Annotated in this window: 107 protein-coding genes, 1 tRNA gene, 1 other RNA gene, 1 pseudogene and 1 other annotated feature (2 of these 111 cut by a window edge); of the genes and pseudogenes, 87 read left to right on the top strand and 23 right to left on the bottom strand. The window is 37.5% G+C overall.

What is annotated here, in order from left to right; all coding sequences use genetic code 11:
- From IGJ93_RS07650 to IGJ93_RS07635, 4 genes and pseudogenes are all read left to right on the top strand, one after another.
- A protein-coding gene (locus IGJ93_RS07650; protein ID WP_430596899.1) for a DEAD/DEAH box helicase family protein crosses the window boundary here: on the top strand, positions 1–1,208 show its 3' end. Its footprint begins 1,423 nt before the window's first position; the window shows 1,208 of its 2,631 coding nt (coding positions 1,424–2,631); the start codon falls outside the window, past its left edge; its stop codon occupies positions 1,206–1,208.
- Positions 1,209–1,263: 55 nt separating this feature from the next.
- Entirely contained in the window at positions 1,264–1,548 is a 285-nt protein-coding gene (locus tag IGJ93_RS07645) for a hypothetical protein (protein ID WP_430596898.1), read from the top strand.
- A 337-nt stretch (positions 1,549–1,885) separates the two neighbouring features.
- Positions 1,886–2,059 (top strand): annotated as a pseudogene (locus tag IGJ93_RS07640) (metal-sulfur cluster assembly factor); the annotation flags it as partial.
- Between the two features lie 150 nt (positions 2,060–2,209).
- Positions 2,210–2,644: a GNAT family N-acetyltransferase gene (locus tag IGJ93_RS07635; protein WP_157729254.1), complete on the top strand. Its 435-nt coding sequence runs from the start codon at positions 2,210–2,212 to the stop codon at positions 2,642–2,644.
- Between the two features lie 207 nt (positions 2,645–2,851).
- Here the strand turns inward: IGJ93_RS07635 and IGJ93_RS07630 are convergent, their stop codons facing one another.
- Complete coding sequence (locus IGJ93_RS07630) at positions 2,852–3,331, bottom strand: DUF3955 domain-containing protein (RefSeq protein ID WP_270346424.1); 480 nt, start codon at positions 3,329–3,331, stop codon at positions 2,852–2,854.
- Positions 3,332–3,689: 358 nt separating this feature from the next.
- Here IGJ93_RS07630 and IGJ93_RS07625 point away from each other — a divergent pair, with 358 nt between their 5' ends.
- A complete protein-coding gene (locus IGJ93_RS07625) occupies positions 3,690–4,799 on the top strand; it encodes an LPXTG cell wall anchor domain-containing protein (RefSeq protein WP_270346426.1) in 1,110 nt (369 codons plus the stop codon).
- Positions 4,800–5,310: 511 nt separating this feature from the next.
- On the opposite strand, the gene IGJ93_RS07620 is transcribed toward IGJ93_RS07625, so the two are convergent.
- Positions 5,311–5,610: a bacteriocin immunity protein gene (locus tag IGJ93_RS07620; RefSeq protein ID WP_075492224.1), complete on the bottom strand. Its 300-nt coding sequence runs from the start codon at positions 5,608–5,610 to the stop codon at positions 5,311–5,313.
- A 592-nt stretch (positions 5,611–6,202) separates the two neighbouring features.
- Here IGJ93_RS07620 and IGJ93_RS07615 point away from each other — a divergent pair.
- The 8 genes from IGJ93_RS07615 (at position 6,203) to IGJ93_RS07580 (ending at position 16,132) form a co-directional block, all read left to right on the top strand.
- Positions 6,203–6,823, top strand: coding sequence for a hypothetical protein (locus IGJ93_RS07615; RefSeq protein WP_071869440.1), 621 nt, complete (start codon positions 6,203–6,205; stop codon positions 6,821–6,823).
- 84 nt (positions 6,824–6,907) lie between these two features.
- Positions 6,908–7,423, top strand: a complete 516-nt coding sequence (locus IGJ93_RS07610) for a hypothetical protein (RefSeq protein WP_071869441.1) — start codon at positions 6,908–6,910, stop codon at positions 7,421–7,423.
- A 66-nt stretch (positions 7,424–7,489) separates the two neighbouring features.
- A complete protein-coding gene (locus IGJ93_RS07605) occupies positions 7,490–13,267 on the top strand; it encodes a hypothetical protein (protein WP_430596897.1) in 5,778 nt (1,925 codons plus the stop codon).
- A gap of 213 nt (positions 13,268–13,480) precedes the next feature.
- Complete coding sequence (locus IGJ93_RS07600; protein WP_067481312.1) at positions 13,481–14,242, top strand: formate/nitrite transporter family protein; 762 nt, start codon at positions 13,481–13,483, stop codon at positions 14,240–14,242.
- 279 nt (positions 14,243–14,521) lie between these two features.
- Entirely contained in the window at positions 14,522–15,082 is a 561-nt protein-coding gene (gene amaP / locus IGJ93_RS07595; RefSeq protein WP_071869442.1) for an alkaline shock response membrane anchor protein AmaP, read from the top strand.
- Between the two features lie 11 nt (positions 15,083–15,093).
- The gene (locus IGJ93_RS07590) at positions 15,094–15,282 is read left to right on the top strand and encodes a DUF2273 domain-containing protein (RefSeq protein ID WP_067481316.1); all 189 of its coding nucleotides are present in this window, start codon (positions 15,094–15,096) and stop codon (positions 15,280–15,282) included.
- Positions 15,283–15,294: 12 nt separating this feature from the next.
- On the top strand, positions 15,295–15,843 hold the full coding sequence (locus IGJ93_RS07585) for an Asp23/Gls24 family envelope stress response protein (RefSeq protein WP_082904057.1): 549 nt from the start codon (positions 15,295–15,297) through the stop codon (positions 15,841–15,843).
- 43 nt (positions 15,844–15,886) lie between these two features.
- Positions 15,887–16,132 (top strand): GlsB/YeaQ/YmgE family stress response membrane protein, encoded by a 246-nt coding sequence (locus IGJ93_RS07580; protein WP_067481318.1) that lies wholly within the window; start codon positions 15,887–15,889, stop codon positions 16,130–16,132.
- Between the two features lie 90 nt (positions 16,133–16,222).
- On the opposite strand, the gene IGJ93_RS07575 is transcribed toward IGJ93_RS07580, so the two are convergent.
- The gene (locus IGJ93_RS07575) at positions 16,223–16,834 is read right to left on the bottom strand and encodes a LysM peptidoglycan-binding domain-containing protein (protein ID WP_071869456.1); all 612 of its coding nucleotides are present in this window, start codon (positions 16,832–16,834) and stop codon (positions 16,223–16,225) included.
- Between the two features lie 350 nt (positions 16,835–17,184).
- Here IGJ93_RS07575 and IGJ93_RS07570 point away from each other — a divergent pair, with 350 nt between their 5' ends.
- The gene (locus tag IGJ93_RS07570; protein WP_067482415.1) at positions 17,185–17,619 is read left to right on the top strand and encodes a universal stress protein; all 435 of its coding nucleotides are present in this window, start codon (positions 17,185–17,187) and stop codon (positions 17,617–17,619) included.
- An 18-nt stretch (positions 17,620–17,637) separates the two neighbouring features.
- Entirely contained in the window at positions 17,638–17,955 is a 318-nt protein-coding gene (locus IGJ93_RS07565; protein WP_067482413.1) for a hypothetical protein, read from the top strand.
- A 159-nt stretch (positions 17,956–18,114) separates the two neighbouring features.
- Here the strand turns inward: IGJ93_RS07565 and IGJ93_RS07560 are convergent, their stop codons facing one another.
- Complete coding sequence (locus tag IGJ93_RS07560; RefSeq protein ID WP_071869000.1) at positions 18,115–18,372, bottom strand: glucose uptake protein; 258 nt, start codon at positions 18,370–18,372, stop codon at positions 18,115–18,117.
- A gap of 163 nt (positions 18,373–18,535) precedes the next feature.
- Here IGJ93_RS07560 and IGJ93_RS07555 point away from each other — a divergent pair, with 163 nt between their 5' ends.
- Together IGJ93_RS07555 and IGJ93_RS07550 are read left to right on the top strand one after the other, a co-directional pair.
- The gene (locus IGJ93_RS07555; RefSeq protein ID WP_067482409.1) at positions 18,536–18,799 is read left to right on the top strand and encodes a hypothetical protein; all 264 of its coding nucleotides are present in this window, start codon (positions 18,536–18,538) and stop codon (positions 18,797–18,799) included.
- Positions 18,800–18,816: 17 nt separating this feature from the next.
- Positions 18,817–19,005 carry a hypothetical protein gene (locus IGJ93_RS07550; RefSeq protein WP_067482407.1) on the top strand — a complete coding sequence of 63 codons (189 nt, stop codon included), beginning with the start codon at positions 18,817–18,819 and terminating at the stop codon, positions 19,003–19,005.
- 609 nt (positions 19,006–19,614) lie between these two features.
- On the opposite strand, the gene IGJ93_RS07545 is transcribed toward IGJ93_RS07550, so the two are convergent.
- A complete protein-coding gene (locus IGJ93_RS07545; RefSeq protein WP_071868999.1) occupies positions 19,615–19,800 on the bottom strand; it encodes a hypothetical protein in 186 nt (61 codons plus the stop codon).
- A 249-nt stretch (positions 19,801–20,049) separates the two neighbouring features.
- Here IGJ93_RS07545 and IGJ93_RS07540 point away from each other — a divergent pair, with 249 nt between their 5' ends.
- Complete coding sequence (locus IGJ93_RS07540; RefSeq protein WP_430596896.1) at positions 20,050–20,421, top strand: YxeA family protein; 372 nt, start codon at positions 20,050–20,052, stop codon at positions 20,419–20,421.
- Between the two features lie 83 nt (positions 20,422–20,504).
- On the opposite strand, the gene IGJ93_RS07535 is transcribed toward IGJ93_RS07540, so the two are convergent.
- The 3 genes from IGJ93_RS07535 to IGJ93_RS07525 form a co-directional block, all read right to left on the bottom strand.
- Positions 20,505–20,577 (bottom strand) — tRNA-Gln (locus tag IGJ93_RS07535).
- A 63-nt stretch (positions 20,578–20,640) separates the two neighbouring features.
- Positions 20,641–21,054 (bottom strand): hypothetical protein, encoded by a 414-nt coding sequence (locus IGJ93_RS07530; protein ID WP_067482402.1) that lies wholly within the window; start codon positions 21,052–21,054, stop codon positions 20,641–20,643.
- A 66-nt stretch (positions 21,055–21,120) separates the two neighbouring features.
- A complete protein-coding gene (locus tag IGJ93_RS07525; protein WP_067482400.1) occupies positions 21,121–21,882 on the bottom strand; it encodes a C39 family peptidase in 762 nt (253 codons plus the stop codon).
- Between the two features lie 388 nt (positions 21,883–22,270).
- On the opposite strand from IGJ93_RS07525, the gene IGJ93_RS07520 reads away from it, so the two are divergent.
- Both IGJ93_RS07520 and IGJ93_RS07515 read left to right on the top strand, forming a co-directional pair.
- On the top strand, positions 22,271–22,468 hold the full coding sequence (locus IGJ93_RS07520) for a hypothetical protein (protein WP_067482398.1): 198 nt from the start codon (positions 22,271–22,273) through the stop codon (positions 22,466–22,468).
- Positions 22,469–22,605: 137 nt separating this feature from the next.
- A complete protein-coding gene (locus IGJ93_RS07515; protein WP_067482396.1) occupies positions 22,606–23,088 on the top strand; it encodes a hypothetical protein in 483 nt (160 codons plus the stop codon).
- Positions 23,089–23,340: 252 nt separating this feature from the next.
- Here IGJ93_RS07515 and IGJ93_RS07510 read toward each other — a convergent pair whose 3' ends face one another.
- Positions 23,341–23,937 (bottom strand): nitroreductase family protein, encoded by a 597-nt coding sequence (locus IGJ93_RS07510; protein ID WP_067482395.1) that lies wholly within the window; start codon positions 23,935–23,937, stop codon positions 23,341–23,343.
- Between the two features lie 376 nt (positions 23,938–24,313).
- On the opposite strand from IGJ93_RS07510, the gene IGJ93_RS07505 reads away from it, so the two are divergent.
- The 6 genes from IGJ93_RS07505 (at position 24,314) to pheT (ending at position 37,721) form a co-directional block, all read left to right on the top strand.
- Positions 24,314–25,780, top strand: a complete 1,467-nt coding sequence (locus IGJ93_RS07505; protein WP_071868997.1) for a peptide MFS transporter — start codon at positions 24,314–24,316, stop codon at positions 25,778–25,780.
- Positions 25,781–26,286: 506 nt separating this feature from the next.
- The gene (locus IGJ93_RS07500; RefSeq protein WP_071868996.1) at positions 26,287–29,820 is read left to right on the top strand and encodes a PD-(D/E)XK nuclease family protein; all 3,534 of its coding nucleotides are present in this window, start codon (positions 26,287–26,289) and stop codon (positions 29,818–29,820) included.
- On the top strand, positions 29,817–33,530 hold the full coding sequence (gene addA / locus IGJ93_RS07495) for a helicase-exonuclease AddAB subunit AddA (RefSeq protein ID WP_095803690.1): 3,714 nt from the start codon (positions 29,817–29,819) through the stop codon (positions 33,528–33,530). The genes IGJ93_RS07500 and addA overlap by 4 nt, the downstream gene beginning before the upstream one ends.
- 64 nt (positions 33,531–33,594) lie before the next feature.
- Positions 33,595–33,936 (top strand): winged helix-turn-helix transcriptional regulator, encoded by a 342-nt coding sequence (locus IGJ93_RS07490; RefSeq protein WP_067482388.1) that lies wholly within the window; start codon positions 33,595–33,597, stop codon positions 33,934–33,936.
- Positions 33,937–33,984: 48 nt separating this feature from the next.
- Positions 33,985–34,203, top strand: a binding site (T-box leader).
- Positions 34,204–34,253: 50 nt separating this feature from the next.
- Positions 34,254–35,297, top strand: a complete 1,044-nt coding sequence (gene pheS, locus IGJ93_RS07485) for a phenylalanine--tRNA ligase subunit alpha (protein WP_067482386.1) — start codon at positions 34,254–34,256, stop codon at positions 35,295–35,297.
- Positions 35,298–35,303: 6 nt separating this feature from the next.
- Positions 35,304–37,721 carry a phenylalanine--tRNA ligase subunit beta gene (gene pheT, locus IGJ93_RS07480; protein WP_075491719.1) on the top strand — a complete coding sequence of 806 codons (2,418 nt, stop codon included), beginning with the start codon at positions 35,304–35,306 and terminating at the stop codon, positions 37,719–37,721.
- Between the two features lie 131 nt (positions 37,722–37,852).
- Here pheT and trpS read toward each other — a convergent pair whose 3' ends face one another.
- Positions 37,853–38,863 carry a tryptophan--tRNA ligase gene (trpS, locus tag IGJ93_RS07475; RefSeq protein ID WP_075491717.1) on the bottom strand — a complete coding sequence of 337 codons (1,011 nt, stop codon included), beginning with the start codon at positions 38,861–38,863 and terminating at the stop codon, positions 37,853–37,855.
- 254 nt (positions 38,864–39,117) lie between these two features.
- Between trpS and IGJ93_RS07470 the strand changes: the two genes are divergently transcribed.
- From IGJ93_RS07470 to IGJ93_RS07425, 10 genes are all read left to right on the top strand, one after another.
- On the top strand, positions 39,118–39,855 hold the full coding sequence (locus tag IGJ93_RS07470; protein ID WP_067482379.1) for an amino acid ABC transporter ATP-binding protein: 738 nt from the start codon (positions 39,118–39,120) through the stop codon (positions 39,853–39,855).
- A gap of 17 nt (positions 39,856–39,872) precedes the next feature.
- Positions 39,873–40,688, top strand: a complete 816-nt coding sequence (locus IGJ93_RS07465; protein ID WP_071868993.1) for a transporter substrate-binding domain-containing protein — start codon at positions 39,873–39,875, stop codon at positions 40,686–40,688.
- Positions 40,689–40,699: 11 nt separating this feature from the next.
- Positions 40,700–41,347 carry an amino acid ABC transporter permease gene (locus tag IGJ93_RS07460; RefSeq protein ID WP_067482375.1) on the top strand — a complete coding sequence of 216 codons (648 nt, stop codon included), beginning with the start codon at positions 40,700–40,702 and terminating at the stop codon, positions 41,345–41,347.
- 14 nt (positions 41,348–41,361) lie between these two features.
- Positions 41,362–42,018 (top strand): amino acid ABC transporter permease, encoded by a 657-nt coding sequence (locus IGJ93_RS07455; protein WP_067482374.1) that lies wholly within the window; start codon positions 41,362–41,364, stop codon positions 42,016–42,018.
- A gap of 166 nt (positions 42,019–42,184) precedes the next feature.
- Complete coding sequence (gene racE, locus IGJ93_RS07450) at positions 42,185–42,997, top strand: glutamate racemase (RefSeq protein WP_430596895.1); 813 nt, start codon at positions 42,185–42,187, stop codon at positions 42,995–42,997.
- A gap of 3 nt (positions 42,998–43,000) precedes the next feature.
- Positions 43,001–44,359, top strand: a complete 1,359-nt coding sequence (gene rph / locus IGJ93_RS07445) for a ribonuclease PH (RefSeq protein ID WP_067482370.1) — start codon at positions 43,001–43,003, stop codon at positions 44,357–44,359.
- Positions 44,360–44,872 carry a metallophosphoesterase gene (locus IGJ93_RS07440; protein WP_067482368.1) on the top strand — a complete coding sequence of 171 codons (513 nt, stop codon included), beginning with the start codon at positions 44,360–44,362 and terminating at the stop codon, positions 44,870–44,872.
- Positions 44,873–44,983: 111 nt separating this feature from the next.
- On the top strand, positions 44,984–45,484 hold the full coding sequence (cbpB, locus tag IGJ93_RS07435) for a cyclic-di-AMP-binding protein CbpB (protein WP_067482366.1): 501 nt from the start codon (positions 44,984–44,986) through the stop codon (positions 45,482–45,484).
- Between the two features lie 190 nt (positions 45,485–45,674).
- Positions 45,675–46,253: a lytic polysaccharide monooxygenase gene (locus tag IGJ93_RS07430; protein WP_067482364.1), complete on the top strand. Its 579-nt coding sequence runs from the start codon at positions 45,675–45,677 to the stop codon at positions 46,251–46,253.
- Between the two features lie 612 nt (positions 46,254–46,865).
- Positions 46,866–47,015, top strand: a complete 150-nt coding sequence (locus tag IGJ93_RS07425) for a hypothetical protein (protein WP_249024359.1) — start codon at positions 46,866–46,868, stop codon at positions 47,013–47,015.
- Between the two features lie 253 nt (positions 47,016–47,268).
- Here the strand turns inward: IGJ93_RS07425 and IGJ93_RS07420 are convergent, their stop codons facing one another.
- Complete coding sequence (locus IGJ93_RS07420; protein ID WP_067482362.1) at positions 47,269–48,186, bottom strand: mechanosensitive ion channel family protein; 918 nt, start codon at positions 48,184–48,186, stop codon at positions 47,269–47,271.
- A 113-nt stretch (positions 48,187–48,299) separates the two neighbouring features.
- On the opposite strand from IGJ93_RS07420, the gene IGJ93_RS07415 reads away from it, so the two are divergent.
- On the top strand, positions 48,300–49,352 hold the full coding sequence (locus IGJ93_RS07415; RefSeq protein ID WP_095803685.1) for a branched-chain amino acid aminotransferase: 1,053 nt from the start codon (positions 48,300–48,302) through the stop codon (positions 49,350–49,352).
- 145 nt (positions 49,353–49,497) lie between these two features.
- Here the strand turns inward: IGJ93_RS07415 and fabI are convergent, their stop codons facing one another.
- Positions 49,498–50,253, bottom strand: coding sequence for an enoyl-ACP reductase FabI (fabI, locus tag IGJ93_RS07410; RefSeq protein WP_067482358.1), 756 nt, complete (start codon positions 50,251–50,253; stop codon positions 49,498–49,500).
- 240 nt (positions 50,254–50,493) lie between these two features.
- Between fabI and fabZ the strand changes: the two genes are divergently transcribed.
- Positions 50,494–50,934 (top strand): 3-hydroxyacyl-ACP dehydratase FabZ, encoded by a 441-nt coding sequence (gene fabZ, locus IGJ93_RS07405; RefSeq protein WP_067482356.1) that lies wholly within the window; start codon positions 50,494–50,496, stop codon positions 50,932–50,934.
- 75 nt (positions 50,935–51,009) lie between these two features.
- Here the strand turns inward: fabZ and IGJ93_RS07400 are convergent, their stop codons facing one another.
- The gene (locus tag IGJ93_RS07400) at positions 51,010–51,753 is read right to left on the bottom strand and encodes a peptidylprolyl isomerase (protein WP_285700500.1); all 744 of its coding nucleotides are present in this window, start codon (positions 51,751–51,753) and stop codon (positions 51,010–51,012) included.
- 188 nt (positions 51,754–51,941) lie between these two features.
- On the opposite strand from IGJ93_RS07400, the gene IGJ93_RS07395 reads away from it, so the two are divergent.
- Entirely contained in the window at positions 51,942–53,036 is a 1,095-nt protein-coding gene (locus tag IGJ93_RS07395; RefSeq protein WP_067482352.1) for a DUF871 domain-containing protein, read from the top strand.
- Between the two features lie 355 nt (positions 53,037–53,391).
- Positions 53,392–54,324: an alpha/beta hydrolase gene (locus IGJ93_RS07390; protein WP_071868987.1), complete on the top strand. Its 933-nt coding sequence runs from the start codon at positions 53,392–53,394 to the stop codon at positions 54,322–54,324.
- 106 nt (positions 54,325–54,430) lie between these two features.
- On the opposite strand, the gene gap is transcribed toward IGJ93_RS07390, so the two are convergent.
- Positions 54,431–55,441: a type I glyceraldehyde-3-phosphate dehydrogenase gene (gene gap / locus IGJ93_RS07385; RefSeq protein ID WP_067482348.1), complete on the bottom strand. Its 1,011-nt coding sequence runs from the start codon at positions 55,439–55,441 to the stop codon at positions 54,431–54,433.
- 298 nt (positions 55,442–55,739) lie between these two features.
- Here gap and obgE point away from each other — a divergent pair, with 298 nt between their 5' ends.
- The 8 genes from obgE to IGJ93_RS07345 all read left to right on the top strand — a co-directional run bounded on the left by obgE (position 55,740) and on the right by IGJ93_RS07345 (position 66,497).
- The gene (gene obgE / locus IGJ93_RS07380) at positions 55,740–57,053 is read left to right on the top strand and encodes a GTPase ObgE (protein WP_067482346.1); all 1,314 of its coding nucleotides are present in this window, start codon (positions 55,740–55,742) and stop codon (positions 57,051–57,053) included.
- Positions 57,054–57,398: 345 nt separating this feature from the next.
- Complete coding sequence (locus IGJ93_RS07375; protein ID WP_071868986.1) at positions 57,399–57,989, top strand: DUF1269 domain-containing protein; 591 nt, start codon at positions 57,399–57,401, stop codon at positions 57,987–57,989.
- 155 nt (positions 57,990–58,144) lie between these two features.
- Complete coding sequence (rnz, locus tag IGJ93_RS07370) at positions 58,145–59,089, top strand: ribonuclease Z (RefSeq protein ID WP_311797820.1); 945 nt, start codon at positions 58,145–58,147, stop codon at positions 59,087–59,089.
- Positions 59,086–59,874 (top strand): SDR family NAD(P)-dependent oxidoreductase, encoded by a 789-nt coding sequence (locus IGJ93_RS07365; RefSeq protein WP_071868984.1) that lies wholly within the window; start codon positions 59,086–59,088, stop codon positions 59,872–59,874. Before rnz ends, IGJ93_RS07365 begins: the two co-directional genes overlap by 4 nt.
- An 8-nt stretch (positions 59,875–59,882) precedes the next feature.
- Positions 59,883–60,326, top strand: coding sequence for a LapA family protein (locus IGJ93_RS07360; protein ID WP_067482338.1), 444 nt, complete (start codon positions 59,883–59,885; stop codon positions 60,324–60,326).
- Positions 60,327–60,795: 469 nt separating this feature from the next.
- Positions 60,796–63,093 carry a single-stranded-DNA-specific exonuclease RecJ gene (gene recJ, locus IGJ93_RS07355; RefSeq protein ID WP_071868983.1) on the top strand — a complete coding sequence of 766 codons (2,298 nt, stop codon included), beginning with the start codon at positions 60,796–60,798 and terminating at the stop codon, positions 63,091–63,093.
- Positions 63,094–63,106: 13 nt separating this feature from the next.
- The gene (locus IGJ93_RS07350) at positions 63,107–63,619 is read left to right on the top strand and encodes an adenine phosphoribosyltransferase (protein WP_067482334.1); all 513 of its coding nucleotides are present in this window, start codon (positions 63,107–63,109) and stop codon (positions 63,617–63,619) included.
- Between the two features lie 655 nt (positions 63,620–64,274).
- On the top strand, positions 64,275–66,497 hold the full coding sequence (locus IGJ93_RS07345; RefSeq protein WP_186807801.1) for an immunoglobulin-like domain-containing protein: 2,223 nt from the start codon (positions 64,275–64,277) through the stop codon (positions 66,495–66,497).
- Positions 66,498–66,784: 287 nt separating this feature from the next.
- Here the strand turns inward: IGJ93_RS07345 and IGJ93_RS07340 are convergent, their stop codons facing one another.
- Positions 66,785–67,003 (bottom strand): hypothetical protein, encoded by a 219-nt coding sequence (locus IGJ93_RS07340; RefSeq protein ID WP_067482330.1) that lies wholly within the window; start codon positions 67,001–67,003, stop codon positions 66,785–66,787.
- 136 nt (positions 67,004–67,139) lie between these two features.
- Positions 67,140–67,763, bottom strand: a complete 624-nt coding sequence (gene lexA, locus IGJ93_RS07335) for a transcriptional repressor LexA (protein WP_067482328.1) — start codon at positions 67,761–67,763, stop codon at positions 67,140–67,142.
- 145 nt (positions 67,764–67,908) lie between these two features.
- On the opposite strand from lexA, the gene IGJ93_RS07330 reads away from it, so the two are divergent.
- From IGJ93_RS07330 to nth, 11 genes are all read left to right on the top strand, one after another.
- The gene (locus IGJ93_RS07330; RefSeq protein WP_067482326.1) at positions 67,909–68,148 is read left to right on the top strand and encodes a DUF896 family protein; all 240 of its coding nucleotides are present in this window, start codon (positions 67,909–67,911) and stop codon (positions 68,146–68,148) included.
- A gap of 109 nt (positions 68,149–68,257) precedes the next feature.
- Complete coding sequence (gene tkt, locus IGJ93_RS07325) at positions 68,258–70,252, top strand: transketolase (RefSeq protein ID WP_430596894.1); 1,995 nt, start codon at positions 68,258–68,260, stop codon at positions 70,250–70,252.
- 234 nt (positions 70,253–70,486) lie between these two features.
- The gene (locus IGJ93_RS07320) at positions 70,487–71,374 is read left to right on the top strand and encodes a glucosaminidase domain-containing protein (RefSeq protein WP_075491699.1); all 888 of its coding nucleotides are present in this window, start codon (positions 70,487–70,489) and stop codon (positions 71,372–71,374) included.
- Between the two features lie 165 nt (positions 71,375–71,539).
- Complete coding sequence (gene cysK / locus IGJ93_RS07315) at positions 71,540–72,466, top strand: cysteine synthase A (RefSeq protein WP_270346703.1); 927 nt, start codon at positions 71,540–71,542, stop codon at positions 72,464–72,466.
- Positions 72,467–72,656: 190 nt separating this feature from the next.
- On the top strand, positions 72,657–73,103 hold the full coding sequence (perR, locus tag IGJ93_RS07310) for a peroxide-responsive transcriptional repressor PerR (RefSeq protein ID WP_067482318.1): 447 nt from the start codon (positions 72,657–72,659) through the stop codon (positions 73,101–73,103).
- A 324-nt stretch (positions 73,104–73,427) separates the two neighbouring features.
- Complete coding sequence (locus IGJ93_RS07305) at positions 73,428–74,780, top strand: NADH oxidase (RefSeq protein WP_067482316.1); 1,353 nt, start codon at positions 73,428–73,430, stop codon at positions 74,778–74,780.
- Positions 74,781–74,927: 147 nt separating this feature from the next.
- The gene (locus IGJ93_RS07300; protein ID WP_430596893.1) at positions 74,928–75,209 is read left to right on the top strand and encodes a DUF5960 family protein; all 282 of its coding nucleotides are present in this window, start codon (positions 74,928–74,930) and stop codon (positions 75,207–75,209) included.
- Positions 75,210–75,468: 259 nt separating this feature from the next.
- Entirely contained in the window at positions 75,469–76,410 is a 942-nt protein-coding gene (locus tag IGJ93_RS07295; protein WP_067482312.1) for a magnesium transporter CorA family protein, read from the top strand.
- 55 nt (positions 76,411–76,465) lie between these two features.
- On the top strand, positions 76,466–77,359 hold the full coding sequence (locus tag IGJ93_RS07290) for an SDR family oxidoreductase (protein WP_284590453.1): 894 nt from the start codon (positions 76,466–76,468) through the stop codon (positions 77,357–77,359).
- Between the two features lie 191 nt (positions 77,360–77,550).
- On the top strand, positions 77,551–78,270 hold the full coding sequence (locus tag IGJ93_RS07285; protein WP_071868979.1) for a DnaD domain protein: 720 nt from the start codon (positions 77,551–77,553) through the stop codon (positions 78,268–78,270).
- A gap of 20 nt (positions 78,271–78,290) precedes the next feature.
- The gene (nth, locus tag IGJ93_RS07280) at positions 78,291–78,956 is read left to right on the top strand and encodes an endonuclease III (protein ID WP_067482306.1); all 666 of its coding nucleotides are present in this window, start codon (positions 78,291–78,293) and stop codon (positions 78,954–78,956) included.
- Positions 78,957–79,008: 52 nt separating this feature from the next.
- Here nth and IGJ93_RS07275 read toward each other — a convergent pair whose 3' ends face one another.
- Complete coding sequence (locus tag IGJ93_RS07275) at positions 79,009–81,342, bottom strand: PBP1A family penicillin-binding protein (protein ID WP_071868978.1); 2,334 nt, start codon at positions 81,340–81,342, stop codon at positions 79,009–79,011.
- Positions 81,342–81,974, bottom strand: a complete 633-nt coding sequence (gene recU / locus IGJ93_RS07270; RefSeq protein ID WP_270492648.1) for a Holliday junction resolvase RecU — start codon at positions 81,972–81,974, stop codon at positions 81,342–81,344. The genes IGJ93_RS07275 and recU overlap by 1 nt, the downstream gene beginning before the upstream one ends.
- 63 nt (positions 81,975–82,037) lie before the next feature.
- Here recU and IGJ93_RS07265 point away from each other — a divergent pair, with 63 nt between their 5' ends.
- The 6 genes from IGJ93_RS07265 (at position 82,038) to IGJ93_RS07240 (ending at position 86,982) form a co-directional block, all read left to right on the top strand.
- Entirely contained in the window at positions 82,038–82,577 is a 540-nt protein-coding gene (locus IGJ93_RS07265) for a DUF1273 domain-containing protein (protein WP_071868976.1), read from the top strand.
- 94 nt (positions 82,578–82,671) lie between these two features.
- Entirely contained in the window at positions 82,672–83,082 is a 411-nt protein-coding gene (gpsB, locus tag IGJ93_RS07260) for a cell division regulator GpsB (RefSeq protein WP_067482295.1), read from the top strand.
- 16 nt (positions 83,083–83,098) lie between these two features.
- Positions 83,099–83,466: RNase P RNA component class B (rnpB, locus tag IGJ93_RS07255), an RNA gene on the top strand.
- A gap of 69 nt (positions 83,467–83,535) precedes the next feature.
- On the top strand, positions 83,536–84,699 hold the full coding sequence (locus IGJ93_RS07250; RefSeq protein WP_067482293.1) for a THUMP domain-containing class I SAM-dependent RNA methyltransferase: 1,164 nt from the start codon (positions 83,536–83,538) through the stop codon (positions 84,697–84,699).
- 38 nt (positions 84,700–84,737) lie between these two features.
- Complete coding sequence (locus IGJ93_RS07245; protein WP_430596892.1) at positions 84,738–86,234, top strand: carboxypeptidase M32; 1,497 nt, start codon at positions 84,738–84,740, stop codon at positions 86,232–86,234.
- A 97-nt stretch (positions 86,235–86,331) separates the two neighbouring features.
- A complete protein-coding gene (locus IGJ93_RS07240) occupies positions 86,332–86,982 on the top strand; it encodes an HD domain-containing protein (RefSeq protein WP_393968547.1) in 651 nt (216 codons plus the stop codon).
- Positions 86,983–87,081: 99 nt separating this feature from the next.
- Here IGJ93_RS07240 and IGJ93_RS07235 read toward each other — a convergent pair whose 3' ends face one another.
- A complete protein-coding gene (locus IGJ93_RS07235; protein WP_071868972.1) occupies positions 87,082–87,408 on the bottom strand; it encodes a hypothetical protein in 327 nt (108 codons plus the stop codon).
- Positions 87,409–87,554: 146 nt separating this feature from the next.
- On the opposite strand from IGJ93_RS07235, the gene IGJ93_RS07230 reads away from it, so the two are divergent.
- Both IGJ93_RS07230 and IGJ93_RS07225 read left to right on the top strand, forming a co-directional pair.
- Entirely contained in the window at positions 87,555–88,694 is a 1,140-nt protein-coding gene (locus IGJ93_RS07230; protein ID WP_067482284.1) for a VanZ family protein, read from the top strand.
- 136 nt (positions 88,695–88,830) lie between these two features.
- A complete protein-coding gene (locus IGJ93_RS07225) occupies positions 88,831–90,180 on the top strand; it encodes a DEAD/DEAH box helicase (protein ID WP_270346689.1) in 1,350 nt (449 codons plus the stop codon).
- 503 nt (positions 90,181–90,683) lie between these two features.
- Here IGJ93_RS07225 and IGJ93_RS07220 read toward each other — a convergent pair.
- A complete protein-coding gene (locus IGJ93_RS07220; RefSeq protein ID WP_270659934.1) occupies positions 90,684–91,112 on the bottom strand; it encodes a GNAT family N-acetyltransferase in 429 nt (142 codons plus the stop codon).
- Positions 91,113–91,473: 361 nt separating this feature from the next.
- Here IGJ93_RS07220 and alaS point away from each other — a divergent pair, with 361 nt between their 5' ends.
- The 3 genes from alaS to IGJ93_RS07205 all read left to right on the top strand — a co-directional run bounded on the left by alaS (position 91,474) and on the right by IGJ93_RS07205 (position 96,067).
- Positions 91,474–94,116, top strand: a complete 2,643-nt coding sequence (gene alaS / locus IGJ93_RS07215) for an alanine--tRNA ligase (RefSeq protein ID WP_270659935.1) — start codon at positions 91,474–91,476, stop codon at positions 94,114–94,116.
- 166 nt (positions 94,117–94,282) lie between these two features.
- Complete coding sequence (locus IGJ93_RS07210; RefSeq protein WP_067482276.1) at positions 94,283–94,879, top strand: ECF transporter S component; 597 nt, start codon at positions 94,283–94,285, stop codon at positions 94,877–94,879.
- A gap of 45 nt (positions 94,880–94,924) precedes the next feature.
- Entirely contained in the window at positions 94,925–96,067 is a 1,143-nt protein-coding gene (locus IGJ93_RS07205; protein WP_270492645.1) for a cation diffusion facilitator family transporter, read from the top strand.
- 457 nt (positions 96,068–96,524) lie between these two features.
- On the opposite strand, the gene IGJ93_RS07200 is transcribed toward IGJ93_RS07205, so the two are convergent.
- Entirely contained in the window at positions 96,525–96,935 is a 411-nt protein-coding gene (locus IGJ93_RS07200; RefSeq protein WP_071868967.1) for a ribonuclease HI family protein, read from the bottom strand.
- A 75-nt stretch (positions 96,936–97,010) separates the two neighbouring features.
- Here IGJ93_RS07200 and IGJ93_RS07195 point away from each other — a divergent pair, with 75 nt between their 5' ends.
- Positions 97,011–97,463 (top strand): EbsA family protein, encoded by a 453-nt coding sequence (locus tag IGJ93_RS07195; protein WP_071868966.1) that lies wholly within the window; start codon positions 97,011–97,013, stop codon positions 97,461–97,463.
- Positions 97,464–97,601: 138 nt separating this feature from the next.
- On the opposite strand, the gene IGJ93_RS07190 is transcribed toward IGJ93_RS07195, so the two are convergent.
- A complete protein-coding gene (locus tag IGJ93_RS07190) occupies positions 97,602–97,805 on the bottom strand; it encodes a cold-shock protein (protein WP_067482445.1) in 204 nt (67 codons plus the stop codon).
- A 182-nt stretch (positions 97,806–97,987) separates the two neighbouring features.
- Here IGJ93_RS07190 and IGJ93_RS07185 point away from each other — a divergent pair, with 182 nt between their 5' ends.
- From IGJ93_RS07185 to pyrE, 15 genes are all read left to right on the top strand, one after another.
- Positions 97,988–99,658 carry a formate--tetrahydrofolate ligase gene (locus IGJ93_RS07185; RefSeq protein ID WP_071868965.1) on the top strand — a complete coding sequence of 557 codons (1,671 nt, stop codon included), beginning with the start codon at positions 97,988–97,990 and terminating at the stop codon, positions 99,656–99,658.
- 373 nt (positions 99,659–100,031) lie between these two features.
- Positions 100,032–100,415 carry a hypothetical protein gene (locus IGJ93_RS07180; protein WP_067482267.1) on the top strand — a complete coding sequence of 128 codons (384 nt, stop codon included), beginning with the start codon at positions 100,032–100,034 and terminating at the stop codon, positions 100,413–100,415.
- A complete protein-coding gene (locus IGJ93_RS07175) occupies positions 100,408–101,106 on the top strand; it encodes a CBS domain-containing protein (RefSeq protein ID WP_067482265.1) in 699 nt (232 codons plus the stop codon). The genes IGJ93_RS07180 and IGJ93_RS07175 overlap by 8 nt, the downstream gene beginning before the upstream one ends.
- Before the next feature lie 4 nt (positions 101,107–101,110).
- Positions 101,111–101,575 carry a signal peptidase II gene (lspA, locus tag IGJ93_RS07170; protein ID WP_071868963.1) on the top strand — a complete coding sequence of 155 codons (465 nt, stop codon included), beginning with the start codon at positions 101,111–101,113 and terminating at the stop codon, positions 101,573–101,575.
- The gene (locus IGJ93_RS07165) at positions 101,572–102,477 is read left to right on the top strand and encodes an RluA family pseudouridine synthase (RefSeq protein ID WP_067482261.1); all 906 of its coding nucleotides are present in this window, start codon (positions 101,572–101,574) and stop codon (positions 102,475–102,477) included. Before lspA ends, IGJ93_RS07165 begins: the two co-directional genes overlap by 4 nt.
- 273 nt (positions 102,478–102,750) lie before the next feature.
- On the top strand, positions 102,751–103,290 hold the full coding sequence (gene pyrR / locus IGJ93_RS07160; protein ID WP_067482259.1) for a bifunctional pyr operon transcriptional regulator/uracil phosphoribosyltransferase PyrR: 540 nt from the start codon (positions 102,751–102,753) through the stop codon (positions 103,288–103,290).
- Between the two features lie 10 nt (positions 103,291–103,300).
- The gene (locus IGJ93_RS07155) at positions 103,301–104,584 is read left to right on the top strand and encodes a solute carrier family 23 protein (RefSeq protein WP_430596891.1); all 1,284 of its coding nucleotides are present in this window, start codon (positions 103,301–103,303) and stop codon (positions 104,582–104,584) included.
- 11 nt (positions 104,585–104,595) lie between these two features.
- Positions 104,596–105,522 (top strand): aspartate carbamoyltransferase catalytic subunit, encoded by a 927-nt coding sequence (locus tag IGJ93_RS07150; RefSeq protein WP_067482255.1) that lies wholly within the window; start codon positions 104,596–104,598, stop codon positions 105,520–105,522.
- Between the two features lie 18 nt (positions 105,523–105,540).
- Positions 105,541–106,821: a dihydroorotase gene (locus tag IGJ93_RS07145; RefSeq protein ID WP_071868960.1), complete on the top strand. Its 1,281-nt coding sequence runs from the start codon at positions 105,541–105,543 to the stop codon at positions 106,819–106,821.
- 7 nt (positions 106,822–106,828) lie between these two features.
- Positions 106,829–107,905 carry a carbamoyl phosphate synthase small subunit gene (locus IGJ93_RS07140; RefSeq protein ID WP_067482251.1) on the top strand — a complete coding sequence of 359 codons (1,077 nt, stop codon included), beginning with the start codon at positions 106,829–106,831 and terminating at the stop codon, positions 107,903–107,905.
- 2 nt (positions 107,906–107,907) lie between these two features.
- Positions 107,908–111,093, top strand: coding sequence for a carbamoyl-phosphate synthase large subunit (gene carB / locus IGJ93_RS07135; RefSeq protein ID WP_086270900.1), 3,186 nt, complete (start codon positions 107,908–107,910; stop codon positions 111,091–111,093).
- A gap of 180 nt (positions 111,094–111,273) precedes the next feature.
- Complete coding sequence (locus IGJ93_RS07130; RefSeq protein WP_067482248.1) at positions 111,274–112,047, top strand: dihydroorotate dehydrogenase electron transfer subunit; 774 nt, start codon at positions 111,274–111,276, stop codon at positions 112,045–112,047.
- Positions 112,044–112,976 carry a dihydroorotate dehydrogenase gene (locus tag IGJ93_RS07125; RefSeq protein ID WP_067482246.1) on the top strand — a complete coding sequence of 311 codons (933 nt, stop codon included), beginning with the start codon at positions 112,044–112,046 and terminating at the stop codon, positions 112,974–112,976. Before IGJ93_RS07130 ends, IGJ93_RS07125 begins: the two co-directional genes overlap by 4 nt.
- Positions 112,973–113,680: an orotidine-5'-phosphate decarboxylase gene (gene pyrF / locus IGJ93_RS07120; protein ID WP_071868957.1), complete on the top strand. Its 708-nt coding sequence runs from the start codon at positions 112,973–112,975 to the stop codon at positions 113,678–113,680. Before IGJ93_RS07125 ends, pyrF begins: the two co-directional genes overlap by 4 nt.
- A 5-nt stretch (positions 113,681–113,685) precedes the next feature.
- On the top strand, positions 113,686–114,315 hold the full coding sequence (gene pyrE / locus IGJ93_RS07115) for an orotate phosphoribosyltransferase (RefSeq protein ID WP_071868956.1): 630 nt from the start codon (positions 113,686–113,688) through the stop codon (positions 114,313–114,315).
- A gap of 52 nt (positions 114,316–114,367) precedes the next feature.
- Here the strand turns inward: pyrE and IGJ93_RS07110 are convergent, their stop codons facing one another.
- Entirely contained in the window at positions 114,368–114,892 is a 525-nt protein-coding gene (locus IGJ93_RS07110) for a TetR family transcriptional regulator (RefSeq protein WP_086270901.1), read from the bottom strand.
- 138 nt (positions 114,893–115,030) lie between these two features.
- On the opposite strand from IGJ93_RS07110, the gene IGJ93_RS07105 reads away from it, so the two are divergent.
- Positions 115,031–115,343 carry the 5' portion of a ketopantoate reductase family protein gene (locus tag IGJ93_RS07105; RefSeq protein WP_270492636.1) on the top strand. The gene runs 638 nt beyond the window's last position, so 313 of the gene's 951 nt are visible here — the first part of the coding sequence; it begins with the start codon at positions 115,031–115,033; its stop codon lies off the right edge, out of view.

Raw genomic sequence — 115,343 nt, 5'->3', positions numbered from 1 at the left:
ATCAAAATACTGATTTAAGAATATTGGAAACATTACATTACCACACAATTAATGAAAAAGGCTATTTAGCTAATCTTAAAAAATCAATGGATGCTGTTAATTTGATTAGTTCTAGTGATGAAACAGTAGAGATATTTGAAACGAAATTAAAAAATTCTTTTAAAAATACGAAGGTTTATAAGCAAGGAAACTTATTTATAAATGAAAGTAGAGCAACGACTTCTGAAGACTATAGTTCACTTGATAAATTTACAATTCCCAAAGAATGGGAAACCGAATATATAGGTTCAACAGTTGAAACAGATTATCAAGGGAACATAAATGATGATACCGGTATTCAAAGAGAGTCAGAATTTTTACATGTAGATAAACGTTTCTTTAGAAAAGCTTTACAGAGAAACCCATTTTTCCGTTTTTCTAATTTGAAAAATTATTTACCTTTGCTTGAATCAAAAGAAGAATTAATCAATAGTTCGAAGTATTTTAATGGCGTTTCTATAAAAGTGTCTTTACCTAAGGGACAGCATATTGTTGACTTATCAGCTACAGAAAAATTAGAAATTATTGATAAGTTTTTGATGTATTGCGAAGAGAAAATTCGCAAAAATTATAAAAAAGAGATTGGTTTGAAAGTATTTAAACCAGTTCCTATTAGAGATGTTTTGAAGGATTATGAAATAGTCTCCCCTAAATTCCAAACTGGCCCAGTTACGCAACATATTCTTCCACATTCGATGAAAGGAAAAGATTGGTTTGTGTATACTCATGCTATTGTAAATGGGACAGAAAAGAAATTAGTTGATTTGATAGGAACTTTTGTTCAAACGTTGGAAAATAAATATGAAAAAGTATATCTTATTCGTAACGATGAAAAAGGAATTCGTTTGAAACTGACAGAATTTAATGGGCCCCGAGGGTTTATGCCTGATTTTATTCTGTATCTTGAAAATGAAACCTTTAATTATCAAGTTTATATTGAGCCGAAAGGACAACATTTAGAATCTAATGACGCTTGGAAACAAGAGATGCTATATGAAATAAACGGTTCAGATATCGAGGTGATTGGCGAAAATGAAGAAGTTCGTTTGATTGGATTGAAATTCTATAATGAAGATAACGAACGAGAATTTATCAATGAATTATCAGAGAAAGTAAATGATGGTAATTCTTTAGATAATAAGGTGGGCTTATTTACTGAAGATATATAACAAATTGTTTCAAATATTAAATGAATTGCATGAACAATGAACAGAGGAAAATTAGATGGATATCCAAAAAGCCTTAATCGAGCTAACGATAAATGGGGTAGTTACTTGCAAACAACTTGCCGATTTTTATGATACTTATCACAAAAATAAAGAATTTAAGGATGCAGTTGATTTTCTAAGTGGAAGTATCCATATTGATATGGGGCAATTAAAGGATGAATTGTATGCTTCTGAAGATTCACACGAGCTAGGTGCTGTAGAATACATGCAAAAGCATTATACTTCAGCAATTTCATTGATAGACTTAATTCCTAAAGACAAAAGAAAGTTCATTCATTGAAATAATTTTAAACCTATATATTTGTTATAAAAAATAAATAATTAGTGCTAATTTTTGGCTGTTTTTATGGAGGTATATCTAAGCATATTTTTAATGTTAAATTGTTTATTTTTTTGTAAAAATTTAATTGGACTACAGACAAGATGCGTAAAAAAATCCTCATTAAGTATGTAGTCCAAGCCATTTTAAGGGACAATTCAACCATTTTTTGAGGTATAATATGTTTACAAAAGTTAACAAAAAGAACAGAATATTGGCTTCTAAGATGCACTGGAATCGATGAGATACTATCGCTTTAACGCAGGGAAAAGCGATAGAAATGCTGATATAACAGCACTTGACGTTAACAACGATGGGCTGCCCTTTAGCAGATATCTTAACAGACTCCATTCACGATGCTTTGCGTGAAGTCGAAGAAGTGAAAAAAGTCGAAGTGAAACTTGTTTGGTATCCCGCTTGGACGACCGATAAAATGAGTCGTTATGCGCGGATTGCACTAGGAATCAGATAAAGAAAAAGTACGCGCTTTTTCGTAAATAAACTCGCAAATAGAACTCCTCTACTCGCCTCAATAAGAAAGCTAGTAGAGGAGTTATTTATACCCAAATTGGTAAAAAATGTTAGCATCAGAGACAAAGCTGAATTGGAAGGATTTAAAAAATTGATCAAAAAAATAGAAAAGATAACGGAAAAAGAGCTACAAGAAATTATCAGTATATGGTTAGAGAGTAACATCCAAACACATCACTATATTGAGAAAAGCTATTGGGAAAAAAATCTTCCTGTGGTCGAAAAAGAATTGCCTAAAGCAGAAATTTTTGTCGATCAGATAGATGACAAAATTGTTGGTTTTATAGGAATTATGGATGGCTACATTGCAGGTGTTTTTGTGGAAGAAGCCTATCGAAATCAACAAATAGGGAAAAAACTTTTAAAAAAAGCAATGGAATTGAATGATCGGTTATCTTTAAATGTTTATGAAAAAAATAAACACGCAATTGATTTTTATCTAAAGCTAGGTTTTAAAAAGGCTCACATGAACATCGATGAAGAAACCGCTGAAAAAGAATTAGTTATGGTGTGGGAAGCAAATTGAGTAGTAAGATTGGATGCTTTTCTTTCTAGTTAACTTTTTCATTAGTAAAACTTCGATAACTGTAACCTCAAAAACGAGAGTAGGGCAACACTAAAAATCTAGTCGTTTTTAATCCATTTTTCAAATAAAAAAGCCTAAAATCAACGTTTTCAAAAACGAATTTTAGGCTTTTTTTCTGGTTAGGCTAGTTTTGTCTCAGCCCTTATTTTAGTGTCGTTTTTTCAATATTGTTAATAAATAAGTTATTCCAGTTGCTAAAAATACCATGAGACCTGCAAACAAGAATAAAAAGCCAATTGGAATCAAAAAGAAATTTTCGTGTAAGATACCGGATGAGTCGATATACTCGACTGAGTGTCCCTTGATGAAAAAGCAAGCAAAACCAAAGAGTAGTAAGAAAGTTCCGATGAGAGTAGTAGATAAGTTGAACTTCGCTCTTTTTGTCTCACTGCCATCGTTGATAAGTTTTTCAGTCAGATTGTTCATGTTTGTTCCTCCTAAAATCAATTCATCAAGTGAAAGGTGAAAGATATCTGCAATCATAATCAACAGCTCTAAATCAGGAAGATTTCGATCGTTTTCCCAGTTCGAAACAGCTTGCCTTGTCACGTTTAGTTGTTGGGCAAACTGCTCTTGTGTTAATGCATTTTGTTTACGAATTTCTTTTATTTTTTGTCCGAATTCCATGAGTGATTTCCTTTCATTGATGTGCTTTTAGCATAAGAAAATTCTTTGATAGGTTCAAGAAAGCGTGGCTTGCTTACTGATAAATCAAAGGAAAGAGCTACTTGCGTCATTTATTTTTGTCAAATTCTTCATTCAGTGTTTATGTTACTGTATTATAGGACAACTGAGCGCTAAAGAAAAAGGATATTTTTAGTATAAGACTAGGTGAAGATAGGTAATGTATTTCTTTATAGATGAGAAGAATTTTAAATATATGTTGATAAATAACGCTTGTATTAGGAATAAATTAGAAAATCGGACTATACCTTGAAACATTTTATTCATATGGTACCCTTGAGAGCAGAAAAGGGGTTTATATATGAAAATCAGTAGTTTATTGTTTGCATCATCATTACTAATTGGTCCATTGGCAAGTCTCGGAACGGTTTTTAATCAACCGACACAAGCAGAGACGGCAAGTAGTTATGTTTCTAGCTGGGCGCAGTCAACATACGGAAATGTTAATAACATCAAATTTACAGGAGATTTTTCTGACTATAATTCTGGTGAAAAAAAATTAGCGGTGGGCGAAACAATTAACATCAGCGCATCAATCAGTTTTTCGGGTGACAAGGAAGCGATTGAACAAGCAATAGTAGCGTTTGAAAATGTAAATCCTAACTTGACGATTAACTATAACAATGATTTAGATATTACTGGGAATAGTGGTACGTTTAGTTTTTCCGTTACGTTAAACACATATTCTAGTAATCCTTGCTTATTTACTATCAAAATTCAAGACGGTGTACCAGGAGACAGCAATCATTTAACTCCATACTCTCAAACCGAAATGATTATTGCTGGAGAAAATTCGGATTCAAGCAGTACAACGGATTCAAGCAGTACAACGGATTCAAGCAGTACAACGGATTCAAGTAGCACAACAGATTCAAGTAGTACGACAGACTCAAGCAGTACAACAGATTCAAGCAGTACAACAGACTCGAGTAGTACGACAGATTCAAGCAGTACAACAGATTCAAGTAGCACGACAGATTCAAGCAGTACAACAGATTCAAGTAGCACGACAGACTCAAGTAGTACGACAGATTCAAGCAGTACAACAGACTCGAGTAGTACGACAGATTCAAGCAGTACGACAGACTCAAGTAGCACGACAGACTCAAGCAGTACAACAGACTCGAGTAGTACGACAGATTTAAGCAGTACAATGGATTCAAGTAGCACAACGGTTCCTATGGATAGTATTTCTGACACAAGTAACTCGGTAGTGGGAACAACTCACTCAGAAATAAATAAAAACTATGCATCTACTACATCAAATAGTAGTTTTAAAGAATCTAAAAATAAATTTCCTAAAACGAATGATGATTCTAAACCGGTGATTGCGTGGGCAGGAGTTGTTACGATTGTACTTGTATTAAGTACTTTCTGGTATCGTAAATATAAAAAAACGAATCAACAATGATTCATTTCAAATAGGTAGCAACAAGACGTAGATAAATGTTGTGACTCAAAAAGTTAAACTTTTATAGAGTGGAGAAATCCGCTCTTTTTTTATACTGTAAAATAAGGATGAATCAACTGCTTGAGCTGGAATTGAACGATCAAAAGTTTTCTGTCAGTACAGATAGGTCACCTTAGTGAAGTTTATGAATGCAAGAGGCTCAACTAATTTGAATGACTTTCGGAGGCCGATGATCATTCGTATGACTGATTCTTTCGTCTGTGTTGGGCTTTCTAGTTTTCACAGCTTCTTTCATTCTTTTAAAAGGCATTCTCAATCTGAAGCAAACAAACTTGTTTTCTAATTCTTTGATAGGATGGCTTGCTTCAGGTGTTTCTTTGACTAGATAAATAGTCATGAACAATTTCAAATTTCAATTCAAAACTGCATTTTCTCATACAAAAAAACCTCCAAAAGTTCGATCAGAAAACTGACTTTTGGAGGTCACTTCATTTTGTTGCAGTCTTTTTGATTAAAACCATAGAGGAAGGAGCATGGTACTCATGGCAATCCCTTGGTAGATTTCTGCGTCATGTTTTAATTGATAATACAAGTTTATGACTGCTTCTGGAAATGGTTGTTTAGTTTCAAGATAACTTAGCGTGATTGCATGGCAAAGCTTTGTAGCAACTAACTTTGTATTTTCAGTTTTTTCTAACTCTTGCGCTGCATTAAAAATCATCTCTTTGATTTTAGGCATTTGCGCCACTTTTTCATCTGAGTAAGCTACACTCAACTGGTTCATCATGATTACGAACTTGCTTTCAGACATAGAAACATCTCCTTGTGCTTAATTTAACACGTTTATTTAATGAAATCAAAAGACAAGCAACGACTTTAGTGGAAAGTGACTGATTATTTCTTGTTCAATGAATATATTTTTTTTGCTTTCAATAAAGCTTCATTGGGCTTTATTAGTTTTGTAAATGTATATTTTATGGAAGAAAAAAGTTATTATTTGTCCGCGCATTGTTGTTTTTTATTTAGAAAATAGAAAGCGCGGTGAGTTCCTTGTTTGAGATGACGTGTTGGTGATTAAGCAAGAGGTAGAGATTCTGCAAAGGACATCTCGTTCCGACACCTAGGTAAAATCTGATTGGAAATGGTTTGTGTTCGTTTGCTAATATAATTTATGTTCCAAGGCGTACTACGCAAAAAACGAAAATTTATTTGGAACAAAGTGTTATGTTTGAAAATGATGCTATTTTTCTGAAATGGACATTGCATAAACCGTTTTAGGTAACCCTCGTGTAAGTAAAAGATAGAAATTGCTATTTTTTACTTTATCTAAAATTGATTTTGTAGTGGCTGTTTTAGTAAGAAATAGCTTTGTTTTAAAAATATAAAATAGGGGAGATACAAAAATGGTAAAGAAATTACTAGTTAGTACATTAATTTTAGGTGGGGTTGTTTTGGCTCCAATTACGGCAAGTGCCTGGGAAGCAGGAGAAACAGATCCCAATGAAGCTGGTGGACAAACGATCAAAGGTCAAGATTCTGGAAATGTAGCTGTTAATGGTTGGATTGGTGCATGGGATTCATCAAATCCAGAATCTCCAGATCCAACTGATCCGGAAGATCCAACAGTCATTGACGTCACAATTCCAACAACTGTTTTATATGCGAATAGCGTAGATGATGCTGGAAAACCTACATCAACAATTATTTCACCAATCTATAAGTTAACAAATAACTCAACATCAAATGATGTAAAAGTTTCTGTTGAAAAATTTAGTTCAAAAAATGCAATTGATGTGAAACAAGATTTATCAGTTGTGGCGACAGGTGAAGCAGCAGTTGCTTTACAAACCAAAGCAGGTCAAATGCTTAATGCAAGAACAAAGTTGGTAACTGTTCCTAAAACATCAACGAAAAATTTTGAATTCACAGGAAACATTGATCAAAGTGCATTCCCAACGGGTGATACTGATGCAGCATTGAGACCTACATATGACATGTCTCTACACTTTACAGCAGTAAAATAAGCAAATAAAGAGCTTTAAAGTAAAGGAGGGAGATTGACTAATCTTTCTCCTTTTCTGGGTTTTGACATAGGGGGATATCAAAAGATGGTGGAACAAAGAGCAAAAGAAAATAAGAAGAAAACAAGACGATTATTGATTTTATTACTGTTGTTGCTTGTTGCATTAGGATCATTTTTTTCATTTTACTTTTTCAGAGAAACGCCGAAAGTTATCAGCGGGTTGCCAGACGTTGAACAAAATTTAGAAAAAATGACAGATGAAGAAATGCTAAAGTTCATGCAAACAGAAGTCGACAAAGACAATTTTAATATCAACCTGAAACATGAGATCGCAGTTTCAAAAGAAACGAATGTTGCTCAGATCGCGGTGAAAAACAAACCGACGAATGCTTACAGCATCCAAGTGGCATATTTGCTGAAAGAAGGAAATGAACAGGTTTACAAATCTGGACTGATACCTGCAAATCGCCAATTAATGGAAGCCAAGCTAGCAAAAGATTTGTCAAAGGGTAGTCATGAAGTAACGATTGTTTATACGATCTATGATGACGAAAAGGAAATCAATCAATCAACGATCGACGGTGTACTATATGTTAGCTAGTAAAGGGGGCACTGCTATGTATGAAGGACGGTGGAGAAGGGCTGAACAAAAAAGGATGAAACAAAAATGAAAAATAGACAAAAGATGATCATTTGGCTGATGTTAGTAGCACTGCTACTTTCAGAAATTACTCATTTAGTGAGTATTAGTAATCAGGTTGTATGGGCACAAGAAGAAAGTGAAACGCTTCAATCAACTGAAAAGCAAGAAAAGACGACATCAACTGAAACTAGTGTGAATCAAATACAATCTGGAAAAACAACCGAAACAAGTCAAACTCAAACACAAAATAGTTCCCAACAAGAAGAAAATGAAGTTTCATCAAAAACACAAACATCCACTGAGCAAACGGTGGCTGAAAGTTCAACAAAAGAGGAAGTTGCGTCACAGACATCGAAAACGAGTATCCAACCACAGGCGGGAAATGTTGATGATAACCCTGGTGCTAAGGTAGCTTATGATAAAGCAGCTACATATTGGATTGGAGAAATAAGCGCCAGAGTGAAAACAGCACCCAAACTTGGAAATTATGTCGGAGCTACATCAACCATTGAATTTAATCTTCCAGTTGAGAATGCACCTGTAACATCTGCAACTAGTGGTATATATAAATGGGACTATGCGACAAGTATATATTTTGACGGTGTGTCATTTGTCGGAGGTGACGGTATTACCTTCACTGGATCAGCCGCCACATCAACAACGAATGGTCAAACTTTCAATCATTTTTATCTTGTGATAAAGCGAACGAAACCTGGTTCAAATATTACTGTTCCTTCTATAAGCTTGAAATATCATGGAGAGCTAAGAGCGGATGAATATATAAACTGGACTGGTGGGGGGTATGTTTGGAACAAAGTTAATTATTTTGAGAAAGGTACCGTTAGTCGAGGCATTTCAGGATTGGTTTGTAACCTTGAGAGTGTAGATATGCCTAGTAAATATTCTTGGCTCTATGATGAGTGGAGAAAAGTATCTGTCCGGAAAATAGCAAGTAACCTGTCTGACGCATTGAAATCCAATTACAGTAAGCTGGGAAAAAACGTGAATGATACTGTAAATTTTACAGTTGAAAGTAAAGCGAGTGAACAATATACAGGGCAGATCAATTTTATAGGAGACTATTTCTCTGACCTATCTCAATTTAAAGTTAATTTATCCAGTAACTTTTCTAACTATGTTCAACTTGAAAAGACGGGTTCAACTGGCACAAAGATAAATTATCGAATGAAGCGAGTCAAAGCAGGTAATTTTTCAGGTGACTGTTCTGTAACAATCAATACACGTCATGATGCTGAAGGGCGTACAATATCGATTTATGATGGAAGTCTGTTTTATTGGGCACTCCCGATGGATAATATTCCATTAGATTCGGCTTCAGCAAGTTTCAACATCAATGATGACCGACAAATCTGGGCAGACGTGGTGGAACAAACGATCGAACTTGGAACCTGGTCAGGTGAAATCCCCGCTGTTTCAAAAATGATTACTAACGTACGTTTAGAAGACGGAACAGCAATCAATGCTTCCGACTACACAGCGGAAGTCAACTCAGTTCCTAGCTTCGATAATATGACGGTCACGGACAAAATTGGTGTGAAAATTACACGTAAATCAAGTGGCGTCACTACTTATGTACAGGTACCTGTTAAAATGACTTGGGGAAATACCATTCAACTTCGAGGGTATGATAATGGGACAAGTGGTGCATATACCCTTCATAAAATAGGAAATACGTATCGTATTCGTTCCAGCTATGGAGAAAACAAAAATTATAGAAGTAACGGTATCCATGAGTATCGTAAAGGAATGACCTATCAGTCAATCACGTTACTAAGAGGAACCGGAAGAATCGATCAATTAAGTAGCACATACTATAAAGGATTCAATGGTGAAATCACAACGAATGAAGTAGTCAGTAGCTTTGGAACGAACGCACAGCAGTATATTCAACTGGGAGATGTCGTCCAAATATGGCATAAAGAACAGTGGCGAAACTCCTATACTAGAAATGGAAGTAATGTGAAGTATTCTGATATGGATGAAGGAAGCGTCTATTTTGCAGTAACTGCGGATGGTTTTATCCCGTATCGTTTGAATCAGTTGAAACCAAAAGAAACCACAATCACAATGGGGACCACCGATGCTGAGTTAGATAAACAAGCAGGTGATCTGATTGACTTTCTTGGAATGAATGGGAATGGCTTGAAAGTTTCTAAGATCACTGAGTATCCTGACCGGTCCAAAGCGGGAACGGCAAAAGGAAAAGTATTGGTAGAAGAAACGATTGACGGGCACACATATACTTATGAATACGAGGTGCCTTTCAAAGTTACGGATGACCGACAAATCCGGGCAGATGTGGTTGAACAAACCGTTACTTTGGGAACACAAGCAGATGAACTAGCTAACGCTTCAAAAATGGTTACCAATGTTCGTTTGGATGACGGGACTGTTTTAAATTCATCTGATTATACGACGCAAGTGATGAGTGCACCAGATGTTGACAATATGAAAGTAGCCGAAAAAATCGAAGTTAAAGTAACACGAAAAAGTAACAAGGCAGAAACAACCGTTTATGTTCCAATCAAAGTAGCTTGGGGAAGTACGATTCAGTTACGTGGGAAAAATGACCAAACTGCAGGAGCGTATACCTTACACCAAATAGGTAGTTCTTACTACATCCGCTCTAATTATGGTCAAAGTGATTCTTACAGTGGGAACGGTGTGCATAGTAACTATATTGGCACACCTTATCACTCGATTAATTTGTTAAGAGGATCAGGAAGAATTGATCAATTGACAAATACCTACTACAAAGGGACAAATGGAAATGTTACTGCGAAAACGATGGTCGACACTTTCGGTACGAATGGTAAACAATTTGTTCAATTAGGTGATATCGTACAGATTTGGCATAAAGAACAATGGCGAAACTTCTATACGAAAGATGAAACGGAAATAAAGTATTCAAATAAAGATGAGGACAGCACGTATTTCGCAATCACGGCTGATGGTTTTGTTCCTTATCGCTTAAATCAATTAGAAGTCAAAGAGTCAACGATTGTAATGAGCACAACCAATCAAGAGCTGGATCAGAAAAAAGACGATTTGCTTGATTTTCTTGGAATGAATGGAAATGGACTGAAAGTAACGAAGATTACGCAATACCCAGACAGATCGAAGCCAGGAAAATCGACAGGGAAAGTTTTAGTCGAGGAAACCATTGGCGGAGTCAAGCTAAACTACGAATATGAAGTGACCTTTAATGTAACAGATGATCGACAAATCTGGGCAGATGTGGTTGAACAAACTGTCGAATTAGGAACACAAGCAGATGAACTAACTGACGCTTCAAAAATGGTTACTAATGTTCGTTTAAGTGATGGAACAGTTTTAGCTGCATCAGATTACACCACGCAAGTGATAAGTGTACCGGATGTTGACAATATGAAAGTAACCGGAAAAATCGAAGTTAAAGTAACACTAAAAAGTAACAATATAGAAACAACTGTTTATGTTCCAATCAAAGTAGCTTGGGGAAGTACGATTCAAATTCGCGGACGGACTGACCAAACGGCGGGAGCTTATACACTACGCAAAAAAGGAAACTCTTACTCTATTCAATCGAGCTTTGGGATGGATAAAAAATATCGAGTCGACGGCATTCACAGTATATTCCCTAGTTATTACTCCATGACGCTCCTACGAGGGGATGGTAAACTTACTGATTTGACAGGGACTTACTATAAAGAAAACACTGGGAATTTAACTACAGATAAAATCGTTAACGATTTTGGAACAAATGGGCAACAATCTGTTCAACTAGGTGATGTCGTCAAAATTTGGCATAAAGAACAATGGCGTAACTTCTATACGAAAGATGAAAAAGAGATTCAGTATTCAGGTAAAAATGAAGATATTGTTTATTTCTTGGTTACCGCCAATGGCTTTGTTCCTTATCGCTTAAATCAATTAGAAGCCAAAGAATCAACGATTTTAATGAGCACAACGAATGAAGAGCTGGATCAGAAGAAGAATGAACTGATTGATTTTCTTGGAATGACTGGAAATGGACTAAAAGTAACTAAAATGACTCAGTATCCAGATCGTTCAAAAGCGGGGAAGGCAGTAGGAAAAGTGTTGGTAGAAGAAACAATCGAAGGCATCACTCATACTTATGAATATGAAGTGACCTTTAACGTACTAAGCGACTTAAATGTTTCTGCCAAACAACTCGCTGATATTCCGTTAGGAACGACCTTATCAACAAGTGCCAAAGAGTATGTCACAGTTGATTCTACGCCAGAAGCCGAAGAAAAGCTGACTTTTGAATGGGTTGGTGAACCAATTAGCGGGACAACTGTTGGCCAGCATCAAGCAACGGTTCGCGTAACCAGCCAAAACTTCAATCAATCAGTTGATGTCGTGATTAATTACAAAGTATTGTATAGCAATAGTATCGTAATGGGGACTGATCCGTTAGTAACACTTAGCTTGTTGGACGATGAGGGAGTGCCCAAGCTAGTTGCAACACCAGGAACGGCAAAAAATGAATTGACATTGCGTCCGCTATTGAATGTTTATCGTGGCTCAATGACGAATGTGCTCGTTTCACTACAAACAAGTACGGTTTATCAAACGCCGGATCAGTTAGCAACCACTTGGAATGGTTTGATTAAATCAGCAACAATCGAGTATGGGGATGTGATAACCGCATCGGGTACTAAGAAAGATAGTCCAACTTGGCAATTAAGTGGTTCAGAAACATATACGAGTCGAAATGAAGTGTTAGTGAAAGAAGCTGAAGGACAGACGGAGGCTTTCTATGAATTGACACCAAATGGTTATTCTTTATTACACGTTAATTGGTTGAAACCACAAGTGCAAGAAATTGAACAAGGGACGACAGAAGCAGAGCTGGATCAACGAATCAATGAATTTCTTTCGACAGAAAACTATAATGAACTGTCAGTGAAAGAATTCGAAATGTATCCAGACACCTCTAAACTTGGTGGAAGTATGGCTGTAATCAGCGTTGTCGAAACGTTGAAGAGCGGAAAAACATTTGCATATAGCCACACGGTACCATTTATCGTCAAAGCACCGAAGTTAACGCTGGCTGCAGATCTAACTGTTGAAAACCTGTCAAGAAGTGAGGAAGAAACCAATGTTGGCGATGAATTACTTTATGTTTACACGCTAACGAATAATAGCTCCGTTGCGTCACTTAAGTCGGGAAATCTTTCAATTGAGTTACCAGAGGGATTGGAAGTCGTGACACGAAGTGAACAAAATGTGAGTATTGATGAGCTAGCACCTGGTAAAACGTTTACTTATCAAGTAAAAGTAAAAGTGACAGATGCTGCGTTGAATCAAAATCCAGTAGTTAAAGTAACAGGAAAAGCAACAAATGAAAGTTCAGTCGAGCAAGATATTCCAGAAGCTTCAATCGAGGTTCCTGGGGGAATTGTTAACGAAATTGATACTTCGGAAATCAACCTAACAATACCAACAAAAATGAATTTTGGTTCAGACGAAGAAAAAATCATTTCACCTGTTTACAAAATGGAAAACAATTCAACTGTACCTGTCGAAGTATCTGTTGAGCAATTTACACCAGATACAGAACTAAAAGACAAGAATTTATTACTGAAAATTGTTGCTGATGGACAACCTGTGACTCTTTACGAAAATAATCAAGAAATCAACCGAGCACATCTATTGCTAACTTTAGATGCTCAAGAAATCAAACAAGTTTCATTTGAAGGTTCTGTTAATAAACAAACGGATGTATCGAAATCATCTTCTAACATGCGGTTGAGATTTAAATCAACTAAATAAATCCTAATGAAAAGATTTTGGAGAATCAAATTACTTGTTAAAATGGATAATTAGGTAACTGGGACAGCTTTTAGTCCCAGTTTTTTTTTTGAAAAATGATGGAAGAGTTATAGAAATGAGGAATTAGTGAAAAAATGTACAAAACTATTGAAAACGGTTGATTTAACTGTAAAGTAGTAAAAAGGAGAAGAAAAGTTTAAAGGAGCGATTTTTGTGTATTCACCAAGTGAAATTTTAGCAATCAGCATTGAGAATGGTCAGAAAAAAATTGAAAAAACATGGATAGCCAAATGGATTTTAGGCTTCATTGGAGGCGCGATGATTTCTTTAGGTTATCTAGCATATATTCGAGTATCGGCTTCGATTCCAGCAGATTTAGCCAGTGTTCAGGCGTTAGTTGGCGCATCTGTTTTCCCAATTGGATTAATTGTGATCTTGTTGGCCGGGGGAGAATTGATTACTGGGAACATGATGGCTGTGAGCACAGCATGGATGGCAAAGAAAGTTTCTTTTAAAGAACTTTTACTAAACTGGTTAACGATTACATTAGCAAACTTATTGGGTGCTTTTTTTGTTGCTTATGCTTTCGGACATGTGTTGGGTTTAACGCATAGTGGCGTGTATTTAGATCAAGTGCTATCATTAGCAGAACATAAGGTCAATGTTTCGTGGGAACAAGCAGTCATTTCTGGTATTGGTTGTAACTGGTTTGTTGGACTTGCTTTATGGTTATGCTATGGTGCGAAAGATGCTGCTGGGAAAATTTTAGGTATTTGGTTTCCCGTGATGATCTTCGTTGCGATTGGTTTTCAGCATAGTGTGGCAAATGCATTTGTTATTCCTGCGGCCATTTTTGAAGGCTCATTGAGTTGGGGAGAATTCTTTAGAAATTTCTTGTTAGTGTACGTAGGAAACATTCTTGGTGGTGGCGTTTTTGTTTCAGGATTTTATTATTTAAGTTATAAAGGTCACTAAGAAAAACAATTGAAAAACGATTCAACTAACCGTTCATTTTAGAAATGAACGGTTTTTTTAGTTTGTCTATTTGTTTTTTAATAAGTAAGCATAACTTTTGCAAAAAAAAATCGAAAGTAATAGTCTGGAATTAAGATAAATTAGAAAAACATAAAAAGAGAACGCTTTGATTGTGAGTAAATTGCCATAAAAATGTTGTTATATTCGCTGAATGGCTAGATTTTATTTAGTAAATAATTGGCAAATTGCCATTGTTTAAAAAATTTTAGGAGGTGGAAAATGAATAAAGGGGTTAAAGTGATTGGAATCATCGGAAGTTTGGTTATCCTTTCAATCTCGTTGACGGTTGCATTGATTTATTCACTGTATCAGTTGCCAACTTTCTTAGAGAATGTTCGATACTTTATTGTTACTAGTTTTTACTTTCAACAATATATCTTTTGGATTGCCATTGTATTTAGTATTCTTGTTGCCATATTTATTCTATTCATCCTTTTTTATCCAAAAACCAAGACAACCTTTGTCTTGAAGCGAGAACATGGAACTTTAGCTGTCGATAAAAAAGCGATTGAAGGATTAGTTCGAACGAAATTACAGGCAGAAGAATTTATTCATTCCCCTAGAATTGTGGTTCGTGCAACAAAAAATCGAATCAAAATCAAAGTGAAGGGTGAATTGAAGCGAACTTCTTCGCTAATTGGGCAAACAGACCAGTTGATGAAGGAGATCGAAGCAGAAGTCAAACGATTGTTAGGGGTAAATGAACCTGTTCAAGTGATAGTCACTTATCAGCAATTTCAAAAAGCAGCAAAAGAAAACAAGCACTCTCGAGTAGAGTAGGAGGGCAAAAAATGAATCAATTCTTTTCAACATACAAGCTCCCTATTATCTTTGGGGGTCTTGGGCTCATTTTAGCGATTTTGTGGTTAACCGTAGGATTTTTTAAAACCTTGCTCATTTTGGTTTTAACCGCAATCGGTATCGCAATTGGTTTTTATCTTAAAGAAACACATCTTTTAGATGATTATTTTAAATTTTAGGAGGAATGGATAATGGCACACAACGAATTCAAACCTGCAACAGAACAAAAAAATACAAAGGGGATTGATCAAATGAATGGAGAACTAACTTTTGAAGACAAAGTGATTCAAAAAATTATTGGAATTGCTTTAGAAGATGTGGATGGCTTGCTAACTGTGGATGGCGGATTTTTCTCCAATATTGCTGAAAAATTAGTGAATACAGATAATGTAACAGCAGGAATCGACACAGAAGTTGGTAAAAAACAAGTAGCTGTTGATATGGATGTTGTTGTTGAATACGGTAAGGACATTGAAGGTATCTACGAACAAATGAAAGAGTTAATTGGTCGTGAAGTGAAAAATATGACTCACTTAGATGTGATTGAAGTTAATGTGAACGTCGTTGACATCAAAACACGCGAAGAATACGCAAAAGAAAGTGAAACAGTTCAAGATAAAGTAACGGACGCAGCAAAATCAACTGGTGAGTTTGCTTCAAAACAAACCTCTAAAGCGAAAAAAGCTGTCGACAAAGGAACGCAACGTGTGAAAGAAAACACTGAACCTCGTGTGGAATAATAAAATAATTTAAACTTGTAAAATTTGAAAAGGAGTGAGTGACATGGGCTTTATTTGGTCATTAATTGTTGGTGGTATCATCGGAGCTGTGGCAGGTGCAATTACGAAGAAAGGTTCTTCAATGGGAATTATTGCAAATATTGCTGCAGGTTTAGTTGGTTCTGCATTGGGACAATGGCTACTAGGAAGCTGGGGACCAAGTTTGGCAGGAATGGCAATCATTCCGTCAATTGTTGGTGCAGTGATCTTAGTGCTAATCGTTTCATTCTTTGTCCGTAAAATGGATTAAGTTTGGTTGAAATAGTTTATCTAAAGTGAATTGAAAAAAGGTCTGGAAGAATTCTTCCAGACCTTTTTTAATTACTAATTAAATTGAATTTTAGTACCAACCGTTTGCTAACCAGAATGATTGAGCAGCTTCCCAAGAACCATAACGTGAAGAAACATAAGCGTCTGCTACACGTTCTTGATTGGCAGCTGAGTAGTCACCGTTCAAGTATGATGAATCTAATTGGTAACGACCGATGTAGCGACCGTTAGTTGCTGTATAAGAACCGCTTGATTCTCTTTGTGCGATCCATTCTTTTGCAGAGTTAGAAGTAGTAGCTACTGCTTCTGTTGTTTCAACTGCTGGAGTTGCTTGAACTGTTTCTTGAACAGGTGCTTGAGCAACTTCTTGCGTTGTTTCTTGTTGAACAGGTTCAGCTTGAACTGCTTCTGTTTGAGGTGCAACATCTGTTGTTGAGCCTTGCTCTGAGGTTGGAATAGTTAATGTTTGACCTGCAAAAATCAGATTGATATCTGAAATTGAATTAGATTGAGCAATATGGTTAATCAAGGAGTTATCGCCAACATATTTTTGTGAAATAGTTGATAATGAATCGCCTGATTGAACAGTGTACGCTTCGTCTGCGTGTGTTGTTGTTCCCATAAATAATGCAGCGCCGGCAGCCAGAGTTGTTCCTAATAGTACAGTTTTAAGTGATTTCATATAATATATATTCTCCTTCGAATCATAAAAGTTTTTGTTAAGTGTTTTTCAACATGGACATACTTTATCATGTGAAAAGATTTCATAGGTAAAAGATTGATGACACTTTGTAACAGAATCAGGTTTTTTGTAACAAAAATATTATCAAAAAATGTGGGTAAAATGAAAAAAAGCACATAAAGTAATCACATCAATGATTTTTAAGGGTGAAAAATGAAAAAGTATGTTCTGTTTTTTGTGCGTAAAAGCAAAAAAAATTTCGTATTTAAAGGAATTTTTGAAGAAATAGTGCATATATTTTTGAATTTAAGTAGGTGATGATACAATAAAAGAAAAGGGAGGCGGTTTCAATGACTATCAGTTATCAAAACATCTTGGTTGCTGTTGATGGATCAAAACAATCAGAAAAAGCTTTTTCTGAAGCAATGGCAATTGCCAAACAAAATCATGCAAGTTTATATATTGTTTCGATTATTAATGAAGTTGAATTAACCCATAGTGCTTACGCATTTTCAAAAATTTATGCAGAGGAAAAAGAAGCAATTGAATTGGAAATGTTGAAAAAAATCAATGATGCAAAGGAATATGGTATTGATTCGATCCATGCCGTCGTTGAGACTGGTGATCCGCGTGAGTTGATTGGAGTCGATATTCCTAATAAGGAACAAATTGATTTGATTGTGATGGGGGCAACGGGTAAAGGAGCAATTCAGCAAGCATTAGTCGGTTCGACAACTTCTTATATAGTGACACATGCCCCATGTAATGTTTTAGTAGTAAAATAAGGAAAGTTGGTGTATAAAATGGTTCAACCACAAGATGTATCGGCTCCTAAAGAAAAAATCAAAGTGTTGTCAATTATTGAGGATGGCACGAAGACCAAGAAAGGCTACTCGACAGCATTTGTAAAATGGAAAGAGAAGAAGACGATTGCTGTTCGATGGGATGGGGATAATCGGCTAGATAAAGGGTTTCCTGTGACAACAAACGGCTATCATCCATCATGGTTTATTTTGCCTGAGCGACTAGCATCGCTTTACAGTCAAGATTTCGTGCATACACAACAAGCTCTGGATGATCTAGAAGAATTTTTACAAAAAAGGGAAGATTTAAATGAGTAAATCTTTTTTCTTCTATAGTATAGAAGAAAGTTGAAAACATGGGTTGTAGGAAATAATGCAACTCATGTTTTTTGTGTACAAAAACCAGCTAAGAAGAATTAGCTGGTTGAAGAGTTTCAAACGAACGCATAATAAATGTGAGTTTTGAAAGAGATAACGTTAGTTTTGTTTATTATATAAGATGAATAACCACACAATCAGCAAAATAACTGAAATCGTAAGCCCAAAGACATACTTGGCTAGCAAAGAGGTAGTCTCCCAATGACGAATAGTAAAAATTTGATAAGTGAAATAAGCACTAGGGAGAGAAGCAATTAAAACGGAAACTTTTTTTCTCGTCCAGTGAATATAATAGAATGTAATCAAAGCCATAATAAAAAAAGGTATATAAAAGAATAATTGACCCAAGATCAGCATGGGGCGCCTCCTATATTAAAATAAGTCCATGTTACAAAATAACATGTTAAGTTGATTGGTGCAAGCACATTTGTGATAAGTACGCAATTAATCTGCTGATTGATTTTGATTGTCTCACAAATTCCTGATATAATCAGACCTGAAAGAGAGGATGAAAATTTTCATGGACCATGTGATATTAGAGATTGACTTACATTTAGTGAACAATATTCGAGTGATTTATTATGTTGTCAGCAACAGTGTAGAAAAGCGGGTGTTGACGAATAAAATCAATGGTATTTTAAGCAAAAAAGAGGTTCACCGTTTTAATAATGGCGAAGAAGAATTTTATAGTATTCCGGTTGAAAAAATCATCTACACAACAGTAAAAGTTAGAAAAGATTTGGATACGAAAAAAATCTATGAACCAGTTTTTACTACGTATTAACAATGGAGGAAGAAAAAATGAATCCATATGATGAACAAATCCAAGCATTGATTGCTGGAAAAATCGAAAAAATCGAGGTCAAGCATGATGAGGTAATGACCTTCCGGGAAGCTTGGTTAAAGTTGGAAGACCGCAAATATGTGGTTGGAAAAGCATCCTTGAACGGAAACGTTACCTATCACTATGATCCAACACGTTTATATTAGTTTTTGACAAAAAGCTAGATTAAGAGCGTTGACTAGGGAAAAATAAGCCCAATGAATCAAAAGTGATAGCAAAATAAAAATTATTTAGCCGTCTTGTTTGAAGAAATAAACCTATTGCAGGAAAATTTGGAAAAATTACCGTTTCCCAAAATAAGCATCATTAGGATAGCTAAACCAGCTAGCTTGTAGATAACTGTTTAGAAAAGCAAGATCCAGAAGAGGGTAAGAAAACCTGATGTGGTTATTTAACTGTTATTAGTTTAACAACAAAAGAAAGTTACTCAGAAAAACACTAGCATAATAAATAGACTGGGCAAAAACTAAAAACCAGTCGTTCTTAACACATTTTCAATTTAAAAAACGCCTAAAATCAACGTTTTCAAAAACGAATTTTAGGCGTTTTTCTATTTAGGCTACTTTTGTCTCAACCCATGTTTACGGATAGTTAGTTGTAGCTGAGTGTTATGTGTTACAATTTTTGATAACATTATTTGTGTTATTTCCATGGTGGTTTCCTCGGTAAGAAGTCTCTGTTTCATAACAATATGAGAAGTTATTTTTAGAAAGGATTCCTTATTCCTTGAAGCTTAACGCTTGGAGCCACAAGCTTTATTTAAACAGACTCTTGATTTTATCAGTGATTCCATCAACATCAATATCTTTCAAAAGGTGTTTTGCTTGCTCAACATAGCTACCAAGCTCATCTTTATGATCTTCGACAAATTGTTTTGCTTCGTCCAAGTTTCCTTCATTAACCATTTCTTTTACTTTTGCGATTAGTTCATCTTTATTCATTTTTACCCCATCCTTTATAGTTATTAAAAGTTATTAAAAAGTAACGAATAACAATATAAAATGCTATTACGCTCATGTTCAGATTACTTTTACATTCATAGTTTACCAGATAACGAGTGTTTTTTGAATAATAGTTGTTATGAAATTTGATTGCATTGCTAAAGTATGAGGGAAAACTCATTCCCTGGTCGGAGGTTTCTACCTTCTGTTTCTAGTTATAATAAGTGCAACATCATAGGAGGTAGGAAAATGAAAGTAGTTAAATTTTTTGTAGGAATTATTCTGATTGGCGGGTTAAGTTTGTTTGGATTAAAAATGTATACAGCAAATCAACACAGTGAATTTGCTGGTATAATGGACCAACTAAATCCTTTGGTAACAGAAGGAGAAGTTTATGTAAAAACGAAAAAGCCGGACGCTGGCAATAGTTACGGAACAGCAACTTATATCCAGGAAGCGGTAGACAAAAATGGAAAAAAACGGACAGTTGAGTTTAATGGGATTGGTGTATTAAAGGAAGAGCGTTATTTGAAATTAACGAATAAAGGCGCACATGTCGAAACGTACGAAGAAGTCGACAAAAACGAAGTTCCTGAAAAGGCATTAGCACTTATTGGATAATCAAGATAAAAGCAGAATAAAAAAAGGAGTTGTGACGATTGTCGCAACTCCTTTTTGAAATGATAAGAAAACGTGAACCCAAATTGGGATGGTAGGGTTCGAACCTGCAATTGCTTGATTCAGAGTCAAGTGCCTTACCAGTTTGGCTACATCCCAATGACTCAATGCAAGTTTATGTTAGCACTTATTTATAAAAACGCAACTAATTTATCTTGCCTGTTATTTGTTTTTTTTGATTCGCTCGATTCGACGTTCGATTTTTCTAACCAGACCAGAAGGTAGACCTGTAACTTCAGCAACGGAAATAGTTGACGAGAGAAGTTTTAATTCAAGTTGTAGTTCATTTTTCAAGTGATAGATATTTGCTAAACGCTCAACATATTCAAAGTGAGTATATTCGGTTTGTAAAATCAAAAATTTTAGGATATCAATCGCTTTTTCCAAATCTTGCTCGGCGTAATACGCTAAAGCTTGACGATATAATTTGATTTCTAATTGGTTTAAAGAGGAAGGACGGTGGCGGTTTGTCCATTCGTTGACGGAAACTTTTCCCTGAACATTGCCAGAATCATCACGTACAAAAATGATTGGAATTTCATTTGGATTCGGTTTTTTTTGATTGAATCTTTCCATGATGATGCCTCCTCCTTCAAATAAGAATCTTCTTGTCTAAAGTATATGTCATTCTTTGAAAGAACGCTAGTTACTTTTTTCCAAGGTTAACATTTGTCCACCCATTGCTTCAAAAATTTCAGTGAAATTATCGATTGGAACTGCTCGATTTTTTTCGCCATAAGGGTCGTTCACGTAAATCATTTCCTTGTCATAGCCAGTTACGACACAAGCGTGAACTAGGGGAGTGACAGAAACTTCACCATTTTGGGTAGTCCAAGTCATAAAGTCAGTTTCATCAGGGACCTCAAACTCAATGGTGACGATGGTCCAAACCGGTTTTTCTTCATTCAAGGCTTCTTTGATATCAACAAGTGAGGCTTCTTTTTTTGCTTGTGCATGGTAGCTAGTGTGTACTACTTTTTGTGCGAGTGCAGCGATTGGTGCGACATAGACACCCATTGCCCAGTCTCCACCAGAAATATCACCAATAAATCCTTCATTTGGATCACCATGTGTACCATCTTCATTAAACACAGGGACATAAGTAAGTTCGTTTGCTAACAGGTTTTTGGTCGTTTCAAAACCATAGTAATTTAACAACATAGAAAGGGCAGTTACTTCACAGCCATTTTCTAGAGCTGGTTCGTCAAATTGGTTAGCAAGTGGAACATCTAAAATCATTTCATTCGCTTCATTGGATTTCTTTTTAGCTGGAGGCTTTTGGTCTTCTTGTTTTTGTTGTGCAGTTTCGTTTGAGTTGGGCGTTGTTAACCAATAGATTGAGCCAGCAGCAAGCAGACTAACGCTAACAAATCCACTTAATTTTTTTGCAACTTTCTTTTTCATAAGGACCTCCAATTATTCCGCAAGGGAACATCTTACATTCTTGCTATTATAATGCTTTTTTTGTGAATGTGAAATACTTTTACGTTAATTCCTGATGGAGAAGTTTACATAAAAAAATTAACAGCTAGTAATCATTTTTTCAACTATTTCAACTTAAAAAATGAGGGGAAGAAAAAATGAATAATTCCGTTCTTTTTTATGAATTTTATACGAAACTTTCGTGTTTAAAAGAGGTTTTATTTGTGAAAACGAAACCAGTAGGCTATAATGCCAATATGGTTTGTTCAAAAAAGTTATTAACAAGAATCAATTGGTAATGACAACGAACATTCTGCCTGAATAAATTACTTCAGGAAAGAAAATGGGGCAGCAGTGTAGGAGGATTTTGATGACGGAAGAAATGATAAATCTAGGAGAAAAGTATTCTTGTAAGCCAATTGGATTCACACAACCAGTTGTTGGAGAAGTTGTATCAAAAATGACGAATTGTGCCGTAGTCAAAGTTGCTCAATGTGCTGACGAAGACCAAGAATTATTGGAAGAGAAGTCCAGCATGGTTGTTGCAAAATATGATACATTTGAATAAAAAATAAAAAGGACAAGTAGTTCAAACATGAAAAAGTGTTGCTGCGTGTCCTTTTTGCTGTTTTTGAAAAAGTTCTATATACTTGACTTAATAAAGAGAAAAGTTTTCTTGAGATGAGAGAAGAGAGGTGATGTACGATGATAACAACCTTTACTTTGTTATTGTTTGCATTTGTTTTTGTCATGTTTTTATTTCTATGGTTCGTTCGTAGAGAAATTGTTTATAAAGCAGTACGAAATCGTTGGGTTTACTTGGTGGTTCCGTTTCTTGTGGTCTTAGTTATCTGGTTTACGATCATTAGTCAGCCAACGGTGGATGACTTGGCGAAAGCCGTTTTATCCGCAATGATATTCATCAGTTTTTTAATGGATAGTCGTGGGATAACGGAAGAAGGCTTGGTTTTAAATAGCTTTGATAAACGGGGCGTTCCTTTTTCTGAAATTAATCGAATCGTTTTATATCAACCCCAAGGCTCAAATGAAGTGAAAATGAACTTTTTCCGTAAGGGCTGGCGTGGGCCGATGTTAAAATTTTCCGCTTCTTTAGAGGAGCTGGTGCCATTTTTAGCGCAACGATTAAATGATGATGCTCAGATTGATATTATGATTGATGAAGAGTGAGGACAAGGTTGTGTCACAAAGCGGTTAGCTTCGAAAAAATAATGAGCAACTGGCGAAAATAGCTTTTTATATTTTTGACCAGGTGTGAGTTATTTCGAGAAGTTCTTTTGAAAACATCGCAGCAAAAAGAATGAATGAAACCGTTTTTTATTACGAAGCAGATTTTATTTTCTATCAAAATGTTTACTTTAAACTAAAAAAGGAACACGTTTAGATTAATCCTAGACGTGTTCCTTTTTTATAATCTTGTAATTAGCTAAATACGCGGAAACGATCTTCATCGTTCATGTATTCTTTTTCGCCAGCGGGTGATTCAACAGAACCAAAAACTAATTGAGAACGTAGTTTCCAGTTTGCAGGAATATTCCATTCTTTTGCAACTGCTTCATCAATTACTGGATTGTAATGTTGTAAGTTTGCGCCAAGTCCTTGTTCGACTAATGAAACCCAAGTATTTGCTGTTGCAATACCATTTGATTGTTCTGACCAATCTGGGAAGTTGTCTGCATAAAGTTCAAATTGTTCTTGCAATCCTTTAACGATATCAGTGTCTTTGAAGAATAAAACAGTTCCGTAACCATTTTTGAAGCCAGCTAATTTTTGTTGTGTATTAGGAAAAGCTTCAGCAGGTGTTAATGGGCGAAGTGCTTCTTCTGTGATTTCCCATAATTTTTCGTGAGCGTCACCGAAAAGAATAACAGCGCGTGTTGATTGTGCGTTGAAAGCAGTTGGGCTTTCTTTGATAGCTTCTTTAATAAGTGCTTCTAATTCTGTGTTTGATAATGAAACGTTACGTCCTAAGTGATAGATAGAACGGCGATTTTTTAAAGTGTTTGTAAATGTAGTCATAGTATAGTCTCCCTTTGAATGTTGTTTTTTACTTACTTTTTGTAATTGAATACAAAATGAAGTATATCATCTTACAAAAAGTAAGTAAATAGAAAAGCTCAAAAAAATGGAAATTTTTTTTTAGGAAAAAGTAAATGAGAAAGCAAAAAGAGTGATAGCGGTTACTTAACTGCTTTAACGACTTTTTTTAGTAAGTTTATCGAGAGGAACTATATAATTATTAAATGTGTGTTTTTTTATTCTTATTATTTTGTCATTGAATTTTACTTATTTTTATAGAAAAGAAGTATATATTTCTTAGATAAGTTTTTCAGTTAAATTTTTCAGGTAATATGTTTATTATTTTCTGAAAATTTAAAGAATTGGGGTATAGATTATGGAAAATCAACAAGATAAAGGCTTCTTTGGTCAGCCGAAGGGGTTATCAACATTGTTCTTCACAGAGATGTGGGAACGATTCAGTTATTATGGAATGCGTGCATTACTTCTTTATTATATGTATGACGCAGTTTCCAATGGTGGTCTTGGATTACCACGTACAACGGCCTTAGCAATCATGTCGATTTATGGTTCACTTGTATTTATGTCAAGCATTGTTGGTGGTTGGATTTCCGACCGTTTACTTGGAGCAAAACGAACAGTATTTTTTGGTGGAGTATTCATCATGTTTGGTCACATTGTTTTAGCGACACCATTTGGAGTAGGTGCTTTATTTATTTCAATGGCATTGATTATTATGGGGACAGCTTTATTGAAACCAAATGTGTCCGGAATGGTGGGACATCTTTATTCAAAAACAGATTTACGTCGTGATGCAGGTTTCTCAATCTTTTATATGGGTGTTAACTTGGGGGCATTATTAGCACCACTGATTGTTGGGACTTTAGGTCAAGAATATAACTATCATTTAGGTTTCTCGTTAGCAGCATTTGGGATGTTCTTCGGTCTACTACAATACATCATCCAAGGCCGCAAAACATTAGATGGTGTTGGAACAAAAGCTCCAAACCCATTAACACCAGAAGAACGTAAAGGTTTTATTCGTAACTTTATTATTGCGTTTGTTGTCATCATTGCTATTTTTGGTGGTGCACAATTAACTGGTCATCTTTCTATTGATTTCTTTGTTAATTCGATTAGCATACTTGGAATTGTTCTACCTGTGTTCTATTTTGTAAAAATGTTAACGTCAAAAGATGTTTCTGCAGAAGAAAAACCACGAGTATTAGCATATATTCCCTTGTTTTTAGCAGCAATTATTTTCTGGTCATTACAAGAGCAAGGTTCATCGATTCTTGCGTTATTTGCTAGCGAACGAACACAATCAACTTTATTTGGTGTAACGATCCAAGCAAGCTGGTTCCAATCATTAAATCCAATTTTTATTTTTGTTCTAACACCTGTCTTCGTTACTTTATGGACGAAACTTGGACAAAAACAACCATCAACTGTTGTAAAATTTGCACTTGGGTTGTTATTTGCTGGGCTTTCTTACTTGTTATTGATGTTACCAGGTTTATTATATGGAACAGCTGGAAAAGTAAGTCCAATGTGGTTGGTTGGTAGCTTCTTCATCATTGTAATTGCAGAATTATGTTTATCACCAGTTGGTCTATCTGTAACAACTAAGCTAGCACCACGCGCGTTTGAATCACAAACAATTGCTATCTGGTTCTTAGCAGATGCTTCATCACAAGCAATTAACGCGCAAATCGCTCGTTTTTATACACCGGCAACTGAATCAGCATATTTTGGGATTATCGGAGTCGTTGCAATCATCGGTGGGATTTTATTATTCACAATCAAAGAACCAATTAAGAAATTAATGGGTTCAATTCATTAAAAAAGTTAGAGCCTAGGGCAGTTGATGTCCTAGGCTTTTTTTGTGGAGAAAACGGTAAAACTTTGAGATTAAGTGTAAAGAAAGTTTATGAGAAATAGGTTTGCCAACAAAACAAATATTTTTGATTGTTTTTTCGGAGCTGAATGTTTTATGTTGGAAGATTATTTGTGACGTTCCCAAAGCAATCCCTCGATATAATTTTCAATCACTTCAAAATAGAAAAATTTATTTTTTATGATTGCGTATTATATTGTTGAAGGGGAACGTTTTGAATCACAACCTTATCCACGGTGTTCTCAAAGCAACTCCTCAAGATAGATTGCATTCACTTCAAAATATGAAAAGCTATTTTGAGTGCTTGCGCGCTATCTTGTCGGAGCTAACCGCTTTGTGTCACAACCTTTTTTAAAAAGTTATTTCTTTTTACCAAAAGCCTTGATAAGTAGAACGAATGTTCAGTTTTTTTGTTATAATAGAAGAGCATCAAAAAGTAAAGGAGGAGTAAAATGTCTTTACAATTTATTCTCGGCTCAGGTAAGAAAGATCATCGAACAGCACTGATTGATGAGGCAACGGCTTGGTTAGAAGCAGCTCCTCAAAATCAAGTCTTTTTCCTTGTACCTAATTACAATAAGTTTGAACAAGAACAAGAATTATTAGCAATGTTACGTCAGCGCAAAGGAACACAAACCTTTAGTACGACAAAGGTGCAAGTCTTTAGTTTTTATCGACTAGCATGGTACATTTTGCAACAGACAACTTTGCTTTCAGGTAATAGCATCACCGAGTCTGGCTCAGCAATGATTCTACGTCAGATATTAGAAAAAAACCGCGAAAAATTGACCATTTTTCGTGGAGAAGTCAACAAAAAAGGATTCATCAAGCAACTCCAAGAATTATATGAAGAAATGCGCACAGGAAACATTCACCCAAGTGACTTAATAGCTAGTGTAACTGGGGAAAGTCCCAAAGCAGCAGACCAACAATTGAAAATGCAAGATTTACAGTTGATTTTTTCTGCGTATGAAGAAGAACTATTTGAGCGAATGCTACAAGCAGAAGATGCTTTAGCTATTTTAAGTGAGTATCTTTATCAACAAGATTTTCGCCATGTAAAATTTTTGATGACGGGTTTTTCTCGGATCAATGCCCAGGAGTATCAGTTGTTGAGCGCAATGATGGTCAAAGGAAACCTGGTTGTCGATTTATTACTTGATCGACCTTATCCTAATGAAGTGCCTGAACCCTTAAATCTGTTTCACGAAACAGGCAAGTTATATTTTCGCTTGTTGAACGGGGCAAAAGAACATCGTGCACCGATTTTGATTGATCAATATGCACCAGCGAAGGAAGTGCCAGAAGCGTTAGCCGCATTACAAGAGATGTGGGAAGAAACAAGTAGTCAAAAACAAAATCGTTCTCGAAAAGTTGGTGCACAAAAGACGATTCATTTGTGGGAGGCGGAAACACCAACGGAAGAAGTCCAACAGTTGGCCGTGGAAATTCGCCGCTTGGTTAGCGAGGGGGAATGTCGGTATCGCGATATTCAAGTATTGACGAAAGATATGCTTCTTTATGGCAATTTATTAAAGCCGATTTTTCAAGAAATGGCGATTCCGTTTTATCTCGATGAAGAGCAGTTGATGGAGAACCATCCTCTGATCGAGTGGATCAACAGTCTGTTTGCTTTGGATCGCTACGCCTATCGTTTGAGTGACATTATGCGATTTTTCAAAACGGAGTTATTGATTGCTCCAGAAAATCAAGAATTAGAGCAGGAACAATGGCAATGGATCAGAGATGATTTCCGCAAAAAATTAGATCTCACAGAAAATGTTGCTTTAGCTTATAATTATCAAGGAAACTACTGGACTCGCGCAAAGGATTGGACGTTTGTTTCTTACAACTTTGAAACAGAGGAGCTGGAAGACGTTCAAGAACTGCAAGAGCAGTCAAATGAGATTCGTCGTTTATTCCAGAGTAATATTCCGGGTTTCTTTAAAAAAATCAAAAATTGTGAAAATGGTCAAGAAGCTGCTAGTGTTTTTTATCAGTTTTTAGTGACCAGTGGTGTCCGTCAACAACTGTTATTTTGGCGGAATCAAGAAGTTGCCCGCGGAAATTTAGCACAAGCCAGAAATCATGAGCAAACGTGGGGGGCGTTGATCGACTTACTGGACGAGTTTGCATTGATTTATGGGGAAACCAGCTTTGAATGGGAAACATTCCAAGACATTATTAGCAGTGGACTAGAAAATTTAAGTTATGGGAAGATTCCTACAGCAATTGATCAAGTTCAAGTAAACCGCTTAGAATTAGTTCGTCCAAATCAAGCAAAAATTACCTTTGCTTTGGGCTTGAACGATCAAACTTTCCCAGCTCGTCAAGAAACAAAAGGTCTGCTATCTAGTGAAGAACGAGAACAATTGAATCAAGCATTGGCTGAAGATCAGTATTTGTTTGATCCTGCAACGGAAAGTATGTCTTCTGAACCTTTTCAAGCATATTTGGTCTTTCTTTCAGGCACAGAGCGACTTTATTTAAGCTATGCACAAAGTTACGATACGGATCGAAGTTTGAAAATTTCTCCTTATTTACAACGAATCAATCGTTATTTAGCAATTCCAATTGAGAAAAAGACACGATTGACGGTGACCAGTGAGCCAGCGGATTATATTGGGACGTATCGGAGTGCCGTTGATACGTTGAACCGAATGTTTCGTTTGGCAGCAGATGAGAAACAACAATTAGCGAAAGTATGGACTGAATTGAGAGAAGTCGTTCTCCATTCTCCTTGGCGGAACTTTGCTTTACGTGTATTTGAAAGTCAGTCTCATTTGAATGTTCCAGTTTCATTACCGACAGAGTTAGCAGAGCAGTTATACGGAAAAGAAATCTATACGTCTATTTCTCGTATGGAAAATTTTTACAACTGTGAATATAAATATTTTGTTCAATTTGGCTTGAAGTTGAAAGAACGGATGATTTATGGACTGACACCAGCAGCAACTGGGGACTTTTATCATGAATCACTGGATCGCTTCTTTAAATTATTATTTTCAAATGAACTTTCACTCGTTAACATGACGGAAAAAGAACGCCAAGCATTTACTGAGAAAGTTCTCCAAGAAGTTTTTGGTGAACTGCGTTTTGAAATTTTAGATAGTTCTGCACGGATGAACTACATCCGTTATCAATTGAGCCAAACAATCCAAAAAGTAGCGTGGGCGTTACAAAAACAAAGTAAAAATACCGGTCTCCATCCGTTACAAACGGAGATTTTATTCGGACAAATTGCTGGGGCAAAAGGAATCCCGGGTTTGGAATTACCTTTACAAAATGGTGGAAGACTACATGTTCGCGGAAAAATCGACCGTATCGACACGGCCACGGAACAAGACGAAACCTGGTTAAGTGTTGTGGACTATAAATCTAGTGGGCGAACGTTTGATGTTACGGAAGCTTACTATGGAATGGCCATGCAACTATTGACTTACTTAGATGTTGCCTTGATGGATGCAGTACGCTTAACCGGACAAGCCACAGTCAAGCCTGCTGGTTCCTATTATTTACATGTCCACAACCCTGTATTAACCGAAAACGAAGAAATTGAAAAGAATACGTTGAAAAAGTTTAGTTATGATGGTGTCTTTGTTGATGATCCGGGATTGTTGGAAGTTCTTGATCATTCGTTAGAAGCGAAAGAGCAATCTTTGATTTATCCAGTGAAAAAAAATGCGAAAGATGAGTATCAAAAGGGCAGTTACAGTAAAGAAAAATTCTTCACAGAAGAAGAATTACATCAGTTTATGGAACACAATCGTAAAAATATGCGTTTAGCTGGTGAAGCAATCACTTCGGGAGAAATCAAACTAAATCCAGCCTATAAAGATAAACAGCGGATTGCTTGTCAATTTTGTCCATTTCGAAGTGTCTGCACTTTCGATGTGATGTTAAAGGAAAACAATTATCATCGCTTAGAAAAACTGGATAAGGACGAAGCATTACGCAGAATTTTGAAACGAGGTGAAGAAGAGTGAGTCAGATTCCATTAAAGCCCCAAAATGAACGTTTTACAGATGAACAATGGCAAGCGATTTTTGATCGTGGGGACAATTTGCTTGTCTCCGCTTCAGCAGGATCAGGAAAAACCACAGTTCTTGTTCGTCGAGTGATTGAAAAACTTAAAATGGGTGTCAATATTGATGAACTCTTGATTGTTACGTTTACGGAAGCTGCTGCACGTGAGATGAAAGAAAGAATCCAAGAAGCTTTGCAGTCGGCAATCAACGACGAAACAGATACGCAACGTCAGCAACATTTTACGAAACAATTAATGTTGCTACCCACAGCTAATATTTCAACACTACATGCGTTTTGTTTAACTGTCATTCGTCGTTTTTATTATCTGATCGATATCGATCCAGTTTTTCGAATGCTGACAGATGAAACAGAAACCTTGTTAATGAAAGAAGACGTGTGGGACGAATTACGTGAACGTCTTTACGGAGAAAAAAATGAGCGATTTTTCCAACTAACGACAAACTTTTCAAATGATCGATCAGATGAAGGCTTGACTGACTTAATCTTGTCTCTTTATGAGTTTGCGCGTGCGAATCCAGATCCAACTAATTGGCTTAAAGGATTGAGTGAATCTTATCGTTTAGAAGGCTCGCTTGGCGAATCGGCGTTATATCAAAATCAATTACGTCCATTGATTTTGGCAGATGTTTTTCAATGTGTACAGGCATATGAAGAGATGGTCAGCTTAGCTCAGACGGAAGGTTTGGAAAAAATGTACGACCAAGTTTCCGAGGAACGTGAACGAATCAATGCCATTTATGAGGCATTTATACAAGATCAACTAGAGGTGGCTTATCAAGGATTAGAAAACTTAACCTTTTCAACATTTAAAAGCAGTCGAAAAGCCGAATTGAAAGAACGATCAGCAGAAGTAAAAGCTCTTCGTGATCGCTCGAAAAAAATGATTCAAGGAATCAGTAAAAATTATTTCGCTGTTTCGCCAGCGCAAATGGAAGCTATTATGACACAAGCACTTCCTTTAGTCGAAGAGATGTGCCAAGTAACACAAGCGTTTATGGATGGATTTAGTGAGAAAAAACGCGAAAAAGGCGTATTAGATTTTAATGACCTAGAACATTTGGCGTTGATGATTTTGACCAAGAAAACCGCTGATGGTTGGATATCAAGTGAAGCCTCGAATTATTACCGAGAGAAATTCAAAGAAGTAATGGTTGATGAGTATCAGGATGTCAATCAATTGCAAGAAGCAATTTTATACTGGTTAAGAGAACCTGATCCAACGAATGGAAATCTTTTCATGGTTGGAGATGTCAAGCAATCTATTTATTCTTTCCGATTAGCGGATCCAAGTCTATTCATCAAAAAATATCAAGAATTTTCAAAAGCAGAAGGTGGTAGAAGAATCGTTCTGGCAGAAAATTTTCGTTCGCGAGAAGAAGTCTTGCGATTTACTAACCTGATTTTTGAACAAATTATGGATGAACAAGTTGGCCAGATTACTTATGATGAAGCAGCAAAACTGGCGTTAGGATTTCCTGATTTTCCTAATAGTACGCAGTTTGATCCAGAAATTTTGATTTATGAAAAAGAACAGGAAGAAACTACGGAAGAGTTGCCTTCGGATGATTTTCTTGAAGATAAAACAGAGGGCGAATTATTGATGGCGGGGTTGAAAATCCGTGAATTAATTGATAACAAGTGGGAAATCTACGATAAAAAATTGAAAGCTAATCGACCAGTCGAATATGGGGATATTGTCCTACTGACACCAACGAAAAAAAATAATTTAACGATTTTGGATGTGTTCAAGACCTTAGATATTCCACTGGAAATGAACGATGCTCAAAATTATTTCCAAGCAACAGAGATCCGGACTGTGATTTCATTACTACAAATCATTGATAATCCTTACCAAGACATTCCTTTAGTAGCTATTTTACGTTCACCAATCGTTGGCTTGATTGAACCCGAATTAGCGCAGATTCGCTTAGCGGATCGAAATCGTACGTTCTTTGATGCCTTTTTAACTTATGAAAAAATGAATCAAGATCACTTGAGTGCTAAGCTCTCTGATTTTAAAGAATTGTTGGATAAATGGCGTGAACTTGCTCGACGTTCTTCAATTGCGGACTTACTTTGGGCTATTTACTACGAGACGGGTTACTTAGAATACGTGGTTGGGTTACCAGCTGGGGCACAAAGACAAGCAAATTTATATGCATTAGTGGATCGTGCGAAAGCTTATGAGCAAAGTTCATTTCGAGGATTGTACCAGTTTGTTCGTTTTATCGAAAAAATGCAAGAAAAGGATAAAGATTTGGCAGAACCTGTCATTGCGGTGGAAGACAATGCAGTTCGTGTGATGACGATTCACGCCAGTAAAGGACTAGAATTCCCTGTTGTCTTTTTGTTGGACATGACGAAAGAATTCAATTTACAGGATTTGCGAAAACGCTACGTATTTGAAGAAAAATTAGGTGCAGGAATCCGCTACATGGACCCGCAAACTCGCGTATTATTTGATACATTACCTTTTCAAGCCATTAAATTAGCTAAACAAAACAAATTATTATCTGAAGAAATGCGTAAATTGTATGTTGGGTTGACTCGGGCGGAACAAAAACTGTTTATTGTTGGCTCTTACAAGAGTCGTGAACAAACAATTAAAACGTGGGGCGAAGCGCTAAATGCATCGGAACTGGTTCTGGATCCAGCGTTGCGCTTGAAAGGTCGAGGGAGCTTGATGAATTGGATTGGCTACAGCTTGATTCGTCATCCTCGAATGTCTGAATACTTGGAGGATGAGTCAGTATTGACTTTAGCTGATGCGAACGGTTCCTTTACCGTTTTGTGGATGAACCAACAAGAGTTGGCGGAAAAGCGTCAACAACTTGCACAGCGGGAGCCTTCTTTAGTTACGCCGAAAGAAAACCAATTTGGTTTATCGGAGACTCTGCGTCAACGTTTAGCATATGTTTATCCTTATCAGGCTGCCACTCAAACAACGAGTTACCAATCTGTTTCAGAAATCAAACGATTATTTGAAGACCCAGATGATAGTCAGGCAACGAAGCTAACTTGGGAAGACAATCAAACAAAAGCAAAAAATCAACAATTTCGTTATACACAAGAACAGCTAGCTGAACCAAAATTTTTGCAAAAAGGTGTATCAGCAACTGCAATTGGAACAGTCACACATACGTTGTTGCAATTATTGCCATTGGAGCCACCAACAGAAGAAGCAATCCAAGCTTTACTAGCAGAGCTAGTCAAAAAGCGATTGGTGGATCAACAAGTGGCAGAAAAAGTCGACATTTCTGCAATTCTTTGGTTTTTTGAAACAGATCTTGGAAAATTATTACTGGAACACTCCACAAAAGTGAAAAGAGAGCAACCATTTGCGATGCTGATGACAGCGGAAGAAGTGTTTGAAAATTATCCGGATGAAACGGATGAATTACTGATTCACGGAATCGTTGACGGCTATATCGAATTTGCAGATGACATCTATCTTTATGATTTCAAAACGGATTTCCTTATGAATCCAGATGACCCAACTGAGATTGATAAAGTTGTTCAAAAATATTTAGGACAGCTCCGACTTTACCAACAAGCATTGGCTGATTCTTTAGGAAAACCTGTAACAAATACCTTTTTAGTTTTATTACGTGGCAAGAAAATCATAAATGTTAACAAAAGATTATGAATAAGCATAAGTTGCTTACACTTTGTAAGTATTATGCTATACTCTTCAAAAAGAGGTGAGTAAGATGGAGCTTACACAGACAGACTTTGTTCTATGTCCGAAGTTTGAGAAAACTTTCTCGATTTTGGGGAAAAAATGGAACGGGTTGATTATTGATGTACTACTAGAAAATGGTCCGCAACGCTTTGTTGATCTTGCTGCAAAGATTCCGATGGTTAGCGATCGAGTATTAGTTGAACGTCTAAAAGAGTTAGAAAAAGAAGGAATTGTTACTCGAAATATTTCCTGTAATGAATCCAATCGTTCTGAATATCTTTTGACTGAAAAAGGAGCAGACTTACAAAATTCAATCAAACAGTTACAAGTTTGGAGTGAAAAGTGGGTCACTGAGGAAGAATGCAGTTGATTTCAGGACAAAATTCTTGTAGAATTGATTTTGTAAATTGTAAATAAAAAAAGAACCATGACGAAAAAGAGTAGTTTGGCTAAACCAGATCAGGGAGATTTGTCATAGACTGAAAGCAAATTCTGTGTTTGAAAAATGAAGTTCACTTTCTGAGTTCGCCTAGTTTTTGATACTGGGCCGGCAATTGTCGTTAATCAAGTAAGTGTGTGAGTAGCTGATAGCTTTACTCACAAATTAGGATGGTATCGCGAAGACCTCGTTCCTTGATAGGAATGAGGTCTTTTTTTTGTATTTGAATTTGAAGGAGGAAAAAAGCAATGTCTTTACAAGCACAACTCGAAAGCTTGAAAGAAGCAACGATTGTTAAAATTACTGCCGCACAGGATTTGAAAGAATTAAATCAAATCCGCGTGGAAACTTTAGGGAAAAAAGGCCCGATTACCGAAGTTCTTCGTGGAATGAAAGATCTTAGTCCAGAAGAAAGACCAAAAGTAGGTAGTTTTGCTAATGAAATTCGTGACTTATTAACGGCAGAAATTGAACGTAAAAAAGAAGTTCTTGAAGAAGAAGCGTTGAATGCTGCTTTAGCAAAAGAAACACTCGATGTGACTTTACCTGGTCGTCAAGTAAAACAAGGAACACGCCATATCTTGACGCAAATTATGGAAGAAATTGAAGATATTTTTGTGGGAATGGGTTACCAAATCGTTGAAGGTTATGAAGTGGAGTCAGACCACTATAACTTTGAACGAATGAATTTACCAAAAGATCACCCAGCACGAGATATGCAAGATACGTTTTATATTTCCGAAGATATTTTGATTCGTACACACACTTCACCTGTTCAAGCGCGAACAATGGAAAAACATGATTTTTCAAAAGGTGCATTACGGATGATCTCACCTGGGAAAGTTTTCCGTCGTGATACTGATGATGCTACTCATAGCCATCAGTTCCATCAAATTGAAGGTCTTGTGATTGATAAAAATGTAACAATGGGTGACTTGAAAGGGACACTGGAAGTTGTTATGAAGAAAATGTTTGGGGAAGATCGTAAAATTCGTTTACGTCCAAGCTATTTCCCATTCACTGAACCTTCAGTGGAAGTAGATGTTAGCTGTTTCAAATGCGGAGGCAAGGGTTGTAATGTCTGCAAATATACTGGCTGGATTGAAATCTTAGGTGCTGGAATGGTTCATCCTAATGTTTTAGAGATGTCAGGAATTGATCCAAATGAGTATTCAGGATTTGCTTTTGGACTTGGACCAGATCGCGTAGCAATGTTACGTTACGGCGTCAACGATATCCGTAATTTCTATCAAAATGACTTGCGTTTCTTAAGTCAGTTCAAGGGGGAGTAAAAAAGGATGTTAGTTTCATATAAATGGTTAAACCAATATGTTGATTTATCGGCAGTGACACCACAAGAATTAGCAGATAAGATGTCTGTTACTGGTATTGAGGTCGAAGGGATCGAAGTACCAGAAGAAGGTTTGAAAAAAATCGTCGTTGGTGAAGTAAAGGAATGTGTACCACATCCTGATTCTGATCACTTATCCATTTGCCAAGTAGATATTGGTGAAGATGAATTGTCTCAAATCGTTTGTGGTGCACCAAATGTTAAAGCGGGCATCAAAGTCATTGTGGCTTTACCAAATTCACGGATTGCTGGCAATGTGAAGATTAAAAAAGGAAAAATGCGCGGAGAAGTATCCAACGGGATGATCTGTGCATTACAAGAAATTGGTTTTTCTGATAGCGTAGTACCAAAAGAATATGCAGAAGGTATCTATTATCTTCCAGCAGGGGCTGTGAATGGTGAACCAGTATTTTCATATCTAGGCATGGACGATTCAATTATTGAATTATCCATTACACCAAACCGTGCAGATGCACTATCCATGCGTGGTGTTGCCTATGAAGTTGGCGCAATCTATCGTCAAACACCAACATTCGATGATGAAAAATTAACTGAAGTTGATCGTTTGGCAAGTGAAAAAATCACTGTGACTGTAGAGGACAAAGAGCTTGTTCCAGCATATCAAATTCGGGTAATTGAAGGAGTCAAAATTCAGCCAAGCCCACAATGGTTGCAAAACCTTTTAATGAACGAAGGAATTCGTCCAATCAACAACGTAGTTGATGTAACAAATTATATCCTGTTATTGTTTGGGCAACCATTACATGCATTTGATTACGACAAACTTGGTTCAAAGGAAATCGTTGTTCGTCATGCCAAAGAAGCAGAAGAATTAGTGACACTTGATGGTGAAACACGTAAATTGACACCAGAAAACTTAGTGATTACTAATGGCGAGGTTCCTGTTGCTTTAGCAGGTGTCATGGGTGGATTGGATTCAGAAATCACTGAAACAACGACGACAGTAGCATTAGAAGCAGCTTTATTTGATCCAGTTTCGATTCGTCGAACAGCCAAACAATTCAATTTACGTAGTGAATCTTCTGCTCGTTTTGAAAAGGGAATCAATCATGCAACGATTGCTGAAGCAAATGATGTTGCGGCAGCTATGATCGTTGCACTTGCTGGAGGCGAAGTTCTAACAGGTGCAGTAGCTGGTGCGGAAGTAACAGTTGAAGATGTAACAGTTCCAATCACATTACAACGAATCAACCAGTATTTAGGTACAAAATTGACTAGCGCAGAAGTGAACGAAATTTTTGAAGCACTTGGTTTTGATTATCAAGAAACCAATGAAACGTATTCTGTTGTTGTTCCACCAAGACGTTGGGATATTCAAATTGAAGCAGACATCATTGAAGAAGTTGCGCGTATCTATGGATATGATCGCTTGCCATCAACGTTGCCAAGTGGAGAAACAGTTGCTGGAAGCTTGACAGCAGAGCAGACAGGCACACGAACAATTCGTACATTGCTTGAAGGCAGTGGGTTGAATGAAGCGATTAGTTATGCCTTGACGACTGAAGAAAAGTCTCGTCAATTCGCAATGAAAGAAACGAATATTACTCGTTTAGACTGGCCAATGAGTGAAGAGCGTTCGGTTCTTCGGATGAACTTGATTAGTGGGTTACTGGACAATGTTAACTACAACGTCGCGCGTAAAAATACTGATGTTGGTTTCTATGAAGTAGGACGTGTATTCTATCAAGAAAATGATCCTTTGACTCATTTACCACAAGAAGTAAAACATCTTGCGTTAGCTATTTCTGGTACATGGCAAGAAAAAGATTGGCAAACAAAAGCAGAAACAGTTGATTTCTTTACAATTAAAGGATTGTTAGAAAACATTTTTGCTCAATTAGCTATCACTGAACAAATTAGCTATCAAGCAACTACAATGCCAGAAATGCATCCAGGGCGTACGGCTGCTATCTATCTTGGTGAACAATACCTTGGGTTTGTTGGTCAAGTTCATCCAACAATTGCCAAAGCGTATGACATTCCAGAAACGTATGTTGCAGAATTAGATTTAGTTTCAATAATTGAAGCAGCACAAGCAGGCATTACTTATCATGCTGTGACAAAATTTCCAGCAGTGAGTCGAGACATTGCTTTGCTAGTGAAAGAAGAAGTAACAAACCAAGAATTGGAAACAGTGATCAAAGCATCCGCTGGTAAATTCTTAACAGGAATCCAATTATTTGATGTTTATCAAGGTGAGAACATCGAAGCAGGAAACAAATCGATGGCGTATAGTTTGACATTTGTAAATCCTGAAGCAACATTGACTGATGAAGAAATCAATAAAGCTATGGATAAAGTAACCAATGCGTTAACAGAAAACTTGCACGCAAGTATTCGTTAAGTCTTTTCTTATTCAGAAAAACCCAGCCACGAATCAGACAGGAAAGTCTAACTCGTGGCTGGGTTTTATTTAGTAAAAAGTGAGAGCCAAAATAGAAAATATTTTGGCTCTCACTTTTTTGATTTTGAAAGTTAGTTAAAATAATTGATTCCCATCGCAGATTTTACTTCTGCTAAAGTTTCTGCCGCAACTTCTTTTGCAGCTAGACTGCCTTGACGTAACATTTCCATGACAGCTGCTGGATCTTTTTCAAACGTTTCACGACGTGCACGAATTGGTGCAAATTCAGCTTCTAAAACGTCAATCAAGTAACGTTTAATTTTCACATCACCAAGTCCACCACGACGATAATGAGCTTTCATTTCTTCAATTGCTTCTTTATCTGTTCCAAAGACATCCAGATAAGTGAACACCATGTTTCCTTCTACTTGACCAGGATCTTCCACATGGATGTGGTTTGGATCGGTGTACATGCTCATGACTTTTTTCTGAACAACGTCTGCTGGGTCAGCAATGTAAATACCATTGCCCAAGGACTTACTCATTTTACCATTGCCATCAATTCCAGGTAAACGTCCCATGCCTTTTGGAGGGAAGACGCCTTTTGGTTCAACCAGAACTTGACCGTACGTATTGTTGAAACTTTGGACGATTTCTTGTGTTTGTTCCAACATTGGTTTTTGATCTTCGCCAACAGGAACTAAATTTGCTTTGAAAGCTGTGATGTCAGCAGCTTGTGAGATCGGATAAACAAAAAAACCAGTTGGAATACTTTCACCGAATTTCTTTTGTTCGATTTCTGATTTCACTGTGGGGTTTCGTTTCACGCGACCAACGCTGACTAAGTTCATGTAATACATGGCTAGCTCAGATAGCTCAGGAATTTGTGATTGGATAAATAAAGTTGTTTTGGTCGGATCAAGACCAACAGCTAAGTAATCCAATGCGACTTGTAGCACATTAGATGAAACTTTTTCAGGATTTTTTGCATTATCTGTTAAAGCTTGCATGTCAGCAATCATGACAAACAATTGATTGTTTTCGTCTGCTTGCATTTCCACACGCGTTTTTAAAGAACCGACATAATGGCCAAGATGTAATCTTCCCGTTGGACGGTCTCCAGTCAATATAATATTTTTCAAAAAAGACACCTCTTTACGATTTGTAAGACTAGCACTTTATATCTTACCGTTTTTTTTTAGAAGAAACAACTATTCAAACGAAAAAACGCGGAAAGGATGCAGGGAAAAACGAAGAGCGTCAAACATTCAAAAACAGAGGATATTTGTAGAAAATAACGTAGAAACTTTACATTTCCCTTTATTATCATATATAATATGTTTCATTAGGTATCTTTAAAAGAAATCTTACTAAATAATAATGGGAGTGTAATGATATGGCAATGATTGAATTTAAGAACGTGGAAAAGTACTATGGGAAATTCCATGCTTTGAAGAATATTAACCTCGAATTTGCGAAGGGGGAAGTAGTTGTTGTCATTGGGCCTTCAGGTTCTGGGAAAAGTACAATGCTGCGTTGCATCAATGGCTTAGAAACTATTTCTTCAGGACAACTACTGATAAATAACAAAGATTTAAGAGATAAACAGACAAAATTAACAGAAGTACGTAAAAATATCGGGATGGTTTTTCAACATTTTAATTTATATCCTAATAAAACTGTACTAGAAAACATCACACTAGCACCAATTAAAGTATTGAAGCAAGATCAAGCAACGGCAATCAAAAATGCTGAAAAGTTTTTAGATACGGTCAATATGTTAGACAAAAAAGATTCTTATCCATCCATGCTGTCTGGTGGGCAACAGCAACGTGTTGCTATTGCTAGAGGTTTAGCGATGAATCCAGAGATGCTATTATTTGATGAACCAACTTCAGCGCTGGATCCGGAAATGATTGGGGATGTGCTAGACGTTATGAAGAAGTTAGCGAGAGAGGGCATGTCAATGATCGTGGTTACACATGAAATGGGATTTGCAAAAGAAGTAGCAGATCGAGTAATCTTCATGGCTGAAGGTGAAGTGTTAGAAGACAGTCGTGACGTAAAAGGATTCTTTGACAATCCACAGGAAGAACGCGCGCAACAATTTATTAGCAAAGTAATCAACCATTAAAATTTAGGAGGAATTGTATGAAAAAGCAAAAAAGCTTTCGCTTACTCTTTCTGTTAAGTATCGTGCTACTTGCACTGGTTGGCTGTAAAAGCACAAGCGTAGCGGACGAAAATATCGCAGAAAGAGTCAAAGAAACAAATAAGATTACCTGGGGTGTCAAATATGATACTCGTTTATTTGGCATGATGGACATCAAGTCTGGTGAAGTTCAAGGTTTTGATATCGATATTGCAAAAGCTATCACCAAGAAAATACTTGGTGAAGATGGGCAAGCTGATTTTATCGAAGTAACATCGAAAACTAGGATTCCGTTGTTGAAAAATGGAAATATTGATGCAATCATCGCAACGATGACCATCACGGATGAACGAAAAAAACAAGTTGATTTTTCAGATGTTTATTTTGATGCTGGACAATCATTGCTAGTCAAAAAAGGGAGCAGTATCCAAAGCGTGACTGATTTGGATGCTTCGACAACAGTTTTGGCTGTCAAAGGTTCGACCTCAGCAGCAAATATTCGTGAACATGCACCAGATGCAAAGATTTTAGAACTAGAAAATTATGCAGAGGCGTTTACGGCACTTCAGTCAGGTCAAGGTGATGCGATGACGACTGATAATGCGATCCTTTTAGGAATGGCGGCTGAAAACCCAGCGTATACGTTAGTTGGGGGAACCTTCACCAATGAGCCTTATGGCATTGCAATCAACAAAGGGCAAGAAGAATTTTTAGGTAAGGTCAATCAAGCATTAGCAGAAATGATTGCTGATGGTACGTATGATGAAATTTATCAACGCTGGTTTCCAAATGAAACAGATGGCAAAGTTGATTAAGGAGGAGCAATATGAGTGAATTGATACAAACTTATGGAGCGACCTTTGCAGAAGGATTCAAAATTACAATTTTTTCCAGTGTTTTGGCGCTCGTAGCTAGTTTAGTTATTGGAACATTGATGGCGATTTTTCAGTTATCAAAAAATAAATTAGTCAATGGTCTGGCAAAAGCTTACGTTGAGTTTTTCCGAAATATTCCATTACTGATTATTGTCATGTTTTTCTATGTAGTTGTACCTATGTATTGGCTACAATTGAACGGTTTTCAAGCCGGAACCATTGGTTTAACGATTTATACATCCGCGTTTATTGCGGAAACGGTTCGTTCAGGAATCCAAACGGTTCCTAGTGGACAAATGGAAGCGGGGCTTTCTTCAGGTTTTACTTATTCAGAAACGATGCGCTACATCGTATTGCCTCAAGCTTTTAAAATAGTTATTCCACCGTTAGGAAATCAGTTTATCAATTTAGTGAAAAACTCATCTATTTTAGCAATGGTTGCAGGATTAGATTTGATGTATCAAGGTGACTTGATTGCCAGCGAAACATTCAATACATTTGATACCTATATTATTGTTGGTCTATTTTATTTGATTATTACGTTGCCCCTTTCTTATTTGATGGTTCATCTTGAGAAAAAATGGGCAGTTCGTTCATAGAAGGAGGAAGTTGAATGGATTTTAGTGGTGCTTTTTCATGGATGAATATCCGTTTTTTACTAGAGGGATTGAAAGTGACCGTCGAAGTTTCATTGGTCTCAATCATTTTTAGTTTTTTGATTGGTGGCTTAACTGGTGTGATCCGTTTTGCGAATATTCCTTATTTATCCAAAATTGTTGGTTTGGTGATTGATGTCATTCGAAATCTGCCATTGTTACTAATCATTTTCTTCACGTATTTTGCTTTACCCCAAGTGGGAATCCAAATGAATATCTTTTGGTCAGCAGTTGCTGCGTTGACGATTTTTGAATCAGCAATGCTCTCAGAAATATTCCGCGCAGGTTTGAATGCCGTGCCAAAAGGACAAATGGAAGCAGGGCTATCAACTGGATTGACTTATGTTGAAACGATGCGGACGATAGTCATGCCTCAAGCATTTAAATCAATGATTCCCGCAATTGTCAGTCAATTGATTTCATTAATTAAAGATACGTCATTAGCCGTAATTATTTCTTTACCAGAGTTGACGCACCAAGCGCGAATCATTTATGGGCAAAATACGAATTATGTTTTACCGATGTTTGTAGCAATGACGTTGATGTACTTTGTCATTTGTTACGCACTCTCATTATTATCGGGCTTTTTGGAGCGACGAAAATATAGTTATTAAAAAAAACCTCAAATTCTTTGTTGAAAAATGAACAAAGGGTTGAGGTTTTTTCTTTGTAAAAGAAGAGTGATAAGCAAGCTTTGTAAGAAGTTCAAGACTTGAAAAATTGTACCAAAAAGTCCACAATAGACAGATAGAATGAAATCAAAAAAAAGGATGGGTTCCATTGTCAGATAATCGCCCAATAGGTTTTATTGATTCAGGTGTTGGCGGCCTTACAGTTGTCAAAGAAGCACTGAAACAATTGCCAAATGAAAATATTTTATATGTAGGAGATACTGCGCGTTGTCCATATGGTCCGCGACCTGCAGAACAAGTGATTCAATTTACTTGGGAAATGACTAACTATTTGGTCGATCAAGGAATCAAAATGCTTGTGATCGCTTGTAACACTGCAACTTCAGTGGCTCTAGAAGAAATCAAAGCGACATTGCCTATTCCTGTGATTGGAGTTATCCTTCCGGGAACGCGTGCTGCTTTAAAAGCAACGAAAAATCAACAAGTAGGAGTGATTGCAACATTAGGTACGGTTAAAAGTGGTGCCTATGAATCAGCACTCAAAGAAAAAGCACGGGAATTGACCGTTAGTAGCTTACCTTGTCCAAAGTTTGTTTCAGTGGTGGAAAGTAATGAGTATCATTCCTCTGTTGCAAAGAAAATCGTAGCAGAAACTTTAGCACCACTGCTAACCAAAAAGTTAGATACACTTATTTTGGGTTGTACTCACTATCCATTGTTACGCCCAATCATTCAAAATGTAATGGGAGAAAGTGTGACTTTGATCGACTCAGGTGCAGAGACTGTTGGAGAAGTTTCTATGTTACTCGATTATTTTGAAATCAGTAACGCGCCCGTTCCAGGACGAACAATCAGCAAGTTTTACACAACAGGTTCACCTAAATTGTTTAAAGAAATTGCCCAAGACTGGTTACCGCTTGATGAGTTAGAAGTGGAACATATCGAATTAGGAGGAAAATAGCGCATGCGTCATGATGGAAGAAAAGCACAAGAATTAAGAAAAATTGATATTCGTACCAATGTATTCAAACACCCCGAAGGATCAGTGGTCATCAGTTTTGGTGACACAGAAGTGATTTGTTCTGCGACAATTGAAGCTTCTGTTCCGCCGTTTTTGCGAGGAACTGGTACAGGTTGGGTCACTGCGGAATACAGCATGCTTCCTCGAGCAACAAATACTAGAAATCGTCGTGAAAGCAGTAAAGGAAAATTAACTGGTCGAACGATGGAAATCCAACGATTAATTGGCCGCTCTTTGCGCGCAGTCGTCGATTTGGAAAAATTAGGTGAAAGAAGCATCATCGTTGATTGTGATGTAGTTCAAGCTGACGGCGGAACACGCACAGCAAGTATTACAGGTGCTTTTGTCGCTTTAACATTAGCGGTTGAGAAACTGGTCAGAGAAAAAGAAGTGACAGAAGATCCCTTGAAAGAACACTTGGCTGCCATTAGTGTGGGAATCTTGCCTGATGGTCAATGCGTAGCAGATTTAGATTACGAAGAAGATTCTGCAGCGTTGGTTGATATGAATCTAGTAATGACTGAATCTGGCAAATTTGTGGAAATTCAAGGAACGGGTGAAGAGGCAACTTTTGATGGTGAACAATTAAATGACATGCTTTTTTATGGGAAATCAGCAATCGAACAGCTGATTGCAGAGCAAAAGCATGCGTTGTTGACTGAACTTTCAACTGAAGCAAGTCAAGCGCCAGAAGTAGCAAAAACAATCGTCATTGCAACAAAAAATCCCGGAAAAGCGGAAGAATTCCGCCAAATGTTTGGCAAAGAAGGATATGCAGTCAAAACCTTGTTTGACTATCCTGAAATACCAGATGTAGAAGAAACAGGGAAAACCTTTGAAGAAAATGCTCGCTTAAAAGCTGAAACAATTGCACAGATTTTAAAGCAGCCTGTATTAGCAGATGATTCTGGTTTGAAAGTCGATGCATTAGGTGGGATGCCAGGTGTTTATTCCGCACGTTTTGCAGGAGAACCAAAAAGTGATGCAGGAAACAATGCAAAATTATTGCATGAGTTAACAGATGTCCCCAATGAACAACGAACAGCACAATTTCATTGCACATTAGTCTTTGCAGCACCTGATAAAGATAGTTTGGTGGTGGAAGCAGAGTGGCCCGGGAAAATTGCTAGAATTCCTGAGGGAGAAAATGGATTTGGTTATGATCCGTTGTTCATTCCAGACGGTTCAACGCAAACAGCTGCGGAAATGTCTAGCGAGGAAAAAAATCAAGTAAGTCATCGCGGACAAGCAATGAAAAAATTGAGCCAAAAATGGCAACAGTGGTTGGAAGGAGCAAAATAAATGCGCTATTTAGTTGTAAGTGATAATCATGGTGACCGTGATATTTTGGTGGATTTAGTCAAACGCTATCGTTCAAAAGTTGACTTTTTCTTTCATTGTGGAGATTCAGAATTACCTGCAGACGATTCATTGTGGGAAAATTTTCAGGTTGTCCAAGGAAACTGTGATTACGGTCCAGGGTTTGAAGCAAAGAAGGTCATCAATACTGGTCGTGACACCATTTATCTTACCCATGGACATCTGTCGAACGTTCGTTTTGATTTGACTCAGTTAGCTCTAGAAGCTCAATCAGTAGAAGCCAATATGGCATTTTTTGGTCACACACATCAGATTGGTTGTGAGGTGGAAAATGGCATTTTATTTTTAAATCCCGGTAGTATTTCACAACCACGCGGACCCATTCAAATTCCATCGTATGCAATCATTGAAAGTTTAGCCGATGAGATCAATGTGCACTATTATAATCGCGCACATCAACCAGTAGAAGAATTAGTTTTTCACTTTTCTCGCTGATTTTATGGATTAATTTCTAATTTTTGCTAAAAATTCATCATTTCTTTATGGATTTTGCATCCGGTTTCGGTAAAATAAAGTTGTTGAACAAATAAGAATGGAGGCCACTCGATGATTGGACCTGTAGTAAGAGAACTGCTGTTGGAAAATCAAGACACATTTTTGATTCCTGCAGAAAACGTAGCAAATGTTCTTTATCAACACCCGCTTTCTCATGGCTTACTTGTTTTGTCGAAAGTCGGATATTCAAAAATTCCTGTTTTGGACAAAAACGATCGCTTTGTCGGATTGATTAGTTTATCTGATGTAGTGAATAAAATGTTGGATTTGCAAAATATCAGCATGGAACCATTAGAGGGCTTGACGGTCGCAGATGTGATGGAAGTTGGCGTTACGACAGTTGACGAAAACTGGGAGCTAGAAGATGTGTTGCATTTGTTAGTTAATTCACCTTTTCTACCCGTTGTCACAGAAGAAAAAGTTTTTAAAGGAATCATCACTCGAAAAGAACTATTAAAAGCGGTGAATTTCATGGTCCATGAATTAGAGAGACGAAATATTTTGACTTCTAAAACTGAAGGACTAAAAGAAACGATCAATCTGTTAAATTAAAAAAACAATCATTTTATTTTATTGGTTATTTTAAATGTGAAATGGTTGATTGAAGGCAGACAGGACAAAGGTTTTTGTCACTGTCTGTTTTTTTGTTGTGCAACTTAATAACCAAACTGCCAAGCATATTTATTTCCAAAACAAAAGTAAGCGGTTACAATGTAACTATCAAATCAGAGGAGATTCATTTATGAAAAAGCTTGGTAAAGTTTTATTGTTGGTTTTGGTCGGGATTGGATTATTCGGTTTTAGTCTTCCTGGGTTTGCACATGGCTATGTGACACAACCTGGTAGTCGTGCCTATTTTGGAACAGCAGCTGCGGGGAACTTGAATCAAAACGTTGGTCGTGCACAGTGGGAACCACAAAGTATTGAAGCATTGAAAAATACATTTATCGACGGAAAAATCGCAAGTGCTGGTGTGACAGGTTTTGAGCCTTTAGATGAACAAACAGCGACTCGTTGGCATAAGAGTCAAATCAATACAGGTTCATTAAATGTTTCTTGGACATTAACTGCACAGCATCGAACAAGTACTTGGGATTATTACATGACTAAACCAGGTTGGAATCCTAATCAGCCATTAAAATTTAGCGATTTCGAACAAATTGGTCAAGTAAATGACAATGCGACAGTACCACCAAAATTGGTTAATCATACTATCTCTGTTCCACAAAACCGCAATGGTTATCACCTTATTCTAGCCGTTTGGAATATTAGTGATACAGTAAATGCTTTCTATCAAGTCATGGACGTAAATGTTCAATAAAAAATGAATACAAAAAGAGATTACAAATTGTGCCTGATTTCAAAGTCTAGCTTTGGAGGGATGGTACATAAGTTATCATTTCTTTTTATCATTTAAGAGTCCGAAACTTTTCTGTTTTTGACTCTTTTTTTGGTATACTTGTATTTGGTTGATATCAAAAAATATGAAGCTATTAACTATAAAAAATAATTTTAACTGTAGTAATCAATGAAGAAAAATAATTTTTACTAGTATTGTTAATCAAGAGATATTAACTATTAGCTAGAGAAGGGAAAAATAGTTGTTAGACTTTTCAGATTTACTTATAAAGCACCAAGACTCGTTTATCTATGTTGATAATCGAAAAAGAACAAGCGATATTTTGAAACAACTTGTTGATCTGGAAGAAAAACCAATTGATTTTCTTCCGCAAAAACGGATTGAATGATTAGAAAACAATATCATTCATTCAATCCACTTTGATAAATCAAAAGGCGTTTCACTCAAACTTTTCTTTGTAATAGACAATGAAAAAGTAGAAACTATTATCAGCACCCATACTTTATTCAAAGTGTGACAGATCCTTTCCTACAAGATAAGCGAATATATATTTTTCTTGATGAATCAGTTGGTATGGTTGAAACAAATAGTTCTCTGCTAGGATTTGATGCTAAAATTCTTTCTGGTATTTCACCGAAAAGTGTTGAAAAAAAAGACAGCTATTTTATGGATTATATTTCAGCATTTGAACTAAGAGCCGAAATAAATAAAAATGTAAACTGATTGTTGAATGAAGCTGTTACACGAAGTATGTGTCACATTCGATGTATGGAGAAATCATAGAAAAAAGGAGAAAAAGAGTAGCTACTCTTTTTCTCCTTTTTTTGTTGCTACACGGATAGTATTTACTCGTGTAGCAACAAATAGTTCTTGCATTCATTTTCTAAAAACTAAATGAAATAAAACGAGCTTTTTATTCAATACACAAATGAATTTGGAATTCTTTTATGGATGACAGGAGCCCATTTGTTAATGTTTAACCCACCGTTCCGACTGGCGTATTCGGAATCGTAAATCCAGCTGTCGTCAATGCTTGAACATATGCACTAAGGAATTCCTCTTTTAAGACATGTTGTTTGCCGTTTAGTGCGTAACAAATTGTTCGAATCGCAAAGTTACTATTACCTAAATCAACAAGTCCGAAAATCGTTGGTTCAGTTTGCAACTCATTTTGATATTTTTCTGCCAGCTGTTGATTGACTTGTTGAATGACAGCTTGAATTTTATCATAGCCTTCTTCAGGGACGATTCGGATATCTAAACGAACTAACATATTTGCCCGTGATAAATTACTAATCGTGGTGATATTTCGATTGGGAATATAGTGAACAGTTCCATCTGTTGCTTTTAACTGTAACGTACGAATCCCCACGGAAACAACAGTGCCTTCAATGGACAAATTTGCTAACTGGATATAATCACCAACATCCATTTGCTGCTCCATGATGATAAAAAAACCGGTAATCATATCATTCATGAAGCCTTGTGCACCTAAACCAATGGCAACCCCGGCGATTCCGGCACCCGCCAATAAGGAACCAATCGGCACACCGATGACGGACAACAACGCATAGATAAAGAAGAAGCCAAGTGTATAATGGAAAATTGTATGAAGTAAACTGTGGAGAGTTTTTAAACGACTCTCGTTCAAACTGGCTTTTTTGGAATATTGGCTAAATGACTTATCAAGTAAGTATTTTCCAATTTTGCTCAAAACACTAAAAAGAATTACTAGAAAAATCAGATAAAGTGTTTTTTCGATAAACGTTGCAAGGATCGCGTCCCAATCAATCTCATTCCAAAATCGTTGGAAAGCATTTACTTGCTGGACAGCTTGGTCGGTAATTGTTTCACTTGATGATGTTTTTGTTTCTGTTATTTGTGCTAAATACATAGAATCCTCTTTTCTTTCACTCGTTCTTTGTAACATTGTATCAAGAAGTAGAAAAAAAGAAAATGGAAGAGAAAAAGTGTTTTTCAAAATAAAAATGACAAACAACTAAGCGAATGGTAAAATATGGAGAAAAACATGAAGGGGACACGAATATGCAAATAGATTGGAATAATCTTGGGTTTTCATATATCAAAACACCTTGGCGCTACATTGCTAAATGGAAAGATGGAGAATGGAGCAAAGGTGAGTTAACAGAAGATAATTACTTAACGATTCACGAAGGATCACCTGCGTTACATTACGGGCAACAATGTTTTGAAGGATTAAAAGCGTATCGTCGAAAAGATGGAAAAATCAATCTATTTCGTCCTGAACAAAATAGTCGCCGAATGAACCAAAGTGCACGTCGTTTATTGATGCCAATGGTTCCGGAAGAAATGTTTGTGGATGCAGTCAAGGAAGTTGTCAAAGCGAACGAGGAATTCGTACCACCTTATGGAACAGGTGCAACGTTATACCTGCGACCTTTATTGATTGGTGTAGGAGAAAATATTGGTGTGCACCCAGCACCAGAATATTTATTTGTTGTCTTCTGTACGCCTGTTGGTGCTTATTTCAAAGGTGGATTAAAACCAACGAACTTTATCGTTTCCGATTACGATCGTGCTGCACCAAAAGGAACAGGAGCAGCTAAAGTGGGCGGGAACTATGCAGCTAGCTTATTACCTGGAACACAAGCACATGAATTAGACTATTCTGATTGTGTGTACTTAGATCCAGCGACGCATACAAAAATTGAAGAAGTTGGCGCGGCGAATTTCTTTGGAATTACAAAAGATGGAAAATTCATCACACCACAATCACCATCTATTTTACCAAGTATCACCAAATATTCGTTGCTGCAGCTTGCTGAAGAACGTTTAGGGATGGATGCCATCGAAGGAGACGTCTTCATTGACAAGCTTGATGAATTTGCAGAAGCAGGTGCGTGTGGGACTGCGGCAGTTATTTCACCAATTGGCGGAATCTATCATGATAATCAACTCCATGTTTTCTACAGTGAAACTGAAGTGGGGCCTGTAACTAAACGTTTATATGACGAATTAACTGGCATTCAATTTGGTGACGTAGAAGCACCTGAGGGTTGGATCCAAGTAGCGGACTAGCACAAAGAAAAATACAAAGAAGCTGGAGAGTTATTTTCCAGCTTCTTTTGTTGTTACTCAATCAAATAGTAGGTGAAAAAAAGCGGGTGACGCATCAGCGCCAACCGCTTTTTTATCAGTTGTTTCTAAATAATGCTAACGATTTTTATGATAAGTGAACACCTTTGTCCACATAAACGATATCACCAATCATACCGCTTGAAAGTGGACTAATCAAGAACGCGCAAGCATTGCCGACTTCTTCAATTGTGACACCTTGTTGATCTGGTGTACGTGATTCAGATAGTTGAATTAGTTTTTGGTAATCTTTGACGCCTGTCACAGCTAAAGTTTTAATTGCACCAGCAGAAATTCCGTTGACACGTATACCTTTTGGTGAAAGTTCTGCAGCCAAGTAACGAATGGCTGCTTCAAGTGATGCTTTAGCGATTCCCATCATGTTGTAGTTTGGAATTGCACGTTCAGATCCAAGATAAGACATGCTGACGATTCCGCTGTTTTGTGCTAAATATTTTTGCGCATATTTTGTGACAGCGATTAGGGAATAGCTACTGATATCTTGTGCTAATTGATAACCATCTCTGGAGATATCTGAAACATTTCCTGATAATTCTTCTTTATTTGCATAAGCGATTGCGTGAACAAGTCCGTGAATCTCACCAGCGTAAGCGCCGATAGCGTCCATTGCTTGCTCGATACTCTCGTCACTAGCGACATCACACTCGACAGTAAAAGCATCTTCACCAACTAATTTTAGTAAAGATTTTTTCATGCGTTCATTTTGATAAGTATAGATGATTTCTGCTCCTTGTTTTTGCATAGCTTCGGCACAGCCCCACGCAATACTCTTTTTGTTTGCGACGCCCATAATGACGATTTTTTTCCCTTTTAAAAATGACATATTGACTCTCCTTTGTTTCGCGAAAAATTTCGTTGTCTAGTAAAAAAATAAAATAAAAAGATAAGTGCTTAAAAGAAAATAACTTCCTTGATTTCTTATTATTAGGCAAAATGCTTTGATTGTCAAACTATTTTTTTGATATTAAAAAAAAGATTGCTAAATAATTAGGAATATGATACTTTGATAATCAAAGTAATAAATGAATTGGCATTTGCCTGAAATGAAAGAAGGAGCATATATATGTCTTATGTTTTATCTGCTACAGAAGTTATGGATTTGATTCCTAATCGCTACCCGATTTGTTATATTGATTACGTGGACACATTAGAGCCAGGAAAGAAGATCGTTGCGACGAAAAATGTCACAATTAATGAAGATTTTTTCCAAGGTCATTTTCCAGATAATCCAGTGATGCCGGGAGCCTTGATTTTAGAAACTTTGGCGCAAGCTGGTTCAATTTTAATTTTGAAATCAGAAGAATTTTTAGGGAAACGTGCCTACATTGGGGGAATCAATAAAGCAAAATTCCGTCAAAAAGTTGTACCAGGTGATGTAATGAAGTGTCACTTTGAAATCACAAAATTAAAGGGAGCTGTGGGTACTGCACTTTCAGCTGCATACGTTGATGACAAAAAAGTTTGCGAATGTGAATTTACTTTTATCGTAAACCAAGATGCTTAATACTTAATTTTTTAATTTAGGCAAAGCAAAAGAGGAGAAGACTTATCAGAAAAGTCTTCTCCTCTTTTTAATGATTTATTTTGTTTCAGCTTCTTGTAAAACTTTGATACTTTCGATTTTTACGTCAGTTGTTGGTTTGTTATTGCTGCCAGTTTCAACTTGCGCGATTTTATCAACGACATCCATTCCTTCGATTACTTGACCAAAGACAGTATAGTGACCGTCTAAACTTGGATAACCACCTTTTTTATACGCATCGATAATTGCGCGAGGGTAATCCTCTTTTAGTAAGCCGTCGTGTACGTCATCAGAATTTTGAACGATAAAGAATTGGCTACCATTACTGTTTGGATTATCGGAGCGTGCCATTGAAAGAGCACCGCGAATATTGTATAACCGATTCGAAACCTCTGTTTCAAATCCTTCTCCCCAAATACTTTCACCACCAGTGCCATCACCTTTTGGATCGCCACCTTGAATCATGAAGTCTTTGATCACTCGATGGAAAGTTAAGCCATCATAGTAACCATCTTTGGCGTGCGTCATAAAATTTTCAACTGCTTTTGGTGCTAATTCAGGGAACAATTTGATTTTGATTGTTCCTTCGCTAGTGGTCATTTCGACTAATGATTCATTTGCAGCAACTTCGTTCGTTAATTGGGGTAATTCCAAAGCGTTGAGGTCAACGCTACTTTCAGTCGTGCTTTCTGCAGTACTTGCTTTTGTGCTTGAAGTAGTTGTTTGATTGGTTGAACAGCCTGCAACAACGAGTAGAGCTGCAGCCAGTCCAAGAGTTAACATTAATTTTTTCTTTTTCATATCTGGATCCTTTCTTCTTTAAAAATAGTCTACATTTATGATAGCAAACTCTTGAACAAAAACCTAATGAAAATTAGTAAGCGATTTTTCTTTTTGAAAGCTTTGGTAAAAGGTGTAGACCATTTGTGTCATGTTTGTTATAATGTAAGTGGATACAAAAAAGCAAACCGCTAGGAGGCAATAGGATTATGGGAAAACTTGGAGTTTCGATTTACCCAGAACGCTCAACATTTGAAAAGGATAAAGCATATTTAGATTTAGCACATAAATATGGATTTAAACGTGTGTTTACAAGCTTGCTACAAGTGAATGATAACAAAGAGCAAGTATTAGCCGAATTTACAAAAGTAGTCGACTATGCGAATAGCTTAGGAATGGAAGTAATGGTAGATATCAATCCTGCCTTATTTGAACAACTTGAGATTTCTTATGATGATTTATCATTCTTTGATGAAATGGGCGCTTATGGCGTACGTTTAGATATTGGTTTTACGGGTGCAGAAGAAGCGAAGATGACACGTAACCCATATGGAATCAAAATTGAAATCAATATGAGTTCTGGAACAAACTACGTGGATAACATCATGAGTTATTCACCAAACACAAATAATTTATTGGGATCTCATAACTTTTACCCACATCGCTATTCTGGTTTGAGTTACGATCACTTTGTTTATTGTTCAGAAAAATTCAGAAAATATAATTTGAATACGATGGCATTTGTGAATTCACAAGTTGCCACTTTTGGTCCATGGCCAACACAAGATGGGTTGTGTTCATTAGAAGACCATCGTGATTTAGAAATTTCAACGCAAGTAAAACATTTGATGTTAACTGGCTTGATTGATGATATTTCTGTTGGGAACGCTTATGCAAGTGAGGAAGAATTAAAAGCAATGGCAGAAGCTTTCAATGCAGATTATCCAACATTAAAAGTCGATGTAGAAGAAGGCATTACCGAAGACGAACGTATTTGCTTGTTTGATAACTTACACAGCTATCGAGGAGATCGTTCAGAATATATTTTACGTTCGACAATGACTCGTGTTTATTACAAAGATAAACCTTTCCCAGCTCATAATACTCGTGACATGGCTCACGGAGATGTTTTGATTGATAATGTTGGCTACGGTCAGTACAAAGGTGAAACACAAATTGCTTTGAAAGAAATGAAAAATGACGGTCGTGTAAATGTAGTCGGCCGAATTTCAGCAGATGAATTATTCTTGCTTGATTTCTTGAAACCTTGGTCAAGCTTTAAATTGATTGAAAATGTGAAGTAAGGTTGTGGCACCAAGCGATTAGCTCCGAAAAGATAGCGAGCAGACACTCAAAATAGCATTTCATATTTTGAAGTGATTGTGAGCTATGTCGAGGAGTTGCTTGGGGAACACCGTGAATAAGGTTGTGGTTCCAAGCGGTCAACTTCAAGCAATAAATTAAAAGAGGCAAGTAAGCTTTCAAAAATAGCTTTTTACCATCAAGTACTTCAAAAAGGATCAGGACACGTAAATGTCTTGGTCCTTTTTATTTATCGAATCAATTTGCATCAAACAAAAACATTGATTATACTTAGGATTAAATTTATTCGTTCAGTGATTTATTTTTAATTTAAGTGATAGGAGAAAAGTGGAGAACATGAAACTTTGGGTGAAAATTAGTATTGGCGTGATCCTGATAGTAACGATTGGGTTAGGTTTTGCAGCAAATTATTTTTATAATTATGCAATCGTTCCAGCGCCAAAAGACTTTATTGGCGAAGATACACCTGGTACTACAAAAACGGCAGAAGAAACTGCAACGCAAACGTGGTTCAAAGCAAAAGAAAATCGTACGCATTGGACGATCGAATCAGATGATCAACTAAAACTTTCTGCGATTTATCTGCCTGCAGCAAAACCAAGTAGCCAGACAGTGATTGCGGCGCACGGCTATATGGGCGATGCTGAAACGATGGCAAACTATGCTAAAATTTTCCATGATTTAGGCTACAATGTCTTACTCCCAGATGCACGAGGACATGGAAAAAGTGAAGGAAATTATATTGGATTTGGCTGGCCAGAAAGAAAGGACTATGTAAAGTGGATCAACAAAGTTCTTGAAACAAATGGAAAACAAGAAGAAATTGCTCTTTATGGAATCAGCATGGGTGGTGCAACGGTGATGATGACCAGTGGAGAGCAGCTTCCTAAAAATGTGAAAGCAATCATTGAGGATTGTGGCTATTCTTCTGTAAATGAAGAACTTTCATACCAACTAGCAGACATGTTTAATCTACCGGCATTTCCATTGATGCCTGCGACTAGTTTAATGACGAAAGTCCGAGCAGGTTATTCTTTTAATGAAGCAAGTGCAGTCAAACAATTGAAGAAAAACCAAACGCCAATGCTCTTTATTCACGGTGATGAAGATACGTTTGTTCCGTTTGAAATGTTAAATGAAGTCTATGAAGCGACCAATGTTCCAAAAGAAAAATATATCGTAAAAGGGGCGGAGCATGCTAAGGCATATGCTATTGACCCAGAAAAATATCAGCAAGTAGTAAAAGATTTCCTAGTGAAGTATTTTTAAGTATGTGATGATGAATCAAGTGGTTCAGTGTAATAACTATAAAAAGAGCCGAGACACCTGTCTCAGCTCTTTTTAGTATGGTAAGAAATTTTGATTGGAAAATTTCTTATAAGTTAGCAAATTTTTCTAATAAACGAATCATTTGGCAAGTGAAGCCATATTCGTTATCGTACCAAGCAACAGTTTTAACAAGTTGGTAATCACCAGCTGAAGTTACTTCTGTTTGTGTTGGGTCGAAGATTGAACCTTGAGTTGTTCCGATTACATCACCAGAAACGATTTCGCGGTCATCATAACCAAATGATGGGTTGTCAATTGTATGTTTTTTAATTGCTTCATTGACTTCATCAGCGGTTACTTTTGTTTTTAAGATTGATACTAATTCTGTTAATGAACCATCAACAACAGGGACACGTTGAGCATGACCTTGTAATTTGCCGTTCAATTCAGGAATAACTAAACCGATTGCTTTTGCAGCACCAGTTGAGTGAGGAATTGTGTTGTCAGCAGCAGAGCGAGCAGCACGCAAGTTTCCACCTTTTACTGGTCCATCTAATAACATTTGTGTTGAAGTATAAGCATGGACAGTTGTCATTGTACCAACTTCGATACCAAATTCGTTATTTAAGAAATAAGCCATTGGTGCCAAGCAGTTAGTTGTACATGATCCAGCAGAGATGATTTTATCACTTGCGTCTAAAGTGTCATCATTTACGTTATAAACGATTGTTTTCATTGCGCCAGCTGGGGCAGAGATCACAACGCGTTTAACGCCTGCGTTCAAGTGAGCTTGTGCTTTTTCTTCTGAAGTATAAAAACCAGTACATTCTAGTACGATGTCTACTCCGTTTTCTTTTACCCAAGGGATTTTACTTGCATCAGGTTCAGCATAAACACGAGTTGCTTCCCCATCAACCACGATTGAGTCTTCTGTAGCAGTAACTGTTCCAGGATAAGTACCATGTGTTGAATCGAATTGTAATAATTGTGCTAACATAGTTGGACTTGTTAAGTCGTTGATTGCAACTACTTCGATGTCATCAGATACTTCTTTGATACGACGATACGCTAAGCGTCCAATACGTCCGAATCCATTAATACCTACTTTTACTGTCATAATCAAAAGTTCCTCCTTTAATTTAAGGGCTGTGAAAGTGCCGCAACCTCTCTTAATACGATTTAAGTTTGCTACTAAATTTAAAATTTGTCAAAAAATTTATCTTTTCACTTGATTTTTCCGAAAATTTCAGTTGGATTTGCTAAAAATGCAAAAAATGGTAAGAGATAGCAAAGTTTTGGCTGAAAAGATAGACAAAACGTGATTTCATCGCTAAAATAAATAGGACTTTTGTTTATTGTGGAAATTCAGGTAGTCGAGAAATTTAAATAAATAAATACAATAGGAGGACGAGAATATGTCCATGTTTTTAGATCAAGTAACAATCGATGTGAAAGCTGGTAAGGGCGGCGATGGAATGGTTGCTTTTCGTAGAGAAAAGTATGTTCCTGATGGCGGACCAGCTGGTGGTGATGGTGGTCACGGTGGCGATGTTATTTTAGTTGTCGATGAAGGCTTGCGCACATTGATGGACTTTCGTTTCAATCGTCATTTCAAAGCACAACCGGGTGAAAATGGAATGAGCAAGGGAATGCATGGTCGCGGTTCAGACGACACATACGTTAAAGTCCCTCAAGGAACAACTGTACGTGATGCAGAAACAGGTGCTTTACTAGGTGATTTGATTGAAAATGGTCAAACTTTAGTAGTTGCTAAAGGCGGTCGCGGTGGTCGCGGAAACACTCGTTTTGCTTCACCACGTAATCCTGCACCAGAAATCGCAGAAAACGGTGAACCAGGACAAGAACGTAAAATCGAATTGGAATTAAAAGTCTTAGCAGATGTTGGTTTAGTGGGTTTCCCTTCAGTCGGAAAATCAACATTACTTTCAGTTATTTCTTCTGCACGACCAAAAATCGGTGCCTATCACTTTACTACGCTAGTTCCTAATCTTGGAATGGTCACAACGACTGATGGTCGAAGCTTTGCGGCAGCTGATTTACCAGGTTTAATTGAAGGAGCTTCACAAGGTGTTGGTCTAGGTACGCAATTCTTACGTCATATTGAACGCACTCGTGTTATTTTACATGTGATTGATATGAGCGGGATGGAAGGGCGAGATCCCTACGAAGATTATTTAGCAATCAACCATGAGTTGTCTACTTATAATTTGCGCTTATTAGAACGCCCACAGTTGATTGTTGCGAATAAAATGGATATGCCAGATGCAGAAGAAAATTTGGTGAAATTCAAAGAGCAATTGAATAAAGAAAAAGCAGATGAATTTGCAGATGACATTCCAGTATTTCCAATTTCTGGAGTGACACGTAAAGGGCTGGATGCGTTATTGAATGCAACTGCCGATTTACTAGAAGTCACACCAGAGTTTCCTCTTTACGATGAAGAAATTGAGGAAGAAACGGTTCATTACGGATTCACACCTGAAGGGCCAGACTTCAAGATTGATCGTGAGCCAGATGCTACTTGGGTATTAACTGGTGAGCGAATCGAAAAATTATTCCAAATGACGAATTTTGATCACGATGAAACAGTTATGCGTTTTGCACGTCAATTACGTGGTATGGGTGTTGATGAAGCATTGCGTGCCCGCGGTGCTAAAGACGGCGATATCGTTCGGATTGGTGAATTCGAGTTTGAATTTGTTGAATAAAGGACAGAAGTGAAAAAGGCTGTGAAAGAAGTGCTCAGCATTTTGCGGTGATTGCAAGCTATAATGAGAGTTGCTTTGGAAACAACGTTCATTAGGAAAAATAAACTGGAGCAAAATGCCAGTTGTTCTTAATACAAATACATTTTTTAATTTAAAAAACGTCTAAAATCACCGTTTTCAAAAACGAATTTTAGGCGTTTTTTCTATTTAAGCTGTTATTAACACACCACTTTTTTGTTTTTTTAATTTTTTAAAGTAAACACTTCTGTTTTAGGGGTTATTATTTTATTTCTGGCTAAATCAAAGGTAAAATGAAATGAACGCAAAAAGTGAGGAGTGAGTCAAATGAACAAACGAGTGATTATTTTAAATTTTGATGTGGAGAGTCAAGCTTATCAAGCCTTTTCAGAAATCAAAAAGTTTCATGCTACTCGAAAAATTAAGGGCGAACAAATGGCTGTAATCAGTCACGATCCCAATGGAACACACCAATTTAAAGTCGAAGATTTTATCGACTTTACTGGAAGTAATAAGTCTTCCAAGGGTGGCATGATTGGTATGCTCGTTGGTATCTTGGGTGGACCACTTGGTATTTTACTTGGCTGGTTTGCAGGCGGAATGATTGGAGCAACTCAAGACGCGAAAGAAATTCAAAATGCACAAACTGTTTTTGACTTTGTTGGCGATAAAATTGGCGAAGGTGCTACTGGTCTGATTTTGATTGCGGAAGAAGAAGATAATCGTCCATTGAACCAATTAGTTATGATGGAACTGGGTGGAGAAATTACCCGTCTAGATTATGATGATGTCGAAAAAGATGTTGCCGATGCGAAAGAAGTTGAACGTAGCACAAAAGAAGCAGCTCAAAAAACATGGAGTGAAAAACATCCACCAGTTGAGAATCAATCAAGGGATGATGAAAACGAACAAGAATAAGTTCTGTTTTATTTTCACTTTGAATAGTTCCGACAAAAAAGTGAATTCTGGCAGAGAAAAAGTGTACTTGAGGCACTTTTCTCTGTCTTTTTCGGTTGCTTATCCGTGCATTTTCCCCTAAAATTAGAGGGAACTCATAGAAAGTCAGGTAGATTATGGAATTACAATTTTTAGGGACAGGTGCAGGGGTACCTGCGAAGCAGCGAAATGTAACAAGTATCGCATTAAAACTATTAGATGAACGTAATGAAATTTGGTTATTTGATTGTGGTGAAGGCACACAGATGCAAATTTTGCGTACAAATATTCGTCCAAGAAAAATCGAAAAGATTTTTATTACGCATTTACATGGCGACCATATTTTTGGTTTACCAGGATTAATTAGTAGTCGTTCATTTCAAGGTGGAGACACACCATTAGAAATTTATGGTCCAAAAGGGGTAGAGCAATTTGTTAAGACAGCACTATCTGTTTCACAAACTCGTTTAAGTTATCCGTTGAAATTTATTGAAGTACATGAAGATGAACCAATCTTTAAAGATCAACAGTTTGCAGTGTATACAAAGAAATTAGATCACGGAATTGATAGTTATGGGTATCGCGTAGTCGAAAAGGATCATAAGGGCGAGTTGCAAGTAGAACGCTTAAAAGAATTAGGTGTGCCTGCCGGTCCAGTTTATGGTCAGTTGAAGCGCGGAGAAACAGTTCAGCTAGAAGATGGTACAGCCATTAATGGCAAAGAATTCGTGGGTCCTGATAAAAAAGGGCGGATTGTTACGATTTTAGGCGACACAAGAAAGACGGCTAATGCCGTTGAACTTGCCCAAAATAGTGACGTATTAGTCCATGAAAGTACCTTTAACAAAAATGAAGCGAAAATGGCACATAATTATTTTCATTCAACTTCTCATCAAGCAGCAGAAGTTGCAACAAAAGCGAAGACAGCGCGTTTGTTGTTAACGCATATTAGCGCTCGTTATGTTGGTAAAGCAGCTTTTGAGCTGGAAAAAGAAGCGCAAGAAATTTTTCCAAACACAACGATTATGAAAGATTTCGATGTGATTGATATTCCATTTAGAGACGAGGAGGTACTGTCATGAAATTAGCAAATAAAGTGGTATTGGTGACTGGTGGATCTGCGGGATTAGGTGCAGAAATCTGTTATGAAGCAGCAAGACAAGGAGCTATCGTGATTACTTGTGCTCGACGGATTCAGTTGATTGGAGAAGTAAAAGCAAAGTGTCAAGAGTTGAGTGGCAAAGAAGCCTATGCTTTTCAAGTGGACGTTAGCAATCCAGAAAGCGTTGAAAGCCTGTATGAAAAAGTGATGACAGAAGTTGGTCGAGTGGACGTATTGGTTAACAATGCTGGCTTTGGCATATTCGAAGATTTCCTACAATTTGATTTAGGAAAAGCTTATGATATGTTTGAGGTTAATGTGTTAGGTATGATGGTCTTGACGCAAAAATTTGCAATCGATATGGCAGAAAGAAAAAGTGGGCACATCATTAATCTAGCCTCAATGGCAGGGAAAATGGCTACAGCTAAATCAACGATTTACTCTGCAACTAAATTTGCTGTGATTGGTTTTTCCAATGCGTTGAGATTGGAATTAAAACCATTTGGGGTCGCAGTCACGACTGTTAATCCAGGGCCAATTGCTACAGAATTTTTCGATAAAGCAGATCCAAGCGGAGAATACTTAGCTAACTTAGGACAAATCGTACTAGATCCAACGAAGTTAGCAAAACAAATTGTGCGGAATATGAGTCATCCAAAACGTGAAATCAACCAACCAGTTATCATGGAAATCGCAGCCAAATTCTATACGCTTTTCCCACACATTGGGGATTATTTAGCTGGGGGAATTTTTAATAAAAAGTAGGTGAAAAAATGAAAAAACAAAGCAGTGTGATTTTAGGGTTTCTTTTAGTATTAGTGATTGTTTTATTTGCAGTATTCAACATTGAACAAGTTCCGGTGAGTCTGGGGTTTGCTTCATTTTCAGCGCCATTAATTTTAGTTATTATTGGTTCAGCACTGATTGGCGCTTTGATCGTCTTTTTAACAGCTTCAGCTAGTTTGTGGCAACAAAAAAAAGAAATCAAAAACTTAACACAGGAACTTGCTGAATATCAAAGTAGCGTACAGCAAAAAATTGAAACAGCAAAAGAAGAACAACAACGCGAATTTCGTAATGAACGGGCAGAACTAGAGGCCGCTTATCAAGCAGAACTACAAGCGAAAACGGTGAAAATCAGTCAATTAGAAGAGACTGGTGATACCAAAGAAGACGGAGCTCAATCTCCACAACAAAGCTTCAATTATTTTGATTAATCAGTTAGTCAAACTGAAATAGAAAAGGAGTGTGACGAAGTCGCGCTCCTTTTGTGCTTGTTTAGGGGAAAGTCATCTAGGTGCTAGCTAAAGCTAAAATAAGCTTTTATTCGCATTTTAGAAAAGTTTCCTTATTACTTGAAGCTGGTCGTTTGGAACCACAACCTTATTTACGGTGTTCCCCAAGCAACTTCTCACAATAACTCTCAACTGTTTAAAAATATGAAAGTCTATTTTTAGCAGTTGCTCTTTATTTTTTCGAAGCTGACCGCTTGGAACCACAACCTTATTTACGGTGTTCCAAAACAACTTCTCGATATAGCTTGCACTCACTACAAAATATGGAAAGCTATTTTGAGTGCTTACGCGCTATCTTGTCGGAGCCAAGCGTTTTGCGCCACAACCTTCTTTTCCACCTCTTCTTTTTGTCGGTTTCGTTTGCTATAATAACTAAGTTAGGAGTGAGACAGTGAAGCAAGCAAAATATGATTGGAAATTAAGTGCCGAAGAACCACCTGAAGCTTTTTTTCAGCTAATCAATAACCATAACTTATCTTCTTTTATTGGCAGAATGCTTTGGCAGCGCGGATATCAGGAAGAACAAGAAATCAAACAGTTTTTATATCCAAAAGAACAACAATTACATGATCCGTACTTGATGCATGATATGGATAAAGCAATTAGCAGAATCCAAGAGGCAGTTATCAGTGGCGAAAAGATTCTTGTGTATGGCGATTATGATGCCGATGGAATCACCAGTACGACAATTATGAAAGAAACACTTGAATTACTAGGGGCAGAAGTAGAGGCCTTTTTACCTAACCGTTTTGAACACGGCTATGGACCGAACCAAGCTGTCTATGAAGAAAAAATTAATCAAGGGACACAATTGATTGTTACCGTTGATAATGGGGTTGCTGGGAATGAAGCAATTGCCTATGCTCAAAGTGTCGGAGTTGACGTTATTGTAACCGATCACCATGAGATGCCGGCAGTGTTACCAGATGCTTTCGCAATCGTTCACCCACGACACCCAGATGGAAATTATCCATTTACTGATTTAGCAGGTGTAGGAGTGGCTTTCAAAGTTGCAACAGCTTTGTTGGAAGAAGCACCAGCAGAATTTTTAGATTTGGTTGCAATTGGAACAATCGCTGATTTAGTGTCGCTAACTGGGGAAAATCGCAGTTTAGTCTCACTAGGAATTGATGCTATTCGCCATTCAGAAAGAATTGGTTTACAAGCATTGTTTGCTGAAAGTGGGGCAAAAATGAAAGATGCTGATGAAACGACTATTGGTTTTTCCATCGCACCACGCTTGAATGCGATTGGTCGAATGGGTGATCCTAACCCCGCCGTGGAACTGATGGCGACTTTTGACGAAGAAGTTGCTCAAACACAAGCAAAAAAATTAAATGAAATCAATGAAGAACGTAAAAGCGTTGTTGAAGAAATTACTCAAGAAGCATTAGCGATGGTAAAACCTGCTAACAGTATCCATTTATTAGCGAATAATGGCTGGCACGAAGGCGTTTTGGGAATCGTTGCGGGTAAAATTATGAACGAAACGGGTAAACCCACGATTGTACTGACTTTAAAAGAAGATGGATCTGCCAAGGGTTCCGGGCGTAGTGTAGAGGCCTTGAATCTTTATGAAATGTTGAATCAAATGAGAGATTTATTTACTTATTTTGGTGGACATCATGCAGCTGTTGGTTTGACTATGCCTCAAGAGAACATTGAGTTGTTGCAAGAAAAAATGAATGAGTATGTGAAAGAAAATCAGATTGATCTGACGAAAGGACCAGCGATGAAAATTGATGAGGTGCTTTCGCCTAAAGATGCTTCTTTGACATTATTAGATGAGTTGAAATTGTTAGCACCTTTTGGAACCGATAATCCTGTACCACAATTTTTATTCAAACAAGTGACTGCGACACAAGTAAAAAAGATTGGTGCAAATCAACAACATTTGAAATTCGTTTTAACAGATGAGGGAGAGCAGCTAGATGCAGTTGCTTTTGGATTTGGTTCTCAAGAAAATGAACTGTTAAATGATTCACTTGATATCGTTGGTAAACTCTCAGTTAATGAATGGAATGGTCGAAAAAAAGCACAATTATTGGTTTCTGATTTCGAGGTCAAAGGACTTCAAGTGTTTGATTGGCGTGCAAAACGATTCCGTGACCACGTAGCATTACCAGAAAAAACATGTTATCTAGCATTTGACGAGACAGTTAAAAAACAGGTCTCCCCAAGTATTCGTGAACAAATAGTTACTTTTACAGAAATGGATCAAATGAAGAGTTGGCTGGAAACGAATCAACCAGAATCGCTTGTATTAGTGGATTGCCCAACAGAACTTGATGAGCTGAAAGCTGTGTTTCATGCGGGAACGTTTAGCCGAGTTTATTTATTGGGTATTTCTTCACAGGAAGCTTATCTTAATGGAGTTGGTTCGAGAGAACAATATGCTCGCTTGTTTCAGTTTATTAAAACACAAGATAAAGTTGATATTCGCTATAAAACAAAAGCAGTCGCTCAGTATTTAAAAATTCCAGAAAAATTATTAATTTTTATGATTCAGGTGTTTTTTGAATTGAAATTTGTTACAATAGACGATGGTGTTTTGCAAAAAGTCGCCCATCCAGAAAGTCACCCGTTGACTGAAAGCACTCTGTATCAACAGCGACTAAAGAAAATTAAAGTTGAGGAATTTTTACTACTAAGTGATATTCCTACCATTAAGAAATGGTTAACAACCTAGGAGGAAACAAACAGTGGATTTAAGAAATTATATTGCCAGTATTCCGGACTATCCGTCAAAAGGAATCGTTTTTCGTGATATCTCACCGCTAATGGCAGATGGAGATGCATATCGTGAAGCAACAAAACAAATCGTCGATTATGCAAAGGAAAAACGGATTGACATGGTTGTCGGACCTGAAGCGCGTGGATTCATTGTCGGCTGTCCAGTAGCGTATGAGTTGGGCGTGGGTTTTGCACCAGTTCGTAAAAAAGGAAAGTTGCCTCGTGAAACGATTGAAGTAACTTATGACCTTGAATATGGAACAGATACATTGACTTTACACAAAGATGCGATTCAACCAGGTCAACGTGTGTTGATTTGTGATGATTTGTTAGCAACTGGCGGAACAATCAAAGCAACGATTGAACTGATTGAAAAATTAGGTGGCGTAGTTGTTGGTTGTGCATTCCTGATTGAATTGATGGACTTACATGGCCGTGATAAAATTAAGGGCTATGACATTATTACGTTGATGGAATACTAATAGAAAAAAGTAGATCTTCAGAAATGACTAAGACACAATGTCTGGTCTTTTCTGAAGATCTTTTTTGATGTGTTAAATAATTTTATTCTGGGTTCAATGAAAAAATAAAAGAAAATGACTCGTAATTAACTTGTTCTTTCGTACATAAATAACACTTATATTATAACGATACATTTTTTGTGAGTTCACTCTATTTTCGTTCATTTCAGCAAAAAACAGTTGGCAAAAGAAAGCCTGTGTGAAATTTGATAAGAAACTTTCTTAACAAGTTCACGCTAAACTCTAAAAAAGGTTGATTGGTTACTTCTAAGAATAGTGAAAAGAGAGGTGAATGTCCATAGTTTTGTAAGGATAGAAAGAGTGCTAGCAAAAGGAAATCTTCACTTGATGACAATTTAACTAGTTTACTGAGGAGTGTTGTTAAAGAGAGCATTTACAATAATGAAAACTTTCAAATAAAGGGATTTTGAACAAAAAAAACACCCTAAATATGTCGGATTACTGACATTATTTGGGGGTTGCTCAGCATGGCAGAGTCCATTAATATTCACAACAGATATTGTTTCACTCATTTTTTGAAACCTGGGATCAAAACATGCGTAAACATTCATCGAAAATAATTTGTAAAATAGTTTGTTGAAGGGAAATGATTTTATTGAAAAAAGAACAACTAATAAAAAAGGTAGCATCACCACTCATTTGTGGATTGATGTTAGGTGGGCTTGCTGTCTCAACAATCCAGCCGATTATCCAAGTTCGTGCTGAAGAAAAAACGAGTTCAAAAGCAACAACAAGTTTAACAGAAGAGGCATGGTCGGAATGGTCAGAAGTCACAAAGTTAACAGAATTTGGAAGTTCAGACACAACAGGAAAACAAGTCAAACACAATGGTAAAATTTATGCAGCAACTTGGTGGAAAAATGGGGCTACAGATGTAGCGCCAGGATCAGGTGAAGCAACTTCAACTGGCTGGGAAGAAGTAGGAACAATTGCTTCTGATGGTTCAGTTACTCTTAACGCAGGTGTTACTGCTAATCCATTTGAACCAACGATTGATCCAAATGTTGATCCAAATACTCCGTATGCAGGTGTTGATGCAGGACAGGGTGTGAAGTGGGGCGAGAAGGTTTTTGCGCCGTACATTGATGGTGGTTTGTGGTATAACGGAGAGAATGGGTATCAAGGATTGTATCCTCTTGGTCAAGAAGTGAAGAAATCAAACATCAGTTATGCAAATATTGGTTTTATTGTATCGGACCCAAGTAATCCGAAGACGGCCTCTTTTGGCGGCTATTATAATGTAGATGGCACCGGAACAAATGGTTCAGTTGTCACTGCATTTGCTAATCAAATCAAAGAGTTCCGCGCACAAGGTGGAGATGTATTGGTTTCTTTTGGTGGTGAAAACGGAACGCCGCTTCAAGATGTCTATGATAACGCTGAAGAACTTGCGGATAAATACATTGAGATTGTCGAGCATTATGGATTAACAACGATTGATTTCGATATTGAAGGGGCTCACGTTCGAGACAAAGAAGCTTGGGAAAGAAATAACGATGCAATCAAGATCATGCAAGATAAGTTAGGTGACGAAGCTCCTGACGTTTGGTACACATTCCCTGTTTTACCGACTGGTTTAGTAGGCGAAGGGACAGACAATGACGCGTATAACGTACTACAAGATGCTGTTCAGAAAAAGGTTAATGTTCATGGTGTAAATATCATGACGATGTGTTTTGGCCCGTCATTTGTTACAGGACCAACAGATACATACCATACATATGTCGAACAAGCGTCAGAGAGTTTAGCTGGACAAATAAAACGAATTTATAGTGATGCTAATCAAGACCTAACGGATTCACAAATTTATCAGAAAATTGGTTTAACACCATGGGTAGGAAAATCAAGTCAAGCAAATGAAACATTTACTCAATCGGATGCTAAAGCTTTATTAGCTTATGCAAACGAAAAACAAATTGGAATGCTTTCTTTTTGGTCGTTGAATCGGGATAACGATTTGAATGAAGATTTAAAAAATACAGGACTTGAGCAAGAAACCTATGAATTTTCAAAAATTATGGGTGAATTTGATGGAGATTTAGGTGTAAGAGATCAAGCACCAGTAATTAAAGGAGCAACAAATGAAACAATTGAGTTGAATGACTCGTTTGATGTACTAGCAGGTGTGACAGCTATTGATCAGGAAGATGGCGACCTAACTGCTAAAATTACGACAACAGGAACAGTTGATTCTGCGAAAGTTGGTGAATACCAAGTAACATATTCTGTGACAGACAGTCAGAAGAATCATTCAGAAAAGATTCGGACGATTACTGTGGTTGATCCAAATGCAAATACGAAACCAATTTTTTCTGGTCTAAAGGATCAAACAATTGAAGTTGGAACAAACTTTGATAAATTGGCGGGCGTAACGGCAAACGATCAAGAAGATGGTGACCTGACCGCGAAAATAGCTGTGACAGGAGATGTAGATACTTCAAAAGCGGGCGCGAATGTTCTCACGTATACAGTTTCTGATAGTAAAGGTGAAAAAACAACACAAACAATTACAGTCACGGTTAAAGAAAAAGAAAGTATTCCAGCTTATTCAGCAACGGCAGTTTACGTTAAAGGTGATAAGGTAAGCTATCAAGGAACAACTTACACTGCAAAATGGTGGACAAAAGGAGATACTCCAGGATCCGCACAAGTCTGGGAAAAAGAAATAATTAAAAACGAAGACGGAAGCGTGGATTATTACAAAGGAGGAACTTATGTCGCTGGCGATTTAGTGAACTATAATGGCAAACAATATCTTGCTAAATGGTGGACACAATCTGTACCAGGTAGTGATGCATCGTGGGAGTTAAAAAAATAGTCAACTAATTAAGAAATACAAAAAGGAACTGAAACAAAAATAGCTTAAATAGAAAAAGCCTAAAATTCGTTTTTAAAACGTTGATTTTAGGCTTTTTTAAATTGAAAAATGTGTTAAGAACGACTGAATCTTTCGCTTTGTCCCAGTCTTTTTTCTTTTTGATAAAAGAGTAATAGATCTTATCGAATGAATACTTTGGCTAATCCAAAGTAGAAAACGAGCAATTGCCTTAAATATGATAGCCAGTAGATAGGTGTAACGAACGATTATTTACGTTGGTCTTTCTTTCAAGATTGCCGAGAGCGTAAGTAATGTTCATGATAGAAATGTTCTTCATGAAGCCTACGCTGTTCGGCTTGACGATATTTTTTTTCGTCCCACAACATAAACCACAATGTGAATAACGGAAGAAAAATAATCAATGCCGGTTGGATCCCAAAATTGCCAATCAAAATACCTAAGAATAAAACCAGTAATACCAAGCCAATACGTCTAATTGATTTCATGAATTCTCACCTCATTTATTTATGTGAACGTTTGTTCGTAAAATCATTATACGAATGTTTGTTCGGTTTGTAAAGAGGGAAGAACAATAAAAAAAGAATTGCAGAAATTTTTCTACAATTCTTTGAATGAATCATGTTAATAAATATGGCTACGATAGAGACCAACTACCAATCCCAAAATGGCTACCTCATCTAAAATAATTGGATCTAATAAATCATTTTCAGGTTGTAAACGAAAATGATCTTTTTCTTTATAGAACCTTTTACAAGTTGCTTCATTTTCTGTCGTCATAGCGATGACAATATCTCCATTTTTAGCGCTCTCTTGTTTTCGGACGATAACATTATCTCCGTCTAAAATCCCTGCGTTGATCATACTTTCGCCCCGAATGGTTAGCATGAACAAACTGCCTTCTTCTGAAGTTAAATTTGGTGGTACAGGGAAAAAGTCGGAGGCGTCTTCAACAGCGAGGATCGGCTCACCAGCTGTAACAACGCCAAGCATTGGAATAGTCGATGGCTTGATTCCAATCTGATCTAAACCTAAGTCCGTTAATTCGATTGCCCGTGGCTTTGTCGGATCGCGCAAAATAAATCCTTTTTTTTCTAATCGTGCTAAATGTCCGTGGACAGTTGATGTTGAAGAAAGGTTAACAGCTTCACCAATCTCGCGAACGGTTGGTGGGTATCCTTTTCGGGTTACTTGTTCGTGGATATAACGTAAGACTTCGATTTGTCGTGTTTCAGTTTGTCGGGCCACAAAGTACACCTTCTTTCACTTAATATTTAAATAATACCACATAAAAAGCGCTGTTTCAAACAAATGTTCGTATCTAAATATGGATACCTAGTTGTTTTTTTTGTTTTTTTTATATAATATAAGAAGAGAAAAAGGAGGGCTGATAATGTTATCACCTGAAAAAATTGCACGTATTAATGAATTAGCCAAAAAGAAAAAAGCTGAGGGACTTTCAAAAGAAGAAGAGAAAGAACAAATCTTATTGAGAGAAGAATATTTAACAGCTTTTCGCTCTGGTATGAGACATCATATTGAAGGGATGAAAATTGTTGATCCTGAAGGAAACGATGTTACACCAGATAAATTAAAAGAAATTCAAAAAGAAAAAGGCTTACATGACCGTTAGTGTGCTTTTTGGTAAAAAATACCAAAAAGCATTGATTTTTTGATCTGTATCCGCTAAAATGAGTATGAAATGAATTACAGTAAAAAAAACCTAAATTGGAGGGGTTCTTTTGTTCGACAAAATTGATCAACTAGGCGTTAACACAATCCGCACATTAAGTATTGAAGCTGTACAAAAAGCAAATTCAGGTCATCCGGGTTTACCGATGGGTGCTGCACCGATGGCATATGCACTTTGGACAAAACATTTGAAAGTAAATCCTGTTACTTCAAGAAATTGGGTCGATCGTGACCGTTTTGTACTTTCTGCTGGTCATGGTTCAGCAATGTTGTACAGTTTACTTCACTTATCTGGATATCAAGTAACAATTGACGACTTGAAACAATTCCGTCAATGGGGATCAAAAACACCAGGACATCCAGAAGTACATCATACAGATGGCGTTGAAGCAACAACTGGTCCACTAGGTCAAGGAATTGGCATGGCTGTTGGTATGGCAATGGCAGAAGCACATCTTGCAGCAACTTATAATAAAGAAAACTTTAATGTTGTCGATCATTATACTTATGCTTTATGTGGTGATGGCGATTTAATGGAAGGCGTTTCTCAAGAAGCAAGTTCTATGGCTGGACATATGAAATTAGGTAAATTAATCGTTTTATATGATTCAAATGATATTTCACTTGATGGTCCAACTTCAAAAGCTTTCACAGAAAACGTCGGTGCGCGCTATGAAGCATATGGCTGGCAACATATCTTAGTAAAAGATGGCAATGATTTAGAAGCAATCTCAAATGCGATTGAAGCAGCTAAAGCTGAGACAACTAAACCAACACTGATTGAAGTTAAAACAGTTATTGGTTATGGCGCACCTAAAGAAGGTACATCTGCTGTTCATGGTGCACCTCTTGGAGCGGATGGCATTAAAATGGCTAAAGAAGTTTACGGTTGGGACTATCCAGATTTCACAGTGCCTGAAGAAGTAGCAACTCGTTTCCACGAAAAAATGGTTGAAGATGGCGAAAAAGCAGAAGCACAATGGAATGAAAAATTTGCTAACTATAAAAATGCTTATCCAGAATTAGCGCAACAATTTGAAGATGCGTTTGCTGGAAAACTACCAGAAAATTGGGATGCTGAGATGCCAAGTTATGATGAAGGTCATAGCCAAGCAAGTCGTGTGTCAAGCAAAGACATGATTCAAGCAATCTCAAATGCAGTTCCTAGCTTATGGGGAGGTTCTGCTGATTTATCTGGCTCAAATAATACAATGGTTGCAGCTGAAACTGATTTCGAACCAGGTAACTACGAAGGTCGAAACATCTGGTTTGGCGTTCGCGAATTTGCTATGGCAACAGCGATGAACGGAATCCAATTACATGGCGGTACACGTATTTATGGTGGAACATTCTTTGTATTCACGGATTACTTACGTCCAGCTATTCGTCTTGCTTCCATTCAAAAAGCACCAGTTATTTATGTACTAACACATGATTCAGTAGCAGTGGGTGAAGATGGTCCAACACATGAACCAATCGAACAACTCGCTTCTGTTCGTTGCATGCCAGGCGTTCATGTTGTACGTCCAGCTGATGGCAATGAAACACGTGCTGCTTGGAAAATTGCCATGGAGTCAACAGAAACACCAACAATTTTAGTGTTGAGTCGTCAAAACTTACCAGTTCTTCCATCAACAAAAGAAAAAGCTGATGAGATGGTGAAAAAAGGTGCTTATGTACTTTCTCCTGCACAAGGTGAAACACCAGAAGGTATCTTGATTGCAACTGGTTCAGAAGTTGATTTAGCGGTTAAAGCACAGAAAGTATTAGCTGAAAATGGCAAAGACGTTTCTGTCGTTTCAATGCCAAGTTTTGACTTGTTTGAAGCGCAATCTGCTGAATACAAAGAAAGTGTTCTTCCAAAAGCTGTAACTAAACGTGTTGCAATCGAAGCGGCTGCACCATTTGGCTGGGAACGTTACGTTGGAACAGAAGGAACAACAATTACAATTAATCATTTTGGCGCATCAGCACCAGGAAATAAAATTCTTGAAGAATTTGGTTTCACAGTTGAAAATGTTGTAAAAACCTACGAAGAACTATAAAAAACAAGTAATTTAATTATGAAAGAAGCAAGCTGGGGTAAATTCCCAGCTTGTTTTATTGAGTAAAGAAAGATTGCTGTTTGATTTCTATAGTGTTACAATTTCGTTACATGAGTAGAAAACGTTCAGATTAAATTGAGATTTTGTCAAAATAAACGTATAATTTATTTAATTAAGTTTGTTTTAAGGAGAGAACTTTTATTTAAAGTTTTTTTATTTTGAGGAGGAATACGAATGCAAGAGCTGAAAACCCGTAGCGCCCGTCATCATAAGGCGAAGAAACCTATGGTGATTAATAAAAAAGCCATTGCTCCATTAATGGGGACAAGTCTTTTGGTTGGGCCAATGATGGTTACAGCAGCACCACAAAGTGCACATGCAGATGAACAAAGTGCGAGCCAAACAACAACTGATCCTCAGTCTTTCATTAACCAAATTGGTTGGTCTGCGTCAGAAGTTGCTGCCAACAATGATTTGTATGCTTCTGTGATGATTGCCCAAGCATTACTTGAAAGTGCTTATGGAACATCTGGATTAGCAAGTGCGCCGAATTATAACTTATTTGGTGTTAAAGGAAGTTATAATGGTGCCGTTGTTTATATGCCGACAAAAGAGTATTTAAATGGTCAATGGGTGACGATGAATGAACCATTCCGTAAATACTCTTCTTATTGGGAATCATTCCAAGACCATGCGAATGTGCTACGTTCAACTAGTTTTTCAACTGGTGATTATCACTATTCAGGTGCTTGGAAAAGCAATACGACAAGCGTTTATGATGCTACAGCTTATTTGACAGGTCGCTATGCTACTGACCCAACTTATGGTGATAAGCTAAACTCATTGATTAGTACGTACAATTTAACACGCTTTGACACACCATCAACTGGTGCTGTTTCAAGCACGACAACAACCACGACCACAACGACGACTTCATCTACGACACAATCAAGTTATGATGAAAGCGCGCAGTCAACTGGAACAGGTCAAACTTATACGGTTGTTTCTGGTGATTCATTATGGGGAATTGCCCAAAAATTTGGGATGACTATTGATGATTTAATGGCGAAAAACGGATTAAGCGACTATTCACTAATGGTTGGACAAGAGTTAACTGTTTAATAACTTAAGTCGTTAATCGTTTTGAGATAAGATTTTTTAAAAAGTAGTTTAGATCAAATATCTAAACTACTTTTTTGTCGCATTTTTTAAGACGAAATATTCGCCAGATAGCATGGGGTTGTATTATGATGAAGAAGTAAAGACAGGTCGAAGGGAGAGAGTTTCATGCCACAAATCTATCAAGCAATTACTGATTTGATTGGAGAAACACCAATCGTTAAATTAAACAAAATAGTTCCAGAGGATTCTGCAGAAGTTTATGTTAAATTGGAATTTTTCAATCCGGGAGGTAGCGTGAAAGATCGCATTGCCTTAAGCATGATTGAAAAAGCGGAACAAGACGGAAGTCTGAAACCTGGTGACACAATTATTGAACCTACTTCTGGTAATACAGGGATTGGCTTAGCAATGGTCGGAGCAGCCAAGGGCTACCGAGTGATTATCGTAATGCCTGAAACAATGAGTATGGAACGTCGATTGCTAATGAAGGCTTACGGCGCTGAATTAATTTTAACACCTGGAGCTGATGGCATTTCTGGTTCCATTAGAGAAGCAGAACGTTTAGCAAAAGAACATGATTATTTCTTACCGCTTCAGTTTGAAAATCCAGCAAATCCTGAAATCCACGAAAAGACAACTGGTCCTGAAATTCAAGCTGCTTTTGGAGTAGCTGGGTTAGACGCTTTTGTTTCTGGAATTGGAACAGGAGGAACAATTACTGGTGCCGGACATGAATTGAAACGTGTTTATCCTGAAATTAAAGTGATCGGTGTTGAGCCTGCTGAATCAGCAGTTTTAGAAGGAAAACCAGCTGGTCCACACAAAATTCAAGGAATCGGAACAGGATTTATACCAGATACACTTGATACGAAAGTTTACGATGAAATTTTACCAATCACTGGTGAAGAAGCAATGGAAACTTCAAGAAAAGTCGGTCGCCAAGAAGGCTTTTTAGTGGGGATTTCTTCTGGTGCTGCAATTGCAGCCGGTTTAAAAATTGCGAAAGAATTAGGTAAAGGAAAAAAAGTTTTAGTTATTGTGCCAGACAATGGTGAACGTTACCTATCAACTGCATTGTATCAAGAGAACTAAAATCAATGCTACCAAAAAGGTCAAGACGAAAATTTGTCTTGGCCTTTTTTATATACCTTATTAATCTTTAGGTTCACTTTAACATTTTTAATAGAAAAGCATGAATTTTAATTTTATCTGTATGAAATGTAGATTTTAAAAAATAAAAATAGTATGATAATATGTGAATGACTACGTAGGAGGTGTCAATGTGGGCAACAAATTGGTAGACGAGGCAATCGAAAAACTGAAGCATGAAAATATTCGTATCACACCTCAAAGATATGCAATTTTAGAGTATTTAATCGAACATCATTCTCATCCAACAGCTGATGAAATCTATAAAGCGTTAGAACATCGTTTTCCAAATATGAGTGTCGCAACTGTTTATAATAATCTTCGGTTATTTACATCTATTGGTTTTGTACAGGAAATGAGTTACGGTGACGCGTCAAGTCGTTTTGACTTTACTTCGACACGCCATTACCATGTGATTTGTCAAAACTGTGGGAAAATCGTGGACTTTCATTATCCTGGTCTTGAAGATGTTGAGATGGCTGCAAGTCGTTTGACTGATTTTGAGATTAACGAACATCGTCTTGAACTGTATGGCTTGTGTCCAGAATGTCAGCAAGCACGTGCAAGTGAGTCTGTTTAATTAAAAAATGTATCACAAAAGAAAAAACGTAATTAATCTATTTTGGCGATACTTGGTGAAAAAGAAAGCAATAAAAAACTATTTTATCTGAATTTTGGATAAAATAGTTTTTTATTTTTTTGCGCTTTCACAATCCTTTTTTTTGTGAAGTCTCAAACACTACGGCGCGAGGCTTTTTTTAACAGGTTTTCTTCCTGTTTCCTTTTAAAAAGTAAGTGAATTTTACCTTGTGAATTCACAAGCATAAAATTTCTGAATACGTTTTATTTTTGCTATAGTTAGCATTGTCAAAAGACAAAAAGTTTAGCAGGAAGAGGGATTACCATGAAAGTAGTTGTAATTGGCTGCACCCACGCTGGAACAGCAGCTGTAAAAAGTATTTTAAATAATCATCCAGAAGCAGAAGTAACAATTTATGAACGTAATGACAATATCTCATTCTTATCATGTGGGATTGCTTTGTATGTTGGAGGCGTAGTTAAAGATCCTGCTGGGTTGTTTTACTCAAATCCAGACGAACTTTCTGGGCTAGGTGCGACAGTCAAAATGGAACACAATGTTACAGATGTTGATACAGAAAATAAAACTGTAACTGCAGAAAATTTAAAGACTGGTGAAGTTGAAACAGTTTCTTATGACAAATTAGTTATGACAACAGGTTCATGGCCAATTATTCCGCCAATCAAAGGAATCGAATCAGAAAATATTTTACTATGTAAAAACTATAACCAAGCAAATGAAATTATTGCACAAGCTAAAGATGCAAAACGCGTCGTAATCGTTGGTGGAGGCTATATTGGAATCGAATTGGTTGAAGCTTTTGTTGAATCTGGAAAACAAGTAACTTTAATTGACGGGCTAGACCGTATTTTAAATAAATATTTGGATAAACCATTCACAGATGTTCTGGAAAAAGAATTGGTTGATCGTGGAGTAACTTTGGCTTTGGGTGAAAATGTGTCAGAGTTTATCTCAGATGAAGAAGGCAAAGTAAAACAAGTCAAAACACCTAGTGAAACATTTGATGCTGATATGGTTATTTTATGTGTTGGTTTTAAACCAAATACAGAGTTGGTTGCTGGAAAAGTTGATACATTGCCAAACGGCGCAATCAAGGTCAATGAATATATGCAAACAAGTAACCCAGACATTTTTGCAGCCGGTGATTCAGCTGTTGTTCACTATAACCCTTCGAATACACAAAATTATATTCCATTGGCAACAAATGCCGTTCGCCAAGGTTTGTTGATTGGATATAACTTAACTGAAAATAAAATGCATTATCGTGGTACACAAGGAACATCAGGTTTATATCTATTTGGTTGGACAATTGGCTCAACTGGTGTAACACTTGAAAGTGCGCCATTAAATAATTTGGATGTTCATGCCACTTTATTTGAAGATAATTATCGTCCAGAGTTTATGCCAACAACTGAAAAAGTGTTGATGGAATTAGTTTATGAAAATGGGACAAATCGTATTGTTGGTGCACAATTTATGTCGAAATATGACATTACACAATCTGCTAATACATTGTCACTTGCTGTACAAAACAAAATGACAGTTGAAGATCTAGCATTATCTGATTTCTTCTTCCAGCCACACTTTGATCGTCCTTGGAACTACTTGAACTTACTTGCACAAGCAGCTTTAGCTGAAATTGCAGAAAATAAATAAACAACGAACACGCCGACAAACAGTTGAAGAATTGTCGGCGTGTTTCTTTGTTCTGGGAGTGTTTGAAGGCTTCAAAAGTATAATTAGTTGTAATCTAGCGGATTTTTTGTGAAAATAAAGAAGGAGTTTAAATTGGAGGAATGTCAAATGGAAAAAGAATACTTTAACCAACAAGCAGCATTTTTAAAAGATTATCAAAAATTTGAAAAACAAAATAATGAAACAATTGATCAGTTAGCGGATCAAGTGATTGAAGAATTAAATAAGACACAAGCAAACCACTTCACCTTGGCCAAAGAAAATGCAGTGGATGGAAAGAGCCATTGTTTCCCATTTAGCCGTCGTGTGTATGCAGATGAAAATGATGGTACATTAAATACAAGTTATACGTATGAAGGTGAGCCTTACGTTTTAGAAACAGATGAATAATTAGAGCAAGGAAATAGTACGAAAGACCGCATGGAACGATTCTATGTGGTCTTTTTACTTTACTAGCAAGAACTGTTCTATTTGCTAGTCGTAGACTGAAAGCTGTTAAGCATACTAACTATTTTTTGAGGACAAAACGAACTTAAATCAAATCCTTTGAATAAAAAAATTGGAACGTTTATCCTAATTATAGGGGGAGAAAACGAAACTGTTTCGCTTGAAAGAAAGACTGAAATAAATCACAAGGGAGGAAAAAAGAATGCCAAAGTATTACTTTATTGATAAACAGCACAAGGTAACAGAGGTGGATAAAGCCAAGAGCAATTGGCTAATCATTAATCATAGCGATGTAGTAACGATTGAAAACATCACACAAAAATATCAGTTACCTAAAGAAATCTTTATTGGCATTTCTTACCCTGAGGCGATTTCGAGAGTCGAGTATCTCCCTGGAACGAAGCTAGCTAATGCATTCTCACTGGTATTGCTTAACCTTTCCAGCAATAGTCAAAAAATCGAAGAGCGATTAACGCCAATTTCGTTTGTCGTTTCGGATGATTTACTGATTACTTGTGTCGAAAACGAAACGATGTTTATTGAAAGTTTAGTTGAAAAATATCAGACTGAACTGATTTCATTTGAAAAAGTTATTGCATATACGATTTTGAATAGTTATATGCACTTTGTCAAAGAATTGAAAAAAATGAAGCAAGAAATTGATTCGCTAGATGAAGGCGCACGCAGGACCACTGAGAATGAGGAACTCTATAAACAAGCTGATTTAGAGCGTGCCATTGTTTATATCGACCATACATTACGAGATCAAAAAGAAACGCTGGATGAACTGTGGGAAGTGAATCATTTTGCGGAGAAGCTAGCTGACGATCAATTGCTTTATGATGTGAAACTAAGACAAAGACAGACGGAAAAAATGATTTCGATTTATCGCGATTTACTCGAAAGTATTGGGAATCTTTTCAGTGGGATGATGGATAATCACTTAAACCATTTGATGAAGTATCTTGATTCAGCAACCTTGGTCATCTCTGTTCCAGCAATGATTGCGGGAATCTGGGGGATGAATACAGGTGGACTACCGGGACGAAGTTCTGAATTAGGCTTTTTGCTGGTTTTAATTGGTTCTGCCGTAGCAACAGCTGCGGTCGCACTTCATTTACTGACGAAAGATTACACAAAGTAGTTAGGTATGAGTTGCTTTTTTTGAAGAAAAATTTGTTTTAAATAGGAGGAATAGTATGACTGAACCAAAGTTAATAGATCCGCGAAAATTATACCATACGGAAAAATTTCCAAAGCAAGACCAAGATACACCAGCTCTCCAACAAAATATGAAACCTGTACCAGATTGTGGTGAAAAAACTTACAAAGGGGCCAATCAATTAGAAAATCGGCGTGTGCTGATTACTGGTGGGGATTCTGGTATTGGACGTGCTACTGCTATTGCCTTTGCACGAGAAGGTGCAGATATCGCATTACAATTTTTTCCTGGAGAAGAAGATGATGCGAAGGAAGTTGCAATGCTAATTGAGAAAGCGGGTCGCAAAGTAGTACTGTTGCCTTTTGATTTGCGTGATGAGCAAGCACCTAAGGAAATCATTCGCCAAACAGTAGCTGAATTAGGTGGCATTGATACATTAATTCTAAATGCTGGACAACAAATTTCTTGTTCATCCATTGAAGAATTGCCGATGCAACAAGTAAAAGATACCTTTATGGTAAATATCATTGCCATGTTTTCTTTGGTTAAAGAAGCAGTTCCTCATCTTCCAGCTGGAGGAGCTATTGTTAATACAACTTCTGTCCAGGCGACAAATCCAAGCGAACATCTACTTGATTACGCAGCTACTAAAGCTGCTATTGCGAATTTTACGATTGGCTTAGCGAAACAGTTAGCGCCGAAAGGTATTCGGGTGAATGCTGTCGCTCCGGGACCAATTTGGACACCATTACAGCTTGATGAGGGGCAACCGAGCGAAGCTATCCCAGAATTTGGACAAGATAGCCTTTTAAAACGTGCAGGTCAGCCAGCCGAATTAGCACCAGTATATGTGTTTTTAGCCTCAAATAAAGCAAGTTATGTTACGGCACAAATTTATGGTGTAACTGGCGGCGAGGCAATCAACCTGTAAAAAACATGAATCATACTCTTTGTTCAGTGGGGATAAATGAGTGGGAGAGGGAGGCACCAAGAATCGTAAGCTAAAGATTCTTGGTGCCTTCCTTAGTCAGTTTATAACGAAGTCAAATCAAGAATCAATCAGGCAAACTTGCTTCACTTGCTCTTTTTCCGTATACTGATTTTGAAGCGGAGGAAAAGAACATGCTAAGTTTAACCAAATATCTACAATCAGGACAGACCACTATTTCTAATTTATTATTCGTAAATTACCGGAAAATGGGGTTAGAATCAGAAGAGTTTCTGTTTGTTTTGCAGTTGCACATGAAGCAACAAGAAGGAGACTCTTTTCCTGACTTACAGTTGATAGCAATCAACATGGGCTTGAAATCAGATCAGGTTTATCAAATTTTAAATCGATTGGTTAGTGGTGGCTTTATCGCAATTGAGACGATTACTGTTGATGGTAAAAAAGCGGATCAATACAATTTACTTCCGTTATATGAACGACTTGAAAAGTATTTAGATAGTCAAGCATCAAAAGCCAAAGAAAATCAACAAGAGCAAGAAATTCAATCGGTTTACCGTTCGTTTGAACAAGAATTTGGTCGGCCGTTGTCTGCAATCGAGTTCCAACGAATTGGTCAATGGTTAGAAGAAGATCACTATCAACCAGAAGTACTAAAGCTTGCTTTGCGTGAGGCAGTGTTGAACCAAGCGTATAGCTTTAACTATGTTGACCGAATTTTGTTATCTTGGGAACGAAAAAATTTGCGGACAAAGCAACAAGTTGAGGAAGAACAAAAACGACGTAAACAGCAATTATTACAAAAAGAAGTAGAACAATCTTCACAATCAGAGGATTTGCCTAAAGTTTCTTTGACAAATTGGTTGGAAGAAGAACTGAGAAACGAAACGAAGTAGAAAATGATGAGGAAGACAAGATGCTAAGTAAAGAAAATACAATGTTAGCGATTGAAGAAATGTACAAGATGTTTCCCGATGCACACGGGGAACTCGTTCATAAAAATCCTTTTGAATTATTGATTGCTGTGATTTTGAGTGCGCAAGCAACGGACGTTTCAGTAAATAAAGCAACACCGGGATTATTTCAAGCATTTCCTGATCCCGAAACACTGGCGCAGGCTTCTGTCGAAGAAATTATTCCAAAAATCAAAACGATTGGGCTGTATCGAAACAAAGCAAAGAATATAAAAGCTTGTGCGGAACAACTATTGGAGCGTTTCAATGGAAAAGTTCCTAGCACTCGAGAAGAACTGATGTCATTGCCTGGAGTGGGGCGTAAGACAGCTGACGTTGTGTTAGGTGATGCTTTTGGAATTCCAGCTATTGCGGTTGATACACATGTCGAGCGAGTTTCTAAACGATTGCGAATTTGTAAATTAAATGCAAGTGTACTTGAAGTGGAAGAAACTTTGATGCGAAAAGTGCCAGAAAATCTTTGGGTGAAAACACATCATACCATGATCTTTTTTGGTCGTTATCATTGCACAGCGAGAAATCCAAAGTGTGAAGTTTGTCCTTTGTTACCGATGTGCCAAGACGGAAAAATGCGGATGAAAGAAAAAGAAAAGGCCAGGACGAAATGACGTCCTGACCTTTTTTGTGTATTATGCTGCTCAATTAGTTATCAGTAACAACTTATGAACTCGAACTAGCTTTTTCAGAGCGAGCGGCGTTTTCAGTATCACTTGTTGGTGGCTCAGTTGAAGGTGTTTCTGGTGATGTTTCTGATTCAACTGTCGATGAGCTGCTCGAACTTGAAGGCGCTGGTTCTACTGAAGAGCTAGAAGAGGAGCTGCTTTCAACCGTTGTTGAAGATTCTGTGCTTGACTCAACAGTGGTTGACGAAGTAGTGCTTGTTTCTGGTTCAACCGTTGAACTAGGTACTGGAACATTGGAAATTTTTGGTGCGCTGTAACTTGGTACAGTATACTGGTCTTTATAATAAAGTTCATTGTTTACACGAATCAAATCATTTGGCATGACCCAATCTTCATTTGAAACACTGGCAGAAACATATTGCATCAATTCACGATAGACATCAGAAGCAACGTGTGATGAAGCATCAGTAACTGGTGTCATCTTCTCATTGTAGCCTGTCCAAACCGAAATCGCATAGTTTGGTGTATATCCAGCAAATAAAATATCAGGATAGACACCAGAAGAAAGACCAATTTTTGCGTATTCATCGTCTGTATAGTTAGATGTGCCAGTCTTACCAGCTTGGTATAAGCCGGGAATCTGAGCGTTAGTCCCAGTTCCTTTTGTCAAAGTGTCTTTCAAGATATCAGTTACCATGTAGGCAGTTTCTTCTGACATCGCTCTGGTTCCTTCAGGATCAAATGTTTCCTCTGTTCCGTCCTGATAGATTACTTTGTTGACGTACTGTGGTTTGTAGTAGGTACCACCGTTGGCTAAAGCTGCGTAAGCCGCCGCCATTTTTAAGGAAGAAGCACCATATTTTGTTCCGTCCTGCTCTTCTGTATTACTTGAAATGGCGTTTGATTGATGAATCGTACGGTAATCAATACCAATGCCGCTTAAGAAAGAAGCGACCTTGTCCGCACCAACTTCGTTAAAGAGTTTAACTGCCGGAACATTTCGTGAGTCGTATAGTGCTTGTCGTAAAGTGATTGTCCCCATGTAGCGGTTATCCCAGTTCATGACAGGCGTAGTTGTTCCTTCGTAGTTATAAGGAGCATCGGAAATCGTTTTGCCAGTAGAATATTTTAAATACTCAAAGGCAGGTGCATAATCCGTAATTGGCTTCATCGTTGAACCAAAATCACGTGATGTATTGACAGCCAGGTTGTTTCCAAGAGTAACGTCTTCAGCGACTTTTCGAGCACCGATTTGTGCTTTGACTTGTCCTGTTTTTGTGTCAATCAAAGTGGAAGCAACTTGCATTTGATCATCAGGATAAGTGACGTATTGATCGGTATTTACAATATTATATAGTTGTTTCTGAGCATCTAAATCAAGATTTGTGTAAATATCAAGACCATCGGTGTAAACATTCTTGTCTGTTTTTTCTTCGATCTCGTTGATTACTTCTTTTACATAGTTATCTACGATTTTTGTATTGTCATCACCTGAAGATAATTCTTGCAGGCCATCTGTTACGGGCACATTTACTGCTTGATCGTACTCTGCTTGAGTGATTTTTTCGTTTTGCAGCATTGTGTAAAGGACAATGTCACGGCGTTTTTTTGCTTGTTCAGGATAAGTATATGGATCATAAGCGGAAGGTGCTTGAGGCATCCCAGCTAGAAGCGCCGTTTGTGCTAACGATAACTCGGGTAATCTTTTTCCAAAGTACATTTCTGCGGCTGTTTCCATGCCATAAAAACCATTTGCCATATAGACTTTATTTACGTAGTAAGTCAGAATTTCTTCTTTTGATTTTTCTTGCTCTAGCTTGACAGCCATCCAAGCTTCTTGTGCTTTTCTCTTTAGCGTTTGATCTTCTGCTTTGGTTGAGAAGAAGGAAAGTTTGATCAATTGCTGAGTCAAAGTACTTCCGCCTTGTAGTCCGCCAGACGTAAAGTTTGATAACGCCGAACCCAGAATGCGGACAGGATCGACACCAATATGTTTGTAGAAACGACGATCCTCGACAGAAACGATGGCGTCTTGTAATTGCTGTGGCAATTCATTGGCGGTGATTTTTTCGCGTTTTTCTGCACCGAGATCCTCAAATAGTTCGCCGGTGGAAGTATAAAGCTTTGACGAAACAGTAGCGTCTAATTCTTTGTCAGTGAGGGCAGGGGCGTCTTTTGCATAAAACCAAAACAGACCAACACCAGATAAGAATAAGATACAACCAATAAAAACAAGACCAAGTAAGATTTTGACAATCAAATTTTTTCCGTTTTTTTGTTTACCAGAGCCATTTCCAGAACTTGATTTCGTTCCTTTTTTCTGGGGAGGACTTGCTTTTCTTCGCGAAGTTCTCGTTTGTTCATTTGCCATTAGTGCTTTTCTCCTTTTGATAATGATAGATAGCGATCGACGGCATCAAGATAAGGGACGCGTGGTAGGAAACCAGGGGTGATTTCAATGCCAAGTTCTTCAATCGATGCGAGTGGCAAAGACTTTCTACCGCCATCTTTTTGTTGATACCAATAGTCAATCAGATGTGTACTATTTAAATAGAAGCAACGTTTTAGACTAGAAAACCATAGTAAAACAAAACAGATACCATCTTGTTTTAAACAAGACTCCATGTGTTTGATTTGATGTTCGTGAAAGTTGTTGAATGGAAAAGAGGTTTTATTTTTTGTCTCTTTCGCTTCAAAATCCAAATAGAAACCTCGATAGACACCGTTGTAATCTGTTGTCGAAGCTTGGGTAAAGTAAGCTTCCTTAATCACTGCGGCACTTCTTCGAGGGTAATCGACTTTAACGATTTGAATAGGTGTTGGTTTCTTGTGAACGACTGCCAAATTTTTTGACAGATAAAAGTTGTTGCTTTCATTGATAGCTTCTTCAAATGACATACCTCGGTTACCAAAAATAGTAGGAGAAGTTTTTTTTCCTTGAATTTTTGGTTTTGAAGAGGCATCCTTAGAATAAGGTTGGCCATTAGGGTAGCGTAAGACCATATTTAATCACACTCCTGCGCACATTATAGCAAAAAAAAGCAGAGAAAGAAAAGAAATCAGGCGGTGAATCAATTGAAAGTAATCTATGTTTCAGGCTATCGAAGCTTTGAACTGGGTGTTTTTCAGGAAAAGGATCCAAAAATCAAAGTTATTAAAAATGTTTTAAAAAAAGAAATTCGCCAATTAACGGAAGAAGGATTAGAGTGGGTGATTAGCAGTGGCAACCTTGGTGTTGAGTTATGGGTTACTGAAGTTGTAGCCGAATTGAAGCAAGAGTATCCTAAATTACATCTAGGAATTATTTATCCGTTTGCTGAATTTGGTAGTAATTGGAACGAAACAAATCAAGAAAAGAAAATGTTAGCGGAACAAGTGGCAGACTACGTTGAGTCGGTCAGTCATCTACCTTATAAAAATCCTAATCAATTAAAAAATCATACACAATTTCTACTTACACATACAGATGGTACTTTGTTGATCTATGACCCAGAATACATTGGAAAAACAGATTATTTTTTGCGTGATGCAAAAAAAATGCAAGAAGTTAAACCTTACGAGATTCATTTGATTAGCATGGATGATTTACAAAATTCTGTGGAATAAAAGAAGATAGTGTTTGATTTATAGTTATTTTTCCGATACAATGGGAAAAGTAGAAAAGTTATAATGTAAACGAGAATTAAATAGAGGTGTAAATATGGCGAATTTGATTTATAGTCCAAAAGACATTTTACAACAAGAATTCAAAACCAAAATGCGTGGATACGATCCGATTGAAGTCGACGAATTTTTGGACAATATTATTAAAGATTATGAAGCATACAGCAAAGAACTCCTTGCTTTACAAGAAGAAAATGATCGTTTGAGTGCTAAAGTTGCTCAACTATCAAAAACACAAGGAACACAAACTCGCGTGCAACCAACAGAAGCACCTAAGAGTACAGCAGTAACAAACTTTGATATTTTGAAACGTTTATCAAATCTTGAACGTGAAGTTTTTGGAAAAAAACTTGACCAAGCAACACCAGCTGCTTCTGCACAACCAAATGCAGGCAACTATACAAATGCAGATGCAAGTGATGACAACGAAAAAACACGTCAATTTTAATTAGTGAATTTTTGCGGTTTTCGGGTAATCGCGGTCTGACTTGATCAGGCTGAGGAAAGTCCATGCTCGCACAGACTGTGATGTCTGTAGTGTTCGTGCTTAGCGAAAAGATAAGCTAAGGTACTCTAAGGAGTAACGGCAGGAAAACGAGCTAAGGTTTCGACTATGCTTTAGTATCCTTGAAAGTGCCACAGTGACGAAGCGAATCGGGAAACTTATTCGGTGGAACGCGGTAAACCCCTCGAGCGAGCAACCCAAACAATGGTAGGGGCGCTTTTTGCTAGGAATCAGAACAAGGCAAAAGGGCAGGTAAACTGCAGATAGATGGTTACCCCTTTATTTCTTCTCCCTGGAGGAATAAAGGACAAAACATGGCTTACAGAAAATCGCAATAATCAGGGAATACCTTCCAACGATGTTGTGAAGGTTTTTTTTATAAATAAGGAGACTAGTATGGATAAAAATAGAAAATTTAACCTTGTAGCAACTGCCGCAAGCGGTTTAGAAGCTCTTGTTGGGAAAGAACTACGTGATTTAGGAATTGATTGTCAAGTGGAAAACGGTCGTGCGCGTTTTGAGGGCACGATGGAAACAATCGCAACAGCGAACTTATGGTTGCGTACAGCAGACCGTGTCAAAATCGTTGTAGGTGAGTTTGATGCATTTACGTTTGATGAATTATTTGAAAATGTGAAAGCTTTACCATGGGAAGATTTTTTACCTTTAGATGCAGAATTTCCAGTTGCTGGAAAATCGATTAAATCAAAACTATATAGTACACCAGATTGTCAAGCAATCACTAAGAAAGCAATTGTTGATCGTTTGCGTACGTATTATCACCGGCCAGCTTCTGTACCGTTGACAGAAACCGGTGCTCATTTTCAATTAGAAGTTGCTTTGCTGAAAGACCATGTGATGGTCACGTTAGATACGACAGGACCAAGTTTATTTAAACGTGGCTATCGTTTGGAAAAAGGTGGCGCACCATTAAAAGAAAATATGGCAGCTGCGCTAATCGCACTAACAACATGGCGTAAAGATCGTCCTTTTTATGATCCTGTTTGTGGTTCTGGAACTATTTGTATTGAGGCAGCCTTAATTGGACACAATATTGCACCAGGATTTAACCGTGAGTTTGTTTGTGAATCATGGGAATGGTTTGACAATAACATCATGGAAGAAGTACGTGCTGCAGCAGAAGAACAAGCTGATTACGATGTAGAACTAGATATTACTGGTTCAGATATCAATGGACGAATGATTGAAATCGCAAAAGCGAATGCGGAAGAAATTGGATTGGGTGATTCAATTACCTTTAAGCAACAAGCGTTGAAAGATTTCAAGACGGATAAAGAATATGGCGTAATCGTTGCTAACCCACCGTATGGAGAACGCTTGGGTGAGGAAGAAACAGTTCGTAAGCTGTATCGAGAAATGGGTGACGTATTTAGACCATTGAAAACATGGAGTAAATACATCTTGACCAGTGATTTAGCATTTGAAGAATATTACGGACAAAAAGCAACAAAGAAACGTAAATTATATAATGGTGCTTTAAGAACGGATTTATTCCAGTACTGGGGAACACGTCCACCTCGTGCGAAAAAAGAAGATTAGGATTTGTTTTTAAATTTGGATTTTTGGAGGAATGACAGATGAAAGAAACAGAATTTTTACAAGAATTAAAAGAAATTAACCTTTTGCAACAAGCATTAGGTATTTTGGACTGGGATACACAGACAGGGATGCCTGAAAAAGCCAGTGAATACCGTAGTGCTGTTGACAGTTACTTGTACAGCCTTTACTTTGCGAAAAAAGTAGGACCTAAAATCGAGGAAGCACTTGCTTATTTTGGCGAGCATCCAGAAGAATTGTCTGAAGTAGGTCAAGCCGCATATCGAAAAGTGAAAGAAGACTTTGAACTAGAACATAATGTGCCTCAAGAATTGATGACAAAATATAGCGCAGCAATTTCTTCTGCGCATGGTCAATGGCAAAAATCACGAGAAACAAAACAGTTTGCTGATTTTGAATCAGCGTTGACACAAAATGTTGAATTGACTAAAGAGCTGATTCCTTATTGGCAAAAAGACGAAAAGACGCCTTATGACGTGCTGTTGAATCAGTATGAACCAGGCATGACTGTTGAAATTCTAGACAAAGTATTTGCACAATTAAAAGATGGAATCATGTCTATTCGTGAAGAAATTAGTGAAAAAGGAATAGAACCTGAAACCAGTTTTCTTTCACGTAAAATGACGAAAGAACAACAAAAGCGATTCGTTGTGGGCGTTATCGAACAATTAGGGTATGATTTCAGCCGAGGACGTTTAGATGATACAATCCATCCATTTATGACTGGAATCAATCCCAATGATGCACGAATCACAACTCGTTGGAATGAACATGATTTTCAAATGGCTGTTTTTGGTGTTATCCATGAAGCAGGTCACGGAATGTATGAACAAGGTATTGACGATAAATATGCGTATACACCCGTTTATCAAGGCGCTTCAATGGGCATTCATGAATCGCAATCTTTATTTAACGAAATTATTGTTGGAAGCAATCGAAGCTTCTGGGAAAAACAATATCCTTTCTTCCAAGAATGTGCAGAAGGGGCATTTGCTGATATTGCGTTTGCTGATTTCTACCGCTCATTGAAACGTACACGAGCAAGTTTGATTCGCATTGAGGCAGATAGTTTAACTTATCCTTTGCATATTATTATTCGTTACGAAATTGAGAAAATGATTTTCAATGAAAATTTAGCAATTGCTGAACTTCCAGAAGTCTGGAATCAAAAATACGAAGAATATTTAGGTGTTCGGCCAACCAATGATCTGGAAGGAATCCTTCAAGATGTCCACTGGTCAGGTGCAAGCTTTGGCTATTTCCCTTCATATGCTCTTGGGTACATGTATGCAGCGCAACTATTACATGCACTAGAAAAAGAATTGTCAATTGATGAGGTTTTAGCTTCAGATGACTATTCCCCAATCAAGAAGTGGATGGAAAAACATATTCACCAATATGGGGCTTCAAGAAAACCAAACCAATTGATTCAGGATGCTACAAATGAACCACTAAATCCTAATTATTTGATTGAATATATGCGAAACCTATACTTCGACGTGTACCAAGTAAACTAAAACTGGAAGTCTGGAACATTGCTTCATTTGTTCCAGACTTTTTCTGTTCGATGAATTTGTTAAAAATGAGGAGAAAAATTAATGTGGGGGTAGAAAAATGGGCGAAAAACTAAAAAAGATAGCTGCGTATAGTTTCAATCAATTGAAAAATGATCAAACAGGTCATGGAGAAGACCATACGAAGCGAGTTGTTCAGTTAGCAACAGATATCTTAGCAACAGAACCAACTGCTAATCGAGAAATTACCTTGGCGGCGGCTTATCTTCACGATACGATTGATGATAAAGTTGTTTCTGATGAAGCACAGGCGAAAAAAGAATTAGTTACTTTTTTAAAAGAGATTGATTTAACCGAGCATCAAATCACCGCAATTTTTTCTATTATTGAAAATATGTCCTTTTCTAAAAGTCTTGGAGAAAATGCTGAAGAATTAACGATAGAAGGAGAAATTGTTCAAGATGCAGATCGGCTGGATGCATTAGGTGCAATTGGAATTTTGAGAACAGCTTATTTTGGTGGTGGACATGGTCATCCCATTCATGATCCTGAGATGCTGCCACAAAAGTATGCGAACAAAGCCGATTATCGTAAAGGTTCCACCGTTATCAATCATTTTTATGAAAAGTTATTTTTATTGCCTGCACAAATGAATACCGTTTATGGAAAAACAGAAGCGCAACGTCGTGAACGATTTATGCGTGATTTTTTAAAAGAATTTTATCAAGAGTGGGAGAAAACAAGTGATTAGTGGAGTAAATGAAGTTTGTTAACTAATTATTTATTATGTAAACTTAGGTAAAAAACAAAATACCACGTCAATTATCGTAGTATTTATGTTAGTAAAAAGCTAAGAGTTCTTTTTCTTAAAACTTGTTAAGCGACGATAGCCACGAATCAGATTTAAGAAGAATAAACAACCAGCTACAATGATTGGTAACCAGATCAGATAAACTGGATAACCGATTTGAGCGGAAAGTGTTTGTGACGAAATGTTCTGCAGTTCAGTGGCGGCTTGCTGCCATGTTTGAAGGTTGAAAACCATCATGAAGCCGGAAATAATCAACAAAATAAAACCTAGATAATGGATTTTGGTTTTTTTGCGTAGATACGCAAATCCTAAATACAGCACGAATAAAAAAACTGGAACTCCAAAGACAAAATAGAAATTCAGCACTTCGACACCCCCTCGTATACCATTTATGATACTTCAAATTGGCTGAATTGAGAAATAATAGCGTCGTTGCTTGATTAAGCATTGAAATGCTTGATAAAATGTATGTTGATACTCAAGAAAATTTATAAAAAGTGTGGTGGGCTGTTATGGCAAGTTATATTGAACCAATTCGGTTTGCATTATTTGTATTTCCATTTTTAGCACTAGCAATTTCGTCGGTCTTCTTTATTTATGAATACCGTAAATATGGAACATTTCTCTTATATCGAGGTGTTATTCTTTATTCTTTTGTATTTTACCTATTATGTGCATATTTTCTAGTTATTCTACCATTACCAGCAAGGGAAACGGTGGCTCAGATGACAGGACCTAAAATGGAGCTAGAGTTGTTTGCTTCATGGCACCATTTTTGGAATCAAACAGTATTAAACATTCATGATCCGAGTACTTATTTAGCTGCGATGAAACAAAGCGTCTTTTTAGAACCAGTGTTTAATATCTTATTGCTGGTACCTTTTGGGATTTATTTAAGATATTATTTTAGATTATCTTTTGCAAAAACAATCATTGCAAGCTTTTGCTTATCGTTGTTTTTTGAGCTTACACAATTAAGTGGTCTGTACTTTATTTATCCTAGACCGTATCGCTTGTTTGATGTGAATGATTTGCTTCACAACACGCTGGGGGGCACACTAGGTTATCTTATAGCACCAATTTTCACTTTCATGTTGCCGACGAGAGCGAGAATGGATGAGATATCTTATGAGAAAGGTCAAAAAGTTTCCTTAACAAGAAGATTGGTTGCATATTTGATTGACTGGGTATTTTTGGGAATACTAGATAGCGTCATCTCTATTTTGCTACAATTAATGTTCAAAAAAGATGTCGTTACGACGAACAGTGAGTGGATTTTCCTAGAAGTTTTCTTGTATTTTATCGTTTTGACTTATCTAACAAATGGTAAGACACTTGGAAAAAAAGTTGTACGCATTCAAGTTGTGGAAGAAAAGAAAGAACGGATTTCTTTTAAGGCATTGTTGATTCGTTATAGCTATCTCTATTTCTTGTTTTATGGTTTGAGTTGGGCAATTCAATTTTCACAACAAATCATGGACCAATCAACTGGTGTACTGCAAATGACGGCGATTTTTGTTTTTATGGGCTTGATGTTTGCTCAAGGAATTTTTGTCTTGAATCTCGTACTTTCGTTTGTGAGGAAAAAAAGTGTCTTGTTTTATGAAAAAGCAAGTCACACCTACACCATCAGCACGATCAAAAATAAATAAATTGAAAATTGCTGATGAAATCTGATGAGATATTGTAAAGAAGGCGCGAATCACTGTTTGAGAATAAGAGAGCAAAAATCATGCGGCTGTGTTATAATGCCAAAGTCGTGAAAAATTAAAGAGAAGAGGTGCATAGATGAATAATTTTGATAAATTCAACTTTCAACCATTTATTAACGAAGCATTGACAGCAAAGGGCTTCGTGCAACCAACGGAAGTACAAGAAAAATTGATTCCATTGATTGCCAAAGGAAAAAATATTGTTGGTCAATCACAAACAGGTTCTGGAAAAACACATACATTTTTATTGCCACTATTTAATAAAATTGATGCTACAAAGGAAGAAGTCCAAGTAGTCATTACTGCTCCAAGTCGCGAATTAGCTGCACAAATTTATAAGGCCGCTAATCAGCTTGCACAATTTTCATCACCAGAAATTCGTGTCAGCAATTTTGTTGGTGGAACGGATAAGCAACGCCAATTGGATCGTTTACGTCACCAACAACCACATGTCGTAGTCGGAACACCAGGTCGTATTTTAGATATGATGAATGAACAAGCGTTGAAAATCCATACAGCATTTGCGTTTGTTGTCGATGAAGCAGATATGACATTGGATATGGGATTTTTAAATGAAGTCGATCAAATCGCAGGTCGTTTACCTGAAAAAGTTCAATTTTTAGTATTCTCAGCAACAATCCCAGAAAAATTGCGTCCATTTTTGCGTAAATATATGCAAAACCCTATTATCGAAGAAATCAAACCAAAAGCAATTATCTCTGAAGATATTGAAAACTGGTTGATGTCGACGAAAGGCAAAGATAAAAATAAAATGATCTATCAATTATTGACAATTGGTCATCCGTATTTAGCAATTGTATTTGCAAATACGAAACAACATGTTGATGAAATCGCAGATTATTTGAAGAAAAAAGGTTTGAAAGTTGCGAAAATTCATGGAGGCATCACTCCTCGCGAACGTAAACGCGTGATGCGCCAAGTACAAGATTTAGAATTTCAATATGTAGTAGCAACCGACCTTGCTGCACGAGGAATCGATATTGAAGGGGTCTCACATGTGATCAACGCAGAGATTCCTGAAGAGACAGATTTCTTCATTCACCGTGTCGGTCGAACGGGGAGAAATGGTCTCAAAGGAACGGCAATCACGCTTTATTCGCCAAGTGATGAACAATCAATTGACATGTTGGAAACGTTAGGTGTCAAATTTGAACCGAAAGAAATCAAAGACGGCGAAATTGTGAAAACTTATGACCGAAATCGTCGAACAAAACGCGAAAAATCAAAAGACACATTGGATCCAACCTTGATTGGGTTAGTGAAAAAGAAAAAGAAAAAAATCAAACCGGGCTACAAGAAGAAGATTGATTGGGCGATTGCTGAAAAGAACAAACAAGAACGTAAAATCGAACGTCGACAACAGTCACGAACAGCTCGTAAAAATAAAAAAAGTTCACATAAATAAAAAGGTTGTGGCTCCAAGCGCTCAGCTTCGAAAAAATAATGAAGAACTGACAAAAATAGCTGCTTATGTTTTTGGACAGTTATGAATTATTTCGAGAAGTTGCTTGAGAAACACCGTGAAAGAGGATGTGGCGCAAAACGATTTGCTCCGACAAGATAGCGTGGAAGCACACAAAATAGCAGTCCACATTTTGAAGTGAATGCAACCTTTCTTGAGGAGTTGTTTTGAGAACACCGTGAGTAAGGTTGTGAAGAAAGTGTTCAACTCCAATAAATAAAAACAAATTTTTGTGAAATTTAGGCTTATTTGGAAGGAGTTACTTCTTGAACACCGTTTATTCGTAAAAAAGAGTCTGAGACAAAAATATTCAAGAAAAAAACCGTCTAAAATTCGTTTTTTGAAAACGTTGATTTTAGGCGGTTTTAATATTGAAATCAGAGTTAAGGACAAACAGATTTTTTAGATTTGTCTAAGTTTTTTTATACTGTTATTGAGTTAGCTAATCATAAAATTTTTTCCATGCCTACACAAAGAATGCCATCTTCTTCAAAAGGTGGCGTACAGGAAACATACCCACAGCGTTCATAAAATGACTGCGCTGTTAACTCAGCGACTAAATAGCTTAATCGACAGCCATTATTTTTGGCAACTTGTTCTGCCTTGAACAACAGTGAACGTCCAATGCCTTTTTTACGGTAGGGTTTTGCCACACAAAAACGATCAGGCTGAAAACATGTTTCGCTTTTCAGTTGATAACGTAAAGTCGCAACAGGAATTAGATCATCAAGGAGCAAAAAATAATTTCTTTGATTGGTATCGAGTGCATCAAACTCCCATTCTGGTGGAATATGTTGTTCTAAAACAAAGACTTCATAGCGAAGTGCGAAGCTTGCTGCTTGAATCCAAGTATCATTACCAAAAAAGTCGTTCATGAATCTTTTCCTCCAATCAACTCTTTTTATTTATCGTAACACAGACGGAGAGCAGCAAAAAGAGCCAAAATAGAAAAGCTTTATTGACAGATATCTGGGAAGTGCGTATACTTAACGAGTACAAAAAAGGACATGATTTGTTTTTAGGGGCTCACAGAAAATTCTTTCTAGGCTGAAAAAAGAATAGTTACCAATCAAATTGCTCCCTTTTTTCTTTTGATAGAAATATCAACGCAACTCAGCGTTATCGAGTTTAAGAGGTAATGATCAAACATCATTGCAACCAAGGTGGTACCGCGAGTTTTCGTCCTTGGCTGTAATGGTGTTTTTTGTATTGAAAACAACGAGAGAAGGTAATGGAATGAAACAATTAAGTAGTGCACAAGTTCGTAAAATGTTTTTAGATTTTTTCCAATCAAAAGGACACACAATCGAGCCAAGCGCCTCATTAGTGCCAGTTAACGATCCAACTTTGTTATGGATCAACTCAGGAGTAGCAACCTTAAAAAAATATTTTGATGGTTCAGTTGTTCCAGAAAATCCAAGAATCACTAATGCACAAAAATCAATTCGAACAAATGATATTGAAAATGTCGGAAAAACTGCTCGCCATCACACAATGTTTGAAATGCTAGGAAACTTTTCTATCGGAGATTATTTCAAAGAAGAAGCAATCCACTGGGCATGGGAATTTTTGACAAGCCCTGAATGGATGGCCTTTGACCCTGAAAAGTTATATGTTACTGTCTATCCAAAAGATACGGAAGCAAAACGCATCTGGCACGAAGAAGTGGGCTTACCTATGGATCATATCATCGATGTAGAAGATAATTTCTGGGATATTGGTGCCGGTCCTTGTGGTCCCGACACGGAAATCTTCTATGATCGTGGAGAATCTTATAATGATTTAGCAGAAGATGATCCTGAAAACTATCCTGGTGGCGAAAATGAGCGTTATTTAGAAATCTGGAACTTGGTATTTTCTGAGTTTAACCACAAACCAGACAACACATTTGAACCACTACCACATAAAAACATTGATACGGGCATGGGATTAGAACGCATGGTTTCTATCGTTCAAGATGCACCAACGAATTTTGAAACAGATTTGTTTATGCCAATCATTCATGCGGTTGAAAAATTAAGCAACCAAGTGAAGTATGGTGAAAGCCCAGCAACGGATATTTCTTATAAAGTAATTGCTGACCACATTCGTGCATTATCTTTTGCAATTGGAGATGGCGCTCTACCTTCAAATGAAGGACGCGGTTATGTATTACGCCGTTTATTACGTCGTGCAGTTATGCATGGTAAAAAATTGGGAATCAATCAAGCTTTCTTGTATAAATTAGTTCCAGTTGTTGGAGAAATCATGGTTAGCTACTATCCAGAAGTGTTACAACAAAAAGAATTTATTGAAAAAGTCATTCGGACAGAAGAAGAACGCTTTAACGAAACAATTAATGAAGGTCTAGATATCTTGAACCAAGTGATTGAAGAGGTAAAAGCAGCAAACGGAACGACTTTAGCTGGTAAAGATATCTTTAAGCTTTATGATACTTATGGTTTCCCAGTAGAATTAACTGAAGAAGTAGCGGAAGACGAAGGTTTGAAAGTCGATCATGCTGGCTTTGAAAAAGAAATGGAAGCACAAAGAGAACGTGCCCGCTCTGCAAGAAGCACGGAAAAATCAATGGGCGTTCAATCAGCATTATTAACGGATATCAAAGTGGATAGTAAATTTATTGGTTACACAGAAGTTGAGGCAGACAGCAAATTATTAGTAATCGTTCAAGACGAAGAATTACTAAGTGAAGTAACAGAAGGCGTTGCTCAAATGATTTTTGCTGAAACACCTTTCTATGCAGAAATGGGTGGACAAGTTGCTGATCAAGGTTGGATTTTAAATGATGCACAAGAAGTGGTTGCAACAGTTACAGATGTTCAAAAAGCACCAAACGGTCAATTTATGCACACAGTAACAGTCAAATCACCAATGCAAGAAGGTACAATCTATCATTTAGCAATCAACGAACCAATGCGTAATCGAATCATTAAAAACCATACAGCGACTCACTTATTGCATAAAGCGTTAAAAGAAACATTAGGTGAACATGCAAACCAAGCAGGTTCATTAGTTGCACCTGGACACTTACGTTTTGACTTCACTCACTTTGGCCAAATCACAGCAGATGAACTAGTTCAAATGGAACGAATCGTCAATGAAAAAATTTGGGAAGCTATTCCAGTTCAAACAATCGAAACAGACATTGACACAGCAAAAAATATGGGGGCAATGGCCTTGTTTGGTGAAAAATATGGTCGTGAAGTCCGCGTCGTCAACATTGGCGAATGGTCAATCGAACTTTGTGGTGGGACACACGTATCAAACACAGAAGACATCGGTATTTTCAAAATTGTTTCTGAATCAGGAATCGGTGCTGGCGTTCGTCGTATCGAAGCTGTTACAAGTAAAGAAGCTTACGAACTACTAGAAGGTGAGGAGCAACAATTAAAAGAAGTTGCAGCAATCGTCAAATCACCTCAATTAAAAGAAGTAGTTGCAAAAACAGAACAATTACAACAACAATTACGTGAATTACAAAAAGAAAATGAAAAATTAGCAAGTAAATTAGCTAATCAACAAGCCGGAGACATTTTCAAAGAGTCAGAAACGGTTGCTGGAAAAACATTGATTGCTTCACAAGTGAAAGTGAAAGACATGAATCAATTACGTCAATTAGCAGACCAATGGAAACAAAAAGCAATTTCTGACATTCTTGTTCTGGCAAATGAGCAAGACGGAAAAGTTAGTTTGTTAGTGGCTATGTCGAAGGAAGCAAATGAAGCCGGATTAAAAGCTGGGGACTTAATCAAAGCAATCGCACCGAAAGTTGGCGGTGGCGGCGGCGGACGTCCAGACATGGCACAAGCAGGCGGTAAAAATCCAGCAGGTATTCCAGATGCATTAGCCGAAGCAAAAAATTGGTTGCTTAACCAATAATCATTTGTTAAAATTTAACGTTCAAAGATAAGCAAGACTTGGAGTGCTATTGAAAAATAGCCATTCCAAGTCCGCTTGTTTTTTTGTGTCTATTTTAGGATAAAGGTAAATAGTTGACGAATGAGCAAGAACTTTTTACGATGAAAAGAAAAAGGTGGGGTTTAAGATGAATAGTAGAAATAAAACATTTCGTTTAGTATTACGCGCAGTCTTGTTAGCAATCATTCTTGTTCAAGCAATGGTTCCTTGGCTGGGCTTTATTCCGTTAGGGTTTATTAGCTTAACAATCATCCATATTACAGTTATTGTAGCAGCCGTTGTATTAGGACCTAAAGATGGCATGCTGATTGGCTTGTTCTGGGGAATTGCGACTATTGTTCGCGCGTTTGCCATGCCGACGACTCCCTTTGATACGTTAGTCTTTACGAATCCAATCATTTCAGTGGTCCCACGGGTACTTGTTGGTTTGGTCGCTGGTGTTATCTTTCATTGGATTTATCGTAAAAATCAATCTGTGGTGATGGGGGCTGCTGTTGCAGGAGTACTGGGTTCCCTAACGAATACTTTACTTGTTTTAGGTTTTATGGGAATGTTTTATACAAGTGCGACTGCCAATGCTTATGGCGTGGACACATCACTTTTATTTAAAACTTTGATCGGAGTTGCGGGAATCAATGGTGTTCCAGAAGCAATTGGGGCAGGAATTATTACGCCGCTTCTTGCTAAAGCACTCTTTGCGGCGACTCCTTTGAAACCAGAATAAAAAATTTAATTGAGAGCAGATCTTTTCAGATAAGGGAGTAAGAGTGTGACAAGAAAACAAACGACAGAAAAAACAACGAGTAGAGAACGAACGAAACAAGGAATCTTGGCAGGTGTCTTAGGCTTGATTTCCAATTTGATTTTATTTGTTTCCAAATTTATGATTGGAATCTTATCAGGTAGTGTGTCAATCATGGCAGATGCAATCAACAGTTTGTCGGATACTGCTTCCTCTGTGTTGACCTTGATTGGGTTTAAGATTGCAGCTAAACCAGCAGATAAAGAGCACCCATATGGACATGAACGGTTTGAATATATCAGTGGATTATTTGTGTCAATCATTATTTCTTATGTGGGATTTACATTTTTAGAATCTTCTTTTCAAAAAATTATCCATCCAGAAAATGTTATTTTGACACCAGTTGTCTTTTTAGTCTTGGTTTTTTCAATTGGTTTGAAGTTTATTCAAGGGAAAATGTATAGTCGAATCGCAACAAAAATTGATTCGAATGCTTTGCGAGCTACTTCAACTGATAGTTACAATGATGTATTTACAACGTTAGCGGTTTTGATTTCAGCGGGTATTGAATGGTTGACTGGATGGAGAATCGATGGCTATATTGGATTTGCATTAGCATTATATATTTTGTATAGCGGTGGAATGATGGTTCGTGACTTTGTCTATGAGTTGATGGGTAGCCGACCTACAACAGAAGAAATCGAAGAAATGGAAGATTCGCTGAATAATTACGATCAAATTTTAGGTTATCATGATTTGTTAGTACACAATTATGGACCAAGTAAACGATTTGCATCTGTTCATATCGAAGTGGATGATAGTTTAGATTTGAATCAGGCGCATCGTATTGTTGACCGAATCGAAAAAGATTTCAAAGAACGTTTAGCAGTTGATTTGGTTTGTCATTTAGATCCTGTTCCAGTGAGTAATGAACGTTATTTAGCGGTATTACAGACATTGCGTGAAATTGTTGCAACTACAGCAGAAGGACTTAAAATTCATGATTTTCGTGTGATAAAAGAAGGGGAAATTTTGCAATTTGATGTGGTTGTTCCACAGAAATGTCATTTTTCTGATGAGAAATTGGAAGAAATTATTCGGGAGCAAGTCAAGCAGAAGATTGGGAAGTATCAGGTGGAGATTACTTTCGATCATAATTATTTGTTGTGAAAGGTTGTGACTCCAAGCGCTTAGCTTCAAGCAATAAGAAAACTTTTCTAAAAATAGTTCCTCATATTTTTATGAAAAGAGGGCTTATTGCCGAAGAAGCTGATTGGGGAACACCGTGAATAAGGTTGTGACTCCAAGCGCTTAGCTTTGAAAAAATAAAGAGCGACTGACAAAAATAATCTTTCATATTTTGAACAGTTGAGAGTTATTGCGAGGAGTTGTTTTGAGAACGCCGTAAATAAGGTTGTGGCGCAAAACGCTTAGCTCTGACAAGCTATATCGAGGAGTTGTTTTGAGAACACCGTAAATAAAGTTGTAGCTCCAAACATTTAGCTTTGAGCAATAAGGAAACTTTTCTACCAGTTAAATCGTAACCTAAGGAAGTATCTTAATAACCTTGAAAAGTTTATTAAAAGACCGAAAACGATGGAGTTTAGTAAGCTTCATCGTTTTCGGTCTATTTTTTTGTTTGTTGGAGTTGTTTTTTTAATGCTTGTCGAGCTAGATTATCGGCACCTTTATTTTTACTTTCAGGAATCCATTGTAAAAGAAACAAAGAGAACGTTGGAAGAAGTGATTGGATTGCTGACAAGTAGGGCTGGAATAATTCGTTAGTTGTAAAATTTTTATCAATGGTGGAAACTAACGTTTTACTATCTGAATAACAAAAAATCGTTTCAGCGTTTAATTCCTTTTCCTTTAAAATTTCTAAAGTTTTTAAAAAGACTTCGAATTCTGCTTCGTGATTTGACCCATCAGAAAGAGGAACAGCTAGCTGTTCATAACGATTTTCTCCAAGAATCACGATGCCACCACCACTTGGACCGGGGTTGCCTTTTGTCGAGGCATCAATGTATACTCGTAACATGAATATCTCCTTTTTAAAATAAAGTAATGTTATGATATGATTATAGCATTATTACTTATCATGCGAGGTTAGACAATGAAAAAAATTATTCGCTGGCAGCCAGAATTGGCACAGTCGATCATTTATTGGTCATTGACGTTGATTATTTTCTTTTTCAGTTTGATTTTGTCACTTGAAAATACAGGACCTTATTGGAAAAGTAATGTAGTTATGGGCATTTTTGCTGTGTTTTTATTGCTAGGGTTACGTCGATCGTTTGTACTAGAAAAAAATTCAATCAAAATTCGCTATGCTGCTTTTTGGAAAGATAAAAAATTAACGTTACAGCAAGTCGAAAAGGTAGCTCCACATGATCATGGCTTGGAGTTAAAATTAACAGATGAGTTAGAGCCGACAATCTATTTATTACGTGCAAAAGATCGGGTACCCGTTCGTAATTATTTTGCGGGAACTTCACAAGAAGTATTTGTTGATCAGTCACGAAAAGATAAATCAAAGGATCAATCAAATAGTTCTCATAAACAATGAGAAAAAGGAGTTGAGGGCTTTTGTCCGCGACTCCTTTTTGGGTTACTAAAAGTATAAAAAAAGTTGAGACAAGTTTTCCTTGTCTCAACTACAATTTCCTTGTTCATTTATCATTGAATGTGATTTTAATTGAATCAATTAACTTAATTTCTTAACATGAGCTGCTTGTGTTCCGCGATTGCCTTCAATAATCTTAAACTCAACGGCTTGGTTTTCTTCCAGACTCTTAAAGCCATCTTCTTCGATTGCGGTAAAATGGACAAAAATCTCTTCCGTCTCATCATAACTGATAAATCCGTATCCTTTTTTATTGTCAAACCACTTCACGATTCCCTGGGTCAAAGCACTCACGACCTTTCTTAAAATCTACCATAGCCACATTATAAAGAGTATTTATAAGTACGTCAAATAAATAAAAGAGATGGCTTTTCTATCTATTTATTTCAATTAAAAACGTGTATAATAAAAATAACTTAACAAAAAGAAAATAAATTGAATTAAAGTTCGTGTAAAGGGGTAGTTTGATGAAGAGTGATTTACAAATTTCACAAGAAACTGACTTAAAACCGATTGTTGAGATAGCTGATAAAGTAAATCTTGGCTATGAGGACCTGGAATTATATGGAAATTACAAAGCAAAAATAAATTTTTCGGCAATTGAGGAGCTAAAAGCAAAGCCGGATGGCAAACTGATTTTGGTCACGTCAATTAACCCAACACCTGCGGGGGAAGGAAAGTCAACTGTTACTGTTGGCTTGGGAGATGCACTAAATCAAATTAACAAACAGGCAGCAATCGCTTTAAGAGAACCTTCATTAGGACCCGTCATGGGGATTAAAGGTGGTGCAGCTGGCGGTGGATATGCCCAAGTTTTACCAATGGAAGACATCAATCTGCACTTTACTGGCGACATGCACGCTATTACAAGTGCGAATAATGCACTATCTGCCTTTTTAGATAACCATATCCATCAAGGAAATGAATTGAAAATTGATGCCAGACGTGTTATTTGGAAGCGTGTGGTTGACTTGAATGACCGTGAATTGCGTCAGGTGATTGTTGGCTTAGGTGGACCAATCCAGGGAGTACCAAGAGAGGATGGCTTTGACATCACCGTTGCTAGTGAAATCATGGCGATTTTATGTTTGGCAACTGATTTAGATGACTTAAAGGCGCGGCTAGCACGAATCGTCATTGGGTATACTTTTGACAGAGAACCTGTAACTGCAGGTGACTTAAAAGTAGAAGGCGCTCTTGCTTTACTTCTAAAAGATGCGTTGAAACCAAATTTAGTTCAAACAATTTATGGCACACCTGCGTTTATTCATGGTGGACCATTTGCAAATATTGCTCACGGATGTAATAGTATTTTAGCGACTAAAACAGCTTTAAAATTAGCTGATTACGTGGTTACGGAAGCTGGCTTTGGTGCAGATTTGGGCGCGGAGAAGTTTCTTGATATCAAAGTCCCTAACTTGAAAAAAGCGCCAGATGCAATTGTAATTGTTGCAACGATTCGCGCATTAAAAATGCACGGGGGTAGACAAAAGTCAGAACTACTTGAAGAAGATTTATCTGCTTTGAAAGCCGGTTTTGTTAATTTGAAACGCCACATTGAAAATATGCGTTCGTACAATATCCCTGTAATCGTGGCAATCAACGAGTTTGTTACGGATACGAAAGCAGAATTTGCATTGTTAGAAGAGTTATGTGAAAACCAAGGTGTCTTAGCTAAACGTGTCAGTGTATGGGAACAAGGCGCGCTTGGTGGTGTGGATTTAGCAAAAGCTGTAGTGGAACTAATTGCTGAACAAGCAGCTGATTATCAACCGTTATATCAATCAACTGCGACGATTTCGGAAAAAGCAGAGACAATCGTCAAAAAGATTTATGGTGGACAAGGCGTTCAATTTAGTAAAAAAGCGCAGAAACAAATCGAGGAGTTTGAGAAAAATGGTTGGAGTGGCTTGCCAATCTGCATGGCAAAAACCCAGTATTCATTTTCAGATGATCCAACGTTGCTTGGCGCACCAACTGATTTTACGATTACGATTCGAGAATTTGTTCCCAAATTAGGTGCTGGCTTTTTAGTAGCACTCACAGGTGACGTGATGACGATGCCAGGATTGCCAAAAAAACCTGCAGCGTTAAACATGGATGTAACGAATCAAGGAGAAGTGATCGGTTTGTTTTGATGATAAACGGATGATTCAAAAGAAGTGGGAGGTATGGCAAAACTTTTGTCATACCTCCTTTTTCTGAAGTTATGGTGTTCTCCAAGTAGCGCCTCGAGATAATTTATAACTATCCAAAAATGTGAAAAGCTATTTTTGTCAGTCGCTCTTTATTTTTTCGAAGCTGAACGCTTGGAGCCACAACCTTATTCACGGTGTTCCCCAAGCAACTTCTCGAAATAACTCTCAACTGTTCAAAAATATGAAAAGCTATTTTTTTCAGTTGCTCTTTATTTTTTCGAAGCTGAACGCTTGGAGTCACAACCTTATCTAAGGTATTTTCTTTTTCATTGTTGTGTTTTAAGTTATACTAAAGCATAATAGGAGGGGCATTATGAAAATAAAATTCACCAGAAAAACTGGTTTTTATGGAATGGGAAGTTCGATTCGACTACAAATTAATGGAAAGTCTGTTTACTTAAATCAGCAAGACAGCGTGGAAGTAGAAGCAACCGTTCCACTAACGATGCAAGTCACGTTTTTTTGGTTAAAAAGTCCAGTTTATCAAATTGCATTGCCAAAAGATGCGTACGTTATTACGATGAACTTACTCCTGTTGCAATTGTATCCGGTACTCTTTTTTTTCACGAGTTTAAGTGCCATTTATTTTAATAATTTATTCTATAGCTTGGTAGCTGTGATTGGAATGATTGGTTTCTTTTTCTTCATTAAGAACCAAGCTTATGTCATCAAGGAGGACCCTAGCAAATATGAGTAACTCTGATGTGTTTTTAAGTAGCTTCAATCGTATTGAAAAATGGATGCGTGAGGAAATGGGAAATACCCGTAATATGGGCTTTACCGAATTAGTGCGCCGATTGGCTCGCAAAAAAGGGTCAATGGTCCGTAAATATGAAGAAGATTTATTTCAGATGGCGCAATTAAGGAACGCAATTGTTCATGAAAGAATTGCTGAAGACTTTGTCATTGCAGAGCCAAATGAGTGGGCAGTTGACAAGATCCAAGTCATTGAAGAGGCATTGATTCGTCCAGCCACGGTGTTGCCGAAGTTTGCAAAGAAAGTGACTGGTTTTGATAAAAATATTCCTTTACTAGATTTGCTAGAGACGATTGCTCAAAAGCGTTACTCTCAATTTCCACTGTATAATAAAGGGAAATTTGAAGCATTGATTACTTTACGAGCAATCGGATTTTGGTTGGCTAAAGAAAGTCAACAAGGAGTGATTGACTTAACACGGAAGCAAGCGAAAGATTTGATTATTGGTGATGGAAAATATACAAATTATCAATTTGTTTCTGCGAACACGAAAATATACGAAGTTGAGTTGATGTTTCGTGAGCAAGGGACGCTAGAGGCAGTGTTGATTACAAAAGATGGAAACCCTGATGGCAATTTATTAGGGATTATTCGACCAAGAGATATTTTTAAACAAGTAGAAAAGGATTGATCGTGTGTTAGTTATATATTGGATAATGAGTGGCGCTTTGATTGTGATAGATCAATGGGTCAAATGGTGGATTACAAGCAACTTAGCATTAGGAGAAACCCAATCAATCATTCCTGGTGTCTTATCGCTAAACCATATTCGGAATACGGGAGCAGCTTGGAGCATGCTAGAGGGAAAAATGTGGTTCTTTACTGTGGTAACAATTGTTGCTGTGGTAGCAATCGTTTATTTAATGATTAAAAACAGGCAGACAGCAAGTCGTTGGTTTATGACTGGTTTGGCATTGATTTTAGCAGGCGCGATTGGAAACTTTATTGATCGTGTGCGTTTAGGTTATGTAGTGGACATGTTCCAAACAGATTTTATGAACTTTCCGATTTTTAATGTCGCTGATATTTCATTAGTTTGTGGTGTGATTTGTATATTGATATATATTATTTTAGATGAAAAGGATCAAGTGAAAAAATGACAGAACTAAGAGCAACAATCGAACAAGAAACAGGACGAATTGATAAAGTCCTAACAGGCTTATTTCCAGATTATAGTCGTTCTCAAATCCAACTTTGGTTAAAAGAAGGCGTGGTTGCTGTAAATGGTCAACCCGTTAAAGCAAATTATAAAGTGAAAGCAAAGGATGAACTATTTGTAGCGATTCCCGAGCCAGAAACATTAGATGTCATCGCTGAAGATATTCCGTTAACAATTGTTTACGAGGACGAAGATGTCGCAGTTATCAATAAGCCACAAGGCATGGTTGTCCACCCTTCAGCTGGGCACAGCCATGGAACTTTGGTAAATGCGTTGATGTATCATGTCAAAGATTTATCTTCCATTAACGGTGTGATTCGCCCTGGAATCGTGCATCGGATTGATAAAGATACCTCTGGTTTGTTAATGGTTGCCAAGAATGACCAAGCACATGAATCATTGGCAAAACAATTAAAAGATAAAACTTCTTTACGAAAATACGTTGCGTTAGTTCATGGTGAGATTTCGCACGATAAGGGAACGATCAATGCGCCGATTGGCCGTTCAAAAGTCAATCGCAAGATGCAATCCGTTCGTGAAGATGGAAAATCTGCTGTTACTCATTTTACTGTGCTAGAACGTTTTGAAGGATTTACTTTGGTTGAATTAAAATTAGAAACAGGTCGTACGCACCAAATTCGTGTCCACATGCAATATATTGGTTTTCCTTTGGCAGGCGATCCTGTATACGGGCCAAAGAAAACTTTACCAGGAAATGGTCAATTCTTACATGCCCAGATGTTAGGCTTCACACATCCTGTTACCGGACAAGAAATGGTCTTTGAAGCGCCACTTCCTGAAGTGTTTGAAAAAACTTTAGAAAAATTAAGAAAAAGCCATTGATTTTTTATGCTGGCAACGGTATAGTATTAACAACGAAAAGCTTAAACGAAAATTAAATAGTAGTCCTTTAAGTTTAGTCCCGTGAGGCTAAGAAGGGTGTGAGTAATCAACTATATGGTGCGCTATATGTGTGATGCTCAATGACGAAGTATAGCTAACAGTGCAACTGTATTAGCTATCTATGAACGTACCAAATTGTACAATCAGTCTAAACATACCTCCTGTCCTCTTAGGGCAGGAGTTTTTTTATGCAAAAAAATGGAGGGAAACAGTATGCAAACCAAAGAAGTAGTCGATCAAGTAACAATGAAACGAGCATTGACACGAATTACTTATGAAATCATCGAAAGAAATCACAGCATTGAAGACATCGTCTTAGTGGGAATCAAAACACGAGGAATTTATATTGCTGCTCGAATTGCCGAACGATTAAAACAGTTGGAAGACATCGAAGTTCCAGTTGGTGAGTTAGACATCACATTGTATCGTGATGATAAAAAAGAGCTTGCAGAAGGACCTGAGCTACATTCATCAGATGTGCCAGTTTCTTTAGAAGGAAAAGAAGTTATCTTGATTGATGACGTGCTTTACACAGGGCGTACGATTCGAGCGGCAATGGATGCCATCATGGATTTAGGGCGTCCAAGAAAAATTTCATTAGCTGTACTAGTTGATCGCGGTCATCGCGAACTACCAATTCGTGCCGATTATGTCGGGAAAAATATTCCAACATCAAAAGCAGAAGAAATTCTGGTAGAGATGCAAGAGCTTGACGGACAAGATCGTATCATGATTTTAAAAGAGGAAGAATAGGGGAAAAGATATGTCAGAGAAAAAAGAATTTCATAATGATAGTGTTGTATTAGACATTCATGACCGTCCAAAATTAGGTCATTGGGTTGGTTTAAGTTTACAGCATTTATTCACGATGTTTGGAGCAACAGTTTTAGTACCGCTTTTAGTTGGAATCGATCCGGGGATTGCGTTAGTCAGTTCAGGATTGGGCACACTGGTTTACTTGTTTACAACAAAAGGAAAAATTCCAGCTTACTTAGGAAGTAGCTTTGCCTTTATTGCAGCGATGCAAATGTTGATGAAAACAGATGGTTATCCAGCAATTGCGCAAGGAGCAATCACAACTGGGTTGGTTTACCTGATTGTCGCTTTGATTATCAAAAAAATCGGTGCAGCATGGCTTGACCGAATCTTACCACCAATCGTTGTTGGACCAGTAATTATGGTTATCGGGTTGGGGCTAGCAGCAAATGCTGCAAATAATGCAATGTACAACAATGGTAACTACGATTTTAAATACATTGCCGTAGCGTTAATCACGTTAGGTTTGACGATTTTCTTCAATATGTTCTTACGCGGATTTCTTGGGTTGATTCCAATCTTATTAGGAATCGTGAGTGGCTACATCGTCGCCTTACTCTTTGGAATTGTTGATACACAACCGATTGCAGACGCAGCGTGGTTTGCTTTACCAAACTTTGAAATTCCATTTGTTCAATATGAACCAAAATTATATCTAGGTGCGATTACAACAATGGCACCAATCGCATTTGTAACAATGACAGAACATATTGGTCATTTGATGGTGCTGAACAAATTAACTCGCAGAAACTTCTTTGAAGAGCCTGGATTGCACAAAACATTAATGGGTGACGGATTAGCACAGATCGTTGCAGCGTTTGTCGGTGGCCCTCCAGTTACAAGTTATGGAGAAAACATTGGCGTACTAGCAATCACACGAGTGCATAGCGTCTTCGTGATTGGCGGAGCAGCATTCTTCGCGGTTATCTTGGGATTTGTTGGAAAACTAAGTGCCTTAATCTTAAGTATCCCTGGACCAGTTATTTCAGGAATCAGTTTTATCTTGTTCGGTGTTATCGCAGCTAGCGGGATGAAAATCTTGATTGAGAACAAAGTAGATTTCGATAAAAAGAAAAACTTGTTGATTGCAGCAGTCATCTTGGTTGTCGGTATCGGAGGCTTAGTCTTCCAAGTAGGAACATTCACGTTATCAGCAATGGCATTAGCAACTGTCCTTGGTATCATTTTAAATCTTATCTTACCAGAAACTTCACGTAGCGAAGAAAACTAGGAGGAAAATTCATGATCATCCAATCAGAACGTATCAGTTTAAAACATTTATTAACCGTTGAAGCACTCACAGACCAAGAAGTTATGGGCTTGATTCGCCGCGGGCAAGAGTTCAAACAAGGTGCAAAATGGACACCACAAAAGAGCCAATATTTTGCAACTAACTTATTTTTCGAAAATAGTACAAGAACACATAAAAGTTTTGATGTAGCTGAGAAAAAGCTTGGTTTAGAAGTAATCGAGTTTGAAGCAAGCACTAGCTCAGTTTCAAAAGGGGAAACACTTTACGATACCGTTTTGACAATGTCCGCATTAGGAGTGGATGTAGCAGTCATTCGTCATGGAGATGAAAACTATTATGAGGATTTGATTCAAAGCAAAACAATCCAATGCTCGATTATCAACGGTGGGGATGGCAGTGGTCAGCATCCAACACAATGTTTACTAGATTTGATGACGATTTATGAAGAATTTGGCCATTTTGACGGACTGAAAGTAGCCATCGTTGGTGACATCACACATTCACGTGTCGCTAAATCAAACATGCAAATGTTGAAACGCCTAGGCGCACAAGTTTTCTTCTCTGGACCAGAAGAATGGTATGACAATGAATTTGAAGTTTACGGACACTACTTGCCACTGGATGAACTACTCGACCAAGTAGATGTAATGATGATGCTACGAGTACAACATGAACGTCATGATGGAAAAGAAAGTTTCTCAAAAGAAAGTTATCATCAAGAACATGGCTTAACTGTTGAACGTGCAAAGAAGATGCAAAAACATGCAATCATCATGCACCCAGCACCTGTCAATCGTGACGTTGAACTAGCCGACTCATTAGTGGAAGGATTACAGTCACGAATCGTTCAACAAATGAGCAATGGCGTATTTGTCAGAATGGCAATTTTAGAGGCAGTACTAAACGGGAAAGCGTAAAAGTAGGAGGACGAAGACATGAAAACACTCATTAAAAACGGTCAAATCATTACACGAAAAAATGAAACAACACCTGCAGAAATTTGGATTGAAGAAGGGAAAATCAAAGCAATCGGTACTGGATTTTCTGAGACTGAATTTGATGAAGTGTTTGATGCAAAAGGACAACTCATCACACCGGGGCTAGTGGACGTACATGTTCATTTAAGAGAACCTGGTTTTACGTATAAAGAAACGATTGAAGCAGGAACGAAAGCAGCAGCACATGGCGGATTTACTACAGTGTGCGCAATGCCTAATCTAGATCCTGTGCCTGATACAGCTGAAAAACTAAGTCAAGTTTATGAAATCATCAAGCGAGATGCAGTTGTGAAAGTCTTACAGTACGCACCAATCACTGAAAAGTTGCGAAGTGAGGTTTTAGTTGATCAAGAGGCGTTGATTGACGCAGGTGCCTTTGCATTCACCAATGATGGTGTTGGTGTACAAACAGCAGGTACGATGTATCTAGCAATGAAGGAAGCTGCTAAAAATAATAAAGCATTGGTTGCCCATACCGAAGATGAATCCTTACTGTTCGGTGGCGTTATGCACGCAGGCGAAAAAGCCAAAGAATTGGATTTGCCGGGAATTTTAAGTGCAACCGAATCTTCGCAAATTGCAAGAGATTTAATTTTAGCGGAAGAAACAGGTGTCCATTACCACGTCTGTCACGTATCAACGAAAGAAAGTGTTCGTATTATCCGCGATGCGAAAAAAGCTGGTGTTCATGTAACAGCAGAAGTTTCGCCGCACCATTTGCTCTTGATCGATGAAGATATTCCAGAAGATTTTGGTTTTTGGAAAATGAATCCACCCCTACGTGGACGTGAAGATCGCGAAGCGCTGATTGAAGGATTACTTGATGGAACAATTGATTGCATCGCCACAGACCATGCACCTCATGGTCTAGAAGAAAAGAGTCAAAGCTTTTTAAATGCACCATTCGGAATCGTTGGAAGCGAAACAGCTTTTCAGTTGATTTATACTCATTTTGTTAAAACCGGCATTTTCACGCTGGAACAAGTGATTGAATGGCTAGCTGTTAAACCAGCAGAAATTTTTGACTTGAATGTTGGGACACTAACGATTGGCGCTCCAGCAGATATTGCAGTGTTTGATATCGAACACGAGTATAAAATTGCGAAAGAAGACTTCTTGTCAAAAGGTGAGAATACACCATTCGTTGATTGGACGGTCAAAGGGGAAACATTGTTGACATTCGTTGACGGAAAAATTGCTTGGCAAAAGGAGGTCTAGGAGCAGGATGGATCGATTACTGATTTTAGAAGATGGGACTGTATTTGAAGGGCAAGCCTTTGGAGCAGATGCAAATGTTTTTGGTGAAATTGTTTTTACAACAAGTATGACTGGTTACCAAGAAACGATTACAGATCAAAGCTTTAATGGTCAAATCATTACTTTTACGTATCCAATGGTTGGAAATTATGGCGTGAACCGAGATGATTACGAGTCGATTTCGCCGACTTGTAAGGGTGTTGTAGTGAAGGAACATGCGCGAGTGGCTTCAAACTGGCGCAATCAGATGACGTTAGATGCTTTTTTGAAACAAAAAGGGATCCCAGGGATTTCGGGAATTGATACAAGAGCTTTAACCCGTAAAATTCGCGAAGTTGGGACGATGAAAGCAAGTATTGTTGATGCAGGTGATAGTTTTGAACATGCATTTGATCAATTAAAAGCGACTGTTTTAGCAACGAATCAAGTCCAACAAGTGTCGACCAACAAACCTTATCCAAGTCCTGGCACAGGGCGAAATGTAGTTGTAATTGATTTTGGCTTGAAACATAGCATCTTACGTGAATTAAGCAAACGAAATTGTAACTTAACAGTCATGCCTTATAACACAGAAGCAAAAACGATTCTCGAACTTGCACCCGATGGCGTGATGCTGACAAATGGACCGGGAGATCCCAAAGATGTGCCTGAAGCAATCAAGATGATTCAAGAAATTCAAGGAAAAGTACCGATTTTTGGTATTTGTTTAGGTCACCAATTGTTTGCACTAGCTAATGGTGCAGACACGTATAAGATGAAATTTGGTCATCGAGGATTAAATCATCCCGTACGAGAAATTGCGACGGGGAGAATTGACTTTACTTCACAAAACCACGGATACGCAGTTGATGAAAACACAATTGATCCGAATAAACTAATGGTCACTCATATTGAAGTGAACGATGGAACAGTGGAAGGGATTCGCCATCGCGATTACCCTGCTTTTAGTGTGCAATTTCACCCTGATGCAGCACCAGGACCACACGATGCACTACACTTATTTGATGAATTTATGGAAATGATGGATGCAGGAAGGGAGCAATAAGAATGCCAAAACGGACAGATATCAAAAAAATCATGGTGATTGGCTCAGGACCAATCATTATCGGTCAAGCGGCCGAATTTGATTATGCTGGAACGCAAGCTTGTCTTGCACTTAAAGAAGAAGGCTATGAAGTTGTTTTAGTCAACTCAAATCCTGCAACGATTATGACAGATCAAGAAATTGCGGATCAAGTCTACATCGAGCCAATAACATTAGAGTTTGTTTCACGCATTTTAAGAAAAGAACGTCCAGATGCACTGCTTCCAACTTTAGGTGGCCAAACGGGTTTAAACATGGCGATGGAACTAGCTGAGTCAGGAATTTTGGATGAACTTCAGATTGAACTTCTGGGTACGAAGCTTTCTGCAATCGACCAAGCAGAAGATCGAGATTTGTTCAAAAAATTGATGGAAGACTTAAATCAGCCAATTCCCGAATCAGAAATCGTGACTACGGTCGAAGATGCCGTCGCTTTTGCGAATCAAATTGGTTATCCGATTATTGTTCGACCTGCATTCACCCTTGGAGGTACAGGTGGTGGAATGTGTGAAAATGAAGAAGAATTGCGAATCACTGCAGAAAATGGGCTGAGTTTATCGCCTGTTACGCAATGCTTGATTGAGCGCAGTATTGCTGGATATAAAGAAATCGAGTACGAAGTGATGCGTGACTCAGCTGATAATGCGATTGTTGTTTGTAATATGGAGAACTTTGATCCAGTAGGTATCCACACAGGAGATTCCATTGTTTTTGCACCAAGTCAAACGCTATCTGATCACGAATATCAAACATTGCGTGATGCGTCACTTTCAATTATTCGTGCGTTGAAAATCGAAGGTGGTTGTAACGTTCAGCTTGCCCTTGACCCTCATAGCTTTAATTATTATGTGATTGAAGTAAATCCACGTGTTTCACGATCTTCGGCACTAGCAAGTAAAGCAACCGGCTATCCAATTGCAAAATTAGCGGCTAAAATCGCGTTGGGCTTGACTTTAGATGAAATGAAAAATCCAGTAACTGGAACAACTTATGCAGAATTCGAACCAGCGTTAGACTATGTCGTTGCAAAAATCCCACGTTGGCCATTTGATAAATTTGAAAATGGGGAACGTATACTGGGAACACAAATGAAAGCAACGGGTGAAGTCATGGCAATTGGACGAAATATCGAAGAGTCGTTACTAAAAGCCGTTCGCTCTCTTGAAATCGGCACACATCATCTTGAGCTTCCTGAATTGGCAAATGTGAATGAAGACCAGCTAACTGAAAAAATGGTTCGAGCACAAGACGATCGTCTGTTTTATGTTGCGGAGGCGTTACGCCGAGGCTATCCAATTGAGGAAATAGCTGAGTTAACAAAGATTGACTTATTCTTCTTAGATAAATTACTCCATATTATTGAAATCGAAACCCAATTACAAGCAGAGCCTTCCAATTTAAGGCTGTTGAAATTAGCAAAGAAAAACGGATTTACAGACAAAAAGATTGCACAATTATGGCAAACAACGCCAGAAAAAATTCGTGAACTTCGAAAAGAAAATCAGTTATTGCCAGTCTACAAAATGGTAGATACTTGTGCAGCTGAATTTGAATCAAATACGCCTTATTTTTATAGCTCATATGAATTTGAAAATGAAAGTAGTCGCTCAGAAAAACCATCTGTGTTGGTACTTGGTTCTGGACCAATTCGAATTGGTCAAGGGGTGGAGTTCGACTATGCGACGGTTCATTCAGTAAAAGCAATCCAACAAGCAGGTTATGAAGCAATCATTATGAATAGTAATCCAGAAACAGTTTCCACAGATTTCTCAGTTTCAGATAAGTTGTACTTTGAACCACTGACTTTTGAAGATGCGATGAATGTGATTGAGCTAGAACAACCAATTGGCGTTATCGTTCAGTTTGGCGGACAAACGGCAATCAATTTAGGTGAGCCGTTAGCCAAAGCTGGTGTGAAAATTTTAGGAACGACGATTGAGGATTTGGATCGAGCAGAAAACCGTGATTTATTTGAACAAGCGTTGCAAGAACTAAAGATTCCACAGCCACTAGGAGATACAGCAACAAGTAAAGAAGAAGCTGTAAAAATTGCAACGATGATTGGTTATCCTGTCTTAGTTCGTCCAAGTTATGTGCTTGGCGGACGGGCAATGGAAATCGTAGAAAATCAGCGTGACCTAGAGGATTATATGGAGCATGCCGTGAAAGCCTCGCCTGAACATCCTGTTTTGATTGACCGCTACTTAGTGGGCGGTGAATGCGAAGTTGATGCGATCTGTGATGGAGAAACTGTCTTGATTCCTGGAATCATGGAACATATTGAGCGTGCGGGGGTCCATTCAGGTGACTCAATGGCGGTATACCCACCACAAACATTATCAGAAGAGATTAAATCGACAATTGAAGATTACACGAAACGATTAGCTTTAGGACTAAACTGTATTGGAATGATGAATATCCAATTTGTGATCCATGAGGAAAAAGTCTATGTGATCGAAGTCAATCCCCGTGCGAGCCGTACTGTACCATTTTTAAGTAAAGTAACTGGGATTCCAATGGCACAAGTAGCAACCAAAGCCATTTTGGGCCAAAGTTTGCGGGAATTAGGTTATGAAACAGGTCTTTATCCTGAAACCGAAGATGTCCATGTAAAAGCACCTGTCTTTTCATTCACGAAGCTACAAAAGGTTGACACGTACTTAGGGCCTGAAATGAAATCAACTGGTGAAGTCATGGGCTCCGATCGAAACTTAGACAAAGCTTTGTATAAAGCCTTTCGAGCTGCTGGGTTAAATCTGCCAGATTATGGTGCAGTCCTCTTTACGATTGCAGACGAAACAAAAGAAGAAGCATTGGGCTTAGCTAAACGCTTTGCAGAGATTGGTTACAGTTTGCTAGGTACGAAACATACAGCTGAATTTTTCCGTAACAACGGGTTAATTGTTACGACAGTAGCGAAAATTTCAGAAACAACAACAGAGGAAAACGTTGTCGATATCATTCGAACAGGAAAAGCACAAGTAGTTGTGAATACGATTGATAAAGACCGTGGGAATGCGTCAAAAGATGGCTTTATTATCCGACGTGAATCAGTTGAACATGGTGTACCACTCTTTACTTCACTTGATACAGCAGCTGCAATCGTTCGAGTGATGGAATCACGTGCGTTTTCAACAAAAGCAATTTAAAAAGGTTCGCATCATTCACTTAGCTCCGCTGAAGTAACTGACAAGTAACAGAATCCTTTTAGCTGGTTCTGACTAGTTGTGAGTTGCTCTGAGGAGCTGTTTTATGGAAAAATAGGTTGAGTATAAAAAACGGCTTCATCAATGAGTTTTAACAAAGTCGATAAGTATAGGAGTGTGGATATGAAACAAGAAGTTATGGAAATCATTCAACAAAATCAGTTAGCACCACGAATTTTTGAACTGACACTAAAGGGTGAATTAGTTCAAGAGATGAAGCGTCCGGGTCAATTTATTCATATCCGTGTTCCTAGAGCAGACTTGTTATTACGTAGACCAATTAGTTTAAATAAAATCGATCCAAGTACGAATACTTGTCGAATCATTTATCGTGTAGAAGGTGACGGAACTAAATTATTTTCAACGTTGACTACAGGTGATACGCTGGATGTGATGGGACCACTAGGAAATGGGTTTGATTTAACGGGATTAAAAGCTGGAGATTGTGCATTCATCGTTGGCGGTGGTATCGGGATTCCACCATTATATGAATTATCTCATCAACTAAAAGCAAAAGGTGTCAAAGTCAAGCACTTTTTAGGTTTTGCATCAGCAGATGTTATGTACTATGAAGAAAAGTTCCAACAACTTGGAGAAACAAAAATTGCTACAGATGATGGCTCGGCAGGCGTCCAAGGAAATGTTGGTAATCTTTTGTTAGCAGAAGAAAATAAAAAACCAGACGCAGTGTTTGCTTGTGGTGCGAATGGAATGCTTAAGGCGGTCGAGCACTTTTTCCACGATCATCCTAATGTCCAGCTTTCTTTAGAATCACGCATGGCATGTGGAATCGGTGCTTGCTATGCTTGTGTATGCCACAAGGCAGAAGATGAAACGAAAAGTGTGAAAGTCTGTGATGAAGGTCCGATTTTCAAAGCAGGAGAGGTGATTCTATGACACAACCATCATTAGCAGTAAAAATACCAGGACTTGATTTAAAAAATCCAATCATGCCTGCTAGCGGCTGTTTTGGTTTTGGAAAAGAATATGGACAGTACTATGATTTGAATCAATTAGGTTCAATCATGGTTAAAGCAACGACACCACAAGCCAGATTTGGTAACCCGACACCTCGTGTTGCTGAAACCCCTTCAGGTATGCTAAATGCAATCGGCTTACAAAATCCCGGACTAGAAACCGTGATGAATGAGTTATTACCTGAATTAGAAAAATATCCTGATTTGCCAATCATTGCCAATGTGGCAGGCGCATGCGAAGAAGACTATGTGGAAGTCTGCGGTAAAATTGGTGATGCGCCTAATGTGAAGGCAATCGAATTAAACATCTCTTGCCCCAACGTGAAGCACGGAGGTATTGCGTTTGGAACAGATCCTGATGTCGCTTTTCAACTAACACAGGCGGTAAAGAAAGTTGCTAAGGTTCCAATCTATGTCAAATTATCGCCCAACGTTACTGATATCGTTCCTATCGCTTTAGCAATTGAAGCAGGTGGAGCAGACGGGTTTACTATGATTAACACACTCTTAGGAATGCGCATTGATTTAAAGACAAGAAAACCGATTTTAGCGAATCAAACAGGTGGTCTATCAGGTCCCGCAATCAAACCAGTTGCGATTCGCTTAATCCATCAAGTCGCAGGCGTCTCTAAGCTACCAATTATTGGTATGGGTGGTGTTCAGACGGTTGATGATGTATTAGAAATGATTATGGCGGGTGCAAGTGCAGTCGCAGTTGGAACCGCCAATTTTACAGATCCCTACGTTTGCCCAAAATTGATTGATGCTTTACCTCAGCGAATGGCTGAGTTAGGTATCGCATCATTGGAACAACTTATTCAAGAAGTTAGAGAGGAGCGTCAACAATGAATCAGCGACCGATTATTGCCTTAGATTTTTCAAACCGAAACGAAGTAGAACAATTTTTACAATTATTTCCTGAGGAGGAAAAGTTGTTTGTTAAAATTGGGATGGAACTCTTTTATCAAGAAGGGCCAGCGATTGTCCGTTGGCTGAAAGAATCAGGACATGATGTATTTTTAGATTTGAAATTACATGATATTCCGAATACAGTTGAAAAAGCAATGCGTGGCTTAGCAAAGTTAGGCGTTGATATCACTTGTGTACATGCCGCCGGAGGAATCCGAATGATGGAGGCTGCGATGCGTGGTTTAGCATCAGGAACACCGGAAGGAAAACAACGACCCTTATTATTAGCAATTACTCAGTTGACTTCGACAAGTGAAGAAGAGATGCATCATGATCAGCTGATTGAAGTTCCTTTAGAAGAAAGTGTGATCCATTACGCTACTTGTGCACAAGTAGCAGGATTAGATGGCGTAGTTTCTTCAGCACTGGAAGTAACTAAAATCAAAGATGCTACAAATTCTGAATTTGTCTGCTTAACACCAGGCATCCGACCACAAGGAGCAGACATCGGTGATCAAACGCGAGTGGTAACTCCCGGACGAGCAAGAGAAATTGGAGCAACTTTCATTGTAGTTGGGCGCCCAATTACACAAGCAGAAAATCCTTACGAAGCTTACCAAACAATAAAAAACGAATGGAGCTAACACGAATGACTGTCGAAAAATTAATTGCAAAAGACTTATTAGAAATTGAAGCAGTATTTTTGAACCCAACACAACCATTTACTTGGGCAAGTGGATTGAAAAGCCCAATTTATTGTGATAATCGTATCACGATGAGTTATCCTAAGGTTCGTCGGGAAATAGCAAATGGTTTAGCCAAAAAGATTAAAGAAGAGTTTCCAGAAGTCGAAGTAATTGCTGGAACAGCCACAGCAGGTATCCCTCATGCTGCTTGGGTTGCAGATATCCTTGATTTACCAATGGTTTATATTCGCAGCAAAGCGAAAGATCATGGAAAAGGAAATCAAATTGAAGGTCGGATTTTTGAAGGTCAAAAAATGGTTGTCATTGAAGATTTGATCTCAACTGGTGGCAGTGTGTTAGAAGCTTGTGAAGCAGCAACACGTGAAGGTGCTGATGTGCAAGGTGTAGCAGCAATCTTTACTTATGAGCTACCCAAAGGATTAACTAATTTTGCTCAGGCGAAAATGCCTTTGGTCACGTTGACTAACTATTCAACATTAATTGAAACAGCACGTGAAGCAAACTACATCAATGAAGAAGAATTAAATTTACTGAAAAGTTGGAAAAAAGATCCAGAAAACTGGAATGTATAACAAAAAGACGATAACAACTATTTTCATAGTGTTGTCGTCTTTTATAGTATCATTAGTATTTTGCTAAGTTTGACGGTAACTGAAATCGTTCAATAATGGGCTTGATTTCATACAACGATTCAATTGAAGCTTCACGAGAAGACAAATAATGATTCAAGACACCCACGATTCCATTTGCAATAAAAATCGCTTCCGTTGTTTGTGCTTGATCGTTTGTTGCTGTAAAAGTCAAGATATGTTGTTTTAGGTAATCTGTAAATAGACCATGCTTATCAGAAGCAATCAACATTCGATACGTTTCCTGGTTCTCTACGATGAATTGAAAAGTTTTTATTAGTAGATTGTCTGTTTCCGCTGTTTCTGTTTGACAATAAGTAACTAGTTCTTGAATTGATTGTTGGATCATTTTTTCTAAAAGATCATATTTATCTAAGTAATTTAAGTAAAATGTCCCGCGATTGATATCTGCTAGTTCACAAATCTCGCTGACTTTTACTCGTTCGATGTCTTGCTTTTTTAGCAATTGGAAAAAAGCTGTTTGAATAGCTGTTTGTGTTTTACGCACTCGTCGATCCATGTGATTCTCCTGTCATGTTAAGTGATTTGTTCGTTAATCAACAGATTGTCATTTTTGATGATTGATTGCTGACTTTGGTCTGTTTATTATACTGGATGTTCGTTGAATTATAAACAGGTGTTCATAAAAGGAGAAAAAATGAAACTATTAATTTATGGTGCAGGTATTCAAGGAAGCTATCTTGCACATATTCTTGCGAAAAATAAAGAGAATGAAGTAACGATACTTGCCAGAGGAAAGACGAAGGAGCATTTAGAAACAAATGGGCTTGAATTAAAACATGTTATTCAGAAGAAAAGAACAGTGGATATAATCAAAATAATTTCAAAGCTAGACCCAACAGATAAGTATGATTTGATTTTTGTCACAATGAAATACAATGATTTTGATTCTGTGATTGAACCGATTGCTAGGAATCACAGTCAGCGAGTGATTTTTGTTGGCAATCAAA

Source organism: Enterococcus sp. DIV0174, from assembly GCF_050529065.1.
In the GTDB taxonomy this organism is placed as follows: Bacteria; Bacillota; Bacilli; order Lactobacillales; family Enterococcaceae; genus Enterococcus_B; species Enterococcus_B thailandicus.
The sequence above is the reverse complement of the archived record's forward strand: the minus strand, read 5'-3'. Positions and strand labels throughout refer to the sequence as shown.

Bases quoted from the DNA above. Each gene is read 5' to 3' on its own strand.
- IGJ93_RS07645 (WP_430596898.1), top strand. From the start codon at position 1,264: ATGGATATCCAAAAAGCCTTAATCGAGCTAACGATAAATGGGGTAGTT.
- IGJ93_RS07630 (WP_270346424.1), bottom strand. From the start codon at position 3,331: ATGGAATTCGGACAAAAAATAAAAGAAATTCGTAAACAAAATGCATTA.
- IGJ93_RS07625 (WP_270346426.1), top strand. From the start codon at position 3,690: ATGAAAATCAGTAGTTTATTGTTTGCATCATCATTACTAATTGGTCCA.
- IGJ93_RS07620 (WP_075492224.1), bottom strand. From the start codon at position 5,610: ATGTCTGAAAGCAAGTTCGTAATCATGATGAACCAGTTGAGTGTAGCT.
- IGJ93_RS07615 (WP_071869440.1), top strand. From the start codon at position 6,203: ATGGTAAAGAAATTACTAGTTAGTACATTAATTTTAGGTGGGGTTGTT.
- IGJ93_RS07610 (WP_071869441.1), top strand. From the start codon at position 6,908: ATGGTGGAACAAAGAGCAAAAGAAAATAAGAAGAAAACAAGACGATTA.
- IGJ93_RS07605 (WP_430596897.1), top strand. From the start codon at position 7,490: ATGAAAAATAGACAAAAGATGATCATTTGGCTGATGTTAGTAGCACTG.
- amaP (WP_071869442.1), top strand. From the start codon at position 14,522: ATGAATAAAGGGGTTAAAGTGATTGGAATCATCGGAAGTTTGGTTATC.
- IGJ93_RS07590 (WP_067481316.1), top strand. From the start codon at position 15,094: ATGAATCAATTCTTTTCAACATACAAGCTCCCTATTATCTTTGGGGGT.
- IGJ93_RS07585 (WP_082904057.1), top strand. From the start codon at position 15,295: ATGGCACACAACGAATTCAAACCTGCAACAGAACAAAAAAATACAAAG.
- IGJ93_RS07580 (WP_067481318.1), top strand. From the start codon at position 15,887: ATGGGCTTTATTTGGTCATTAATTGTTGGTGGTATCATCGGAGCTGTG.
- IGJ93_RS07575 (WP_071869456.1), bottom strand. From the start codon at position 16,834: ATGAAATCACTTAAAACTGTACTATTAGGAACAACTCTGGCTGCCGGC.
- IGJ93_RS07570 (WP_067482415.1), top strand. From the start codon at position 17,185: ATGACTATCAGTTATCAAAACATCTTGGTTGCTGTTGATGGATCAAAA.
- IGJ93_RS07565 (WP_067482413.1), top strand. From the start codon at position 17,638: ATGGTTCAACCACAAGATGTATCGGCTCCTAAAGAAAAAATCAAAGTG.
- IGJ93_RS07560 (WP_071869000.1), bottom strand. From the start codon at position 18,372: ATGCTGATCTTGGGTCAATTATTCTTTTATATACCTTTTTTTATTATG.
- IGJ93_RS07555 (WP_067482409.1), top strand. From the start codon at position 18,536: ATGGACCATGTGATATTAGAGATTGACTTACATTTAGTGAACAATATT.
- IGJ93_RS07550 (WP_067482407.1), top strand. From the start codon at position 18,817: ATGAATCCATATGATGAACAAATCCAAGCATTGATTGCTGGAAAAATC.
- IGJ93_RS07545 (WP_071868999.1), bottom strand. From the start codon at position 19,800: ATGAATAAAGATGAACTAATCGCAAAAGTAAAAGAAATGGTTAATGAA.
- IGJ93_RS07540 (WP_430596896.1), top strand. From the start codon at position 20,050: ATGAAAGTAGTTAAATTTTTTGTAGGAATTATTCTGATTGGCGGGTTA.
- IGJ93_RS07530 (WP_067482402.1), bottom strand. From the start codon at position 21,054: ATGGAAAGATTCAATCAAAAAAAACCGAATCCAAATGAAATTCCAATC.
- IGJ93_RS07525 (WP_067482400.1), bottom strand. From the start codon at position 21,882: ATGAAAAAGAAAGTTGCAAAAAAATTAAGTGGATTTGTTAGCGTTAGT.
- IGJ93_RS07520 (WP_067482398.1), top strand. From the start codon at position 22,271: ATGACGGAAGAAATGATAAATCTAGGAGAAAAGTATTCTTGTAAGCCA.
- IGJ93_RS07515 (WP_067482396.1), top strand. From the start codon at position 22,606: ATGATAACAACCTTTACTTTGTTATTGTTTGCATTTGTTTTTGTCATG.
- IGJ93_RS07510 (WP_067482395.1), bottom strand. From the start codon at position 23,937: ATGACTACATTTACAAACACTTTAAAAAATCGCCGTTCTATCTATCAC.
- IGJ93_RS07505 (WP_071868997.1), top strand. From the start codon at position 24,314: ATGGAAAATCAACAAGATAAAGGCTTCTTTGGTCAGCCGAAGGGGTTA.
- IGJ93_RS07500 (WP_071868996.1), top strand. From the start codon at position 26,287: ATGTCTTTACAATTTATTCTCGGCTCAGGTAAGAAAGATCATCGAACA.
- IGJ93_RS07490 (WP_067482388.1), top strand. From the start codon at position 33,595: ATGGAGCTTACACAGACAGACTTTGTTCTATGTCCGAAGTTTGAGAAA.
- pheS (WP_067482386.1), top strand. From the start codon at position 34,254: ATGTCTTTACAAGCACAACTCGAAAGCTTGAAAGAAGCAACGATTGTT.
- pheT (WP_075491719.1), top strand. From the start codon at position 35,304: ATGTTAGTTTCATATAAATGGTTAAACCAATATGTTGATTTATCGGCA.
- IGJ93_RS07470 (WP_067482379.1), top strand. From the start codon at position 39,118: ATGGCAATGATTGAATTTAAGAACGTGGAAAAGTACTATGGGAAATTC.
- IGJ93_RS07465 (WP_071868993.1), top strand. From the start codon at position 39,873: ATGAAAAAGCAAAAAAGCTTTCGCTTACTCTTTCTGTTAAGTATCGTG.
- IGJ93_RS07460 (WP_067482375.1), top strand. From the start codon at position 40,700: ATGAGTGAATTGATACAAACTTATGGAGCGACCTTTGCAGAAGGATTC.
- IGJ93_RS07455 (WP_067482374.1), top strand. From the start codon at position 41,362: ATGGATTTTAGTGGTGCTTTTTCATGGATGAATATCCGTTTTTTACTA.
- rph (WP_067482370.1), top strand. From the start codon at position 43,001: ATGCGTCATGATGGAAGAAAAGCACAAGAATTAAGAAAAATTGATATT.
- IGJ93_RS07440 (WP_067482368.1), top strand. From the start codon at position 44,360: ATGCGCTATTTAGTTGTAAGTGATAATCATGGTGACCGTGATATTTTG.
- cbpB (WP_067482366.1), top strand. From the start codon at position 44,984: ATGATTGGACCTGTAGTAAGAGAACTGCTGTTGGAAAATCAAGACACA.
- IGJ93_RS07430 (WP_067482364.1), top strand. From the start codon at position 45,675: ATGAAAAAGCTTGGTAAAGTTTTATTGTTGGTTTTGGTCGGGATTGGA.
- IGJ93_RS07425 (WP_249024359.1), top strand. From the start codon at position 46,866: ATGGTTGAAACAAATAGTTCTCTGCTAGGATTTGATGCTAAAATTCTT.
- IGJ93_RS07420 (WP_067482362.1), bottom strand. From the start codon at position 48,186: ATGTATTTAGCACAAATAACAGAAACAAAAACATCATCAAGTGAAACA.
- IGJ93_RS07415 (WP_095803685.1), top strand. From the start codon at position 48,300: ATGGTAAAATATGGAGAAAAACATGAAGGGGACACGAATATGCAAATA.
- fabI (WP_067482358.1), bottom strand. From the start codon at position 50,253: ATGTCATTTTTAAAAGGGAAAAAAATCGTCATTATGGGCGTCGCAAAC.
- fabZ (WP_067482356.1), top strand. From the start codon at position 50,494: ATGTCTTATGTTTTATCTGCTACAGAAGTTATGGATTTGATTCCTAAT.
- IGJ93_RS07400 (WP_285700500.1), bottom strand. From the start codon at position 51,753: ATGAAAAAGAAAAAATTAATGTTAACTCTTGGACTGGCTGCAGCTCTA.
- IGJ93_RS07395 (WP_067482352.1), top strand. From the start codon at position 51,942: ATGGGAAAACTTGGAGTTTCGATTTACCCAGAACGCTCAACATTTGAA.
- IGJ93_RS07390 (WP_071868987.1), top strand. From the start codon at position 53,392: ATGAAACTTTGGGTGAAAATTAGTATTGGCGTGATCCTGATAGTAACG.
- gap (WP_067482348.1), bottom strand. From the start codon at position 55,441: ATGACAGTAAAAGTAGGTATTAATGGATTCGGACGTATTGGACGCTTA.
- obgE (WP_067482346.1), top strand. From the start codon at position 55,740: ATGTCCATGTTTTTAGATCAAGTAACAATCGATGTGAAAGCTGGTAAG.
- IGJ93_RS07375 (WP_071868986.1), top strand. From the start codon at position 57,399: ATGAACAAACGAGTGATTATTTTAAATTTTGATGTGGAGAGTCAAGCT.
- rnz (WP_311797820.1), top strand. From the start codon at position 58,145: ATGGAATTACAATTTTTAGGGACAGGTGCAGGGGTACCTGCGAAGCAG.
- IGJ93_RS07365 (WP_071868984.1), top strand. From the start codon at position 59,086: ATGAAATTAGCAAATAAAGTGGTATTGGTGACTGGTGGATCTGCGGGA.
- IGJ93_RS07360 (WP_067482338.1), top strand. From the start codon at position 59,883: ATGAAAAAACAAAGCAGTGTGATTTTAGGGTTTCTTTTAGTATTAGTG.
- IGJ93_RS07340 (WP_067482330.1), bottom strand. From the start codon at position 67,003: ATGAAATCAATTAGACGTATTGGCTTGGTATTACTGGTTTTATTCTTA.
- IGJ93_RS07330 (WP_067482326.1), top strand. From the start codon at position 67,909: ATGTTATCACCTGAAAAAATTGCACGTATTAATGAATTAGCCAAAAAG.
- IGJ93_RS07320 (WP_075491699.1), top strand. From the start codon at position 70,487: ATGCAAGAGCTGAAAACCCGTAGCGCCCGTCATCATAAGGCGAAGAAA.
- cysK (WP_270346703.1), top strand. From the start codon at position 71,540: ATGCCACAAATCTATCAAGCAATTACTGATTTGATTGGAGAAACACCA.
- IGJ93_RS07305 (WP_067482316.1), top strand. From the start codon at position 73,428: ATGAAAGTAGTTGTAATTGGCTGCACCCACGCTGGAACAGCAGCTGTA.
- IGJ93_RS07300 (WP_430596893.1), top strand. From the start codon at position 74,928: ATGGAAAAAGAATACTTTAACCAACAAGCAGCATTTTTAAAAGATTAT.
- IGJ93_RS07295 (WP_067482312.1), top strand. From the start codon at position 75,469: ATGCCAAAGTATTACTTTATTGATAAACAGCACAAGGTAACAGAGGTG.
- IGJ93_RS07290 (WP_284590453.1), top strand. From the start codon at position 76,466: ATGACTGAACCAAAGTTAATAGATCCGCGAAAATTATACCATACGGAA.
- IGJ93_RS07285 (WP_071868979.1), top strand. From the start codon at position 77,551: ATGCTAAGTTTAACCAAATATCTACAATCAGGACAGACCACTATTTCT.
- nth (WP_067482306.1), top strand. From the start codon at position 78,291: ATGCTAAGTAAAGAAAATACAATGTTAGCGATTGAAGAAATGTACAAG.
- IGJ93_RS07275 (WP_071868978.1), bottom strand. From the start codon at position 81,342: ATGGCAAATGAACAAACGAGAACTTCGCGAAGAAAAGCAAGTCCTCCC.
- recU (WP_270492648.1), bottom strand. From the start codon at position 81,974: ATGGTCTTACGCTACCCTAATGGCCAACCTTATTCTAAGGATGCCTCT.
- gpsB (WP_067482295.1), top strand. From the start codon at position 82,672: ATGGCGAATTTGATTTATAGTCCAAAAGACATTTTACAACAAGAATTC.
- IGJ93_RS07250 (WP_067482293.1), top strand. From the start codon at position 83,536: ATGGATAAAAATAGAAAATTTAACCTTGTAGCAACTGCCGCAAGCGGT.
- IGJ93_RS07245 (WP_430596892.1), top strand. From the start codon at position 84,738: ATGAAAGAAACAGAATTTTTACAAGAATTAAAAGAAATTAACCTTTTG.
- IGJ93_RS07240 (WP_393968547.1), top strand. From the start codon at position 86,332: ATGGGCGAAAAACTAAAAAAGATAGCTGCGTATAGTTTCAATCAATTG.
- IGJ93_RS07230 (WP_067482284.1), top strand. From the start codon at position 87,555: ATGGCAAGTTATATTGAACCAATTCGGTTTGCATTATTTGTATTTCCA.
- IGJ93_RS07225 (WP_270346689.1), top strand. From the start codon at position 88,831: ATGAATAATTTTGATAAATTCAACTTTCAACCATTTATTAACGAAGCA.
- IGJ93_RS07220 (WP_270659934.1), bottom strand. From the start codon at position 91,112: ATGAACGACTTTTTTGGTAATGATACTTGGATTCAAGCAGCAAGCTTC.
- alaS (WP_270659935.1), top strand. From the start codon at position 91,474: ATGAAACAATTAAGTAGTGCACAAGTTCGTAAAATGTTTTTAGATTTT.
- IGJ93_RS07210 (WP_067482276.1), top strand. From the start codon at position 94,283: ATGAATAGTAGAAATAAAACATTTCGTTTAGTATTACGCGCAGTCTTG.
- IGJ93_RS07200 (WP_071868967.1), bottom strand. From the start codon at position 96,935: ATGTTACGAGTATACATTGATGCCTCGACAAAAGGCAACCCCGGTCCA.
- IGJ93_RS07195 (WP_071868966.1), top strand. From the start codon at position 97,011: ATGAAAAAAATTATTCGCTGGCAGCCAGAATTGGCACAGTCGATCATT.
- IGJ93_RS07185 (WP_071868965.1), top strand. From the start codon at position 97,988: ATGAAGAGTGATTTACAAATTTCACAAGAAACTGACTTAAAACCGATT.
- IGJ93_RS07180 (WP_067482267.1), top strand. From the start codon at position 100,032: ATGAAAATAAAATTCACCAGAAAAACTGGTTTTTATGGAATGGGAAGT.
- IGJ93_RS07175 (WP_067482265.1), top strand. From the start codon at position 100,408: ATGAGTAACTCTGATGTGTTTTTAAGTAGCTTCAATCGTATTGAAAAA.
- IGJ93_RS07165 (WP_067482261.1), top strand. From the start codon at position 101,572: ATGACAGAACTAAGAGCAACAATCGAACAAGAAACAGGACGAATTGAT.
- pyrR (WP_067482259.1), top strand. From the start codon at position 102,751: ATGCAAACCAAAGAAGTAGTCGATCAAGTAACAATGAAACGAGCATTG.
- IGJ93_RS07155 (WP_430596891.1), top strand. From the start codon at position 103,301: ATGTCAGAGAAAAAAGAATTTCATAATGATAGTGTTGTATTAGACATT.
- IGJ93_RS07150 (WP_067482255.1), top strand. From the start codon at position 104,596: ATGATCATCCAATCAGAACGTATCAGTTTAAAACATTTATTAACCGTT.
- IGJ93_RS07145 (WP_071868960.1), top strand. From the start codon at position 105,541: ATGAAAACACTCATTAAAAACGGTCAAATCATTACACGAAAAAATGAA.
- IGJ93_RS07140 (WP_067482251.1), top strand. From the start codon at position 106,829: ATGGATCGATTACTGATTTTAGAAGATGGGACTGTATTTGAAGGGCAA.
- carB (WP_086270900.1), top strand. From the start codon at position 107,908: ATGCCAAAACGGACAGATATCAAAAAAATCATGGTGATTGGCTCAGGA.
- IGJ93_RS07130 (WP_067482248.1), top strand. From the start codon at position 111,274: ATGAAACAAGAAGTTATGGAAATCATTCAACAAAATCAGTTAGCACCA.
- IGJ93_RS07125 (WP_067482246.1), top strand. From the start codon at position 112,044: ATGACACAACCATCATTAGCAGTAAAAATACCAGGACTTGATTTAAAA.
- pyrF (WP_071868957.1), top strand. From the start codon at position 112,973: ATGAATCAGCGACCGATTATTGCCTTAGATTTTTCAAACCGAAACGAA.
- pyrE (WP_071868956.1), top strand. From the start codon at position 113,686: ATGACTGTCGAAAAATTAATTGCAAAAGACTTATTAGAAATTGAAGCA.
- IGJ93_RS07110 (WP_086270901.1), bottom strand. From the start codon at position 114,892: ATGGATCGACGAGTGCGTAAAACACAAACAGCTATTCAAACAGCTTTT.